Here is a 114,626-nt window from a genome sequence, read left to right on the forward strand (position 1 = left end):
CGCAGGCGGCGTGTTCATAGAGAGAGTCATGCAGTCCACGCTGCGAGGCCAAATCCGACACTCATGATAAGCAGGGCCAGCGCCACCAGACATCCAGTGGCAAGTCGTTTGGTCAAAGTGCTTGACTCTGGACCTAGATCAATGGTCTAGACTTGCACCCATGAACACTCTCCATACCAGCATGACTATCGGTGCCGTCGCCAAGCGCGTCGGCGTGGCGATCGACACGATTCGGTATTACGAGCGCGAAGGGCTGCTGCCCGAGCCGTTGCGGCGTGAGTCGGGCTATCGCAGCTACGACGAAGGCGCGGTGCGGCAGTTGCGCTTTATCCGGCGCGCGAAGGACCTCGGTTTTACGTTGGAAGAGATCCGCGACCTGCTGGCGCTCTCCGCCGATCGCCATCGCGGCGTGAAGGCGGTGAAGCAGCGTGCGCAGGATCGGTTGGCGGCGATCAACGAGCGTATCGCTGAGCTCACCCGCGTGCGCGATGGACTGGAGCAACTGATTGATGCGTGTCCGGGGCACGGCGCGCCGGACGAGTGCCCGATTCTGCGTGCGCTGGCAGACCAGGAAGGTGAGGTATGAGCATGGAAAAGCACGATTGCTGCAGCAAGGAAGCGCAGACTGAGCCGATGACCAAGTCCTGTTGCGGTGGCCACGAGCCGGTCGCCGCGGTGGCTCACGCGCACCACCATCATGACGGGCATCACCACCACGATCATCAGGGTCACGGCGCACTTTCCATCGAGGAGGCTGCGGAACCCGTCGCCGAGTCCTGCTGTAGCGGTCACGCGTCAACTGCCGCGGAGACCCACGCCCACCATCACGACCAGCATCATCACCACGATGGGCACCACCATGGTCATCATCATCACGACCATGGCGCAGCGTCCACCAAGGATCCCGTCTGCGGCATGACCGTGGACCCCTCGACCGCCGCTCATCAAGCGGAGCACGACGGGCACACGTATTACTTCTGTGCTGCGCGCTGCAAAGAGAAATTCCTTGCCGATCCCGCGCGCTACCTGCAAGCGGATGCACCACCGGCACCAGTCATCCCCGGTGCCATCTATACCTGTCCCATGCACCCGGAAGTGCAGCAGGTCGGTCCCGGTGATTGCCCCAAGTGCGGCATGGCGCTGGAACCGATGATGCCGAGCCTGGACGAGGACGATGGCCATGAGTTGCGCGCCATGGCGCGCCGCTTCTGGTCACTGACGGCGGCGACGCTGCCGGTGTTTCTGCTGGCGATGGGGCCGCATCTGTTTGGCTGGCATCTGCCGATGCCGTGGGATGGTGTGGCGGCGTGGTCCGAGGCGCTGTTGGCCACCGCGGTGGTGCTGTGGGGTGGCGCGCCGTTCTTTGCACGTGGCTGGCGGTCGCTCAAGCCGTGGTCGCCCAATATGTACACGCTGATCGCCTTGGGGACGGGCGTGGCCTGGGTCTACAGCGCCATCGCTTTCCTCGCGCCCTCGCTGTTCCCGGAAGGTTTTCGCGATATGCACGGCCGCGTCGGGGTGTATTTCGAGTCGGCGGCGGTGATTGTCACCCTGGTAACGCTTGGCGATTTTCTTGAACTGCGTGCGCGTCGTCGTACCAGTGCAGCCTTGAAGGGTTTGCTCGGTCTTGCGCCGAAAACGGCGCGGCGTGTCGATGCTGATGGCCGCGAACACGATGTATCGCTGGATGCGGTACACGCAGGTGACACGCTGCGCGTGCGTCCCGGTGAGAAGGTGCCGGTGGATGGTGTGGTGATCGATGGCGAGAGCCACGTGGACGAATCTATGCTCACGGGCGAGCCGTTGCCGGCAAGCAAAACCAAGGGCGAGCGCGTGACGGGCGGCACCGTCAATCAGGACGGCGCATTGTTGATGCGTGCGGAGAAGGTCGGCGCCGAAACCATGCTGTCGCAGATCGTGACGCTGGTGGCGCAGGCCCAGCGCAGCAAGGCGCCGTTGCAGCGTGTGGCTGATCGCGTGGCGGCATGGTTCGTGCCGGTGGTGGTGGGCGTGGCGGTGCTGGCGTTTGGCCTGTGGGCATGGCTGGGGCCGGATCCCCGGCTGACCTATGCGCTGATCGCTGCGGTGTCGGTGTTGATCATTGCGTGTCCTTGTGCGCTTGGTCTGGCCACGCCTATTTCCATCATGGTTGCCAGCGGTCGCGCTGCGCAGAACGGTGTGCTGTTCCGCGATGCGGCGGCTATCGAGTCGCTGCGCAGCATCGATACGCTGGTGGTGGACAAGACCGGCACGCTCACCGAGGGCAAGCCCACTTTGAAGGATGTGGTAAGCCTTGGCGCATTGCCGTTCGATCAGCTGCTTGGCATGGCCGCCGCACTGGAGAAGCCCAGCGAGCATCCGTTGGGTCGTGCCATCGTGCAGGGTGCCGAGGCACGCGGCATCCGTGTACCGGCGGTGGAAGATTTCCGCAGCACCACCGGTGCCGGTGTGGAAGGTTCGGTGCTGGGCCACGCCGTGGCATTGGGTAACCCGCGCATGCTGTCCCATACGGGCATCCACCTTGCGGAGAGCGTCCAGCTGCGTGCAGATGCGTTGCGTGCCGAAGGCGCTACGGTGATGTATCTGGCGGTGGATGGTGCATTGGCCGGCCTGATTGCGGTGGCCGATCGCGTCAAGGCGACGACGCCGCAAGCCATTCGCGATCTGCATGCCGCTGGCTTGCGCATCGTGATGCTGACCGGCGACAACGCCACCACGGCCAAGGCCGTTGCCGATTCGCTGGGCATCGATGAGATGCATGCCGATGTGTCGCCGGCCGATAAGGCAGCGCTGATCCAGTCGTTGCGCTCGCAAGGTCATCGTGTCGCCATGGCGGGCGATGGCATCAACGATGCTCCCGCATTGGCGGTTGCGGACGTCGGTATCGCCATGGGTACGGGCACCGATATTGCGATGGAAAGCGCGCAGGTGACGCTGGTGAAGGGCGAACTCACCGCCATCGTTCGTGCGCGTGCACTGTCGCAGGCGACGGTAAGCAATATCCGCCAGAACCTGTTCTTTGCATTCGTCTACAACGCGGTCGGTGTGCCGCTGGCTGCTGGTCTGCTGTATCCGCTGATCGGTGTGATGCTGTCGCCGATGGTGGCGGCGCTGGCCATGAGCCTTTCCTCGGTATCGGTGGTGGGTAACGCGTTGCGTCTGCGCCGCGCTCCCTTGTGATAGTTGTCACTCACGATGATTGACGGACCGCCCTGCCTGCCAGCACAGGCAGGGCGGATCATTTCTCCCGCACCGATGGGGTGCGGGAGGGCATCACATGACCATCATCAACGACACGCGCAGCACGCTGGATAAAACCATGCCGCTGCTGTTGGGCCTGCTGGTGGCATTGCTTGCTGGACGCGCCCTGAAGAAAATGCTTTGGACCGTATTTGGCATGTACTGGTCGCTCAGGGTGAGCGGCATTCATTGGTAAGGCGGATCAATGTTGCATGGCCTTGGCGTGCTCTTCGAGCCAGGGCGTCAGCGATACCTGCCAGATGTTGTATTTGCCGTTATCCCAGTCGGCCCGAGTAGCACTGGCAGGTGCATCGGTAAGCCGGTCGCTGGCGAAGTAAAGCGTGTGGTGGTCGGGACCCAGACGCGACTCGGCGTCGGAACCCGCGCTGTTGACGACGTTGCCAAGATGGATTGGTGTACCCCAGCGCCCGTTGTCGCGAAACGCAATGAACAGATCGATCTGGCGTGCCGGCGCGCGGCCGGAACTGAACACCACAAAAGATTCATCGGGAGCCACTGCCGGGTCGACGTCGGTGACGGTGCCATCGCTGAAGGGCAAGGGCTGCGGCTCCTGATAGGCGCCGTTGACGTAAGCAGCGCGGAACAGCTGGAAGTGTTTTGGGTCGTTGCCTGGGTGCATGAAATACAGCGTTCCGTCAGCGGTAACGCTGGGAGCGAAGGTGGAGTCGCTGTGGTTGACAGACTCCGGCAGCCGCACCGGCGCAGTCCATGCGTTGCCTTCGCGGCGCACGATCCATAGGTTGCCGCCGGCTTCAGGGAAGCTTCGACCATTGAAGAAGCCATCCAGTGGCCTGCCGCCTGCGGTTTTGGGTCGGTTGGAAATAAACACCATGAAGCGACCGTCGGGCGACATGCTCGGTTCCATGTCATTCCATTGGCCCGAGAACGCCGCAGTGACCGGTGATGACCAATGATCGCCGTCGAGGTGACTGACCAGGATGGTGGAATGCTTGCCGTCGCCGGTGCGCGAGAAGAACACCGTATGTCCATCCGGTGTGAAGGCCGGTGCGCTGTCATGTGCTGGTCCGGAGATCACCCCTGGCGCAAATACCGTTGGCGCGGCTTCGGCGGCGTAGAGGTGGGCGGAGGCCAAAGCGAGCATGCAGATGCATACGTGACGAATCATGAGGCTTCTCTTTTCCTGAGTGGCTCGACGTTTCGCGGGTGATGCCTGGCGGTGCGTGCCAGGCGACTGTGGCACGTCGGTGCGCGGTCGCACGAGGGACATTCGTCATGGCTGGTACCGACGGTGATACTTCATCAGTGTTGCCTTAAGCTGTGCATCCAAGTTCTTGCAGGAAGCCCCGATGTCCTCCAGCCGTGCCCTGATCGAGCGTTACTACGAGGCATTCAATCGTGGCGACTGGGAGGCCATGCTGGATTGCCTTGCCGACGACGTGGCCCACGACATCAACGAGGGTCATCGCGAAACCGGGCGTGACACGTTCCGGCGTTTTCTGGAGCGCATGAATCGCAGCTACCGCGAGCAGTTGCGTGACATCGTAGTGATGACCAGCGAAGACGGTACCCGCGCCGCTACCGAGTACGTGGTGCACGGCGAGTATCTCGCCGACGACGAAGGGCTGCCGCCAGCACGCGGTCAGCCCTATGTATTGCCGGGCGGGGCATTCTTCGATATCCGTGACGGTCGCATTGCGCGGGTCAGCAACTACTACAACCTGCAGGACTGGATCGCGCAGGTCACCGGGAGCTAAACCGTGAACGTGCGCATCGTCACCAGCGTTGGTCATGCCGTGCGGCCCCATCTGGAGGCACTGGCGAAGCTGCGTGCCCAAGTGTTCCGCGACTACCCCTATCTTTATGAAGGGGACATGGCGTACGAGCATCGTTACCTTGACCGCTATGCGCAGTCCAAGCGCAGCGTGTTCGTGCTGGCGTGGGATGGCGACGAAGTCGTGGGTTGTTCCACCGGCATGCCGCTGGGCGATGAGATTCCAGCCATCCAGCTGCCATTCGCCGAGCGCGGCATGCTGCTGAGTGACGTGTTCTATTTCGGCGAATCGGTGCTGCTGCCAGCTTATCGGGGGCAGGGCATCGGCCATCGTTTCTTTGATTTGCGCGAAGCGCACGCTCGTGGCCTTCAGGGCTACCACTGGACGGCGTTCTGCGCAGTGGAACGCGCACCGAATGATCCTCGTCGTCCAGCGGACTATCGGCCGCATGACGCGTTCTGGCAGCAGCGCGGCTACCAGCGGCAGGAGAACATGTTCTGCACGCTTGACTGGACCGAGGTCGACGCCCTGACGCCGACCGATCATCGCCTGCGTTTCTGGCTGCGCCCCATCGACACCTGACTTTTGGCGAATACCCTCCGCATGACTCGTAATCTCGACGAATGGCTGTCCTACCAGGAGCGCGTGAATGTGCGCAGCATCGAGCTGGGGCTCGATCGCGTGCGTGCCGTGTGGCAACGCATGGGCGTGCCTGCAACGGCGCGGCGCGTGATCACCGTGGGCGGCACCAATGGCAAAGGCTCCACGGTGGCGATGCTGGAAGCCATGCTCACGGCGGCAGGACAGCGTACGGGCTGTTACACGTCGCCGCATTTGCTGCGTTACAACGAGCGCATCCGCATCGAAGGTGTGGAAGCGACGGACGAGGCGCTGATCGCCAGCTTCGAGCGCATCGAGGTGGCGCGCGGCGAGATACCGCTCACCTATTTCGAATTCGGCACGCTGGCGGCGCTGGATCTGTTCGCCCGCGCCGACCTCGATGTCGCGGTGCTGGAAGTCGGGCTGGGTGGCCGGCTGGACGCGGTCAACATCATCGACGCTGATGTGGCTGTCGTTACGACCGTCGATCTCGATCATATGGACTGGCTCGGCCCTGATCGCGACAGCATCGGCGCAGAAAAAGCCGGCATTGCGCGCACTGGGCGTGCAACGGTGGTGGGTGAGCTCGATCCGCCGAGAGGGCTGCTCGATGCCTTGCGTCGCATCGGTGCACGCGTGGAACGTGCCGGCGTGGACTTCATGGTCGATCGTCTGGCCGGTGGCGGATGGCAGTGGCGTCACCGCGACGGCACCGCGCTGACCTTGCCCGACCCCGTGCTTGCCGCGCCGGTGCAGTACGCCAATGCAGCAGCATCCATCGCGGCCTTGCATGCGTTACAACTGACGGACAGTGCGCTGGCAAACAGCGATCTCGCTGGCGCCGCGGTTAAGGGTTTGCGTGCAGCTCATGTGGCGGCGCGTCTGCAATCGCTCGGCGGCGACCCGGCGTTGGTGGTGGATGTCGGTCATAACCCCCAGGCCGCCAGGGCGTTGGCCGAATGGCTCGACGCGAACCCGGGTGGTCGGGTGCACGCCGTCTATGGCGCGCTGGCCGACAAAGATGTGGGGGGCGTGATCCGCGCCCTGGGTGCGCGCATCGACCACTGGCATCTGGCAGGGCTGGAGCACGACACCCCACGTGGCTTGCCGGCTGCGGTGCTGGCAGAGCAGGTGACCCTCGCATTCCCGCAAGCACGCTACGACTCGCATCCCAGTGTCGCCAAGGCGCTGGCGGCCGCGCGGGCGAGTGCGCAACCCGGCGAACGCGTGCTTGCCTTTGGCTCGTTTTTCGTCGCCGCGGCGGTGCTGGCTGAATCGCGTGGCACCAATTCGGCCTGAGCGGCGACCGGGACAGGTATAATCGCGCCCGTCCTCGCACCCCTGTCGTTTGGAGCCCGTCTTGAAAACACGTCTGCTGGGAGCTGCTGTACTCATCGCGCTGGCTGTGCTGATCGTGCCGATGTTTTTCTCCAGCAATCCTCCGGCTAAGGGTGGTGATGACTCGGTAAGCCTGGCCATTCCGCCAGCGCCCGATCGCGACCTGCAGACCAAGACCATGAGCCTGACGCCGGGTGCGGCGTCGGCCTCTACCGCGGCACCGGCACCCAAGCCGGCCGCGGCCGTACCGACACCTGCTGCCAACGCCACGCCGGTGGGTTCCACCGATCAGCTGGCCACGGTGAATATCGGTTCCAATCGCCCGCGCGATGTGGAGACCGATCCGCTGGCCGGCCAGAAGCCCGAGCCGACCACGGTCACCAAGCCGGGTTCCAGCGCGGCCCAGCCGGTCATCCCGGCTCAGACCAAAGGGGCCGCCGCCGCAGCCGTTGCCACGGCCGCCGCCAGCGCCGCGACCAAGCAGGCGAACTCCATCAGCACCCCGGCCCTTCCTGCGCAGACGCAACCCGCAACGTCGCCGGCCACGGCGGCGCATGGCCAGTACTCCGTCAATCTCAGCGCGTATGCGTCGAGCGCCAGCGCGCAGAATCTGATCCAGCGCGTGCGCGGGCTGGGTTATCCGGCATCGGGGCGCACCATCACCCAGGCTGGCAAGCAGCTGACCATGGTGACGGCGGGTCCGTTCGAGTCGCGTGCCGCTGCTGAAGCGGCGCGCCTGAAGATCACCCAGACCATCCCGGGGGCCCCGGCCCGCCTGGAAGGCAGTGCCAGCACGCCGACCCAGGACGATGCGCCTGCCGCCAGCAGCGCCACCGCTCCGGCACGTGCCGGTGGCTGGGCGGTGCAGGTGGCCGCCATGGGCACCCAGGCCGACGCCAATGCGCTGCGCGACAAGCTGCGCGCCAGTGGCTTTGACGGCTATGTGGATACGGTGAATGCCAACGGCAAACAGTTGTGGCGTGTTCGTGCGGGTCCGCAAACCCAGCGCGCCGATGCCGTGCGCATTCGCGACCAGATCAAAACCAAGCTCGGTGTGGACGGCAACGTCGTCACCGCACCCTGAACGGTGACCCGGTGAATTGGGCCGACTACATCATCGTTGCCGTATTGGGCGTCTCGGTCTTGATCGGGCTGTGGCGTGGCCTCATTTCAGAGGTGTTGGCGCTGGCGGTCTGGGCTGCCGCGTTCTGGGTGGCATGGACGTTCGGTCCGAGCGTGGCAGAGTACTTTGAACACAGCATCCAGCTGCCTTCGGCGCGGATTCTGGTGGGTTACGGCATTTGCTTCCTTGCCGTGCTGATTGCGGGTGCGCTGTTGCGCTTCCTGGTCAGCAAACTGGTGGAGGGCACCGGGTTGTCCGGTACCGACCGCTTGTTGGGCATGGTGTTTGGTTTTGTGCGCGGCGTGCTGCTGGTGACGCTTGCGGTGTTTCTGCTCGGGTTTACCGCGTTCTCGCGCGACCCATGGTGGCATGAATCGGTGTTATTGCCGCAGTTCAAGGGAATGGCTGCGTGGCTGGGCGAGCGGGTGCCGGACAGTGTCCGTCATTACCTGAATCCCCCGGCCGTACTGGACCATTTGCCCGCCTTGCCGGCGGGCTTGCCGGGCGCTTTACCAGCGACCGGGCACGACATCCATCCCGCAGCCGCAACCACGGCTGCACCGGCAACGACTTACTAATTACGGGCTTTCAACCATGTGCGGAATCATCGGCATCGTCGGCACCAGTGAGGTCGCCGCGTCCCTCTACGACGGTTTGACCGTGTTGCAGCACCGCGGCCAGGACGCTGCCGGCATCGCCACGGTGGACGGCGCGCGCCTTCGCCTGCACAAGGGCGCCGGCCTGGTGCGTGACGTGTTCAACCAGACCGCGATGAGCGGGCTGCACGGCCGCATCGGCATCGGCCACTGCCGTTACCCCACGGCCGGTTCCGACGGTTCGTCCGAGGCGCAGCCGTTCTACGTGAATTCGCCCTACGGTATCGCCTTCGCACACAACGGCAACCTGGTGAACACCGAGTCCCTGCGTCGCGAAATGTTCGAAGACGATCGCCGTCACATCAACACCGATTCGGATTCCGAAGTGCTGCTCAACGTGCTCGCGCACGAGCTGCAGATCCAGGACCGCATGGCGCTGACCCCGGACCATATCTTCAAGGCGGTGGCTGGCGTGCATCAGCGCGCTCGCGGCGGTTACGCCTGCCTGGCGCTGGTGCTGGGCTACGGCCTGCTGGCTTTCCGCGATCCCAATGGCATCCGTCCGCTGGTGCTGGGCGAGCGTGTGACGGCGGAAGGCCGTGAATACGCTGTGGCCTCCGAGTCGGTCGCGCTCGACATCCTCGGCTTCAAGCGTCTGCGCGACGTTGAGCCGGGCGAGGCGGTGTTCATCACCAACGACGGCCAGCTGTTTGCGCGTCACTGTGCCGACGGTGCGGTACATGCGCCGTGCATTTTCGAGTACGTGTACCTCGCGCGCCCGGACTCGATGATCGAGAACGTGTCGGTGTACAAGGCGCGACTGCGCATGGGCCAGAAGCTGGCGGAGAAGATCCTGCGCGAGCGTCCGGACCATGGCATCGAGGCGGTGATTCCCATCCCCGATACCGCGCGTACGGCAGCTTCCGCACTGGCCGAAGCGCTGGGCGTGCCGTTCCGCGAGGGCTTCGTCAAAAACCGCTACATCGGCCGCACCTTCATCATGCCGGGGCAGGGCGAGCGCGTGAAATCCGTGCGCCGCAAGCTCAACCCGGTGGAGCTGGAGTTCCGCAAGAAGAACGTGCTGCTGGTGGATGATTCCATCGTGCGTGGCACCACTTCGCGCCAGATCATCCAGATGGCACGCGATGCTGGCGCTCGCAACGTGTTCTTCGCCTCTGCCGCACCGCCGGTGCGCTACCCGAACGTGTACGGCATCGACATGCCGGCCGCGTCCGAGCTGGTGGCCGCTGGCCACACTGAAAAAGAAGTCCAGCAGATGCTCGGCGCTGACTGGCTGATCTACCAGGATCTGCCGGATCTGGTGTGGGCGGTGCAGGACGGCAACGAATCGCTGAAGCAGTTCGACACGTCGTGCTTCTCCGGTGAGTACGTCACCGGTCTGGATCAGCACTACCTGCAGCAGATCGAAATGCTGCGCTCCGACGACGCCAAGGCCGCCCGCCGCAGCGCGTAAGCTATGGCGTTTCCCTGTAGGAGCGCACTTGTGCGCGACCGCGACATAGCAGAACCCTCGCTCCGCCGGGTTGTCGCGCACAAGTGCGCTCCTACAGTTCGTTTTTTCTTCGCGATCATCGCTTATGACCGCTGACCTTCACGCCGCCGCCAAACGCTGTCTCAACGCTTCCGATTCCGCGGAGAAGCTGCGGCTGACGCACGAGACGTGGGCTGCGTTCCTTGCGGGCGAGTTGCGCCCCGATCACGCATCACCGGCACCCGAGCCCATCGGTGCCCCCGGTCGCCCGCAAAAACCGCAGCTGGTGCCGCAGCGGCAGGTGCCACACCGTGGCTTGGGCACACCCGAAGGTCGCGCCGCGCTGGTGCACGCCGTAGCGCATATTGAGTTCAACGCAATCAACCTTGCATGGGATGCGGTGTACCGCTATCGCGGCATGCCTCTCGATTACTACCGTGACTGGGCCAGCTGCGCGAATGACGAAGCGCGCCATTTCGCCATGCTGTCCGAGCGTCTCGCCGAGCTCGGTCACGTCTACGGTGACTTCGACGCGCACAACGGCCTGTGGGACATGGCGGAGAAGACCGCGCATCACGACACGGTGCGCATGGCGCTGGTGCCGCGCGTGCTCGAAGCGCGCGGGCTCGATGTCACGCCCGGCATGATCGAGCGCCTGCTTGGTGTCGGCGATGCGCAAACCGTCGCCGTACTCGAAGTCATCCTGCGCGAAGAAGTGGCGCATGTGGCCGCAGGCACGCGCTGGTTCCGTTATTGCTGCTCGCGTGACGGTATCGATCCGCGCGAAACCTTCCTTGATCTGCTGCGGGACTACATGGGCCGCAACCTGCGCGGCCCGTTCAACCGGCCGGCGCGTCTGGAAGCCGGTTTCGACAACGAAGAGCTGGACCAGCTGACCGCACTGGCGCTCGAAATCTGAAGCGGCCCTAGAAAGGGGCGAAAGCTGCTTTTGCTCGTCATCCCTGCGAAAGCAGGGATGACGGCATTGGCGTGTCTTGCGCCCTGAAGTTGGATTTGGCACTTGACTGTCGATTAACCAAGTGGTTAAGTGACGACATGTCCACCGTCCCCGACACCCTCTCGGCCACCTTCGCCGCACTCGCCGATCCCACGCGTCGCGCCATCCTTGAGCGTCTCGCCGCAGGGGAGGCCACCGTCAGCGAACTGGCCAGCCCGTTCGACATCTCGGCACCCGCCATCTCGCGACATCTACGCGTCCTGGCCGATGCTGGCCTGATCGAACGCGAAATCGATGCGCGCTGGCGCATCTGCCATCTGCGCGCCGAAGCCTTGCGGGGCGCACATGGCTGGCTCGAAACCTATCGCCGTCACTGGGAAGACAACCTCGATCGCCTGGTCGAATTTGTCGAGCGCACACATGCCGCCGACACCGCTCACATCAAGCGCACTGCCGGTGCGCGGAGGAAAAAGCCATGACCGTAGTTGCAGAGCGAACCAAAGCGGAAGCTGCCAGCTTCGAGCTGGAAATGACGCGCTTCATCCGGGCACCGCGCGAAAAGGTGTTCGATGCCTTCGTGCAGCGGGATGCACTGGCGGCCTGGCACTGCCCCCGCGGCATGCATGTCACTGATGCCAGCGCTGACGGGCACATCGGCGGTCGCTTCCGCATCGCCATGACAGCGCGTGATGGCTCAAGCTACGCGGCAGGTGGCGAATACCAGGTGCTGGATCGCGCCGATTTCCTCGCTTACACCTGGTCGTGGGAACAGGGCCCGATGACGGGCCGCGTCACGCTGATTGAAGTCACACTGACGGCGCGCGACGGCGGCACCGCCATGCACATGCGACATACCGGCTTCCCGGACGCCATGATGCGCGACGGCCACATGTCCGGCTGGCATTCGGTGTTCAATCACCTGGTGGATTACCTCGACCCCGCAGGCAGTGCGGCGACGGTCACCGTGATCGGCGACCCGCGCAGCACCTATTGCCGTACCGTGCGCATGGCGCTGGCGGAGAAGGGTGTGGCCTATACGCTGCAACCGGCCGCTCCCAACGCGCCAGAAGTCACCGAGATCAATCCGTTTGCACGCATTCCGGTGTTTCGCGATGGTCCGATCGAGTTCTACGAAACGCGCGCCATCCTCGGCTATATCGACGAAGGCTTCGACGGCCCAAGCTTGCTGCCCGCCAACGGCCTGACCGCGCGGATGCGCAACGAGCAATGGATCAGCGTCATCAATTGCTACTTCTACGACGCCGTGGTGCGCCGTTACGTGGTGCAGTATCTGTTCCCCAAAGGTGCCAATGGTGAACCCGATCGTGCAGCGATCGATGCCGCGCTGCCTGAGATCGATCGTCAACTCGCCGTATTCGAGCAAGCCTATGGCGGGCACGACTATCTGACGGGATCCTCCATCTCCATGTGCGACTACTTGCTGGCGCCCATCCTCTGCTACCTGGAGCAATACCCGGAGGGAGCCGCCTTGATGGGCAAGTATCCGAATATCCGCCGTGCCCAGGCCCTTATACGTGCTCGTGAAAGCTATATCGCCACCGAGGCAACCTTCACCGCGGCATAGCCATCCCCCGCCGATCTGCGGTGATCGCGCCGCAGATCGGCGCCTGTCGTTTGCAAGACTGAAGCGAAGAGGCTACCCCCATGAAAACAGAGGCTGGAAAACTCGTCTGGGTTGAGCACGCCAGTACTGACCCAGTGAAGGCGCGTACGTTCTATGCCGGTTTATTCGGTTGGGAAGATTCGCCGATGGATGTGTCGGGCGCGCCATACCACGTCATCATGAATGCCGGCGAAGGGATTGGTGGCTTTCGATCCGCGCAGGAAGGCGAGCCCACCAATTGGGGCATCTACCTGAGCGTGGCAGACGTGGATGCGGCCCACAAAAAGGCCACCAGCGAGGGCGCCAAGACCTGCATGCCGCCTACTGACTTCCCGCCGGTAGGGCGCGGTGCCACCATGATCGACCCGGTCGGCGCCATGTTCTCCATCTGGCGCGGCACCATGGATGACAAGCCAGATGCTGATGTGCCGCCCGGACACTGGTGCTGGCACGAACTGCATGCGAATGACGCGCAGAAGGCGCTGTCCTTCTATGAAGGCCTGTTCGGCCTGAAGCACGATGCCATGCCCTCATCAGGTGGCACCTACTACGTACTGAAGAAGGGCGAGACTGATCGCCGTGGCGGGCTGATGGCATCGCACGACAACGGCTCATCGTCCATGTGGTTGCCGTACGTCCACGTCACCGACGTCGACGCCACTGCTGCCAAGGCAAAGAAGCTGGGTGCCGAAGTGTGCGTGCCACCGACCGACATTCCCAACATCGGCCGCTTTGCGGTGCTGAGCGACCCGCAGGGTGCATCGTTCGCGGTGTTTCTGCCGCTGCGCCAGTAATGCAGGTCGTTGTGAGCCCAATAAAAAAGCCGGCACTAGGCCGGCTTTTTTATTGAATCTTGGTCGGGGTGACATGATTCGAACATGCGACTTCTACGTCCCGAACGTAGCGCTCTACCAGGCTGAGCTACACCCCGTGGGAGCCGCGTATGTTAACGACCCCCCGGGGGCTTGGCAACAGTTTGTGAAAAAAATTCTTCACGAACCTCTGTGGCGGTGTCGCAGCGAAGCCTGAGGAGGGGTCCGGAGGCGGCCTTCTGCTAACCTATACGGCTCTGTCTGGCGGTGCGCCGTCGGACGTGATTTGACGTGCTCCCCCAACGTTTTAGCAGAGGATTTCATGGCGCTTACCCCGGCCCGCACCATGCCCGGCGTGCTCGAGCTGTTGCCGCTCGACCAGATCGCGTTCCAGCGCATGCTCGACGTGATCCGCCGCAACTATGAGCGCTTTGGCTTCCTGCCGGTGGAGACGCCGGTGATCGAATTTTCCGACGTGCTGCTGACCAAGACCGGCGGTGAGACGGAGCGCCAGGTTTATTTCGTGCAGTCCACGGGCTCGCTGGAGCAGGGCGAGAAGCCGGATCTGGCTCTGCGCTTTGATCTCACGGTGCCGCTGGCTCGTTATGTGGCCGAGCACGAGCATGACCTGTCGTTCCCGTTCCGCCGTTACCAGATGCAGCGCGTGTACCGCGGTGAGCGTGCGCAGCGCGGTCGTTTCCGCGAGTTCTACCAATGCGACATTGACGTGATCGGCAAGGACAGCCTGTCGGTGCGTTATGACGCCGAGTTGCCGGCCGTTATCTATAGCGTGTTCCGCGAGCTCAACATCGGTCCGTTCACCATCCAGCTGAACAATCGCAATCTGATTCGCGGTTTTTACGAAACCCTGGGCATCGTGGATGCCGAGCAACAGATGCTGGTGCTCCGCGAGGTGGACAAGCTCGATAAGCGCGGCGCCGACTATCTGCGCGAAACGCTGACGGGCGAACAGTTTGGCCTCAGTGCGGAGACGGCGCAGAAGATCCTCGATTTCTCGCAGGTGCGTTCCACCTCGCTGCAGGATGCCTTCGACAAGCTCGATGCGCTGGGCCATGGCTCCGATGCCCTGGAGCAGGGTCGCGCCGAGCTCAAGGAAGTGCTGGGCCTGATCCATGATTTCGGTGTGCCCGAAACGCATTACGTGCTGAACTTTTCGATTGCGCGTGGCCTGGACTACTACACCGGCACCGTTTACGAAACCACGCTTAATGATCATCCGCAGATCGGCTCGATCTGCTCGGGTGGTCGTTACGAAAACCTCGCCAGCCAGTACACCAAGTCGAAGTTGCCCGGCGTGGGCATTTCCATTGGCCTCACGCGTCTTTACTGGCAGTTGCGCGACGCGGGCTTGATCGCCACCGGCCAGAGCACAGTCGATGTGCTGGTGACGCAGATGGACGAAGCCCAGATGCCAGCCTACCTAGCGCTGGCCAGCGAGCTGCGCGGTGCCGGCATCGCCACCGAGGTGGTGCTGGAAGGCGGCAAGCTCGGCAAGCAGTTCAAGTATGCCGACCGATCCGGCATTCGCTTCGTCATCGTGCTTGGCGAAAACGAGATCGCCAAGGGCGTGGTGACGGTGAAGGATCTACGCCGCGAGGATCAGTTCGAAGTTTCCCGCGCCGAACTCATCAAGACGTTGCGTGTCGAACTGGCACAGGCCGAAATCAGTCGCTGAGCGCACGCACGTGGATGGTCGCTACGCCGTCATGGCGTGGCGACTGCGACTTACCAACTCAATCACAGCCCGTCCGGGCTCGGAGCAAGCATGACGGCAAAGACGATACTCCTGGACGGCAATAGCCTGACCCGTGATCAGCTGGTGGCCGTGGCGCGCCAGGGGCTGCGCGTGGAGCTGGACGAAACGCAGCTTCAGCGCGTGCAGCATGCTGCCGATTTCCTGGCCGACAAGGTGAGTTGTGGTGAGCCGACCTATGGCGTGACCACGGGCTTCGGCAGCAACGCGGACAAGCTGCTTGGCGCGCATCGCATGCGTGACGAGCTGCCGGGCGGCAACCCGGATAAGCCCGAAGGCACGCTGCTGGAAGAGCTGCAGCACAACCTCATCACGACGCATGCGGTGTGTGTCGGCAAGCCGTTCGCACCTGATGTGGTGCGCGCAATGCTGGTGATCCGCATCAACACGCTGATGCGCGGCCACTCTGGCATTCGCGTAGAAACCTTGAAAGCACTCACGGCGATGCTCAATGCTGGTGTGGTGCCGGTGGTGCCAGAAAAGGGTTCGGTGGGCGCCAGTGGTGACCTTGCGCCGTTGTCGCATCTGGCGATCGTGCTGCTGGGCGGTGGCGAGGCGTTCTATCAGGGCGAACGTCTGAGTGGCGCCGAGGCGCTCAAGCGCGCCGGGCTCAGCCCCATCCGCTTGTCGTTCAAAGAGGGCCTCGCGCTCAACAACGGCACAGCGCAGATGCTGGCGACCGCGACGCTGGCGCTGGATGAACTGGAGCACCTGCTCGATCTCGCCGATCTGGCGGCTGCGATGACGCTCGACGCCTTCGCTGGTCGCAGCGGAGCGCTGCGCCCCGAGGTGCACGCGCTGCGTCCGCATCCGGGCCAGGTGGAGACCGCGGCTCATGTGCGCGAACTGCTGGAAGGTAGCTCGCTGGTCGACATTCCGTATCACCTGGTGCCGCGCTTCAAGCAGTGGACGGCTGAAGCCTGGGCCGATCCTGCTGATCAGGCGCTTACGTTCGATATTGGTTGGGATTGGGTGCCGGCCAATCAGCGCCACGGTCGTGAGGCGTTCTATTCGCGCTTCCTGCCGTTCAAGGGCGGCAAAAAGCACCAGCCGCAGGATGCCTATTGTCTGCGCTGCATGCCGCAGGTGCATGGCGCGGTGCGTGATGCCTGGGCGCAGGCCTGCCGTGTGATCGACATCGAGCTCAACTCGGTGACCGACAACCCGCTGATCTTCCCGGATGCCGAGGACGCGCAGTTCATCGAGGAGCAGGTGATTTCGGCGGGCCACTTCCATGGCATGCCGTTGGCGCTGGCGATGAGCTACGTGAAAGCGGCCATTCCTGTGCTCGCGTCGATCTCCGAGCGTCGTCTCAACAAGCTGGTGGATCCGGCCACCAATGACGGCTTGCCGGCCTTCCTCACCGGCAATGAAGACGGCACGGACTCTGGCTTCATGATCGTGCAATACACCGCCGCAGCCTTGGTGAATGACCTGGCTACGCGCGCGCATCCGGCCAGCGTGTACTCGGTGCCGACCAGCGCCAATGCGGAAGATCATGTCTCGATGGGCGCCAATGAAGCGCGTCATGTGCTGGAGATGATGGAAGACCTTGGCTACGTGATCGCGATGGAGCTCTACACCGCGGCACAGGCGCTGGATATCCGTCAGTCCATGCTCAATGCGGCCTGCCGCCTTGCTTCGCGGGGTGATTGGCAGGCGTTGGCGGGCAAGGTGTCCAATGCGCCGCGCGAAGGGCATGCCCACTACGCGCAGTTCGCAACTGAAGTGCAGCAGCTGACGGCGGCGCTGGCCAATGTGGGTGACTTCCACTCCGGTGTCGCCGTGCGCAAGGCGCACGAGGCATTGCGCAAGCACATTGGTTTCATGTCGCGTGACCGCGCGATGGATGGGGATGTGCGGACCATTTGCGAGCTGGTGCGGCAGCGGGCGTTTGCTCAGTAAATGGATGGAGAGAGGGGCGCTTCGGCGCTCCTTTCTTTTTGGTGGCGTGAGGTGGAGCGGGTCGCGCACAAGTGCGCTCCTACAGTGTGTTCCGCGCCCCATGTAGGAGCGCGCTTGCGCGCGACTCAATCCCGCGACCAGCCCGCTCGTCGTCATGGTCGTGCGGCCCATCCCAGCCAAAGCAAAGTCAAAGCGATCAATACGTTTAGCAGCAGGCGGGATGGCGGGCTCTACCACCATGCCAGCCACGCAAGCGTCACGCCCAGATAACTCATTGGGCGCTTGCGTGCATCACGCCGCCCGCGTGGGTGGGCGAATGGCGCCTGCTTAAAGGCCGTGCCAGTGGAGCAGGGGGTCGCGCTGGAGGTCGTCCGGATTGCCGGAGAGCATGGTGGTTGCCGCATCCAGCAGCTGGTGATCCACATCGTGGAAGCGGTAGGACTTGGCCGTTCTCGCAATGTCATCGAGAAGCAAGCCGAGTCCGAGCATATAGGCGCCGCACAGTGTCTCGTCGCGTCGTATGGCTGCCCGGTGGATGGCTGATGCCAGAGCGATGGCTGCGACCGAGGTCTTGTGGGGTTTGGGGCCGATCCTTCCTTCGAAGATGCCGGGTTTCCTGCCCCACACCTGGGTGACCAGCTGGTCTGCGAGCGTTCCAGGGGCGCCATCCAGAAAGCCTTGCTCGGCCAGTCGGCTGAGTACCCGGGTGACGGTCAGGGTGGCCTGCAGCTGGCCCGCATTGCCCCATGGTGCTTCGAAAGGACTCATCAGCAGCTCCTCCATGGCTGGGATCTTGCGACGAAGTCCTGCGGATGCTCGCAAGAAGTTGCTTGACTTGCGATATCCCAAAGGGTGGGTGGGCTGGTCGTTCATTAGTCCGGAAGGCTTAACCGAAGGCGCCGGCCCCCTTGCCGGCTGGCTTGCTGCGCTGCGGAACGTCGCGTATGATGCGCTCCATCGTATTAACGCATTAGTACATTATGAAGCGCCGATCGCTCGATCCCGAGACCCCTGCTGAGTCCGCTGAACTCAGTCTCTGCGAGGCTCTGCTGTCGCTGAAGAATGCCGAAGAGATGTCGGCTTTTCTGCACGACCTGTGTACGCCCGCGGAGCTGGAGGTGCTGGTGGACCGCTGGCGCGTGGTGCCTTATCTGCTGGACGAGGTGTCCTATCGCGAGATTCACGAGCGGACCGCGGTGAGCATCACCACCATCGGTCGCGTCGCGCGTTTTCTCAATCAGGGCAGCGGTGGGTATCTCGCTGCTGCCGCTCGAGCTGCCCGTCGCAAGGCGACCAGCAAGAAGGCAAAAGCATGAAGCCGCGCGACCGTCTACGCATCGCGATGCAAAAGTCCGGCCGGCTCACCGAGCCGGCGCTTGAGCTGCTCAACCGCTGCGGCCTTACTTTCCGGCAGAGCCGCGACAAGCTCTTCTGCTTTGGCGAGGGTGAGCCCGTTGACCTGCTGCTCGTGCGTGATGACGACATCCCGGGGCTGATTGCACAAGGTGTATGCGACCTGGGCATCGTGGGTCGAAATGTACTCAGTGAGTTCCAGTTCACGGCCGGCCGTGAAGGGCCTGAGCTGGCGGAGTGGCGACCGCTGGGTTTCGGGCGCTGCCGCCTCTCCATCGCCGTGCCCCAGGAGATGGATTACCGCGAGCCCGGACAACTGCATGGCCAGCGCATCGCCACGTCTTACCCCGGCTTGCTGGGTGAGTGGCTGCGTGAGCGTGGCGTGGAAGCCGGTGTGGTCACCTTGGCGGGCTCGGTGGAGATTGCCCCCAAGCTGGGTACGGCCGATGCAATCTGCGACCTCGTACAGAGTGGCGGTACGTTGGTGGCGAATCAGCTGCGTGAAGTTGAAGTGCTGCTGGAGAGTGAGGCGGTACTCGCCGGCCCGCAGGCGCTGCCGACCGACGAACGCGGCGACATGATCGACCTGCTGCTGAAGCGACTCGACGGCGTCATCCAGGTGCGCGAGTCGCGCCTGTTGCTGCTGCAAACCTCGCGTCACGCACTGGATGCGGTCATCCGCCTGTTGCCGGGCGGCCCGCAGCCGACCTTGCTGCCGGTGGCTGGGCAGCCCGACCAGCTCATGCTGCAGGCGCTGTGCGCTGGCGAGGTGAGCTGGCGTCAGCTAGAAGAGATCAAGAAGGCCGGTGCACGCGAAATGTTCGTGCTGCCGGTGGAAAAGATGCTTGCGTAATGCAGGCGACCGAAGGGTAGCGTGGCATGAACCGCCTAGACTGGAATGCATTGGATGGCGCTGGACAGCGTGCGGCGCTTGAGCGCCCCGCGCAGTCGCGTGCCGAGAATCTGCGCAACGGCGTCGAGCAGATCATTGCTCGCGTGCGCGCCGATGGCGACACGGCGCTACGTGAGCTGAGTGCGCGTTTCGACCGTTGCGTGCTCGATGTCATCGAGGTGACCGAGCAGGAGTTTCACGCGGCAGAGGCGCGCCTGGCGCCTGCGCTCAAGGCGGCCATCGAGGAGGCCGCTTCCCGAATCGAAGCCTTCCACCGCGTAGCGGCACCGAGCCCGGTGGCGCTCAACACAGCGCAAGGTGTGGTGGTCGAACGCGTGCTGCGCCCCATCCGTCGTGTTGGTCTCTATGTGCCAGCGGGTAGCGCGCCGTTGCCATCGACCGCGTTGATGCTTGGCGTGCCAGCACGCATCGCGGGGTGCACTGAAGTGGTGTTGTGCTCCCCGGCGCGAGCCGACGGCCGTTGCGATGACGCCGTGCTTTACGCCGCGCGCCTCACGGGTGTGCACCGGGTATTCAAGCTTGGCGGCGCGCAGGCCATTGCAGCCATGGCCTACGGCACCGAATCGGTACCCAAATGCGACAAGCTGTTTGGGCCGGGCAACTCATGGGTCACCGAGGCCAAGCTGCAGGTGTCCGGTGACCCGGATGGCGCTGCTATCGACATGCCGGCAGGTCCCTCCGAAGTGCTGGTCATTGCGGATGACGAGGCCAATCCAGTTTTTGTGGCGGCGGATCTGCTGTCGCAAGCGGAGCATGGTCCGGATTCCCAGGTGATCCTGCTCAGCCCGTCGGCAAGGTTGCTTGACGCGGTGGAGACTGAAGTGGCGCGGCAGTGCGCGTCCTTGCCGCGAGCGGAGATTGCAGAAATGGCCTTATCTCAAAGCCGCCTCATCGCCGTTTCGACTCTGACCCAGGCTATCGAGGTGAGCAACAGCTACGCTCCAGAACACCTGATTCTTCAGGTGGCCCAGCCACGTGACTTGCTGCCCGGCATCGAAAGCGCCGGTTCGGTATTTCTCGGTGCGTGGACGCCCGAATCGGTGGGTGACTACTGCAGCGGCAGCAATCACGTGTTGCCCACCTATGGTTATGCGCGCAGCTACAGCGGCGTATCGGTGGCCAGCTTCCAGAAACAGATCACGGTGCAGGAGCTTTCTCCGGAAGGCTTGCGCGCCATCGGTCCGTGCACGGCGACGCTTGCCGCTGCCGAGCAGTTGGAGGCGCACCGTCGCGCGGTCACCTTGCGTCTGGCCGCGCTGGAGAATGTGGCATGAGCGTGCTCGACCTCGCGCGCCCCGACCTTCGCGCCATGCAGCCGTATTCCTCCGCACGCATGGAGGCGAGCGGCGGCAAAGTCATGCTCAATGCTAACGAATCGGCCTGGGCACCGCCGGGCGATCACGGATTGGGTTGCAACCGATACCCTGATCCCCAGCCACGTGAGCTGACCGAAGCACTGGCGTCTCTCTATGGTGTGCGGCCGGAGCAGGTGCTGGTGGGGCGTGGCAGCGACGAGGCCATCGACCTGCTGGTGCGCGCCTTCTGTCGCGCCGGCCAGGATGCCATCGCCATCCAGCCACCCACATTCGGCATGTATGCCGTCTGCGCCCGCGTACAGAACGCTGGGGTGGTGGAGATTCCGTTGGCCAGCGATTTCTCGCTCGACGCGGATGCGCTGCTGGCGGCGATGACGCCAGCAGTGAAGTTGGTGTTCGTGTGCACACCCAACAACCCGACCGGACAGTTGGTGCCTACCGGCACGATCGAGCGACTGGCAACTGCGCTCGCCGGGCGTGCCATGTTGGTGGTGGACGAGGCTTACATCGAGTTTGCCGATGCATCGAGCGTGGCAGGTTTGATCAGCCGTTATGAAAACCTCGCGGTGTTACGCACCTTGTCGAAAGCCTGGGCGCTCGCCGGTGTACGCATCGGCAGCCTGCTCGCCAACGAGGAGGTCATTACCTTGCTACGCCGCATTATGGCGCCGTACCCGCTGCCGCGCCCCTGCATTTCGTTGGCGATGGAGGCGTTGTCCCGGAAAGGAAAGACGGAAGTTCAAGCCCATCTCGCCATCGTGCGCGAACAACGCGACCGCATGGGCAAAGCGTTGACCGAGCTTCCGGGCGTGCGTGAAGTGTTGCCGTCGCAGGCTAATTTTCTTGCTGTGCGTTTTGATGATGCGGGCGCGGTTTACCAGCGTCTGCTCGATGCCGGCATTGTGGTGCGCGATGTGCGTCGCTATCCCGGCCTTGGCGATGCATTGCGCATCACTATCGGCAGTGCGGAAGAAAACGACCGCGTGCTTGGTGCATTGAAGAGTCCGGCCATCGACGGCCGGGTGTTTGCCGACGGATCGGCATCAGGTAAATCATGAGCCGCAAGATTCTTTTCATCGACCGGGACGGCTGCCTGATCGAGGAGCCGGAAGATTTCCAGATCGACAGCTACGAAAAGTTCGCGCTGTTGCCCGGCGTGATTGCCGCCCTTCAGCGTTTCGTGGCTTCGGGCTACGAGCTGGTGATGGTCACCAACCAGGATGGCCTCGGGACGTCGAGCTTTCCTGAGGCGGATTTCACGGGGCCGCACGAGCTGCTGATGCGGATTCTGACTTCGCAGGGCATTCGCCTGCGCGAGGTGCTGATCGATCGCAGCTTCCTGCATGAGCGGAAGGACACGCGCAAGCCGGGTGTAGGCATGCTGCGCCACTACCTGGCCGATGACGGCTGGAGCCGCACCGCATCCGCCATGATCGGCGATCGCGACACCGACTTGCAGTTCGCCGCGAACATGGGCGTGCGTGGTCTTCGCGTGGGTCCGCAAGGCTTGAGCTGGGACGAGGTCGCGCACCAGCTGCTCGATGCTCCGCGTATGGCTACCGTGGATCGCAACACGCGCGAAACGCAGATCACCGTCAGCGTGAATCTGGACAAGGCTGCAGAACCGCAGATCCACACGGGGCTGGGCTTCTTCGATCACATGCTCGAGCAGATCGGCAAGCACGGCGGCTTTGCGCTGGCGCTGCGTTGCGATGGCGATACGCACATCGATGAGCACCACACCATCGAAGACTGCGCGCTAGCCCTGGGGCAGGCGCTGCGTCAGGCGTTGGGCGACAAGCGCGGTATTGCGCGCTACGGCTTCACCTTGCCGATGGACGAGTCGCAGGCGAGTGCGGCGCTCGATCTTTCCGGGCGCCCGTATTTCGTGTTCGAGGGGCAGTTCCCCCGTGAGCGCGTGGGGGATGTGCCAACCGAATTGGTGCCGCACTTCTTCCGCTCCTTGTGCGAAACGCTGGGCGCGAACCTGCACCTGAGTGTGAAGGGCGACAACGCCCATCACATGGTCGAGGCGTGCTTCAAAGTGGTGGCGCGTACTTTGCGCCAGGCCATCCGCCGCGAAGGCAGCGAACTGCCCAGCACCAAGGGAGCACTGTGATGAGCGTGGTGCTGGTGGATGCCGGCGGCACCAATATTGGTTCGGTGCGCTATGCCTTGCAGCGATTGGGTGTGGATGCGGCGCTGACGTCGGACGCTTCCGCCATCCGTGAAGCCGACAAGGTGATCCTGCCCGGTGTCGGTGCAGCAGGGCCGGGCATGGCCCGTCTGCGTGCGCTTGGCCTGGTGGATCTCATGCGCTCGCTTACCCAGCCGGTGCTTGGGGTGTGCCTCGGCATGCAGCTGTTGTGCGCGCATTCGGAGGAGGGTGACACGCCCTGTCTCGGCGTCGTGCCCGCCACCGTGCGCCGCTTCGAGGAGCAACCCGGGCTACGTGTTCCGCATATGGGCTGGAACCAGCTTCGGCCGACTCGTGGGCATCCGTTACTCGCGGGTTTGGACGAGGGAGACTGGGCCTATTTCGTGCACAGCTACGCCGTACCCACCGGCGACTATGCGCTGGCCACGACCGACTACGGCGGTGAGTTCGCCTGCGTGATCCAGCGCGGCAACTTCCACGGCATGCAATTTCACCCGGAACGCTCGGCTGAGGTCGGCGCCCGTCTGCTGAAGAACTTCCTAGAGCTATGAGCTTCACAGTCATTCCAGCGATCGACCTTCGCGACGGACGCGTGGTGCGCCTCAAGCAAGGTGACTACGCGCAACAAACCACCTACGCCGCCGTACCGCGCGAGCTTGCCCGCGATTATGCAAGTGCGGGGGCCGCATGGTTGCATCTGGTGGATCTGGATGGTGCGCGCGGCGGCAGTCTGGACAACCTGACTGTGATCGAGCAGATAGCCAGTGATGGCATGCACATTCAGGCGGGCGGGGGCGTGCGTTCCGAAGCCGACGTGCAGCGATTGTTCAACGCGGGTGTATCGCGTGTGGTGCTTGGCAGCCTGGCCATTCGCGAACCGGAACAGGTGGCCGGCTGGCTGGCGACCTATGGCGCTGATCGCTTCACCCTTGCCCTCGACACACTGCAGAAGCATGGCGCTTGGACTCTGCCGAGCGCGGGTTGGACCGAATCCGAGTCACAGACGCTTGATGATCTTGCCCCGTGGTATGCCGCGCGAGGTGCCAGGCATTTGTTGTGTACGGACATCCACCGCGACGGCATGCTGGCGGGCTTCAATCTCGATCTTTACCGCTATCTCGCCACCGCCGTGCCCACGCTTGCCGTGCAGGCATCTGGCGGCGTGCGTTCGCTCGATGACATCCGTGCGGCGCGCGAGGCAGGCGCGCAGGGCGTGATTCTTGGCCGAGCGTTGTTGGAAGGGCGTTTCACTGTGGAGGATGCACTCGCATGCTGAGTCGACGCATCATTCCCTGTCTGGACGTGCGTGACGGCAAAGTCGTGAAGGGCGTGCGCTTTCGCGACCACCTCGTGGTAGGTGAAATTGTCGATCTCGCCCTGCGCTATCGCGATGAAGGCGCCGATGAGCTGGTGTTCTACGACATCACCGCCAGCCCGGAAGGACGCAGCGTCGATCGCAGCTGGGTTGAGCGGGTGGCACGAGTCATCGATATTCCGTTCTGTGTGGCGGGCGGTATTCGTAGTGTCGACGAAGCGCGAGCCGTGCTGCATGCGGGTGCCGATAAAATCTCGGTAAATTCCCCCGCGCTGGAACGACCGGCATTGATCGGTGAACTGGCTGGCGCATTCGGCGTGCAATGCGTGGTGGTGGGTGTCGACAGCCTGCTCGACAGCGATGGCGAATGGCGCGTGCGCCAGTACACCGGCGACCCCTCGCGCACGCAGGCGTTGCCGCGCCGCACGCTGGATTGGGTGGTGGAGGCGCAGGAGCGCGGTGCCGGGGAAATCGTGCTCAACTGCATGGGCAGCGATGGTGTGCGTCAGGGCTATGACCTGGACCAGCTCGCCGTGGTTCGCGCCGTTTGCCAGGTGCCATTGATCGCATCCGGTGGTGCGGGCGCTTCGGAGCATTTCCGCGATGCCTTTACCGAGGCCGACGTCGATGGCGCGCTGGCGGCCAGCGTGTTTCATTCAGGTGCCATCGCTATTCCGGATCTGAAGCAGTCGCTGGCGGGCTGGGGTGTGATGGTACGGCTTTAGGAATTTGTGGAAGTTGTCTCAAATACGACGCACCTTATTTATAGGCCGTCATTCCCGCGAAAGCGGGAATCCAGTGTCGTGGTTCTTGCAAGCGCTCAAAGGCACTGGATTCCCGCTTCCGCGGGAATGACGTTTCGATACTTTTGGCTGCCTTCTAATGTGAGATAGGTTCTGGTGAGAGATGTGGAGTGAGGGACAAGGCCTGCTCTGATCAATCGCGCCACTTCACTTGTTGCTCGCATGAGGTTTCATGATGACTCCGACTTCCCTCGACAACTCTCAACTCGACTGGGCCAAGGGCGACGGGCTGCTTCCCGTCATCGTGCAGCACTGGCTCACTGGCGAAGTGTTGATGCTTGGCTACATGAATGCAGAGGCGCTCGCGCAGACGCAAGCCACCGGAAAAGTCACCTTTTTCAGCCGCAGCAAGCAGCGACTGTGGACCAAGGGTGAAACCTCTGGCCACGTGTTGACGCTTAAATCGTTGCGCAAGGATTGCGACGCGGACACGTTGCTAGTCCAGGCGGAGCCGCATGGTCCGACCTGCCACAAGGGCACCAGCAGTTGTTTTGGCGACGACGTGCAGCCTACGCTGGGTTTCCTCGCTGAGCTGGATACCTTGGTGGCGCAGCGATACGCCGAGCGCCCACCGGGCAGCTACACCACCCAATTGTTCGAAGGCGGCATTCGCCGCATGGCGCAGAAGGTGGGCGAGGAGGGTGTGGAAACCGCACTCGCTGCCGTGGTCCAGGATGATGAAGCTTTGCTGGGTGAGGCCGCTGATCTGATCTATCACTTGACGGTGGTCTTGCGCGCACGTGGGCTGGGGTTGGCCGAGGTATCGGCGGTATTGGCACAACGGCATTCAGTGCGTGGGGCGCACGGAACTGTATAGCCCTGCAATACCTTGCGACCCGGGCGTCATAACCTTCCGGGAATAAGCACCGGCGCAAGTCGACAGATGGCTAGCGTCGCCTTAACGGGCACTATGATTGATTCTGTACCGGGCACGCAGACATGCCGGGGACAGCACTATGCCAATCGCCACCAGGCGCTTCATGCGGATGGGCAACACGGGTTCACGCGCGCGGAGTCGCGCACTTTGATGTGCTGATGCTGCGGTCGCGCCTTCGAATGTGAAGGTCGCTTTCACCTGGGTTTTCAAGCAATGGGATGCAAACGGGGTGACCTGCCGCCGGCAGATCGCACGGGTTTGTGCCCTCAGTCCGAGGAACAGTGCATGGCTGATATCGCAGTAATCGGTGGTGGTGCTGCCGGGGCGGCCGCATTCGGGGAGCTGCTCGCCCGCTTCGATGCGGGCACGATCCATTGGATCGTTGGCCAGCATGAGCCAGGGCGTGGCGTGGCTTACGCCACACGCGATGACCGGCACCTGCTCAATGTGCGGGCGTCGAGCATGGGCGTGTTTCAGGAGCACGGTGACGATTTCATCCAGCATGCCGCCCGTCAGCTCGGACAGGTGAAGGGCACGGATTTCCTGCCGCGCCGAGTGTTCGGCGATTTCATCCAGGCACAAGTCGGCGCGCGCATCGATGCGGCGCGTCGTGCGGGGCGTAGTTTCCGTATTCATCCGGAGAGCGCGCGGGAGATCGTCCCGCGTGGCGAGAACGGTTATGGCGTGCGCGTTGGGCCTGACCGATGGCTTGATGTCTCTCATGTGGTTCTCGCGGTAGGCGCGTTGGCGCAGCGCCCCTTGCGCACGGTATCGAGCACAGCCCTGGCCAGTGGTGCGTACGAGCTGGACCCGTGGCGGCTGGACCGGCATGTCAAAGCACCGCGCCGCGTGCTGGTGATCGGCACGGGGCTGACCGCGGTCGATACGCTGCTGTCGGCGGCGGTGCGTTGGCCCCATGCCGAGCTGGTGGCAGTGTCCCGGCATGGGCTGTGGCCGTTTACGCATTCGGCCTTGCCGCTCGGTGCGTATCCCGCGCAGGCTGAACTCAACCAGGCGCTCCTCGATTGCGACGGCGTGGCGCCCATGCTGCGCGCAGTCCGTCGCGCCATCGAGCGTGCGCCGGAAACAGATTGGCGCAGCGTCATCGATGGCATGCGACCGATCAATGCGCTGCTGTGGCAGCGACTCAGTCATGACCAACGCCGGCAGTTCCTGCGCCACGTGCGCTGGATCTGGGAGGCGTCACGGCACCGCATGGCACCTGCATCTGGCGAGGCGATCTATCAATTGCAGGAAGAGGGCCGCCTGCAGGTGTTGGCTGCGCGCGTGCTCGATGTCGATGGCACGGCGCCATTGCAGGTGATATTGCGCGAACGTGCGACCCAGTTGGTAAGCGTGCTGGAGACTGATCTTGTAATCCAGGCTACCGGGCTGGATACGGCTGTGGCTTATGGCGCGCATGAACTGCTGTCCCAGCTCTTGAGTGACGGCCTCGCCGTGGCAGATGCGTTGCAGCTGGGCATCCTCGCGCAGCCTGATGGCCAATGGCTTGGCCCGGCGGGTGAACCGCGCCAGGGTTTGTATGCCATCGGTTCGCTGCTGCGTGGCAACTTGTGGGAGTGTACGGCCATGCCCGAGATTCGCGCGGCGGCGCATCGACTGGCGACGCAGCTGGCTCAAGCAGTTGCGGGCGATGCATGTGGCAGCTTTGGGGAGCGACCGTGAAGCTGATTCATGCCAGGGGTGCGCTGATTTTGCGCAATGCGCCGACATGTCGTTATGACATATTGCGATTTCGTCTGGCTGCGTATCCCCGATAGTCTGACCTTTCATCGTTCCGCAGGAGACATCATGAAGAAGTTCATCCTTGTCTTGCTCACCACCGTCGGCGTGTTGTTGGCCGCAGCGGCGGCGGCCAAGGACGTTACCTTGCTCAATGTCTCCTATGACCCGACACGCGAGCTATATCGGCAGATCAACAGCGCTTTCGTGGCGCAGTGGAAGGCGCAGCATGGCGATGGTGTCACCATCCAGATGTCGCACGGTGGCTCGGGCAAACAGGCGCGTTCCGTGGTGGATGGCCTGCCGGCGGACGTGGTGACGCTGGCACTCGCCTACGACATCGACGCCATTGCCGATCGTGGTCTGGTGGCCAAGGACTGGCAGAAGCGGCTGCCGCATAACGCATCGCCCTACACCTCGACCATCGTGTTCCTGGTGCGCAAAGGTAATCCCAAGGGCATTAAGGATTGGGCGGACCTGGTGCGTCCCGGTGTACAGGTGGTGACGCCGAATCCGAAGTCGTCCGGTGGCGCACGCTGGAATTTCCTCGCCGCCTGGGGTTATGCGTTGAAACAGCCGGGCGGCAGCGATGTGACGGCCAAGGCCTATGTGACAGAGCTTTACAAGCATGTGCCCGTTCTCGATACCGGCGCACGCGGCGCTACCAACACCTTCGTCCAGCGTGGAATCGGCGACGTGCTGATTGCGTGGGAGAACGAAGCGCTGCTCGCACAGCGACAACTTGGCCAGAACGCATTTGAGATCGTTGTGCCGTCCGTCACCATCGTGGCCGAGCCGCCGGTGGCGGTCGTGGATGCCAATGTGGACAAGCGCGGCACTCGCGCCGTAGCGCAGGCGTACGTGGAGTTTCTCTACTCGCCACAGGGGCAGGAAATCGGCGCGAAGAATTATTACCGCCCGTACTCATCGGATGTGGCTGCACGTTTCGCCAGTCAGTTTCCGGCGACCCATACCTTCACCATCAGCGAGGTGTTTGGCGATTGGCGGCAGGCACAGGCCAAGTTCTTCAAGGACGGTGCCATCTTCGATCAGATAGGCGCGGGGCGCTGAGCGAATGCGGCGACGAGTGCTCCCAGGTTTCGGCATCAGCCTGGGCTATGCGCTGGCCTACCTGGGGTTGATCGTGTTGCTGCCGTTGGCCGCGCTTGCCTGGAAAGCATCAGGCATAGGGTTCCATGAGTTGATACGCCTGCTCTCTGCACCAAGGACGCTCGCTGCGCTGCGGCTGAGCCTGGGTGGTGCGTTGTTGGCGGCGCTGATCAATGCCGTGATTGGCCTGCTGGTGGGGTGGGTGCTGGTGCGCTACCGCTTCCCAGGAAGGCGCCTGTTCGACGCATTGGTGGATTTGCCGTTTGCGTTGCCGACGGCGGTGGCCGGTATTGCGCTGACTAACCTCTATGCACCCAACGGTTGGCTGGGTGCCTGGCTTGAAAAACTGGGCATCAAGGTCGCCTATACGCCGTTGGGCGTATTCGTGGCGATGGTTTTTGTGGGTTTTCCCTTCGTGGTGCGTACGCTGCAGCCCGTACTGAGTGCACTTGAGCGCGATGTGGAAGAGGCCGCGGAAAGCCTTGGCGCACAACGTTGGCAAACCTTTTTCCGGGTGATCCTGCCGATGCTGACGCCCACGCTGCTGACCGGTTTTGCTCTCGCGCTGGCCCGTGCCGTCGGTGAGTACGGCTCGGTCATCTTCATTGCGGGCAATATTCCGATGCATTCGGAAATTGCGCCGCTGCTGATCGTGCAGAAGCTGGAGCAGTTCGACTATGCCGGTGCGGCTGCGCTTGGCGCTGCGATGTTGCTGCTTTCCTTCGTATTGCTTGTACTGGTTGCCTTGTTGCAACGGTGGAGCAATCGCTGGGCGGAGCACGCGTCATGAGCGCACGCATGGCTTCGCGCCGCATCGGTTGGCCCCGTCGCGTGGTGCACGTCGGGTTGATCGCGGTTGCCCTGGTGTTTCTGGTGCTGTTCTTGCTGCTGCCGTTGGCGACGGTATTTGTGGAAGCTTTTCGGCAGGGTGTCGTGCCTTATTTCGAAGCCATCCGACAACCGGAGGCGATGGCCGCCATTCGACTCACGCTGATCGTCGCGGTCATTGCCGTTCCGCTCAACGTCGTGTTCGGCATCGCAGCAGCCTGGGCGATGACTCGCTTTGAGTTTCCCGGCAAGTCATTACTCGGCGCGCTGATCGACTTGCCATTCTCCGTGTCACCGGTGATTTCCGGCCTGGTCTACGTGCTGTTGTTCGGCGCCCAGGGTTGGTTTGGGCCCTGGCTGGATGCGCACGACATCAAGATCATCTTCGCGGTGCCTGGGCTGGTGCTGGCAACCATCTTCATCACGCTGCCTTTCGTAGCGCGTGAACTGATACCGCTGATGCAATCGCAGGGCAGTGAGGAGGAAGAGGCGGCGCGCGTGCTGGGCGCGAGTGGCTGGCAGATGTTTTTCCGCGTGACGCTGCCCAATATCCGCTGGGCACTGCTCTATGGCGTGTTGTTGTGCAATGCGCGCGCCATGGGCGAGTTCGGCGCAGTTTCCGTGGTGTCCGGGCATATCCGGGGCCTTACCACCACCATTCCGCTGGAAGTGGAGATGCTTTACAACGAGTACGACTACGTGGGTGCGTTTGCCGTGGCCTCGCTGCTGGCCTTGCTGGCGCTGGTGACGCTAGCAGTGAAAACCTTGCTGGAATGGCGCTACAGCGACGAAATAGCCGCGCATGCGCCGGGCGGGCACTGACATGGCGTTGGAACTGTCACATCTCAATCGCCGCTTTACCGGGTTCGCCGCGCTGAACGATGTCAGCCTGACCATTGCACCCGGTGAATTCCTCGCCTTGCTCGGTCCGTCCGGCTCGGGCAAGACAACCCTGCTACGCATCCTGGCGGGCCTGGATTATCCCGATAGCGGCAGCGTGGTAAAGGACGGTGAGGATTTCCTGGCGACGCCTGCACGCGAGCGCCGCATCGGCATGGTGTTCCAGCACTATGCGTTGTTCCGGCACCTTACGGTGATCGAGAACATTGCCTTTGGTTTGCGTGTGCGTCCGTGGCGATCGCGTCCCTCTCGCCGCGACATTCGCGAGCGCGTTGATCGCCTGTTGCGACGAGTACAACTCGACGGTTTGGGCGGCCGTTTTCCCACCCAGCTGTCAGGCGGCCAACGGCAGCGTGTGGCGCTGGCGCGTGCGCTTGCGGTGGAACCGGACATGCTGCTGCTTGACGAGCCGTTCGGCGCGCTCGATGCACAAGTGCGTGTTTCGCTGCGTCGCTGGCTACGCGAGCTGCACGAGGAGCTGGGGCTCACCACGGTCTTCGTGACCCACGATCAGGAAGAAGCGCTGGAGCTGGCGGATCGCGTGATCGTCATGAACAACGGTCGCATCGAGCAGGTTGGTCCGCCGGAAGAGATCTATCAGCAGCCGGCCACACCTTTCGTTTGCGAGTTCATCGGCAAGGTCAATCGCCTCACGGTGCGCCGCCAAGGGGCCGGATTTGCCGCTGGGGACTGGCTGCTGGAGGACGACCCCTGGCGAGGGCCATATCCCGAGGCCGTGGCCTACGTAAGGCCCGAGCAATTGCGTGTGGCGGCATCTTCATCGCAGTCCGGCTGGGAGGCTCGCCTGCGCCACATCTACCTGGCGGGTAGCGTGGCGCATCTCGACCTGTACGTGCCTTCGCTCGACCAGGCGCTTGAAGCGGATGTCGCCAGTGAGGATCTGTCACGCCTGGGCATACAGGCTGGGATGGATTTGCGCGTAGCGCCGCGCAGTGCGGTGCTGTTTCCGAAGGACGGCGGCCGCGCACTCAGCGAGGAGCGTTGGATCTGGCATGCGCGGAGCCCGGTGCCCGCCTGATCGCTCTCCGGGGATCAGCGATTGCTTGAGTGACGCAGAAGGATCGCTGGCGCGGCCGGTTTGAACGCCACCGTCGGCCCCGTCACGACGTGACGACGCCAAAGCGCGAGCTGATCGGCGATGCCGGCGCCGACATTCATCTGGGGCTCGGATGGCGTGAGTTTGTCCTTTGCTTCCCACTGCGCGATTTCACCCGATGCCTGGCGGAAGGCCTCCATGAAATCCGGCGTGCGATTGAGTCCATCGACCAGCCAGGCGCGGCCGAAATAAGTGATGTCCGAATCCGAGCCGCAGCCGAAAGAGCTGCGGTCCGTCCGCGCAGCGGTGATCACCAGCGTGCCGCTGCCTTGCAGGGCAGGGACGAAACCGCCCGAGTAACACGCGTTCACCACCACCACTTTCCATTTGAACGGGCGCTTGCCGAGGATGTCGGCCAGGTCGGCGGCGCCGATCTGGTCCAGTGGCAGCGGATCCATGTCGACGAGCAGGTTGTGGTCCTCGTCGCCGTGCGTGGTCATGTAGAGCAGCAGGATGTCTTCATCCGGCTTCATCACATCCGCCAGACCGTCCAGCGACTCCTCCAGATTGCTCCAGGTGGCCAGCGGGCGTTGTTCGAGCGCTGCGGGGTTGTTCTCCAGCACCATCACATGGGTGCCGGCGCCAAAACGTTCCGGGAACAGTTTGGCGGCGTATTCGGCCTCGTTGCGGAAGACGTCTTCGCCGCCATCCCCACCGAAGGCGAGCACATAGAGATTGGGCCGGCCCGCGATGCGAGGGCTGAGCTGTGCCAGCGCCTTGTGCACCATGCTGTGCTGCGCATACATCACCTGCTCGGGTGAGAGCGCCTGCTGCGGCCAGTTGTCGGCGCCGGCGGTGCCTTCCTCTTCGCTGGAGGTGCTCTCGGCAGGTGCCGGCGCCGCGATGGTCTGCGCGGCGTGGTGGTTGCCGGTATCGGGCGCTGCAGTCGGTGGCGCGTGGTGAGACAGGCCCACCATGAGCAACACACCGGCCGCGAAGGCGAGCAGGGCAGTCAGTGCAGTGCGCATGATGAGGGCTCGCTGGCGAGTCAGAGAACGATATCGTCGAAATGGCGGTAAGCAGGGTGCCGCGGAGCTTCCGGCATGTCGAGCGGCGCGCGCAGCAGCCAGCCGGTGTGGAAACCGGCTGCCTTGGCGGCATCCAGTTCTTCCACGATATCGGAGAGGAACAGGATGTGCCCCGGCTGCTCATCGATGGCCGCAGCGATTTTCTCGTAGGAGGTGCGTTCGCGCTTGGGCCCGGTTTCGGTATCGAAATAGCCGGAGAACATCGGCGTCAGGTCGCCCGCCTCGCTGAAGCGGAAGAACAGCTTCTGCGCCGGCACCGAACCCGAGGAATACACGTAGAGATGCAGCCCATCGCCACGCCACGCGTGCAGCCGGGCGGACACCTCCGGGTAGACATGGGCCTGGAAATCGCCGTTCTCGTAGCCTTCCTTCCAGATCATGCCCTGCAGTGCCTTGAGAGCCGTGGACTTGCGGTCCTCGTCGATCCAGCGCAGCAGCATCTCGATCACTTCCTGCCGCGGCGCCTCGATGATGCCGGCTTCCTTGGCGGCCTCGTGCAGCCAGTGCTGCACCTCGGGCGTGTCGCCATGGGTCTCGACAAAGGCTGGCAGGCGCTTGCGTGCATAGGGAAACAGCACGTCCTTGACGAAGCTGATCGAGCTGGTGGTGCCCTCGATATCGGTGACGATGGCGCGAATGACAGTCATGCGGGGAAGCTTGGAATGCAGGGACGACAAGCTTACCCGGCCCCGGGCGTCAGGGGCGAGTAGCCGTAGCCTGAGGCATGATGTGGTCGATACCTGACCGGGCGCCGCCCCTAGGGGGCACACCCCGGCCGCAGCCGGGGTGACGGAATCGTCAGGCTGCCGCCGTGGCGTGCGGGATCATGCGGGGAAAGCGCTGGGCAATGTCCTCGCCGGTGAACTGGGCCACCCAGCCATCCTTGTTGGTGAACAGGCGAATGGCGACAAAGTACGGCGATTCACTCATGTCGAACCAGTGGCGGGTGTTGTCCGGCACGCCGATCAGGTCGCCCTGTTCGCAAAGCACGTCATAAACCTTGTCGCCCAGGTGCAGGGTGAACTGGCCGGCTCCCGCGACGAAGAAGCGCACCTCGTCCTCGCTGTGCGTGTGTTCGCTGAGAAACTTCTGGCGCAGCGTGGCGCGATCCGGGTGATCGGGCTTGAGGCTGATCACGTCGACGGCTTGATAGCCTTCTTCCGCCATCAGGCGATCGATATCGCTGCGGTACGCGGCAATGACCTCTTCCTGGCTGGCGCCCGGCGCGATCGGCTGACTGGCCTCCCAGCGTTCGAAGCGAACACCCATCTTCGCCAGCTCACGCACGATGTCGGCGTGGTCGGTATGCACCGATAGAGGCGTTTGGGGTTGGGTATCGCTGAAAATGCGCAGACGACTCATGCCGACAACCTCCGCAGATCAAGTTCGCAGGCGAGCAAAAATTCCAGCGCCTCAAGATGGCGCCGCGTTTCGGCCATGTCACGACCCCAGGTATAGATGCCGTGGCCGTTGATCAGGTACGCGTGCAGGGGGCGTCCGCTATCCAGCCACGCATCGACCTGCGCTACCAGTTCGGGCATGTGCTGCGTATTGGGAAACACCGGAATGGCCAGTTCGGCGTCGTGGGTGGTCTGCCCGGAAATGGCCTTCTGTAGTTCCCAGCCTTCCAGTTTCACCACGCCTTCCGCTGCAAATAGTCGCGAAGCAACGCTCTGTGTACGTGAGTGCGTGTGCAGCACCACCTGGATCTCGGGAAAGCGTCGATAGATCTGCGTGTGCAGGTCGGTTTCCGCACTGGGGCGCGCAGCCGTGCCCACCGCCTGGCCGTGCATGTCGATCACCATGATGTCGTCGCGACCGAGCTTGCCCTTGTCGCGGCCGGAGATGGTGATGGCCGCGTGATCGCCATCCAGACGCATGGAAAAATTGCTGCTGGTAGCCGGTGTCCAGCCCGCAGCGGCCAGCTCGCGCGCAGCATCGGCAATGGCGTCGGCGCGCTGCGCAAACAGCTCGGGTGAAATGGTGGCGGGGAGAACCTGGCTCATGATGTATGGACGTCCAAATGAGTGGGCACTATATCACGGCCGTTCTGCGCCAAAGGCCGAAAATGCGATCCATTCTCACAGCCTATTTCTCAGGCGAGTAGCATTCGGGGAAGTTCGGCCACGGGCGTGGCGGACGAGCACACTTTAGGGACGGAGATTGAATCCATGTCGCACGAGAAAGATATTGAATCGCGTCGTCGTTTTCTCAAGGCTGCCGCCGGGACTGCCGCAGCTGCCGTGGTGATGGGTGGCGTGCCGCGTTTCGCCCGCGCCACGGATCTGCCGCACCTGGCCGAGTCTGACGCGACCGCAAAGGCACTGGGTTACGTCGAAGACGCCAGCAAGACCACCGATGCAAAGCGCAAGGCCGGCGACACGTGCGCCAATTGCCAGTTCTACACCGGCGGCCCGTCGGGCTTTGGTCCGTGCCAGCTGTTCCCCGGCAAGGCTGTCAGCGCGAAGGGTTGGTGCGTGTCGCACGCTCCCAAGAAAGCCTGATCAGTTTCTGTCGCTGCACCATGCAAGGCCGGCCCTGGTGCCGGCCTTTGCTTTTCTTAAGCGCGGCTAACAAAACCTCTGCATAACCCTAAGGTGCGCGCTCACTTCGATTCGTTGGCGATGGTGTCGACGTGATCATCACGTGCATGCGCATGCACAACGCGTGAGCGAATGCGCTCATTGTTGTTTGCATGAAAGACAAAACTCGAACCGAAGAACTCGGTGAGTAGAAGATGCTGCCCAGACGCGTCAGGCCGAGGAGCTGACCCGCCTGACGCGCCGGGCGGCAATCCGGGGCCCACTGCCAAGTGATCAACCCACGGAGCACAGATGATACTCCTGGTGGGGCAGTTTGGGGCCCGCAAACGCCAAATTTTTCTCGAAAAACTCTCGTTAAAACGAGTAAAAACAATCACTTGAAACTCAATTGCAGACTGGGCCTCACGAATGATCGCCAACCGGCGACCATTCGTTCCTCAGGGCTTGGCTGGGTGAATTCCGCCATTTCGGCGAAATTCGGCCTTATTCGCCGACGATGCCCGGTTCCTGCCCGCTGGCGGGGGTATGGAGGCGGCTGTGGCGGATGCCATAGCCAAAATAAATGACCAGGCCGACCACGGTCCAGATGATCATCAGCAGCCAGTTGAACCAGGACATGGCCCCCAGCAGGGCCAGGCAGCTGAGCACGCCTGCCGGACAAATGAACCAGGCCCACGGCACGCGGAAACCGCGGTGCAAGTGCGGTGCTGTGTAGCGCAGGATCAGCACGCCCGCACAGACCGCCACAAAGGCGATGAGTGTGCCCATTGAGGTGAGGTCGGCAAGCAGATCCAGCGGGAACACGGCGGCAAGGATGGCGATGCCGATGCCGGTGATCACCGTGTTGATGTGCGGTGTGCGGTGCTTTGGATGAATGCGGTTGAACACCGGCGGCAGCAGACCGTCACGCGCCATGATCATGAAGATGCGCGGCTGGGCGATGATCATCACCAGGATCACCGACGACAGGCCGATCAGCGCACCGATTTCCACAATGAGGCGCAGCCAGCCGAGCTCAGGATGGTTCTTGACGGCGGTGACCACCGGCTCGCTGGTTCCCAGTTCGGTGTAGGAAATAAGCCCGGTGAGCACGGCGGCCATTGCCAGGTACAGAACAGTGCAGATCACCAGCGACACCAGCGTGCCGAACGGCAGATCGCGCTGCGGATTCTTGCATTCCTGCGCCGCAGTAGATGTCGCCTCGAAGCCGATATAGGCAAAGAACACCATGGCCGCGCCGCGCATGATGCCGGACCAACCGTACTTGCCTGGTCCCTCATTCGGCGGAATGAACGGGTGCCAGTTGGCCGGGTCGATATAGCGGTAGCCTGCGACCACGACGATGATGATCAGCCCGACCTTGAGCGCCACCATCAGCACGTTGAGGCCAGCCGATTCACGAATGCCGACGTAGCAAAGCCAGGTGAGCGCCAACACGATGGCCACGGCCGGCAGATTCATCAGATGCCCGGTGGTCACCAGATGCCCGTCGGTGAATGCGAGCGGTGCTTCGGTGAGCGCTTTCGGCAGATGAATGCCCATGTGATCGAGCAAGCTGGTGAAGTAGCCGGTCCAGCTGGCTGCCACCGCCGAAGCGGAGATGCCGTATTCCAGCACCATGTTCCAGCCGATAAACCAGGCCACTAGTTCACCCAGCGTTGCGTACGCGTAGGAGTAGGAGCTGCCCGAGATCGGGATCAGCGTGGCGAACTCGGCGTAGCACAGAGCGGTGAAGCCGCTGCAAATGGCCGCCAGGATGAACGAGATCAGCACTGCTGGGCCGGCGTGTTCCGCGGCGGCTTGGCCGGTGACCACGAAAATACCCGTGCCGATCACGGCACCAATGCCAAGCGCCGTGATACCCCAGGGGCCCAGCGTGCGGCGCAGTGTGGGGCCGTGGCATGGGGCGTCGGCATCGGAAAAATCAGTTTTGCGAGCGAGTAGCTGTTTGAGCATGCGTCGGTCTGGTGAAGCGAAAGGTGCTGGATGCACCCTCGATAGAAACGACAGGGCCGGCGACGTCGCCGGCCCTGGAACTCGGATCAGGCATTCTGCTTGCGCAGTTTGCTATGAGCGTAGCCGTAGAAGAAGTAGATCAGCATACCGACGGTGGTCCAGCCAAGCATCAGGGGCCAGTTGGCGCGGAACGACTGCCAGAACAGGTACAGGCAGATCACCGAACCGAAGATGCTCACGAACCACACACCCGGCACTCCACCAGGCACGCGGAACGAGCGCTCCAGTTCCGGGCGGGTGTAGCGCAGGATCAGCACGCCGATGCACACCGTGGTGAAGGCCAGCAGGGTGCCCATGGACACCAGCTCACCGAGGATGCTCACGGGGAACAGGCCCGCCAGGACGGCGGCGGCCACGCCAGCAATGATGGTGGCCACGTGCGGGGTGCGATGCGATGCGTGGACGCGCGACATCCGCGACGGCAGCAGACCGTCCTTCGCCATGCTGAAGAAAATGCGCGACGTGCCCAGCAACATCACCAGGATCACCGACGAAAGGCCAGCCAGTGCGCCGAACGAGACGATGGCCTTCAGCCAAAGCAACTGCGGATAGAGGCTCAGTGCGGTCGCCACCGGCTCCGGCGTGCCCAGCATGTGGTACGGCGCGATGCCGGTGAGCGTCAGCGCCATCGCGATATACAGCAAGGTGCAGATGAACAGCGAGCCGAGAATGCCGATGGGCATATCGCGCTGAGGGTTCTTGGCTTCGCCGGCGGCCGTGGAGACGGCGTCGAAGCCCACGTAGGCGAAGAACACCAGCACGGCAGCGCGGAAGATGCCGCTGTAACCGAAACGGCCCGGGCCTTCCTGCGGCGGAATGAACGGATGCCAGTTTTCCGGATTGATGTAACGGAACGCGAAGATCAGGAACAGCGCAATCACCACCACCTTGATCGTCACAATCACAGAATTGACGAAAGTGGACTGGGTGATCCCGCGGTAGCAGAGCAGGGTGAGCGCCGAGACGATGATCACAGCAGGCAGGTTGATCAGCGCGCCGGTCTGCACGATGCGGTGAGTTTCGGTGAAGCGGAGCGGCGCGCTGGAAAGATAGTCCGGCAGCGTCATCGATATGCCGGTCCAGTGACCCACAATGGAAAGGCACTCGTTGAAATAACCTGACCAGCTGGCGGCGACAGTTGCCACCGCGAACAGGTACTCAAGAACGAGGTTCCAGCCGATGAACCAGGCAACGATTTCACCCAGCGTGGCGTACGAATAAGCGTAAGCACTGCCGGAAACCGGGATCATCGCGGCGAATTCCGCGTAGCACAGGCCTGCGAAGGCGCAGGCGATGCCCGCGACGATGAAGCTGATGACCAGGGCAGGGCCGGCATGCTCGGCGGCGGCCTGGCCGGTGATCACGAAGATGCCCGCGCCGATGACGGCGCCGATGCCCAACGTGATCAGGTGGCGAGCGGTAAGCACTCGCTTGAGGCTGGCTTCGCCTTGCAGGCTGTCGTGGGGCAGTTCGCCCGCGTCGACGTGTGGCGACGCCTGAATCGGGTGCGTCGCGAACAGGTTTTTCAGCATGTCTCTCCCCTACCGCCTGTCGTGGTTCTTTCGTTTTTAAAAGCGTGAAACCGTGACTTTCGCCACAGTGGGTGCGTCGCTATCCCAACGACGACAGGCCACCATAGCCCAGCCGGGCGCGCAGGCACAAGTTGCACTGCGGCTGGGCTGGCGGCCTGTCTTTTTCGCAAATTCGTTACCGGGATGGTGCACGGCCTCACCGGTCAGAACACCATATTGAGGGCAGCCTGAGGCGCCCAGTAAGCGGCGCTGTTATGTCCTGCAAAGCTGATCTGTGCGCCGACGATCAGGCCGACCGAGGCATTGAAGTTGTACTCCACGGCGGGAGCGACGCTGTAGGTCCAATGCGGAGGATTGCGCTGAACCACGTCGCCGCAAGCGCCCGTGGGCAGGCATTGCTGGCTGTTGATACGGGTTCCCTTCTGATGATCCCAGGTCACGTCAGCAGCCAACACCCAGTGACGGTCAAGCCCATACTCGAGCGACGCGGAAGCACCAAAGGAGGCGCCAAGCTTGGCCGTGCCGCGGAACCCGGCAGGGGTTCCGTGCGTGCTTGTGCCCTCAATGCGCACTTGCGATGGCGAAGGCCCCCAGGCGAGCAAAGCACGGAGACGCAATGGATGGTCGTTAGGAAGCCAGTACAGCTGTTGAGCGAACACCGAAAGCCGATTAGTCGATGAACCCGTGCCCGTGCCATTGAGCGGGTTGTCGCCGAGATGGTCGTATGTGCCTGTAGGGAAGGTATGGGTGTAACTCGCCGAGACGGCGGGTCCGGTGCCATCTGCGTTTGGCGCAACGAACATGTATTGCAGCATCACCGTTGTATCGGTGATGCGCGCGCCATCGCTGTGGTCTTTACCTGAAACGTTGTAAGCGCTTCCGGTAACCAGCTGAGCATTCAACCTGTTGGTGATGCCGACGGTGACGGGCGCCAGCAGTAGCCACTGGTGCGATCCAGGATGAACCGAACGGCGCTTGCCCTCGGTGTCGTAAAGCGCGTGAGATTCGGTGTAAACGAGATAGGGCTCAATGACCACCGTGCCGGCAGGCAACGCCGAGGCGTTCGGTGTCACAAGTGGGCCAGTGAAATTGGCCTTGCGCGTTTCGGCGGTGGCTGCCGTCACTACGCAAAATGTGAACAGGGCGGTGGCGACCTTACGCATGGGCGGGCCCGTCTTGGTGGAAGCGATGCGATGAGTAGTCCGAGTATTTCTTCGCGGACTGCCATCGATGCTAGAGAGCACGCCGGCTGCGCTTCTATCAGGCGAATCTGAAATAATGCGTGGGTGGAGGGTGCGATCGACGCCCCGATCATTCCTATCAAAGAAGTCACGCATGACCCCACTTCTTCATCAGTTTTACGACTATGCGCAGCAATGGCCGGACGAAACGGATATGCAGCACTTTGTTGATCTTCTCGCCGTCGGCGAGCACGGTTTTGTGCGCGAAAACCGAGAGGGTCATTTCACCGGTTCGGCCTGGCTGGTCAGCGCCGATGGCGAGCGTGTGCTGCTGACCCATCACCGCAAACTGGGCCGTTGGTTGCAGCTGGGTGGGCACGCGGATGGCGACACCGACCTTGCCCAGGTCGCTTTACGCGAGGCCGAAGAAGAGTCGGGGCTGGACAGGCTGAGCGTGGAATCGGCGCCGTTCGATCTGGATCGTCATCGCATTCCGGCGCGTGGTGCTGAGCCGGAACACTGGCACTACGACGTGCGTTACGTCGTCAGGGCGAGTTCCAATGAGGCGTACATCGTCAGCGGAGAATCGATCGCCCTGGCGTGGCGCTCCATCCGCGAGATTGCTGCGGACCCAACCAGTGACAAATCGCTGCGTCGCATGGCCGGCAAGTGGCTGCAACGAAATCTGTAGGAGCGCACCTTGTGCGCGACCGATGATGCCGCGAAGTTGGATCTTGCAGGTTACTTCAGCAGAGTACGTGGCTGGGGATGAGTTGGCCGCGTCGCGACAGCCAGCCCGATGTCGCGCACAGGGTGCGCTCCCACCACAGCGAGCCGGTCAACGCCTCAGGCGTATTTCGCCGGCGCGGGATTCAGATGGCCGCATTCCACGCAGGTGCGCGCGTCGATGGAGCGATAGAAGCGCTCGAACACCGGCGGAAAATCGTGCTCGATGCTGTCGAGGGTGAAGTATTCCTCGTACAGCTTGTGGTTGCAGCGTTCGCAATACCACATGAGGCCGTCTTTTTCGCCGGCGAGCCGGCGGCGTTCGATCACCAGGCCGATGGAGTCGGGCATGCGCTGCGGTGAGTGCGGCACGCAGGGCGGCAGGTAGAACATCTCTCCGGCACGGATGGGCAGGTCACGCGCCACGCCATCGTCCTGCACCTTGAGTACCATCTCGCCTTCAAGTTGATAGAAAAACTCGGGGCCTTCGTCGTAGTGATAGTCGGTGCGTGCGTTGGGGCCGCCAACGATCATCACGATGAAATCCCCATCGACGATGCACTTGTTGCCCACGGGTGGTTTGAGCAGGTGCCGGTGCTCGTCAATCCAGCGCTTCATGTCGATGGGAGGCATCAAAGCCATGGTGCGTTCCGTGAGAGAGGATGCCGACTACGGCGACAAGGCCAGAGTGTAAGCAGGGCGGTCTAGTCTATCCAGCGTCCCTCGTTGATCACCGCGTTCAGTCGTGCGAGCTCGCCTGAGAGGTCCAGGTTTTCCCCGGCAATCCACGCTTCGTCGTAATAGGTGCCGCTGTAGCGGTCCCCTCCGTCGCAGATCAGGGTGACCACCGGGCCGCGCTCCCCGCTGGCATTGAGCTCGGCCATCAGTTGCAGCGCGCCCACCAGGTTGGTGCCGGTGGAGCCGCCGCAGCGGCGCCCCAGCAGGGTTTCGAGCAGGCGCAGGGCAGCAATGGATGCCGCATCTGGAACGCGCATCATGCGGTCGATCACGCCGGGCATGAAGGAGGGTTCCACGCGGGGCCGGCCAATGCCTTCGATGCGAGAGCCGCGCGAGAGCTGCAGGCTTGCATCCCGGTTGCGGTAATAGTCGTAGAACACCGAGTGCTCGGGATCGACCACCGCCAGCCTGACCAGGCCGTGCTCGCCGCAGCGATAGCGAAGGTAGCGCCCGATGGTGGCCGAGGTGCCGCCGGTGCCCGCAGGCACCACGATCCAACGCGGGATGGGGTCGGGCTCGCGCTGCATCTGGCGGAAGATCGATTCGGCGATGTTGTTGTTGCCACGCCAATCGGTTGCCCGTTCTGCGTAGGTGAACTGGTCCATGTAGTGGCCGTTGAGTTCACTCGCCAATCGCTGCGCCGCGCCGTACACATCCGTATCGTCGATGAAGTGGCTGTGCCCACCGAAGAATTCGATCTGGGTCACCTTGTCGCGCGATGTGCTGCGAGGCATCACGGCGAAAAAGGGCAGGCCGAGCAAGCGTGCGAAATACGCTTCCGAGATCGCGGTGCTGCCGCTGGAGGCTTCCACCACTGGCCGGCCTTCTTCCAGCCAGCCGTTGCAGATGGCGTACAGGAACAGCGAGCGCGCCAAACGATGCTTGAGGCTGCCGGTGGGATGGACGGATTCGTCCTTGAGGTAAAGCGGAATGCCGGGGAAGGCGGGGAGATCCAGGCGGATCAAGTGCGTGTCGGCCGAGCGGTGGGCTTCGGCTTCCAGTATTTGGACGGCGCGGCGGGTCCAGGCGGCATGCATTTTTGCAGTCTAACGCCTGCATGTGAGTGCGACGTTGACATCGATCAGTGCAGAGCTGAACTCCCTCCCCTGGAGGGGAGAGGGAGTAAAAGGGGCTCAGACCTCCAGCGTTGCGAGGTCACCCTTTTCTTCCAGCCATGCTTTGCGGTCGCTCGCGCGCTTCTTGGCCAGCAGCATATCCATCAGCTTGGTGGTGCCGTCGTCGGTGTCGACGGTGAGCTGCACCAGGCGGCGAGTGTCCGGGTGGATGGTCGATTCGCGCAGCTGCCCCGGGTTCATTTCGCCCAGGCCCTTGAAGCGCGTAGTGCTGACCTGGCCCTTCATCTTTTCGCGCTGCACGCGCTCGAGCATGGCGTTCTTTTCGTTTTCGTCCAGGCAGTAGAACACCTGCTTGCCCACGTCCACGCGGAACAGCGGTGGCATCGCCACGAAGACGTGGCCTTCGCGCACCAGCGCGGGGAAATGCCTGAGGAACAGGGCGCTCAACAGCGTGGCGATGTGCAGGCCGTCGGAGTCAGCGTCGGCGAGGATGACCACCTTGCCGTAACGCAGGCCGGAAAGATCGTCCTTGCCCGGATCGCAGCCGATGGCCACGGCGAGGTTGTGCACTTCTTCCGAAGCGAGCACAGAGCCCGATTCCACTTCCCACGTATTGAGGATCTTGCCGCGCAGCGGCAGGATCGCCTGGAATTCTTTGTCACGCGCCTGCTTGGCGCTGCCGCCCGCCGAATCACCTTCCACCAGGAACAGCTCGGTGCGGGAGAGGTCGGTGGCGGTGCAGTCGGCGAGTTTGCCGGGCAGGGCGGGGCCCTGGGTGATCTTCTTGCGCACCACCTGCTTGGCGGCCTTGAGGCGTGCGCTGGCGCGTTCGATGGCGAGCTGCGCGATGCGCTCGCCAAGATCGACGTGCTGGTTGAGCCACAGGCTGAAGGCGTCGTGGATGACACCTTCCACCATGCCGGCGGCATTGCGCGACGACAGGCGCTCCTTGGTCTGGCCCGCGAACTGCGGATCCTGCAGCTTGGCCGACAGCACGAAAGCCAGGCGCTCCCACACGTCTTCCGGCGCCAGCTTCACGCCACGCGGCAGCAGGTTGCGGATATCGCAGAACTCGCGGATGGCATTGGTGAGGCCCGAGCGCAGGCCGTTCACATGCGTGCCGCCCTGTGCGGTGGGAATCAAGTTGACGTAGCTCTCCTGCACCAGCTCACCTTCCGGCAGCCAGGCGAGGGCGACATCGAGGCCGTCGGCCTCGCGCTGCACGTGGTGCACGAACAACTCGGCGGGAATCGCCTCGGCGTTGGACAGCTCATCGCGCAGGTAATCGCGCAGGCCATCTTCGTAGTACCACTCGTTGACGTCGCCGGTGGCCTCGTCGGTCAGCTTCACGTTGAGGCCGGCACACAGCACGGCCTTGGCGCGCAGCAGGTGGCGCAGCTTGCCCAGCGAGATCTTGGGGGAGTCGAAATACTTCGGGTCGGCCCAGAAGCGCACGGTGGTGCCGGTCTTCTTCTTGGGAACGGTGCCGATCACTTCGAGCTCGCTGGCGCGATCGCCGTTCTCGAAGGCCATGCGGTATTCGTTGCCGTCGCGGCGGATGGTGACTTCCACGCGGTTGGACAGCGCGTTCACCACCGACACGCCCACGCCGTGCAGACCGCCAGAGAAGTTGTAGTTCTTGCCGGAGAACTTGCCGCCCGCATGCAGGCGCGTAAGGATCAGTTCAACGCCAGGCACACCTTCTTCCGGGTGGATATCCACCGGCATGCCGCGGCCGTCGTCGGACACTTCGACCGAGCCGTCGGTATGCACGATCACCTCGATCGACTTGGCGTGGCCGGCGAGGGCTTCGTCCACCGAGTTGTCGATGACTTCCTGCGCCAGATGGTTCGGGCGGGAGGTGTCCGTATACATGCCGGGGCGGCGCTTGACCGGGTCAAGGCCAGAGAGGACTTCAATGTCGGCGGCGTTGTAGCGACTGCTCATGGGAGGGCGTTCAGCGTGATTAGGCCGGGGAGGATGGGGTGCCCGGGCGGGGCGGTCAAGCGTTTCAAGAAGCCAATGTAGGAGCGCACTTGCGCGCGACCAGCGTTGCGGCAGGGCGGTCGCGCACAAGTGCGCCCCTACATAGAGGGGCTAGGCCAGCGGTGCACAGTGGCGCTCCAGCCACATCAAATCCGCATCCTCCAGCAAGGGAGCCAGGGCGGCGCGTACGGTGGCGTGGTAGTCGTCCAGCCAGGCGCGCTCCTCCGGGTTCAGCAGGCCCGGCTCTAGCGCGCGCCGGTCGAACGGGCACAGGGTCAGCGTTTCGAAAGCGTAGAACTCGCCAAACTCCGTCTTGTCCGCTTCGACCACCACCGCGAGGTTCTCGTGACGGATGCCATGGCGGCCAGGCTTGTAGAGGCCGGGTTCGATCGAGGTGATCATGCCCGGCTCCAGCGACACCAGCGTGGCGCCGGAAGATGGCGGACGAATGCCGTGCGGGCCTTCGTGCACATTAAGGAAGTAGCCGACGCCGTGGCCGGTGCCGTGGCCGTAGTCCATGCCGCTGGCCCAGAGTGGGGCGCGGGCGAGGGCGTCAAGCTGTGGGCCGCTGGCGCCCTTGGGGAAGCGCGCGCGGCTGAGCGAGATCATGCCCTTCATCACCAAGGTGGCGTCGCGCCGTTGTTCGATGGTGGTTTCACCCAGGGCGAGCACGCGCGTGATGTCGGTGGTGCCGCCAAGGTACTGCCCACCCGAGTCGATCAGCAGCAGGCCCTGCGGTTTCAGCGCGCTGTGCGCTTCCGGCGTGGCGCGATAGTGAGGCAATGCGCCATTGGCCTGATAGCCGGCAATGGTGGAGAAGCTCTCGCCGACGAAGTTGGGCTGGGCCGAGCGCTCCTCGAGCAGCAGCGCGTCCACATCCATTTCGCTCTGGGCCATGCCCGCGGTGACGCGTTCTTCCAGTCGTCGGAAGGCGCGTGCCAATGCCGCACCGTCGCGGCGCATCACGTCGCGGATATGGTCCAGCTCGGCTTCGGTTTTGCGCGCCTTGAACAGCGTGGAGGGGTTGGCGGCCTCAACGATCTGCGCCGAGGAGGGAATGGACGAAGCGACAGCCACCACGACGCGGCTGCTATCGAGCAGCAGGCGATCCTGCGCACCAAGTTCGGAGAGCGCATCGGTGACCGTTGCATAGTCGGCAATGCGCACCTGGTCCGCGCTGAGCGCGCTCACCAAGGCATCAGTGAGCTTGCCTCGACCGACGAACAGCGTGGCGTGGCCTTCAGCCCTCACTAATAGATGGGCAAGAAAGACCGGGTTGCACTCCACATCGCTGCCACGCAGGTTGGTCAGCCATGCGATGTCGTCCAGGCTCGAAACCAGATGATGCGTGGCACCGAGCTTGCGCATGGCGGTACGCAGCCGGCCCAGCTTCTCGCTGCGCGGCTGGGTGGCGTAGCGCTGCGGGTGCTCCACCACGGGGGCGTTGGGCAGGGGCGGGCGATCCGGCCAGATCTGGGCGGGAAGGTCGAGGTCGGTACGCAGGCGGGCGCCTGCGCTTTCGAGTCGGCGCTCGAGCTGGCGTGCCGTCGTTACTGAAAGGCTGTCACCCGCCACCGCAAGCGTCTGACCCGGCTGGAGATGTTGCTGCAGCCATTCAACATGCTCCGGCGCGTGTGCTATCCGCTGTTTCATCAGCTCGATGCCGCTACCGGCCAATTCCGCAACGGCCTGGGCGAAATAGCGACCATCGGTCCACAAGCCGGCGTGGTCCTGCGTCACCACCAGCGTGCCCGCCGAGCCGGTGAAGCCGGACAGCCAGACCCGAGCCTGCCAGTGCCCGGGCAGGTACTCGGAAAGGTGCGGGTCGGCCGTCGGAACAAGGCAGGCAGCGACGCCCTGTTGCTTCATGGCGTGCCGCAGGGCGGTCAGTTTTGCGGGCGAAGTCGGATCCATTGGCGCATGGTAGCAGGGCTGTCGCACCGTCGATTTCGCGGTTTTTCTACCAAAGTCGACGGTTGAATGCGGGTGCGCGCACTTGCATTTTTTAGTCAAGTCGCCGCAGTCGCCTGCGCAAAAATTTGCCCCTGCGGCATTGTGTCCCAAAGGCGTTCAAACACGAACCTAACATGGCTACCATGCCGCGTCCCCACGCTGCACCCCAGGTAGTCAGTGAATATGCATGCCCTTTTTTCGCGCTTGCGCTACGCAGGCGTAGGCGCCGCTGTGTTCCTCAGCGGTTGCAATCTGGAAGTTCTCACGCCTAAGGGCGATATCGGCGCCCAGGAAAAGTCGCTCATTCTGATTGCGCTGGGCTTGATGGCCATCGTGGCGATCCCCGTTATCGCGATGACGTTGTGGTTCCCCTGGCGTTACCGCTCCGGCAACAAGAAGGCCACCTACGCGCCGACCTGGTCGCACTCGACCAAGATCGAAGTGGTGGTGTGGACCATCCCGGCCATCATCGTCGCCATTCTCGCGACCATCACCTGGACCAGCTCGCATGCGCTGGATCCGTACAAGCCGCTGGAGTCCGAAGCCAAGCCGGTGACGGTGCAGGTGGTGTCGATGGATTGGAAGTGGCTGTTCGTCTACCCGGAATACGGCGTGGCCTCGGTCAACGAGCTGGCTTTCCCGACCGACCGCCCGGTGAATTTCCAGATCACCTCCGATTCGGTGATGAACGCCTTCTTCATTCCGCAGCTGGGCAGCCAGATCTACGCGATGGCCGGCATGGAAACCAAGCTGCACCTGATCGCACGCGAGCCGGGCACCTATGAAGGTCTCTCGTCCAACTTCAGTGGCGAAGGTTTTTCGGACATGCATTTCCAGGCCATCGCCACTACGGAAGATGGCTTCAAGGACTGGATCGCCAAGGCCAAGGCTGCACCGCTCGTGCTTGACGTCGACAGCTACAAGTCGCTGGCGAAGCCGAGCGAGAAAGCACCGGTGGCCTACTACGGCACCGTGACGCCGGGCCTGTTCGCCAGCGTCATCAACAAGCATATGGGCGACATGTCCCACGACGCTGCCACGCACGGCGAGATGCCGATGCAGATGCAGCACGACATGTCGCAGGAAAGCATGCAGATGGACATGCAGCACCACGAGGACGGGGAAGCTGTTTCCTCGAACATCACCCCGGCCAAGGCAGAGAAGTAAGCCATGTTTGGAAAGCTCACCCTTGAGGCGATTCCGTATCACGAGCCCATCGTGATGATCACGCTGGCTGCCGTTGTCCTTGGCGGCCTGGCGACGCTCGCCGCTCTTACCAAGTTCCGTCTGTGGGGCTACCTGTGGACCGAGTGGTTCACCTCGGTGGACCACAAGAAGATCGGCATCATGTACGTCATCGTGGCGCTGGTCATGCTGATGCGCGGCTTTGCCGACGCCGTGATGATGCGTCTGCAGCAGGCCATGGCCGCTTCCGATGCGGCCGGCTATCTGCCGCCACACCACTTCGATCAGGTGTTCACCGCGCACGGCGTCATCATGATCTTCTTCGTGGCGATGCCGCTCATCACCGGTCTCATGAACCTGGTGGTGCCGCTGCAGATCGGCGCGCGCGACGTGGCCTATCCGTTCCTGAACTCGCTCAGCTTCTGGCTGTTCTTGTCGGGCGTGGTGCTGGTGATGATGTCGCTGTTCGTCGGCGACTTCGCTGCGACCGGCTGGCTGGCGTATCCGCCGCTGTCGGGCCTGCAATACAGCCCAACGGTCGGCGTGGATTACTACATCTGGGCACTGCAGCTATCCGGTCTGGGTACCACGCTGAGCGGCATCAACTTCATCGTGACCATCATGAAGATGCGCACGCCCGGCATGACGCTGATGAAGATGCCGGTGTTCACCTGGACCGCGCTGGTCACCAACATTCTGATCGTGGCCGCGTTCCCGATCCTCACGGTGACGCTGGCGCTGCTCACGGCTGACCGTTACCTCGACATGCACTTCTTCACGAACGAGCTTGGCGGCAACGCCATGATGTACGTGAACCTGATCTGGATCTGGGGCCACCCTGAGGTCTACATCCTGGTGCTGCCGTGCTTCGGCGCGTTCTCGGAAATCGTTGCCACGTTCTCCAAGAAGCCGCTGTTCGGCTACAAGTCGATGGTGTACGCCACCTCGGCTATCGGCGTGCTGTCGTTCCTGGTGTGGCTGCACCACTTCTTCACCATGGGTTCGGGCGCCAACGTCAATGCCTTCTTCGGCATCATGACGATGATCATCTCTGTGCCCACCGGTGCGAAGCTGTTCAACTGGCTGTTCACCATGTACCGCGGTCGCGTGCAGTTCACCGTGCCGATGCTGTGGACGGTGGGCTTCATGGTCACCTTCGTGATCGGCGGCGTCACCGGCGTGCTGCTGGCGGTGCCGGGTGCGGACTTCGTGCTGCACAACAGCGTGTTCCTGATCGCGCACTTCCACAACGTGATCATCGGCGGCGTGGTGTTCGGCTGTCTTGCCGCGATCAACTACTGGTTCCCGAAGGCATTCGGCTTCCGCCTCAACGAGCGCTGGGGCAAGTGGTCGTTCTGGTGCTGGCTGGTTGGCTTCTACCTCGCCTTCATGCCGCTGTACATCTTGGGTCTGAAGGGCATGACCCGCCGCATGAACCACTACGCCAACCCGGAGTGGCAGCCGTACCTGGTCGTCGCCGCCATCGGTGCGGCAGTGATCGCGGCCGGCATCTTCTTCACCGTGCTGCAGTTCTACGTCAGCGTGCGTGACCGCAAGAAGCTCACCGATCCCAGCGGCGACCCGTGGGGTGGCCGCACCCTGGAATGGTCCATCAGCTCGCCGGCACCGTTCTACAACTTCGCAACGCTTCCCCAGGTCCGCGATCTGGACCAGTTCTGGGAAGACAAACAAAACGGAGTCGCTTACGTGCAACCTGCCAAGTACGAAGACATTCACATGCCCCGCAACACCGGCGTCGGTGTGGTCATGGGTGCGTTCGGTACGGTCCTGGGCTTTGCGCTCGTGTGGCACATCTGGTGGCTGGCGGCCGTGGGCCTGCTGGGCATGATCGGTGCGTTCATCGTCCGCGCTTACGACCGTGACGTGGATTACTGGGTGCCGGCGGCCGAGGTCGAGAAGATCGAGCGTTCGCGTCACGCCCAGCTCAAGCAGTTCCAGACCACGCAGGTGGCTCCGGTGGCTGCGCCCTCGCGTCAGAAGGTGGCGTAATCCATGAGCAGTGCAGCAGTTAGCGTCACTCATGGCGCAGTGGACGGCGTCGGCCACGGCGGCGGCGTCGATCACCACCATCACGACGACGGATCCAAGACCCTGCTGGGTTTCTGGATCTACCTGATGAGCGACTGCCTGATCTTTTCAGGCTTGTTCGCTACGTTTGCCGTGCTGGCCAACAGCACGGCGGGCGGTCCGACCGGCAAAGAGCTGTTCGATCTGAAGTACGTGCTCGGCGAGACCATGCTGCTGCTGATCTCGTCGGTCACCTTCGGCATGGCCATGCTCAACATGCATGCCGGTCGCAAGGGCAAGGTGCTGGCGTGGCTGGCGGTGACCTTCGTGTTCGGTGCCGGCTTTATCGGCATGGAAGTCTACGAATTCGCCAACCTCATCCATGAGGGTGCGGGCCCGAGCCGCAGCGCGTTCCTGTCGAGCTATTTCACCCTGGTGGGCACGCATGGTCTGCACGTGACCTGCGGCCTGATCTGGCTGGCGGTGATGATGCACATGATCAGCCGCTTCGGTCTCAACGACATGACCCGTCGTCGCCTGTCGTGCCTGAGCCTGTTCTGGCACTTCCTCGACATCGTCTGGATCTGCGTCTTTACCTTTGTCTACCTGCGGGGGGCCATCTGATGTCCGGCAACCACCATTCCCACGATGCGGCCCATCACGGCGCCGAGCATGCCGACCACGGCAGCACTAAGTCCTACCTGATTGGCTTCGCGCTGTCGGTGGTGCTGACCCTGGCCTCGTTCGGCGTGGTCATGAGCGGCATGGTGCCGCACAACCTGATGATGCCCGGCATCATCGTGTTCGGTGTGGCCCAGCTGGTTGTGCAGCTGGTGTTCTTCCTGCACATGGGTACGTCGCCGTCGCAGCGCGGCAACCTCGCCATCATGCTGTTCACCATCCTGATCCTGGCCATCGTGGTGGTCGGTTCGCTGTGGGTGCTGCACAACATGAACGTGAACATGATGCACCCGACGTCGCAGATGATGCCGGTCGAGTAAGGCCGTCATTGCGGAAGTTCGGAACAAAGGCGCCTTTGGGCGCCTTTGTTTTTCTGCGCAGCCTTGGCGTCATGGTGCGGTCGACGCCTCAGCACCCACGCTCGTCATTCCGGCGCAGGCCGGGATCTAGTGGCGACTGCAGTCGGTTGTCGCGGCAGCGCTCAACGCAATCCGGCGAAAACCGTCGCGCACGGTTACTGGATTCCGGCCTGCGCCGGAATGACGGTGAGGGGCAGGAAGGGGTGGGCGGCGGGAGGATGGTGACCCCCAACTTGAACAACCCAGTCATCTAGGCCGCTGTAAACCCTCGCAGCCAGACCGTTCTTCCTCTAAAATGCCGATTTCCAGCACGGCTGCATCCCATGACCCCCCTGATTTTCGTCACCGGCGGTGTGGTGTCCTCTCTTGGCAAGGGCATCGCCGCGGCGTCGCTGGCTTCCATTCTGGAAGCGCGTGGCCTCTCGGTCACCATGATGAAGCTGGATCCCTACATCAACGTGGATCCCGGCACCATGAGTCCCTTCCAGCACGGCGAGGTCTATGTGACCGACGACGGCGCGGAGACCGACCTGGACCTGGGCCACTACGAGCGCTTCGTCAACACCCGTCTCACGGGCAAGAATTCCATCACGACCGGCAAGATCTACGAATCGGTGATCCGCAAGGAGCGCCGCGGCGACTATCTGGGCGCCACCGTGCAGGTCATCCCGCACATCACCGACGAGATCAAGCACTGCATCCACGAGGCCACGCGCGGCTTCGACGTGGCGATGGTGGAGATCGGCGGCACGGTGGGTGACATCGAGTCGCTGCCCTTCCTGGAGGCCATCCGCCAGCTGCGCATCGAACATGGCCCGGAGAAGGTGATGTTCATGCACCTGACCCTGGTGCCGTACATCAAGGCCGCCGGCGAGATCAAAACCAAGCCCACCCAGCACTCCGTGAAGGAGTTGCGCTCCATCGGTATCCAGCCGGACGTGCTGCTGTGCCGCTGCGAGCAGCCGCTGCCGGACGGCGAGCGCCGCAAGATCGCCCTGTTCACCAACGTTCCCGAGAACGCGGTGATCAGCGCGGCGGACGTGGACATCATCTACAAGCAGCCCTTGTGGCTGCACAAGCAGGGCCTCGACGAGATCGTGGTCAAGCGTCTGGGCCTGCAGGCCGGTCCGGCCGACCTGTCCTCGTGGCAGCGCACGGTCGACGCCGTGGAGCACCCGAAGGATGAGGTCAACGTCGCTATCGTCGGCAAGTACGTCGAGCACAAGGACGCCTACAAGTCCCTGGGCGAAGCGTTGCGCCACGGCGGCATCAAACAGCTCACCCGCGTCAATCTCAACTGGGTTGATTCGGAGCAGGTCGAGGCCGAAGGCGCCGCCAAGGTGCTCGGCAATGCCGACGCCATCCTGGTGCCGGGCGGCTTCGGCAAGCGCGGCTTTGAAGGCAAGGTGCTGGCCGCCAAGTACGCCCGCGAAAAGGGCGTGCCGTATTTCGGCATCTGCTACGGCATGCATGCCGCCGTGGTGGATTTTGCCCGTAACGTGGCCGGCCTCAGCGCCGCCGATTCCAGCGAAAACGACCGCAACACGCCGGACCCGGTGATCGCGCTGATCACCGAGTGGACCACCGCCACCGGCGAAGTCGAGCAGCGCAACGAGCGCTCCGACCTCGGCGGCACCATGCGCCTGGGTGCGCAGGAATGCCGCCTCAAGGCCGGCACGCTGGCACGCCAGCTGTACGGCCAGGACGTGGTGCGCGAACGTCATCGTCACCGTTACGAGTTCAACAACCGCTACCGTCAGCCGTTCGAAGACCTGGGTCTGGTGATTTCGGGCAAGTCGATGGACGACCTGCTGGTGGAGATCGTCGAGCTGCCGCAGCAGAAGCACCCGTGGTTCCTCGGCTGCCAGGCGCACCCGGAATTCACCTCCACCCCACGCGATGGCCACCCGTTGTTCATCGGTTTCGTGCAGGCCGCCCGCGAGTTCAAGGCGGTGCGCGAGGGTGAGCGTCTGGCCAAGGAGTCTGTCGCATGAAGTTGTGTGGATTCGACGTCGGCCTGGACAAGCCGCTGTTCCTGATTGCCGGTCCCTGCGTGGTCGAATCCGAACAGCTGCAGATGGACACCGCCGGCAAGCTCAAGGAAATCACCGGCAAGCTCGGCATCAACTTCATCTTCAAGTCCAGCTTCGACAAGGCCAACCGTTCGTCGGGCACCAGCTTCCGTGGCCCCGGCCTGGAAGCGGGCCTGAAGATTCTGGGCGAAGTGAAGCGCCAGCTCGGCGTGCCCGTGCTCACCGACGTGCACGAATACACGCCGATGAACGAAGTGGCCTCGGTGGTCGACGTGCTGCAGACGCCGGCCTTCCTGTGTCGCCAGACCGACTTCATCCAGAACGTGGCGCGCGCCGGCAAGCCGGTGAACATCAAGAAGGGCCAGTTCCTTTCGCCGTGGGACATGAAGAACGTCGTCGACAAGGCCAAGGCCGTCGGCAACGACGACATCATGGTCTGCGAGCGCGGCGCCAGCTTCGGCTACAACAATCTCGTCTCGGACATGCGTTCGCTGAGCGTCATGCGCGACACCGGTTGCCCGGTGGTATTCGACGCCACGCATTCGGTGCAGCTGCCGGGCGGGCAGGGCACCAGCTCGGGTGGTCAGCGTGAATTCGTACCGGTGCTGGCGCGTGCGGCAGTGGCCGTGGGCGTCGCCGGCCTGTTCGCCGAAACGCACCCGAACCCGAAAAAAGCACTCAGCGACGGCCCCAACGCCTGGCCGCTGGGCAAGATGGAAGCGCTGCTGGAAACCCTGCTCGAGCTCGACCAGGTCACCAAGCGCCACACGTTACTGGAACACACGCTCTGATTCGTCGCGGGGAAGCGAATGAAGCGAAATCCCCGCGCATCAGGCAGGATGTTCTCAACCGCTTCAGTCACTTCATCAACGCTACGGACACCATGAGCACCGAAATCACCCGCATCCACGCCCGTGAAATCCTCGATTCCCGCGGTAACCCCACGCTTGAAGCCGAAGTGACCCTGGCCGGCGGCGGCTTCGGTCGCGCGGCCGTGCCGAGCGGCGCCTCCACCGGCTCGCGTGAAGCCGTTGAGCTGCGCGACGGCGACAAGTCGCGTTACCTGGGCAAGGGCGTGAAGAGCGCGGTGCTCAACGTCAACAACTCCATCGCCAGCGAGCTGAAGGGCTTCGACGCCGCCAATCAGGGTGGCCTGGACGCCAAGCTGATCAACCTCGACGGCACGCCGAACAAGGGCAAGCTGGGCGCCAATGCCATCCTCGGCGTCTCCATGGCCGCCGCTCACGCCGTTGCTGCGCAGAACCGCCAGCCGCTGTGGCAGTACCTCGCCACCATCAACGGCACCACCGGCAAGCCGGGTGCGCTGCCGGTGCCGATGATGAACATCATCAACGGCGGTGCGCATGCCGACAACAACGTCGACGTGCAGGAATTCATGATCCTTCCCGTGGGCGCTTCCAGCTTCTCCGAAGCACTGCGCGCCGGTACCGAAGTGTTCCACGCGTTGAAGAGCGTGTTGAAGGGCAAGGGCCTCAACACCGCAGTGGGCGACGAAGGCGGCTTCGCGCCCAACCTGCGTTCCAACATCGAAGCGCTGGACACCATCCTCGAAGCCATCATCAAGGCTGGCTACAAGGTCGGCAGCGACATCCTGCTTGGTCTCGACGTCGCCAGCTCCGAGTTCTTCAAGGACGGCAAGTACGACCTCGAAGGTGAGGGCAAGGTCTACACCCCGGAACAGTGGGTTGACGTGCTGGCCAGCTGGGCCAAGCAGTACCCCATCGTCACCATCGAAGACGGCATGGCCGAAGGCGATTGGGCCGGCTGGAAGCACCTCACCGACGCCATCGGCAAGAACGTGCAGCTGGTGGGCGACGATCTGTTCGTCACCAACCCGACCATCTTCAAGGAAGGCATCGACAAGCAGATTGCCAATGCCATCCTGATTAAGGTGAACCAGGTCGGCACGCTGTCCGAGACGCTCGAAGCCATCGCCATGGCCGACGCTGCCAAGTACGCCGCGATCGTGTCGCATCGCTCGGGCGAGACGGAAGACACCACCATCGCCGACATCGCCGTGGCGACCACGGCAACCCAGATCAAGACCGGTTCGCTGTGCCGCACCGACCGCGTGGCCAAGTACAACCAGCTGCTGCGCATCGAGGAAGCATTGGGTTCGGCCGCCAAGTACGCCGGTCGCAACGCATTCCCCAACCTGACCAGCCTGCCGGGCTGATAGGGAGCGCGAACCGCCCATGCTGCGTTGGGTTGCCCTGATCCTGATCCTGGTGTTGATCGCTCTGCAGATGAAACTGTGGAACGGCAACGGTGGCGTGCATGAGGTGGAAACCCTGCGCGCCGCTGTCACCAGGCAGGGCGAAGACAACGACAAGCTGCAGGCGCGCAATCAGGCGCTGGGTGCTGACGTGGACGACCTGAAGCATGGCAATCAGGCCGTCGAAGCGCGCGCGCGCGCCGAGCTTGGCCTGATCAAGCCGGGCGAGACGTTCTATCAGGTGGTCGAAAAGCCGGGCGCCAACCAGGCGCCCGCGCCGTCCACTTCCACTGGTGGCCGTTGAACATGGCGTCCTTGTGGTGTGTGGTGCCGGCAGCAGGGCGCGGTACGCGCGTCGGCGGTGACATTCCCAAGCAGTACCTGCCACTGGCAGGCAAGCCGCTGATCCTGCACACGCTGGAGCATTTGGCGGCACATCCTCAGATTGCCGGTTTGATGGTCGTGCTCGGCAGTAAGGACGAGTATTGGCCCGGTGTCGCCGAGCTTGGTGGCAAGCCGGTGCTCACTACTCTCGGTGGCGCCGAGCGTTGCGATTCCGTGCTTGCTGGTTTGCGCGCGCTTCCCGCCGATGTGGCGGATAGCGACTTTGTGCTGGTGCATGACGCGGCGCGCCCCTGCGTGCGCGAAGCGGACATCCGCCGACTGATTGAACTAGGTGTGCCTGCAGGCGGTGGCTTGCTGGGGGCGCCGTTGCGCGACACGCTCAAGCGTGCAGGCAGTGACGGGCGCAGCCAGGAAACCGAACCACGCGACCATCGCTGGCGTGCCTTCACGCCGCAGATGTTTCGTCGTGGTGAACTGTCGGCCGCCTTGCTTGCCGCGTCGGTAGCCGGCGTCACGGTGAGCGACGAGGCAATGGCGATGGAACGAGCGGGTTTTGCACCATTGTTGGTCGAAGGCGCCGAAGACAATATCAAGGTAACCACGGCGACGGATTTTGCGTTGGCCGAGTTCCTGTTGCCGCGAACCAGGTAAGGAGACATCCCATGATGCGTATCGGCCAGGGCTTTGATGTCCACATTTTTGGCGAAGGCGACCATGTGATGCTCGGCGGCGTCCGCGTGCCGCACAACCGCGGTCTGGTGGCACATTCCGATGGCGACGTGGTGATTCACGCTTTGTGCGATGCCATCTTTGGTGCGCTGGCGCTAGGCGACATCGGCCGGCACTTTCCGCCGAGCCAGGAGCAGTGGCGCAACGCAAACAGTCGCATCTTTCTGCAGCACGCTGCGAAGTTGATGCGCGAGCAGGGCTATGCCATAGGCAATGCCGACGTCACCGTGATCTGCGAAGCACCCAAGGTTGGCCCGCATTCCCTCGCCATGCGCGAAGCGGTGGCCGAAGAGCTTGGCTGCGACATCGACCGTATCAGCATCAAAGCCACCACCACCGAGAAGCTGGGTTTTACCGGGCGTGGCGAAGGTATTGCGGCGCAGGCTTGCGTGCTGCTGGTCATGGCCTAAGGCCGGCCATCGCTTTCTCAAGCTCGCCACGTTCGAGCTGATCTAATGGGCGAAAGCCCGCGTATCGAATTTCTTTGACCGGTTTTGCCGGTGGAGTCCCATGTCCGATCTTGAACTGCCTTATGCCTACGGCAACCCGCCGCTGACCGCTGTGTTGCGCAGCAGCCCTGAAGACTTCCAGGTGGAGGAAATTCTCGGTTACGACGCTGACGGTGAGGGTGACCACGCCTTGCTTTGGGTGGAAAAGCGCGGTGCCAATACGGACTGGGTGGCACGCGAGCTCGCGAAGTTTGCTGGTATCAAACCACTGGATGTCGGCTATGCCGGACTCAAGGACCGCCACGCCGTAACGCGGCAGACCTTCTCCGTGCAGCTCGCCGGCAAGCCAGAACCGGACTGGCAGGCGTTTGTGCACGACGAAGTGAAGGTGCTGGCCGTTACACGCCACAAACGAAAGCTCAAGCGTGGAGCACTGCGCGGCAATCGCTTTGTGCTGGTATTGCGTGACGTCACCGGTGATCGGGCGGTGGCCGAGCAAGTACTGCAGCAGATCGCACAGCGCGGTGTGCCCAACTACTTTGGCGAGCAGCGCTTCGGTCGCGAAGGCGGCAACGTGGCGCAGGCGAGGGCAATGTTTGCGGGTCGTCGTGTTGATCGCGACAAGCGTCACTTCCTGTTGTCCGCTGCGCGCTCGCATATCTTCAACGCCGTGCTGGCAGCGCGTGTCGAGCAGGGTGCGTGGGATTCACCGATGGAAGGTGAAATCTGGGCGCTGGCGGGTTCGCGTTCGTGGTTTGGTCCGGAGCCGTTCGATGCGGTGTTGTCTGAGCGTTTGGCGCGTGGCGACATTCATCCGTCCGGGCCGCTATGGGGGCGTGGCGAGACGCCTGCGAAGGCGGATGTTGCTGCGCTGGAGAACGCGATGGCTGCGGCTAATGCCGACCTGGCGGATGGGTTGGTGGCGGCCAAGATGGACCAGGAGCGGCGCGCGTTGCGGATGATTCCGCAGAAGCTTGCATGGCGGTGGCTGGAGGGGGATGCGTTGGAGTTGAGTTTTGAGTTGGCGGCGGGGGCGTATGCCACGACGGTGGTGCGCGAGTTGGCGCGCACTAGCTAGCGCTGCATTCTGCTCCCTCTCCCCTCCGGGGAGAGGGTTGGGGTGAGGGGTGGGTGCTCGCGAGAACGCGTGTTCCCCTCACCGTCACCCCGGCGAAGGCCGGGGTCCAGTGATTTTTCGCTCGGTTGTCGCGCTCCCGTCAGGGTGCCGCCTACGACGCAAAGCTAGTCCCCGTGGGACGCTCGAGTCACTTTTCTTTTGCTGGCCCAAAAGTCCCACGGGGATTAGCTTCGCGTCAAAAGTAACCCAAAGAAAACGGCCTCCAGAGCGAGGTATTCGTAGCGTCGTGATTAATACGAGCCATGGCGTCCGCGAGGGCCCGATCGTCACGATCGTCCGACACGCGGTACGGCTACACCGCAACGCGCCATTACGAAGAGGGCTTAAGGCGTGTGCGACGCCAAGGCGGAAGCGCCTGGTTCCTTTCGAAGTGACGGAAGAATGGCCTCACCCCTTCAGCAACACCACCACCGCCCCAGTTCCACCCTGCATCGGCCTCGCCGACGCAAACGCCACCACATCATCGCGCCGCCGCAGCAGTCGATCGGTGAGCACCTTCAGCACCGGCCCGGCAGCCTTCGAGCGCAATCCCTTCCCGTGCACGATGCGCACGCAGCGAAACCCGCGCGCCTTGGCCTCCGCCAGGAAATCCGCAATCGTCGCTTGTGCTGCCGCGGCATTCATCTGATGCAGGTCGATATCGTCCTGGATGCTGAACTGTCCGCGCTTTAGTTGCTTCAGCAACTTGGGTGGATAGCCGTCGCGCAGATAGCTCAGTTCCTCACCCACTTCCATCAGGCCCGGGTCGAACGCCATATCCAGCAGCTCGCCGGGTACGGCGGCTTCGTCGGCTTCGAACATGTGGGCTTGCGGTTCGGGCTTCGGTGCCGCGGGCGCTGGCGCAACCGGATCCAGTTGGCGTACTTCACCAATCGCGTCGCGGAACAGGCGCGCGTCGTCATCGGTGATCTGGGCAGGAGGGCGATGTTTCATAAGGGCATCCTACCCAACATCCATAACGTGGGTCTCATGCGCTTTGTGTGACGGCGATGACTGCCTGTGCACTCGTCCGGGTGCACGCTGTCCGTTTCCACAAGGCATAGGGCGAAGACCATGAAGGTAGGCATCATTGGCTCGGGCGTCGTGGCGGAAACGCTGGCCAGCGGGTTTCTCAAGCACGGGCATCAGGTACTGCTGGGCACACGGTCAGTGGACAAGCTGGCTGACTGGGCGGTTGCCCATCCAGCGGGCAGGGTCGGCAGCGTGGCGGAGGCGGCCGCCTTTGGTGAGATAGCGGTGCTCGCAGTGAAGGGCGGCGCGGCGCTGGATGCGTTGAGACTGGCTGGTGAGTCGAATCTGGCCGGCAAGGTGGTGATCGACGCCACCAATCCGATTGATGATCAGCCGCCACAGAACGGCGTCCTGCGTTTCTTCACCTCCTTGGACGAGTCGCTGATGGAGCGGCTCCAGCAGGCGTTCCCCAGTGTGCGTCTGGTGAAGGCGTTCAATTCCGTGGGTAACAACCTGATGGTGAATCCCGAGCTGCCCGGCGGACGCCCCAGCATGTTCGTCTGCGGCAATGACGAGGCGGCCAAGCAACAGGTACGTAACATTCTCGATGAGTTCGGCTGGGACACCGAGGACATGGGCGGCGTCGAGTCAGCCAGGGCCATTGAGCCGCTGTGCATCCTCTGGTGTATCCCTGGACTCCTGCGGAACGATTGGACGCACGCCTTCAAGATGCTTCGTGCCGGCCCCGCGCCCGTGTGAAACCATGGGCCCGCTCGGTTAGACTTCGGTATCTATGGGGCGCGCCAGGAGTTGGCAGGGACGGTGCGCCAGACCCCCAGCTTTGTACGGATCATCATGCGAGTTCTGGTAAGCAACGACGATGGCGTGGATGCACCGGGCATCCGCGTACTTGCCGAACGCCTGGGGGCGGTCGGCCAGGTCACGGTGGTAGCACCGGACCGCGATCGCTCGGGCGCCAGCAATTCTTTGACCCTTGACGGGCCCATCCGCGCGCTGCGCATGGACAACGGCCATTTCCGCGTGGCGGGCACACCCACGGACTGCGTGCATCTGGCGCTGGCCGGCATGCTGGACCATGAGCCCGACATCGTCGTTTCCGGTATCAACAATTCGGCCAACCTTGGCGATGACGTGATTTATTCCGGCACCGTTTCAGCCGCGATGGAGGGGCGCTTTCTCGGGTTGCCTGCCATCGCCGTCTCGCTGGTCAGCAAGGATCACAAGGGCGTGCACTACGACTCCGCCGCCAATGCGGTGCTGTTGTTGATGCGACACCTGCTGGTGGATCCGCTGCCGGCCGACACCATCCTCAATGTCAACGTGCCCGACCTGCCGTGGGACGACATTCGCGGCTTTGAGGTCACCCGGCTGGGCAAGCGTCATCGCTCGTCGCCGGCCATCAAGCAGACCGACCCGCGCGGCAAGGAAATCTGGTGGATCGGCCCAGCCGGTGATGTGGACGATGCGGGCCCTGGCACCGACTTCAACGCCGTGCGCCGTGGCTATGTGTCGGTCACACCGATCCACACGGATCTGACGCGGTTCCAGGCTTTGGAAAAAGTCAGCAGCTGGGTGGGTGGCATGAACGAGGGCGCGGGCAAGAAGCCGGCGGGCGAGGCTGCCTGAGGTGATGAACGTGCATCCGTTGCCACCATCTGCACTGAAAGGCGAGGGCATGACCTCGCAGCGCGCTCGCGACCGCCTGGCTACCAAGCTCAAGGAAGAGGGTATTCGCGATCAGCGGGTGATCGACATCATTCGCAATACGCCACGCCACCATTTCATTGACCAGGCGCTGCATTCGCGCGCTTACGAAAACACCGCTTTGCCGATCGGCCACGGTCAGACCATCTCCCAACCGTGGGTGGTGGCACGCATGACCGAGGCCTTGCTGGAATTCGGCGTGCCGCAGAAGGTGCTGGAGATCGGCACCGGTTCGGGTTACCAGGCGGTGGTGCTGGCGCAACTCGTGCCGCAGATCTACACCGTCGAGCGCATCGAAGAGCTGCTGCGCCAGGCGCGCCGTCGCTTCCGTCAGTTGGGGCTGACCAACATCCGTTCGCGCCACGACGATGGCAAGCTTGGCTGGGCCGACGAAGCGCCGTTCGACGCCATCATTCTTACCGCCGCCGGTGACGCAATTCCGCACGCTGTCCTCGATCAGCTGAGCCCCACGGGCGTGCTGGTGGCGCCGGTGGGCTCGCCGAGCAACCAGATGCTGATTCGCATGCGCGGTGACGGGCAGGGCGATTTTATCCAGGAGGAACTGGCCGCCGTCAGTTTCGTGCCACTACTTGGCGGCATCGGCTGATGCGCCCCAGCTCACAAGGAATTCGCTAAGCATGCGTCTGTTTGGAACGCTCTATGCGCGCGCACTGACGTGGGCGCGCAACCCCAAGGCTGTGTATTACCTCTGCGGTCTCAGCTTCATCGAGGCCTTCATTTTCCCGATCATGCCGGAAGTGATGCTGGCGCCGATGATGCTCGGCAAGCGTCACAAGGCGTTTTTCTACGCCAACCTAAGTCTGGCGTTCTCGCTGCTGGGCTCGCTGGTGGGCTATGCGCTGGGGCACTGGGCGTTCCACGCGCTGTCGCCCTTGCTCAGCAGCATGCATCTGCTCGCGCCGATCGAAACGGGCGTGGAAAACCTCCGCATGCAGATGAACCAGCATTGGCTGGGTCTGATGGTGGTGCTCGCGCTGGCGGCGCTGCAGCCGGTGGTGCCGATGAAGTTCGTGACCTGGGCGGCGGGCATCGTGGGTGTGCCGATCATTCCGTTCCTGGTGTGCATTGCCGTGGGGCGCGGCAAGCGCGTGTGGTTGCTGGCGTTGTTCATCCGCCTGTTCGGTGAGCGCGCAGAGCAGCTGCTGCACAAGCACATCGAGCGCATCGGCTGGGCGGCGCTGATCATTCTGGCGGCGCTGGCCGTGTGGTGGTTCCTGTCGCACTGAACGCTGACCGGTGGGCTGACAGGCCCATCGGTGCGGTACGCATGAAAATCCTGCTGCGCCTCGTTATGCTGACCCCATGAATGGATATCTCCGGTCACTGATCCTGACCCCCGCCATCCTGCTGGCTGCCTGTGGCACTCAGCGATCCGTTGTTGTCGAACCTGCGGCCAACAGCTCGTCGCGCGTTGTTGCGCCCGCATCGCGGGCCGCACCGGGCGGCACCTATAAGGTGGTGAAGGGCGACACGATGTATTCGATTGCGTTCCGCAACGGCGTGGACTTCCGCGACCTGGCGAGCTGGAACCATATCGATTCGCCGTACACCATCTGGCCGGGACAGGAACTCAAGCTGGGCCCTGCCAACGGCAAGCCGCCCGCATCAGCGGCAACGCATACCGCACCGGTAGTAGCGACGGTAGCCAAGCCTTCGGCCCCCGCCCATGTCGGGGCCGCTGCGTCGGATACTCAGTCGGGCGTCCAGCCGGCGGCTGGATCGACGGTAGCAGCAACGGCAGCCAGCACGGCGCCTGCAACGGCACATTCGGTCGCGCCAGCCCCTGCGGCAAGTACAACGTCGGTCGTTCCCGTGGCCGGTGCTGCAGCCGCAACGGCCAGCAATACCCCGCCACCGGCGCCCGCCACCCCGGCAGCACCGGGGACCACCCGTAGCAACGGCGGTGTGAACTGGCGTTGGCCGGCCGACGGTTCGCTGATCAAGCGCTTCCAGTCCGGCGATGCCATTCCCGGTATCGAGATTGCCGGGAAGACCGGTGACCCGGTGCGCGCCGCGGCCGACGGCGTGGTGGTGTACAGCGGCAATGGCCTGGTGGGCTACGGTGAGCTGGTCATCGTCAAACACAACGACAGCTATCTGTCGGCCTATGGCCACAACAGCAAGCGTTTGGTGAAAGAAGGTCAGCGAGTCACCGCCGGCCAGCAGATTGCCGAAATGGGCTCCACCGGTGCATCGCGCGACGAGTTGCAGTTCCAGATTCGCAAAGACGGCAATCCGGTCGACCCGATGGGTTACCTACCTTCCCGTTAATGCGGTCTTGTAGGAGCGCACTTGTGCGCGACCGCAGCGAGTCAATTTTCCGCTCCGCAGGTTTGTCGCGCACAAGTGCGCTCCTACAGAAAAAGCTGACGGTTATTCGGCCGGCAGGATAAAGGCAGCTACTACGCGACGGTTCTCGCCAGCGAGCAAATCGTACGTACGAGCCGCCGCCGCGTTATCCATCACTTCCACACCGACGCCCTTGCGCAGCAGGCCCGCCATAAAGGCGGCAGCGGGGAACACCTGCCGCTCACCCGTACCCAGCAGAACCACTTCGGGCTTCAGTTCGAGAATCGCATCCACATGACTCGCGTCCAGCTCGCCAGACGCCGTCACAGGCCAATTCTCAACAGCGCGCTCCGGCGAAAGCAGAAAGCTCGCCGTGAGCTCGCGATCCACAACAAGGATCGAGCGCGCGCCCACGCGGCGCACAAACAGGTAGCTGCCGGGATGGTCGAGCGACAGATCCATGCAATGAAGCCTTAGCGGGGCAGGGCGAGCTTCGGCTCGTCTTCGTTGCGGCGGAACAGGACCACGATGTGGCCGATCTGCTGCACGTTCTCCGACCTGGTGCCCTCGGTGAGGAAGTCGATCTGCTGCTGGCGCTCATCCTTGTCGCCGCCGGAGAGCTTCACTTTCACCAGTTCATGGTGAGACAGGGCAAGGTCCAGCTCCTTCACCACGGCTTCGGTCGCGCCCTTGGCGCCGAGCAGGATGACGGGGTGGAGATCATGGGCGAGGCTGCGCAGATAACGGCGCTGGGAAGGGGAAAGTGCCATGCGTTCAGTCTCGGATTCGCTGCGATGGGACCGCTAAGGGTATCATGCGCGCTACTTCCCCCGTATTTGTGGCCGTTGCTGATTATGTCTCGCAGCAAAAGCAGTTCCCGCTGGCTGCGGGAGCACTTCGATGATGTTTATGTGAAGAAGGCCCAGGCTGAGGGCCTGCGCTCCCGTGCCGTCTTCAAATTGGAGGAGCTGATCGACAAGGATCGGCTGCTCAAGCCCGGTATGCGGGTTGTGGACCTGGGCGCCGCCCCGGGCGGATGGTCGCAGCTGGTGCGCCAGCGTCTGGGCGACACCGGCACCGTGGTGGCCATGGACATCCTGCCCATGCAGGGCATTGGCGGGGTGGACTTCCTGCAGGGCGATTTCCGTGAGGAGTCGGTGCTGCGAGAGCTGGAAAGCCGCCTGCAGGGTCAGCAAGTCGATCTTGTGCTCTCTGATATGGCCCCCAATATGAGTGGCGTGGCCCTGGCCGATCAGATCCGGGCTATGGATCTGGCCGAGCTGGCGCTGGACTTCAGCCGCCAATGGCTTAAACCGGGCGGGTCTTTCCTGATCAAATTGTTCCAGGGAACCGGCTTTGACGACTACATACGCAGCTTGCGCGCGGACTTCACCCGCGTGACCATGCGTAAACCAAAGGCTTCCCGCGCACGTTCGCGGGAGGTGTACGCATTGGCCGTGGGGCGGAAGATCCACGGTGGGCAATCGGGCGAGAACCGTGCATGAATGAAATGGCGAAAAACTTGCTGCTCTGGCTGATCATCGCAGTCGTACTGCTGACGGTGTTTCAGAGCTTCAATCCGCGTGGCGCGTCCGCCTCGGATCTGCCTTACAGCAGCTTCGTGCAGAGCGTGGACAACGGCAATGTGGCCACGGCCACCATCAGTGCCGACCAGCCCGCCACCATCAGCGGCAAGCTGAAGGACGGCAATGCGTTCCGCACCGTTGCGCCGGTACTCGGCTGGTCCACCAACTCGGTGGTCAAGCAGATGCAGGACAAGGGCGTGGAAGTGCGACAGGAGCCGTCCAACAACGGTTTCTCGCTGCTCGGTCTGCTGCTCAACTGGCTGCCCATCATCCTCATCGTCGGCGTGTTCATCTGGTTCATGCGCCAGATGCAGGCCGGTGCGGGTGGTCGTGGCGCCATGAGTTTCGGTCGCTCGCGCGCCAAGCTGCAGGGCGAAGACCAGATCAAGGTCAACTTCAGCGACGTCGCCGGTTGCGACGAAGCCAAGGAAGAAGTGGGCGAGCTGGTGGAATTCCTGCGCGACCCCGGCAAGTTCCAGAAGCTGGGCGGCAAGATCCCCCGCGGCGTGCTGATGGTAGGCCCGCCGGGTACCGGTAAGACCCTGCTGGCCAAGGCCATTGCCGGCGAAGCCAAGGTGCCGTTCTTCTCGATCTCCGGCTCCGACTTCGTCGAGATGTTCGTGGGCGTCGGCGCCAGCCGCGTGCGCGACATGTTCGAGCAGGCCAAGAAGCACGCGCCGTGCATCATCTTCATTGACGAAATCGACGCCGTGGGCCGCCATCGTGGCGCTGGTCTGGGCGGCGGTCACGACGAGCGCGAGCAGACGCTCAATCAGCTGCTGGTGGAAATGGATGGTTTCGAAGGCACCGAAGGTGTCATCGTCATCGCCGCCACCAACCGTCCGGACGTGCTTGATCCCGCGCTGCTGCGTCCGGGCCGTTTCGACCGCCAAGTGGTGGTGGGCCTGCCGGACGTGAAGGGCCGTGAGCAGATCCTCAAGGTGCATATGCGCCGCGTGCCGACCGCACCGGATGTTGACCCGATGACCATTGCGCGCGGCACGCCGGGTTTCTCCGGTGCCGATCTCGCCAATCTGGTCAACGAGGCGGCGCTGTTCGCCGCGCGCGAAAACGCCCGCGATGTGCGCATGAGCCACCTCGACAAGGCGCGCGATAAGATCCTGATGGGCACCGAGCGTCGCTCGCTGGCCATGAGCGAAGACGAGAAGAAGCTCACCGCGTACCACGAAGCCGGCCACGCCATTGTGGGTCGTCTCGTGCCGGAGCATGACCCCGTCTATAAGGTCACCATCATCCCGCGTGGTCGTGCACTGGGCGTGACCATGTATCTGCCGGAAGGCGACAAGTACAGCATAAACCGCGTGGCCATCGAGTCGCAGCTGTGCTCGCTGTACGGCGGTCGCGTGGCTGAAGCGCTGATCTTCGGTGAAGACAAAGTCACCACCGGTGCTTCGAACGACATCGAGCGCGCCACCAAGATGGCTCGCAACATGGCCACCAAGTGGGGCCTGTCCGACAAGCTCGGCCCGATGACGTACGGCGAGGAAGAGGACGAGGTGTTCCTGGGCCGCGCCGTGACGCAGCACAAGAACGTCTCCAACGAAACCGCGCGCAAGATCGACGAAGAAGTGCGTGACATCCTGGATCGCGCTTACGCGCGCACCAAGCAGCTGCTGACTGACAACATCGACAAGCTGCACGTCATGTCCGATGCGCTGCTGCAGTACGAAACTATCGACGCGCACCAGATCGACGACATCATGGCTGGCCGCATTCCGGGTCCGCCGGCGGATTGGTCGAAGAACTCCAGCACGGGTTCTACACCGCCGCCTCCGCCGCCGCGTGGCGATGCGGGTGCGAAGGTGGGCGATCCGGCAACGCAGAGTCGCATCGCCGATCGTTGATCGACGCAAATGCACGAGAGAAGGGCGGCCCAGTGCCGCCCTTTTTTTGTTGTAGGAGCGCACTTGTGCGCGACCGCAGCGCAATGCCACTGCCCCAGTGTTTGTTCGTCGAACGCATTTCACTGAGGCCAGAACCCAGCGCTGCGTTCGCGCACAAGGTGCGCTCCTACAGTGGAGTCAGACAAACCGAAAATTTTTTACGAAAAGGTATAGCCGAACGCGAGACGCCCGGCTAAAATGTGCAGCTCGAGTGAAGGCGTCTCATCGCAAACGTGAAGTTTCTTCAACGGCGATGAAAAAAAACTGAAAAAAAGTGTTGACGCACCGCCCTCGAATCTGAATAATTCCGCTTCTGGCTTCGGCGCTTTCCACCAAAATGGTTAAGCGACAAGCAAAAGTTAAAAACGCGCCCGTAGCTCAGTTGGATAGAGTACCAGGCTACGAACTTGGTGGTCGGGAGTTCGAATCTCTCCGGGCGCGCCATTTAAAGCAAGGTGTGATGTTTACATCACGGTTTGCACCGCAAGGCAGTGAATCGCCAATCGGACCGAGCATAGGGTTTTACGTTCGGTGTGCTTTGATACGGATTGACTGGGCTAGGCGTCACCCGTAGCATTTCAAAGCTTCAGCCCGTGAAGGTTGAGGGTTTCGAAATCGGGGTATAGCTCAGCCTGGTAGAGCGCCAGCTTTGGGAGCTGGATGTCGGGGGTTCGAATCCCTCTGCCCCGACCATGCAGATGCTATGCACAATGTGCACAAGCGCCTGTAGCTCAACCGGATAGAGCATCGGCCTTCTAAGCCGACGGTTGCAGGTTCGATTCCTGTCGGGCGCGCCAACTCAAGTTTTGCGGTGGATGTAGCTCAGCTGGTTAGAGCATCGGATTGTGATTCCGAGGGTCGTGGGTTCGAGTCCCATCTTCCACCCCAGTTGAGGCGGCAAGCACAATTTAGTTTTATGGGCCGTTAGCTCAGCTGGTAGAGCAGTTGACTCTTAATCAATTGGTCGTAGGTTCAAATCCTACACGGCCCACCAATTGAATCAGGCGCTTAGCGTAAGCTAAGCGCCTTTTTCTTTGCCTGGACTTTGCAGCCGCCTGACGTGCCTGGTGACTCTCCGATGCTTCCTGCGCTTGGTTTGCTGACACAGTGCGCAAGGCTGGAAACGAGCCCCCGCGGTGCAAGTATCCGATGACCCACCGCCGTGCCATGGTGGGTATCTCTGCACCCCGTGCCGTGGCACAAAGGTCGCGCCAGGTGGTGCTCCGAGCCCCGCACAATTCACGCATGCTGCGTGTACTCGCGCCGACTTTTACCGGCGCGCCATCGACGCCGCGACATGGCGGCGCTTCCATTCGCTATGGGGCATTAGGCCTTGGTGTCAGCCGGCAACTGTCTCGAATCTTGCGAGAGGGGCCTAAGTGCCGCCGATGATGGCGTCGGCGCTCCGCAGTAACGCTAATTCTTGCGGCAAAATATTGCGATTCAAAACCCCGTATGAGATGGTTTCCATGAACTCGGGGGAGGGATCCATGCTATTTCAATTACTGGCAAACGGCGCAGCCGTCGCTGCGGTACTCATGATGGCGCACCGGTCGGCAGCCAGCCACAGCCACGGCAATTCAGGCCCGTCGAAGCGGGGCTAACCCTGGCTTGGCTATGGATCCGATGCCTTTGCTCGCATCGAGGCATGGAGTGGAATGCGACGGTTCCCATCATCGCGCCACCCATCAGCGGCAGGCCGCGAATATAGGCTAATGGCCATAGTGCCTTCGAGAATTTGCGCGCCCCATGGGACAGGGCGATAGTGCGTGATAGCCCGCTGCGATCCGTTCGCGGCACCGTTTTCATGGCTGATCAACGCACTCGCTCGGGGGAGCCCTGTTGCATGGATATGCCTCGCACCATTCAAGCTCTTGCTTTGCTGACATCGAGTTGGCCGGGCATTCGTGGCGTATTGCGTGCTAATTACGAGCGGCGCTTTCTGGCGCATGACTCGACGATGGAGAACCTGTATCGCGGCGTGTACGGCAGTTTCGCCGAGGCAAAGGCAAGCATTCCGTCGACGCGCGTGCAGGGTTACGACAATGCGGCATCGGCGGCGTTCTACCGCGAGCGCACGCGCCGTGTGTTTCTCAATGACTATCCGATGATGTGGTGGCTGTCGCGCATGTTTGAAGCGGGAAGCGCCTCCGTATTTGATTTGGGCGGTCATATCGGCATCGCTTACTACGCGTATCAGCGATATTTCCGCTATCCGGATCGCATCCGCTGGCAGGTGCTGGACGTACCTGCGGTGATGGAGGCCGGCGCAGAGTGGGCGCAGAAGAACGACAGTCTGCGACGTCTCAGTTTTACTCCACGAAGCGAAGACGCCAGCGGCACTGACATTCTTTTTGCTGCAGGTTCCCTGCAATACCTGGATTACACCCTGGCGGACATGCTGCGCAGCCTGGAACGTTTGCCGGCGCACCTGCTGTTGAACTCCGTGCCCATCCACATGAGCACGTCCTATTTCACGGTGCAGAACACGGGTGCATCGTGTTGTCCGTATCGCGTCACGGCCGAACGTGAGTTTCTAGATAGCCTGAAGGCACTGGGTTACGTCATGCGAGATCGCTGGGAAAACACCGATCGCCAGTGCGACATCCCGTTCTATCCCTCGCACTCGCTCGATCGCTACTTCGGTTTTTACTTCAGTCGAGAGGCGTGACGCCGCTCAGTAGGAACCCGGCGGTGCCTTGTCGCCCAGTGGGTCATTGCCGGGTCGTGTACCCGTTGTCACGGCGCGCGCCACTCTCGCACTGTTGATCAGCAAGTGCCGCATCGGGCCCATCAGGTGACCCAGCGGCGCCTTGATCGCATCGGCGAGAGGCGATGTTCCCGGATAGCTCGGCTGCATGCGTAGTTTGTGGCGAAGGATGCGGTTCACCTGATGGATACGCGCCGCGCGCCGCGTTTCATGGGTAAAGAAAGTGATGCCGATGGAGGCGGTGATGCCGTTGCCCGGCTTCACCCAGTCGTGGCCGACATGGGCCATATGCGGCGATGTGCTGGGAAAATACACGCCATCCCCGGGGCCGCTGTCAAAATCGTGCTTGCGCGACCGATGCTCTTCCTTCAGGCGAACCTTTCGCAGTGAGCGGTCCACGATGAAGTCTTCCACGGCATCCGCTGTCACCGTGTCGCGATCCGTCGGGTCCCATACGCTCAAGGTCTTGCGTCCGTGCAGCTGCAGCCAGAAGTTGTTTTCGCGATCGATGTGGAACGGCGTCACCGACGGCGGGGCCGAGATGAAAATGAAGCCCATGACGTCCTGAATACCCGACTGCTCACGCTCGATCAGCGGCCGCACGGTTTCCAGAATGTCGTTGAGCAAAGCGCGATATCGCGCAACGTGCTCCACGTGATACAGCGCTACCCACGAACCCGGTTCCTCCATCCGTCGAAAGCACTCCCTGATGTTTCTGCCATCGGGGTGCTCGCCCTCATGGGCGAACGGCGAGTGTTGTTCGAGACCGGGCTGCACGAAGCGGCATTGGCCCAGCGGCATTAACTCCTCAGCCAGATCCGCAAGCGCGGGTAGCTGGAGCAGGGGATGCGCATGAAAGGTGTGGCGAAGTTTGCTGACTTTATGCGTGGAGAAATCGGCCGCATCCACCGGCGCAACATGGTACGGGGCCTCGCCCGGCGCGGGCGTGGCGTGTGGGTTATCGCTCATGTTGTTTGCCCCTCCGCCAGGCGCGGTTTCGTGCGATTCGATCGTCGATGACCCACCAAAGCCTCGCCATCGGCCAAACGGTCTAACCCGGCATGCGTCGTTGCTGGCGCGCTGCTACTTCGCAGTGCTTCACACGCACTTCTGCGGCATGGCTTGCCGCTTCGGCTAGGCCTTCTGGTGACAAGTCACGGCAAAGCCAAGAGCGAAGCTCATCGGTGCGCCCGGCATGACGCTTATGGCGCGAGTCCATGTGCGGCAAGTCATACGTCTTATGGTTTTGTCAAGTTTGTTTTTGCCGTGGATATACTCGGTCGTGACGTACATCACACTTTTTTCAGGGGGCGGTCATGAAGAGTCTTCAGCAGCTTCTCGTACTGTGCGTGGTGCTGCTGCTTTCGGCATGCGCCTCCAACAGCGGTTTGAAGGAGGCGCCCAAGGTCGACCCTGCTGCCCAGGCGGTTTCCACCTATCGCATCGGTGTGGATGACCAGTTGCAGATCACCGTTTGGCACAACCCCGACCTGAGCGTAAGCGTGCCCGTGCGACCGGACGGCAAGATCACTGTGCCGCTGATTGGCGACGTGATGGCGGGTGGCAAGACACCCGAAGAAGTGGCAGGGGAAATCAAGGACAAGCTGCAGGCCTATGTGCGTGACCCGCAGGTGGCGGTGATTCTCACCGAGCTGCGCAGCCACGAGTACTTGTCGCGTGTGCGTGTCACCGGTGCCGTGCGTTCGCCGGTATCCATTCCGTATCGCCAGGGCATGACAGTGCTTGATGCCGTGCTCGCGGCAGGGGGCACTACGGAATTCGCCGCACCCGACCGCACGGAGCTTTACCGCAAATCGGGTGATGGCGTCACCACGCCGTATGCGGTGCGTCTGGACAAGGTGCTGCAGCAAGGGGATCTGGCGACCAACTATCCGGTGCAGCCAGGCGATGTAGTGACGGTGCCTTTGCGCGCGTTCTGACGATTCGAATGGTCCGGGGAAAGCGGACAAGGGGGAGGTAATGAGTGGGGAACTCACACCTTTTGCCAGCATGGTGCCAGCACTGCTGAGCGAAGGACGCCGGCGTCGCCTGACCATGGGCGTGCTGTTTGCCATCATCGCGCTGGCCGCGCTGATCACCGGCATGTTGTGGCCGAAGAAGTACGAGGCCACCACCACCATCCTTGCGCAGGAAAGCAGCATCATTTCGCCGCTGATGGAGGGCGCCGCGCAGGCCACGGCCAACAAGAATCGCGCCAGCATCGCGCGCGATGTCATTTTCAGCCGCAAGGTGATGAGCGAGATCCTTGAGGCGGGCGGCTGGATGGCCACGCATCCCAGCGCCCTTGAGCAGGACCGCATCGTCGAGGGCATCAAATCGCGCACCAAGGTGCAGATGGAGCGCGATAACCTCATCACCATCAGTTATTCCGACTCCAATGCGCGGCGCACTTACATCGTCACGCGCCAGTTCGCGCAGCTGTTTATCAGTGAAAGCCTGGCCTCCAAGCAGCGCGAGAGTCGCGACGCCTACGAGTTCATCAATAGCCAGGTCGAGGCTTACCGCAAAAAGCTCACCGACGCGGAAGACAAGCTCAAGGCCTACCGCGACGCCAACGATGACGCGCGGCCCGGCAGCGAAACCGACACCAATGCGCGTATCAGCCAGTTGCGCAGTCAGATCGAGACCGCGCGCATGGACCTGATGGAGCGACGCTCGCAAGAGGGCTCGCTGTCATCGCAACTTTCCGGCGAATCGGAAGTGAGCACGGTGCAGACGGTCAACGGCATATATCAGACGCAGATGGCCGACCTGCAGGGGCAGCTCGACAAGCTGCTGCTCACCTACACCGAGGAATACCCGGACGTCATTCGCATACGTCACCAGATGCAGGATCTGCGTCAGCAGATGGCCCAGGAAGATCAGCGCAAGGAGGCCGCGCAGCTGTCTGGCACGCCCACTACGCTGGACAGCCACGTGCAGTTCAACCCGGCGTATCAGCAGATCCGAACCCAGCTGGCCAATACACGCGCGTCCACCGCTGCCGCCTCGGCGCGGTTGTCCGCCAGTGAATCCATGTTGCAGACGGAATTGCAGCGCAGCGCACGCATCGCCAACTCGGAGAACGTGGTCGCCGAGTTGACGCGCGACTACAACGTCAATCGCGACGTCTACCAGGATCTGCTGAAGCGCCGCGAGAACGCGCGAGTGTCCATGAACCTTGACGCAGAGCAGCGCGGGCTCACCTTCCTGATCCAGAACCCTGCCGTGCTGCCCCTGATGCCTTCGGGCCTGCGCTTCATGCATTTCAGCCTGGCCGGTATCGCGCTCGCGCTGGCCGTGCCGGTCGGGTTGCTGTTCGGTCTGGTGCGGCTCGACCCGCGCGTGCGTTCGGTGGAGCGCCTTGAACAGACCACGGGCCTCGCCGTGCTTGCCTCCATTCCCTTCTATCCCACACCGGAAGATCGCCACCGCGATCGCATGCACAACCTGGTTCTGCTGGTTCTTCTGGCAGGGATTGCCGCGGTCTACCTAGCCATGTTCTGGCTGAGGTTGAAGCAATGAACATGAAAGACGACAACGACCAGAACGTCTCCGACGGCTTCGAGAGCGTGCTGGAAGAGGCCGCTCGAAACCTGCAGCGGCACGGCGCGCCGGGGCATTCCATTGCCCGCATGCTGGAGCCGGGGCGCGAACTCGCGCCACTGCAGCTGGAAGAACGCCGCCTGATCCATCGCGAAGATTCCGTGCGGCGACAATCGGACGCGTTCCGCGAAATTCGCACCCGTCTGCTCAGTATTGCCGGCCATCAGAACTTCGTCACGTTGGTCGTATCGGTGAGCCCACGATCGGGCGGCAGCTTCGTCTCGCGCAATCTTGCTACGGCCTTCGCCTTCGATGAGGCCAAGACCAGCCTGCTGATCGACTGCAACATGCGCTACCCCAGCCAGCACAAGGCGCTGGGTGTGGAACCGATCTCCGGCGGCCTCATCGATTTCCTTGAACAACCGTCGCTGGGCATCGAGCCGGTGCTTTATCACACCGGCATCCCACGCTTGCGACTGATTCCAGCGGGCAGGGCACGCGAGAACAGCGGCGAGTATTTCTCCTCGTTCCGCATGAGCACCATGCTCGACTCGCTGCGTTGCCGTTACCCCGACCGTTACCTGTTCCTCGATGGCCCCGCGATCAAGGGCTCGCCGGACGCACGCATCCTTTCCGACCTCGCCGATTTTGTGGTGGTGGTGGCCGGCTATGGGCGCGACACGCCGGCGGCAATCAGCCAGGCCGTTACCAATTTTGACCCGGAGAAGATGGCCGGGGTGGTGTTCAACCATGTGCCCTGATGGGCCGCAATCCATGTGACTGGAGCGATTCCTGCTGCGCTACTCCCTAAGGAGAAGGAATATGGCAGTACGCAAAACACTCGCTCGCTCCGTTGCAGTGGCACTCGCGGCCTGCTCGGGCAGTGCATGGGCGGGTCAATTCAACTGGTCGCTCTACCTCACCGGCGAGCACAGTGACAACGCGGCGCTGACCACCAGCAACCCGATCAGCACCAATGTCATCGTGCCTGGCGCCACCTTCAGTTATCTGGAGCAGGGCTCCACGTTCCAGGCGGATGTGGCGGGCAACGTGGAGTATCGCAATTACTCCAGCAGCGCATTCGGCGACCAGACGTTGGCGCAGGTCAATGGTACGGCCAACTGGTCGGCGATCCCGCAGCGGCTGGACGTGAGCGTACAGGACTCGGCCGGCGTGCAGCCGGTGAACTCGCTGGCCTCGAACGCGCCAGGCAACCAGCAGCAGACCAACGTGCTGGCCATAGGTCCTACGTTGCGCTTTCGCGTCGGTGAGGGCATGACCGGTGATGCGGAGCTGAAATACATCAATAGCTACGCGTCACGCGTCGACCAGTTCAACTCCTCGCGTGGCGCGGGTGCGCTGCGCCTGTATCGCGACGTCAGTCCCACCGACCAGATATCCGGCAACCTGGAGGCCGAACACGTCGATTTCAGCAGCACCACGGCGGGTTCCAATTACACCAGCTACGCGGCGTACGCGCGTTACACCAGTCGCCTCAAGACGGTAGATATCGACGCCTCACTCGGCTGGACCAACATCGACTTCACAACGGGTCCGTCACAGAACGGGCCGCTTGCACGCATCACGCTGGGCTGGCGCATATCGCCGCACAACACCCTGACCGTCAATGGCGCCTATCAGTACTCCGACGCGGCGCAAGACATGTTGCAGCCAACCAATATCACCATCGGTGGCGAACTGGTGCCGCTCGAGCCGGTAACCGATGCCATGGACGCGGCGCGTGGCGGCATCGGCGTGGGCAACGTGGTCATCAATTCCGACATCTTCAAGGAAAGGCAGCTTGCTGCCACGTATACCTACCGCGACGAACGGTTCACCGTGTCGCTGACGCCTTCCTACAGCAAGCTCAACTACATCAACACCACCACGTTCGACCAGGTGAGCAAGGGTTTCGGCTTCACCACCGACTACAGGTTGACGCAGAACATGTCGGTATCGGCCTTTGGCACCGCGGGCCGTACCAACTATCAGAACATTGACCGTCGCGACAAAACCTATCGCTATGGCGCGGCCTTCAGCCACAAGTTCGCCCCACACTGGAGCTGGAGCGCCACGTACGCACGCCAGATCCAGAGCAGCACCACGGTGGGGCAGTCCTATCACGAGAACGAGTACTTCGTGACACTGGTGTATACGCGATGACGCGCATCGACAGCGAACTGCCGTTCTACTTCGGTCACGATCACGAACTGTTCGGCATCTACCACGCAGCGCCCAGCACGGGTGGCAGGGCGGTGCTGTTGTGCTCGCCGCTGGGGCAAGACCACATCCGCAGTCATCGCCTCTATCGGCAACTGGCCGGTGCGCTGGCAGCGCAAGGGCTCGCCACGCTGCGGTTCGACTATTACGGCTGCGGCGACTCGGCAGGCGACAGCGACGAAGTGGACTGGTATCGCTGCCTTGCCGATATCGTGGTCGCCGCCAATGAACTTCGTGCACGCAGCGGCGCGGAGCAGGTGCTTGCCTTCGGCGCGCGGCTGGGTGGCAGCATGGCATTGGCAGCGGCCTCTGCGGCGCATCTGGATGACGTCGTGGTGTGGGACCCAGTCATCGACGGTCAAGCGCATGTCGCGACGCTCGACGCGCTGCAAGACGCCATGCGTCAGGACACCAAGCGCTTCGTACGCCCGCGCGCATCGAGCGAGGCCGCCGGGCAGTGGTTGGGTTTCACGGTGAATCCATTGCTTCGGCAACAAATCAACGGACTGCATGCGGAATGGCCCGCGATGCCTTCGCTGTTGCTGGATTCGTTGGCACCCACGCATAGCCATGACTGGCGTGGCCTTGCCGTGCGCGACGCACGCGTCGTACCGCTGGAGCCCGTCACGCCGTGGGATGAACTAACCCATCTGGAAACAGCGATTCTCTGCCACCCACTGGTGCTGGCCGTGACCCAACACTGGCGGGAGCACGCCTATGCGTGAGGCAGCCTTCCGCTTTGGGCGCGCCCGCCACCTCGTCGGCATAGCCGGCGTGCCGGCGTCGGTGAACGACGCCGTGGGCGTGATCTTGTTGAACGCGGGCCTGGTGCATCGGATCGGCCCCTTCCGCATGCATGTGGAGCTAACCCGGCGGCTCAATGCACTCGGCTATCCCACGCTTCGCATGGATCTCTCCACCATCGGCGACAGCGCCGCCACGGGCGAGTCGCAAACCCGCAACCAGCAGATCTGCGCCGATGTGGAAGATGCCATGGCGCTGTTGCATCAGCAGGCCGGCTGCAATCGATTCGTGCTGGTGGGCTTGTGTGCCGGGGCAGACAAGGCCCACACCGTGGCGCGCGCCCCGCACAGCCACGAGAAGGTAGGTGGCGCGATCTTTCTGGATGGCTTCGCCTACCGCACGCTCGGCTTCAAGCTGCGCCATTACTTGCCGCGTGTACTTGACCCGCGACGCTGGTGGCGGCGACTGGTGCGCAAGTTGAATGCCGGCGTGCAGGAGAACCCCGCATTCGCCGTGGCGCCGCTTCCCCGCGATGTCGTTAGCGCCGACCTTAAAGGCATGGTCGAGCGTGGATTGAAGCTGTGCTTCGTCTACACCGGCGGCATCAACATGTACTTCAACCACCAGCGGCAGTTCCGCGAGTGCTTTGGCCCCGTGATGGCCAGCCCGGCGGTTTCTGCCAGCTATCTCGAAGAAATCGACCACACCTATTCGCTTACGGGCGACCGGCAGCGCCTGGTCGACCACATTGACGGGTGGCTCCGCCACAACTTCCCCATTGTTCAAGCAGGTACGTCGTCATGAATGGAGTGCTTGTCACCGGCGGAGCCGGATACATTGGTAGTCATGTCGTGCAGCAACTGGTGGAACGCGGCGAGCGTGTCGTGGTTATCGACAACCTCTCGTCGGGTTTCCAGGAAGCGGTGCACGACGCCGAGCTGGTGGTCGGCAATGTGGGCGACCGTGCGTTGGTATCGCGGGTGCTCGCCCAGCACAAAGTGGATTCGGTGCTGCACTTCGCCGCCCATACGGTAGTACCGGAATCGGTCACCGATCCGGTGAAGTACTACGGCAACAACACCTGCAACACCTGCAACCTGCTGGCAAGCTGCACGGAAGCAGGGGTCAAGCACTTCATCTTCTCTTCCACCGCCGCCGTGTATGGCCTGACCGAAGCTGGCGTCGCCGATGAAGACACGCCCACCTGTCCGGTCAACCCGTACGGCAAATCCAAACTGATGTCCGAGAACATGCTGCGCGACGTGAGCGCGGCCAGTGATCTGCGGCACGTCATCCTGCGCTACTTCAACGTGGCGGGTTGCGACCCCACCGGGCGCATCGGCCACTCGGCACCGCATGCCACGCTGCTGATCAAGGCAGCCTGCGAGCACGCCGTGGGCAAGTGCGACAGCCTCTGCATCTATGGCACCGACTACAACACGCCCGATGGCACCGGTATCCGCGATTACATCCACGTGGAAGATCTGGCGAACGCGCATCTGCGCGCACTCGATCACCTTCGCCATGGCGGCAGTTCGCTCACCCTCAATTGCGGTTACGGGCACGGCTACAGCGTGCGTGAGGTGATCGACGCGGTCACGCGCGTGAGCGGTCGTCACCTCAACATCATTGAACGGCCGCGCCGCGTGGGCGATCTTGCCATGCTGATCGCGCGCAGCGAACGCCTGCAGGACACGCTCGACTGGCATCCTCGTTATGACGATCTCGATTTCATCGTACGCACCGCATTCCTGTGGGAGCAGAAGCTGGTGCAGCGCGCTGCCCATGTTGCCCAGGTCGCTTGAAATGGCCCGACGCAGTTGGCTGGCTGTCGTGGCGCTGTGCCTGCTTGCCATGGCGGGTGCCGGGGTAGCGGCTCCGCACAAGTCAACGCAAGGCGCCGCCAGCAACGGCAGGCAAACTGCGGAGCCCAGCGCAGCGACGCCGGATCTGCTGCCGGATCAACGCATCGTGCTGCACCGGAACGCCGGCGGCAAAGCACCGGCGCTGGCCTCGGTCGGCATCCCATTTCCACCCGGCGTACTGACCGATCCACAGCAGCTGCGCATACTCGATGCCAAGGGCAACGAAGTGGGCGCTGCTGTGCAGGTGATGCTGCGCTGGCATTTCAAAGACAACAGCATCCGTGCCGTGAGAGCGCAGTTCCACGCGCCACTCAGCAGTGATGAGGAAACCTACTACTTCGCGCTCGGCAAGCCACGCAAAGAGGAGATTGCCGGCTGGCCGTACGACGCAGGCCTGGTGGATGGCCCAGAAGGGCTTCATGTGCCGGCCGTGCTGGGCACGCTGACGCCGGCATGGCTCACCGCATCGCTGATCGCCGGTCCACAGCAGCCTGCAGCAGCCGACGAGCCCTACGCGAAATACGTATCGCGCCAGTTCGAGTGGGCACGCAAACTGCCGGTGGATGATTTCTCCGCCTGGCTGTTCGATCGCCCTTCGACACTCTACAAAGCGTATATCCGCACCGGACGCTTCGACTATCTGCAGGCGGCTGACCTCAGCTATCGCTTCTACATGAAGTACATCAAGCGTGACGGCATACCGGAAAGCCCCAGTTGTGCCGGCGGCTGGACCTTCAATGACAAGGTGTGCGACGTCAAATACGTCTACATCGAGCCCATCCTGCTTTCCGTCGCACTCACCGGCAACGATGGCGAGCACGACGCTGCCACCGTCAACAAGATGGCCACGCTATGGGCGACCGGCGGCTGGAACAACAAGCCCGGCCCGTACATTCGGCCGCAGGAATACTTCACCGAACGCCTCGCGGGCCTTGGCCTTATCGAAACCGTGGCCGCCTACGAGCTGACCGGCAACAAGCACTACCTCGCCATGGTCAACGATCGCATCGGCTGGCTCTACGAGCACCAGCACAACAATCCCGACAAGCTGGGCGACGACGGCTCCTGGCGCAATAGCTGGAATATCCACGAAGGCGATGACTGGAAACCCGAGACCGACGTGCGCGGCGCGTCACCGTGGATGAGCGAAAACATCATCGATGGTCTCTGGCACGCCTGGCTGGTTACCGGCGACAAACGCATTCCCGAGATGATCACCGGGTTCGGCCGCTACCTGGAAAAATACGGCTGGATCAGCCCCGATCTGCTCGTGCGCCCGCACGACTGGCGTAACGGTTGCTCCGGCGGCGACGGACAGATCGCCTGGTACTGGTCCTCATCCCATGCACCGGTAGCAGCCATCGAAACCATCCAGAACTCTGAAGGGTGGTACAGCGACGGACACAACGTGGAGCTGGCACTGCCGGTGGCCGCTGCCTATTACTTTGAAACCGATCCCACCCAAAGCGCCGCGCTCAAGCATCGGCTCGACAAGCTGGCCGCGTCGTACAGCACGTCGTGTGCCGCCATCGACGATACCAAGCGTCGCTTCAACTGGAATAATCGCGGCAGCGGCGTCGTGCAATGGTTGATTCGCCAGCCACCCGGCAGCGGCGCCGCGCCTGTCGCGCAGCGAGGGGCTCCATGACCACGGCGCGCCCCGCCAATCGTCGCCTGGATGTACTGCGCAGCATCACCATTGTGTCGGTCTCCAGCTATATCGAGTTCGCGCTGGGTCTGTTCGTCAGTGTGTGGATTGCACGAGCACTAGGGCCGGCTGACTTTGGCCGCTACGCCTTTACCGTATGGCTGTGCGGCTGGCTTATCGTTTGCAGCAATCACGCGCTCACCACCTCATCCACGAAGTTCATTGCCGAGGCCGATGGGGCAGGGTTGCCGGATGCCGCCTCGCATATCGCCTATCGTCTGAATCGCGTGCAGCACATCAGCACGGCCATCGTGATGCTGCTGTTTATGCTTGTGCTGCTGGTGATACGCCCCACCGAGTGGCACGACGCACTGTTGCCCGCAGCGGCGCTGGTGGTCGTCGCCACGGTGAGCAAAGCCAACTACGCCATGTGGGTCGCCATTGCCAAAGGGCAGGAGCGCTTCGAAACCGAAGCCATCGCCACGGTGCTGGCCGGCATCATCGGCGTCGGGCTGGTGATCTCTGCCACGCTGGCCAGGGCCGATCTGCTCGCATTCGTCGGCATCTTCACCATCTCATGCCTGCTGCTCAACCTCATCAACCGCATCGCGTACAGGCACTATGGCCAACCCATCGCCGATGGCCCCGTGCCGGCGGAAATGCAGCAGCGCCTGAACCGCCACCTGAAGCTGACGGCCACGCTGATTCTCATCATGTCGTGCAAGGCGGGCACCATCGAGGTGTTTCTGCTCAACACCTTTGCGACATCGACCGCGGTGGGCTTCTTCGCCATTGCCGGCACGCTGACCAAGGGTGCCGTGCAGCTTTTCTCGGTGGGGCTCACCACCACCTTGCTGCCCTACATGGCCAAATCGTTTGGCGAGCGCGGCCACTCGCACACCGTGCACTTTCTCAGCGAGGCCACGCGGTTCTATTGGGCCGTGGGATTGGTGATCGCAGGGCTCGGCCTGGTCACCACTCCTGACATCGTCACGCTGATGTATGGGCATCGCTATGCCGATGCCATTCCCGCCATCGAAGCCATGCTGGTGCTGGCCGGCTTGTTGCTGATCGGCAATGGCATCGCCGCGTATCAGACCGTGGTGGATCGCCAGGACGACCGCATCCGCATCGCCGTCATCTCGCTTTGCGTCAACGCCGTACTCGGCATCCTGCTGATACCGACATGGGGGCTGCTTGGCGCCGTATTGAGTTACGCCGCCACACGCATGTCCGAGCTCGTACTCGCGGTGTTCTACCTGCGCAAAGCCACCACCGGCGCCTTGCCCGTGGCAGCGATGGCGCGGCTGTTTGGCGTGGGCATCGTCGCAACCGCCGTAGCGTTGGCCGTGACAGTGTCCATCCCCAGTCTGTGGGGCTTCTTGCTGGGCGGGGCGATATTTGTGGGTATCTTCGTGCCCGCGAGCGTGCTCGTGCGCTACTGGGGTGACGACGATTTCCGACTGCTGGCGTCCATTGCCAAGCGTTTTGGTGCGCCTGGGCGCATCGTCATGCGCGGGCTCAACAGTCTGCACGGGCAGGGGGCCAACAGCTGACCATGATGCCGCCCGTCACCGATCGCATCACCTGCAACACCATCCAGAGCGAAGCCGCACTTCGCGAACTGCGTGACGAACTCGCGGCCGTTGCCGATCACCCCGGCGCCGCATCGGGCATCGCGCAACACCCCGATTGGCTGCTCTACGAACTGGAATGGCGCGGCGACATCATGTCCCCGTACCTCATCGTGGTGCGCGATGGACGAGGGCAGGCCATCGGCTACGCGCCCATGCTCTCCTACGTGCACCACGTCCGGATCCCATTGGGCAACCACTACCTGCAGGTCTACCGCGGCCACACTTTGCGCCTGCTCGGCTCCGGCGTCGTCGCCACCGACGCGCATCGCGGAGTCGTTGAAAAGCACGTGGCCAACGCATTGCTGCACGACCGCCGCGCCCGCGTTATACGCATACAAGAAACCAGCCTTCCCAATCCGCTGGCGTCTGCGATGTCGATGGGCGCACACCGTTTCTCCCTCGTGCAGTCCAACATGCTCGACCAGCTGAACTGGAGCATCGACTCCCAGCCCTCGCTCGCCGACTACCTCGCCACCCTGGGCTCCAAGAAACGCAACGACCTTTCGCGCCGTCTGCGCAACGTCTACAAAAAGCTGGGCGACCAGGCACAACTGCGCCTGTTCGACACGCCAGAAAGCGTCGACGATTACGGCGCACTAATGAACCAGATCTACGCTCGCAGCTGGCACGCCGATGACATGCCCATCGACTGGCAGTCACCCGCGCGGCTGACCTTGTTTCGCAAGCTGGCGGAAGGTGGCCGTTTGATCGGCCACATGCTCATGCTCGGCGAGCGGCCCATCGCCTACGTTCACGGCTATCGTCTTGCTGGCCGTTATTTGCTTGATGACACCGGCTATGACGAGGAATTCAGCTCGCTGGGCGTCGGCTCGTCGCTCATCTTTCAGGCCGTGCAGGACGTGCTGGAACGCTTTCCCGGCGAAACCATCGACTTTGGTTACGGCGACAATCAGTACAAGCGTGTGTTGGCTAATCGGCAGACGCCGTGTGGGTCGTTGTATCTGGTGCGAGGGAGCGTGCCGCGCGCGCGGTTTGGGGTTATTGCGCCGCTGCGGAGTATCTATCGTGGGTTGCATGGGATGCGGCGGCGGGAGAGCGCGGCGGCGAGCATAAGTGCCGCGAACACCTCTTCGTGACCTTTTAGGCTCGTCATCCCGTTGAAGGCAGGAGTCGCGTTACGACAGCCAAATGGCTGGTCATCCAACACCTTAAGGCTCGTGCCAGGATGCACTGGAGTGAAGGCGCTTTCGATCTTCTAACGTAGCTCGGCTCACCCGTCGTGCCGGACTGGCCGAAAGAGGGCTGCCGCGCAAAGCATCCACGGCGTTTGAAGGTGCACGATGACCTTCGTTGAGTAGCCCGTTCCGCGTATGTGTCCGAAGGTGCGCCACTTCGCGTTTCTGGGGCGTCTTCGGTGGCTTCTCCACCGTGATTCGTGCAGAGTGCGATTCAGGGAGACTTGTTGCTTAGGGAGAAGAGCATGAGAACAGGGGGCGCGCTAGTCGCGGGTCTTTCCAAAGACGCCGTCAATGGCTGGTCGCAGCACGGATTTCCGGTGCTGCTCAGGCGACTCGTAATATTGGTATGCCTTTTCCTGAGCATGCTGTGCAGCCTGGGGGCCCGCGCGTCCACCTGCCCAGACTTTGACAGGCAGCAAGCCCAGTGTCAGACCTATATCGCGGGGCAAAACAACAAATACGTGGCCGCATGGAAATGCGTGCTTGAGCCGCAGTGGCACTGGTTCACCGTCCAATACCAAGGCCTAGGAAATCCCACCTGGGTGGATGGCACCGGCCATTTCATTTACACCTGTCCCGCTGGATTCAAAGCGCCAGTGGCGGAAAAAAACCTGGGCAGCGGGGCAACGTGTGCAGGCGGTCTGGGTCACAGTGGTGGCAACGCCGTGACCAACGGCAGCGCCGATGGTCGGCCTAGGTCGGAAGGATGTGCGGCCCATTTGGTAGGGGATCCTATCAATGCGGCCACAGGAAACAGTTACCTTCAAGAAACGGATTTCGATGGGCTTAATTGGCTCAAATTCAGACGTTTCTACAACAGTTCAACTGGGCCGTATGTGACGGCCAGAGTGAATGTCGTCGGGTCCCATTGGCGTCACAGTTTTGACCGTTGGTTGCGCCGGGATACGACTAACTCATTGCCTGACACCGTCACCCTGACGCGCCCCGACGGTCTGGCGGAGACCTTTACGCTGGTTAACGGTCAGTGGCAAAGCGATCCTGACGTCACGGACACGCTGGTTGAAATTGATAACGCCCAGGGCGCGCCAGTCAGTTATGTTGCATCGATTGCCGCCACTCAGCAAACGGAAACCTACACGGCAGACGGTTTTTTACAGACCATTGCCGACAAGGCTGGGAATGTCGTCCAGCTTACCTATAGCAACGCAAGTACCAGTCCCTCGATTGCACCCGTTCCAGGGCTCATTCTGGCCGTCACGGATCCGCAAGGCCGCTCGCTGCGATTTACCTACTACAGCAATATTCGCCTTCGTCAGATGACGACACCGGATGGCGGCGTTTACACGTATTCCTACGACGCGAACTACAACCTTGTCGCCGTGCAGTATCCCGACGGAAAGTTGAGGCAATACGTTTACAACGAGTCGTCACTCAATGGTGGCACCAGCCAGATCAATGCACTCACGGGCATCATCGATGAGACTGGCGTGCGTTACGGCGACACCGCCTACGACAGCATCGGGCGAGCCACGCTGACCCAGGTCAGTGGAGGCATCGGCGCGACCAGCGTGGCATACAACAGTGACGGCTCCGCCACCGTCACCTATCCGCTGGGGTTCGCCAGCCGCATGAGTTTCACCACCCCGAATGGTGCCCTCAAGCTGGCCGCGTTGGATCAACCCTGCGGGCTTCAATGTGACCAGCCATGGCAGTCGCGTAACTATGATGCCAATGGCAATCCGTCGTCATATACGGACTTCAATGGTGTCCAGACCACGACCACGTATGACGGGTCGGGCGAGCTGACCCAGAGGGTGGAGGCAGTAGGTACGCCCACCCAGCGAACGGCCAACTTCACCTGGAACGCCTCGCTACGTGTGCCGCTGACCCGCACGGTACAGGACAACACCGGCAGTCTCGTGGCGGCTTCGTCCTGGGCGTACAACAACGCCGGTCGGACCACCGCGCGTTGCGAAGCCGACCCCTCCGTCTCGGGCGCGACGAGCTATAACTGCGGCAGCGCCAGCACGGCGCCTTCGGGCGTACGGCAGTGGACCTATACGTACTGCACTGCGGTGGATACCACGCAGTGCCCGGTAGCGGGGCTGCTGCTTTCTGCGACCGGCCCGCGCACGAAACTTGCCCAAACCACCACCTACAGCTACTACCTGAGCAGCAGCGCTGCCAACTGCGGCACGCCGGGCGCGGCCTGCCATCAGACGGGTGATCTGTATCAGGTGACGGATGCCCTCGGTCACGTCACCACCATGACGTCCTACGACGCCAACGGCCGTGTCACGCGCATCACCGACGCCAACGGCGTCAACACCGACATGACCTACACGCCGCGCGGCTGGCTGGCCACGCGCGCGGTGGGCAGTGCCACGACATCCATCACCTATACCCCCTATGGTGCCGTCGCCTCCATCACCGATCCCGATGGCGTGGTGGTCAACTACAGCTACGACGCGGCCCATCGCCTGACCAAGATCACCGATGCGCTGGGCAACTACGTGCAGTACACGCTCGATGCGGCCGGCAACAAAACCGCCGAGCAGGTCTACGACAGCAGTGGCACGTTACGTCGCAGCCTGTCGCGCACCTACAACACGCTGGGCCAGCTCACCAAGGTCACCGATGGCCTGAGCAACGCCGTGTTCAATGCTGCCTACAGCGACAGCTACGACGCCAACGGCAACCTGGTGCACACCGCCGATGCACTGGGTGTGCAGCGCAAGCAGGGCTATGACGGGCTCAACCGTCTGGTCAGCACCATCGACAACTACAACGGCACCGACACCGCCACCCAAAACACGCAGAGCGTGTTCGCCTACGACGCCAACGACCGGCTGCAGGGTGTGGGTGATCCGGATGGGCTCAACACCGTCTATGGCTACGACGGTCTGGGCAATGCCACCTCAGTGCAAAGCCCCGATACCGGCACCACCGGGTACGTGTACGACGCCGCCGGCAACGTCACCCGGCGTACCGACGCACGCGGTGTGGTGAGCACCAGCACCTATGACGCCTTGAACCGCCGTACCTCCACCAGCTACAGCAGCGACGGCACGCTGGGCGTCAGCTACACCTACGACGAGCCCAACAGCACCACCGGCTGCACCAGCTCCTACCCGGTGGGGCGCCTTACGCGCATCGTGGAAACCAACGTCACCACCGTGTACTGCTACGACGCACGGGGCAACGTCACCCAGAAGAGCCAGGTGCAGGGCACCGCGAACGACGTCACGTCGTACAGCTACACCCTGGCCAATCGTCTGGCCAGCACGCTGACCGCTGCAGGCACCTCCATCCAGTACAGCCGTGACGCGGCCGGCCGCATCAGCTCCGTCACCGTGCTGCCGCCCGGCACCACCGGGGCAGGGGCGGGCAACGTGGTCACTGCCATCAGCTACCTGCCGTTTGGTCCCATCGCCAGCTACACCCTGGGCAATGGCCAAACCATCACGCGCAGCTACGACGCCAACTACGCGTTGACGGACGTGGTAAGCCCGGCACTCAACCTGCATTTCGCGCGGGATGCAATGGGCAACATCACTGCGCTGGGCAACGCGGTGGGGGCCAATCCGGCGACGGAAAGCTACAGCTACGACCCGCTGTATCGACTCACGGGCTTGAAGGACGCCAACGGCAATCCGGAGGAGGCGTACACGTACAGCAAGACCGGTGATCGGTTGAGCAAAACCGCAAGCGGCCTCGCCACCGGTACCTACACCTATCAGACCGGCACACATCACCTCACCGGCATCGGCAACACCACGCGCACCTTTGACGCCAATGGCAACACGACCAGCAGCTCAGTGGCCGGGAATGTCTACGGCTTCGGCTACAACGGCCGGAACCGCATGACGGTGGTGCAGAGCAATGGCGGTACGGTGGGGACGTATACGTACAACGCGCTGGGGCAGCGTACGGCGAAGGTGGTGACGTTCCCGGTGGCGGCGAGCAAGCGGTTTGCCTACGACGAGGCGAGTCAGCTGATCGGGGAGTACGGAAGCAGCTCACGTGAATACATCTGGTTGGATGATCTGCCGGTGGCCGTGGTGGACACGGCGGGCACGACCAGTACGGTTAGCTACGTGACGGCCGATGGTCTGAATACGCCGCGTGCGGTCACCAATAGCAGTGGCAGCACGATCTGGCAGCTGCCTTACCAAGGGAATCCGTTTGGGGAGCAGCAGCCGACCTCAGCGAATGGGTACATCTTCAATCCGCGCTTCATGGGTCAGTACTACGACGCCGAGAGTGGCCTGAGTGACAACGGTGCTCGACCCTTCGAGCCTGCGACTGGCCGTTTCTCGCAACCTGATCCATCAGGTGTTAGCGGCGGAGTTGGCCTCTACGTCTACGGTTTGAACAACCCGTTGCTCTACTTCGATCCGGATGGTCTGCAGGCGACAACTGGGCAGCAGGGTGCAATTGCGATCCCTGGCGCGGCGCCCGTTGGGCCGATGAATCCTGGAGTACGCCCAATACCCCTTGAGCCTATTGATGTGCCGAGCCCTACTCGCGTCATTGGTCGAGCTGTTACGGCATGTGCTGCTCAGCCTGAGCTATGCGTGCTCGCGCTCTGCATGTATTCACCTCAGGCCGGGAGTTGCGCAGATGAGTACCACGGCGATGGCGAGAACCCCAATGAGTGCAGTTCTGGTAAGGCGGATAGGTGTTACAAGCAATATGAAGAGGAAACCCAGGTCTGCAACGCGATAACCCGTCGACGTGGCTCGATCAAGGGAGAGGCTTGCCACGCGTCGGCCACACAGCGACTCGCTGCCTGCCTTCGTGGTCAACCGCTTCCACCACTGAACACTTGGAACAATTAACGATGGAAAAAGCTCACGATCATTTAGTGACGATAGACCAGGACAAAGGTTGTATTCGCGTCTTCCGAATTATGCCGGATGGTGAGCGTGTGCTCTTTACGGAATACCCGCTCCCGGATGCCCATGGCCAGGGATGGACGGATAAAGTGACCGAGTTAGCCCACGTGCTCGGGGAGGATCTGTTTATGGACTCACCGATAACGCGAAAGAGATTTTCCCTCTAGCAATCAGGCTACGGGAACGGAAACAAAGGGGTCAGAACCCTTTAGGAGGGCGGCCTTGAGGCCGCATTTGCGACCCGTCCCAGTTCGGCTATCGACGATAGCCTGGAATCGACCGGTTCCGAGTACTCGTTGTTGTTGAAGATGGGTACGTATTTCGCAGAGCCGGTCGTCGCTGAGAGCCTGCTTGAAGAGGTCGCGATAAGCGGCTTGTCGTAGATGGGCCTCGGAGCCAAGGGTGAGGTATTCCGGGTGTGGATGTACGAGTGGATAGCTCCTACCCAGAGCGTTGGCGTGAAGGGAAAAGGGTTCTGACCCCTTTGTTCCCTGCGCGGAGCACCAAGCGTCAACTTTTCGAACCTAATCTCCCTGGTTTTGCCAGGAAGCGGCCGGGCGATTGAGCTCTCTGATGAGGGCGGCGGGAAGGTCACCTTCACACTTGGCGATTGCCAAGTAGCCGGAGTGCGCGCTATCGGTGACCTTCATGACACATGGTCAGGCTTTGTTGGCCGGCCGCTGGAAGATCTGAAATCGAACCTAAAATATGCTTTGCAGAATGATCATGCGCTTTCCGTCCGTGAAGTAATAAGTAGCGAGAACCAGGCCTGGTTCTCGCTGGATCAACCTCAGCTCAGAGGTCCCGCGTCGATCAATGCTTACGATGTTTGGTCGTTTGAAGTTGGCACGACCAAACCGGCAGGTTCTGAATTCGTCATCTACTTCTCGGAAGGATCAGTGGTCCGAATCGCGTATAAGCGGCCGAGAATTCGCTTGGACTAATGGACGCGTAAAGTCTATGCCTATGTGGGCGGAAATCTGGACTACCCCCGATTCCGCGGACGATTTAATAAGGCACCAGAGCCATTCTCTCGAACTGGACCACTCCTGATTTCACGGACAGATTCATTGAGACAACGAACGCCAATCATCGTCGTCGTGGAAGATTTCGACAGGAAGGGTCGTGTTGCGCGCCTCTTCCACGATCATCTGCGATACCTCGTCACTCCCAAACGCGAGCACGCGATCTGCCGGGAGCAGGGCGAGCAGCAACCCGCGCCAACGCTCGGGGCCATCACCAAACTCCGGCAGGGCGGGCACGATCTGGTAGTTCGTGCCGGTTCGCTTGGCCCAGCGTTTTGCGAGGCGGTCGGCGCCTGAGCGGTTGCCGATGATCAGCAGGGCGATGTCGTGGGTGTCGAGCACGTGCTCCATCACGAGGGCGTTGTGGTAGTCGCTCGCGCCACAGACGAACACGATCGGATAGGTCTTGGACACGGCTGATTTTCCTGTCAGGCACGGTGAAGCGACGACTCGGCGCGGTCGCTGAATCGTGTAGGCGAATGCCCTGTTCAAAGGTCAATAAACGCCGAAGGATGGCGCACCGAACCTAGCTTCGATGCGCCACGGGGCGATCATCGAACGCGGTCAGCTGGTGACGGTGCGTTGGTGTTGCGACCCATCGGCCGTGTGTTCAAGACAGCAACGTGCTGCCTCAAAGCCGGCCTTCATGTCACCGGAAGCCCGGTGCGCCGCCGGCTGAGCCCACCGTACCCGCGCGGTGGCCCGACGCTGGCGCCAGCGGTCACGGTGCGTTGGCAACGTGGTTGCTACCGCAGACGCCAGCAGTATCGGGTGACGCATGGGAGGGTGGACGGGGGCCTGGCCGTGGGCTGGCGAGCCGCCGGTGAGCGCCGTAGCACCTCTGCCATCGGCAGGTGGCAGGCGGACGCGTGTCGTATGATCGTGAGCAGCCATCATCAACTCTCGATAAGTTGGTTTTGGTTAGCGGGTCGGGAGTGCTGATGACACTCTCGGCCCGCGCCTCATGACACGAGGGTCATGGCCACTCGCCCAAGCACAACCTCTGCCCCCGCGAGTGACAACGCGACGTTAGCAAAACAGCGGCGATATCGCCTGTCAGTGATGGCCGATACGTTGTGCACGCCATGCGGACGGTGTGGCTGTCAGTGGAGTCGCAGTGCCACGTCACGCCGCGATGTGGCGAATCGCGTGGGCAACGTCTTGATATCCCGTCTTCGGTCGCATTCGACGGCACGCGGTCCCGTGTCGAGAGTGGCGTAGTGCGCTTGGTCAGGCCTCACCCAACCAATGTCGCCGCACCAGGTGATACACCGGCCGCGCGCAGCGCTTCACCGGCTTCTTGAGATTCCACGCAAGCCACTGTCGTTGACGCAACGACCCTGTGCCCAACGCAAGCGCCAACGTGGTGTCGGGCTCCATGCCACGCCACAGCGTGTAGCGGCCAAGAATCAGGCAGCCATCCACGATGTGTTCGCGCACGGTGGGTTCGGAGGTGAACAGGAAACAGATGCCGGCAGCGGCAGCGGCTTGCGCCACCGCGCGGGAGTAGAAGCCACCGGGTACGGAGGCGACGCTGACGGGGCGGCCGAGTATCTGCTGCAAGCGTTCCACGCTGACGCGCCATTCGGCATCGAGCATCGCGGCGGGCATGCGCGATATTTCCGCCGGGTGCGTGTGCGAATGACTGCCGACGATATGGCCGCTGGCGTCGAGGTCGCGGACAGCATCTGCACTGAGGAAGCCGGAGGTGCCGATGCGGCTGGTGGTGATCATGAAGTGGCCCACCATGCGGCGCTCGCTCAGCAAGTGGGCGATATGCGCGGCGCTGGCGCCGCCATCGTCGAAGGTGAGCAGGCAGGTGGTGTCGGTGGGGAGTGGCGATGTGGTGACGGCTGGAAAGCGCAAGCCGCTGCCAGCGAGTGCGCTGAGCTGTCGATCGAAAGCTTCGCCGTCGAGTTTGTAATGCGCTGCGGCGGGGCCGGGGAAGCCGCTGGCGTCTTCGTGCCCGAGTGCCACCACGTCGTGATACATCAGGGAGGGCGGGTTCATGCTGCGCTCGCTTTGGCGACGGCGCGTCGCCAGCTGATATAGCGCGTGAACCACGGTTGGCCCCAACTGGCGCTGGCGTGGCCGCGCGTATCCAGTGGTTGCGCCAGACCGTGCGCGATATCGGTCAGCCGGGCTTCGAGTGCGTTGAGGTTTTCGAGCACGACGCGGTATTGAATGACTACGTGCGATTCGTGGCGCTCGTCGAAGGGGTAGCTGTAGTAGCCGTAGACGGGGCCGGTATCCACGCCGGCGTCGATGGCCAGCAGGGTCATGCCGACGCGTTGCAGGTCGCGTCGCGTCAGCGCCCAGAAGCAGCCGTGGGCGTTGCGGTATTCCGGGCAGATGCCGGGGTGGAATACGAAGGTGCCGATGCGTGGGATGGCGATGAGTTTTTTCTTGAGCAGTTGTTTGCAGCGGGCGATGACGAGATCGGGTTTCGCTTCGCGCAGGAAGTTCACCACGGCTTCGTCGTTGACGTTGGAGGCGATGATGTGCGGCACGGTGGGTGGTGGGCCGTAGCGGTCGCGCAGGGTGGTGAGGGCGTTGTCCATCCATGCGCGGTCGTTGGAGGCGAGTGCCAGGCGTTGGTAGAAGCGCATGGCGACCACGTCGAGAAAGCGCAGCCAGCCGACGCGCTTGATTTCGCGGCGGACGCGGGCGCGCTTCTGCGGGCCGGTTTCATCGAGGATGACGATGCCGGCGAGTTGCGAGAACGAGGCGAGCCAGGCCGCTAACCCTTCGCGGTCGAAGGTGTCGTTGGCGTGGCAGATGAGGATGGTGCGCATGGGGGGCTAAGGGTGATGTTATAGATGCGTCATCCCTGCGAAAGCAGGGATCCAGTGTCTTTCGCTTCGATGCACGGAAGGCACTGGATTCCTGCTTTCGCAGGAATGACGGTGAGGGGGATGTGCCGTTGATGGTGCATGTAGGGGCTTCTCACGGATGGTTTGAACCTCCATATGCCGGCGGTGGGAATTCATAGTCCCGCCACTGATTCGGATTACCGTCCTTGCCGGCTTCGGCGGCCTTGATGATGTTGCGCATCCCGCGCGCGGTGACGTAGTGCAGTACTTGGCGGTTGAAGGTGTCATTGGCGTGGGAGATGAGGATGGTGCGCATGGGTGGTTAGGACGGGCGACGTTGAATGTGCGTCATCCCTGCGAAGGCAGGGATCCAGTGTCTTTCGCTTCGATGTGCGAAAGGCGCTGGATCCCCGCTTTCGCGGGGATGACGGTGAGGGGGCATGGGAGGCTTAGTGGGGTCGCGGGGTGCTTTCACGGTTGGTGTGTTCCTCCCTGAGACGGTGGCAATTCATGGTCCCGCCACTGATTCGGGTCGCTATCCTTTCCGGCTTCAGCAGCTTTGATGATGTTGCACATCTCGCGCGCGGTGACGTAGTGCAGTACGTGGCCGTCGAAGGTGTCATTGGCGTGGCAGATGAGGATGGTGCGCATGTTATGGGCCCAGTCCAATGTTCTTTATGTTCCCTCTCCCCTCTGGGGAGAGGGTTAGGGTGAGGGGCCAATCTTGCGATGTCGATTCATCAAGCGTGGCCTTGTTGTAGGTTTCCGCGAGCACCCGCCCCTCACCCCAGCCCTCTCCCCGGAGGGGAGAGGGAGTCAAGAGGAAAGCGTTCCCCCATACGCCGGCGGCGGCAATTCATAGTCCCGCCACTGATTCGGGTCACCATCCTTGCCGGCTTCAGCAGCCTTGATGATGTTGTACAGCTCGCGCGCGGTGACGTAATGCAGCACGTGGCGGTTGCCGTCGTTGTAGGTATTTTCGAGGTGTTCGAACATGGCGTGGGTGGGTTCGCCGAGCAGGGTGTCCATGTCGCGTTCTTGTGTGCCGTGGGTGTGCACCTTGATGAAGATCCACTCGGGGCGGCCTTCGACGTGGATGCCGGTGCGTACCCAGTGGTCGACGCGTGCCGGTGTGGGTGGGCAGGCGCGGCGTACGTCGGCGTTCTCGATGCGCGGGATGATGCCGTAGCGGCGGTCGTGCCAATTCAGGCCGAGTGGGCCTTGCACAATCATCAGGTCGCCGCAGGCTTTTCCGCCCACACGCACGGGCACGCCGGTGTCGTGGGACTTGGGGCGCGTGGGGTCGTCGGTGGCGTAGTAGATGGCGTTGACGGTGCGCGTTTGGGTGTCGCTGGGCGCGGAGGGCAGGGTGAAGTCGGCGTAGCAGCCCAGCTCGCGCAGCAGTACCAATTCGTTGTTGATGCCGCACCAACGGCCATCGGCGCGCGAGTTGTCCAGGCACCAGTTGCCGTGGATGAAGCCGAAGCGCAGGCGGCCGCTTTGCGGGTCGCGCGGCAGGGCGCCGTGCCGCGCGTGCAGGATGTCGTTGAAGCGGCTGATGGTGGCGCGAAAGTTGGCTTCGGTGTCGTTGTCGTGGTGCAGGTGTACTTCGATTTCGCCGTAGCCTTCAGCGCAGAGCGAGGCGATTTTTTCCAGGTGTTCTTCGAGGTATTCCTCTTCGGGGTAGAAGAAGGTGTGTTGCGGTGGGCGTCCGTCGGCGTCGCGGTGGGCGGAAGCCAGCGTGCGGTAGTCCAGGCACCAGCGGTCGACGCGTTGGCGTTGGGTGGCGAGGTCGGCCTTGTTCCAGGCGGGCTCGAAGTGGTCGACGAAGCAGAACATCACATGCACCTTGCCCTGCGGCGTCGGGCGACGCCGACGCAGGTAGCTGCCGAGCCAGATCTGCATGTTGCGGGCACGCACGGCGGCGGTCAGCGCGACCAAGGCGCAGGCGACCAGCAGCACGGCGATGACGGTGAGCGCACCGGGCATCATGCGTTGGCTCCCGTTGGCACCAGCGTCAGCAGTTGCTCGGCGTTGTTGCGCCACTGACGTTCGCGCACCACGTAGTCGCGGGCGGCGGTGCCGATGCGCTCGCGTTCGTCGTTCTGCAGGGTGAGGTCGAGCACGCGTTGTACGCACAGGGCCGTATCGCCGCGCGGGAACAGCCAGCCGGTGTGGCCATCGCGAATCACTTCGGCCACAGGCGCATAGTCGGGCGCCACTACTGCCACGCCCATCGCCATCAGCTCGAACAGTTTCATCGGCGAGCCGTAGAGGTTGGAGTCGGGCAGCACGGCGTAATCCATGCAGGCGATCCACGCGGGAATGTCGTCGTGTGGCACGCGGCCGGGCAGCAGTACGCGGTCGCTGAGGCCGCGTTCTTCTACCAGGGCGCGCACGGCGGGCAGGGTGCGCCCGTCGCCTACCAGCACCAAGGCGAGTTGCGGCTGCTCGCGCAGGCGCGCGGCGATGGCTTCGACAAAGCCATCCACGCCGTGCCAGTGGGCGAACACGCCGATATGGCCGCACACCACGCGCCCAGTCAGACCATGTTGGCGGCGCAGTTGATCGCGGTCGAAGCGTGTGGGGTTGAAGCGGGTGAGGTCGGCGGCGTTAGGCGAGATGACCGAGGGGGCGATAGCGCCATAGGCGGCTTCGGCTTCCGCGCGGAAGTAGTTGGAAATAAACACCAGCCCGGTGCTGTGGCGCAGGCACCAGCTTTCGACGCGGCGGGCGAGATGCGTCAGGTGCAGTGGGCGCACGCGACGCACGAGGGCGGAGTCGTTGATCTCCAGCACCAGCGGAATGCCGTGACGGCGCGCCAACCACACGGTGGCGAACAGGAACAGCGAGTAGCGCTCGTAGATCAGCTGCGGGCGCTGCTTGCGGATGGCCGCGCCCATGCGCACCAAGGTGACGAGGTTGTAGGCGAGTTCCATGCACTCGAACACAACGCCGGGTAGACGCGCGATCAGGCCGTGCAGGCGGCCGCGCCCGGCGGTGGCCTGGCTGGGCGGCTCATGTTCCGGGTCGGCGCCGGGAAAGGAGATGACGGTGACGTCGTGCCCGAGGTCGCGCAAGGCATGCACGATGCCGCGGATATGCACGCCTTCCACGTGTCGGCCTTGCGTGCGGTGGTGGTAGATGATCTTCATGCGCCATCCGCTGGCAGTGGCTGGAAGGTGTGTCCCCTGGCCAGCCATTCGGGCAACAGCTGGCTGAGCGCTTCGGTGGCTTTGTCGCTGTCGTCGTGCATCAACAGGATGTCGCCGGCACGTGGCGGCTGCGCGCGCAGGCGGGCCACCAGTGCGTCGCTGGTGCCTTGCTGGTAGTCGAGGCTGTCGTAGGACCAGTAGACGATGCTGCGCCGATGGCGCGCGCAGTACAGCAGCAAGGAGGGCGCCATATGGCCTTGCGGCGGGCGCACGCGATGGTGGCGGCGCTGGTCGAAGACTTGCAGCACGTCGTCGGTGCGCTGGAATTCGTCCAGTTTCTGCTGCAGCGACATCGGGCGGAACGACCAGTGGCTGTAAGAGTGGTTACCGATCATGTGGCCGTCGGCCACGATGCGCTCGACCAGTTGCGGGTGCTTTTCCGCACGATGGCCGACCAGAAAGAAACTGGCGCGGATGCCATGCCTGGCGAGCAGATCGAGCAGACGCGGCGTGCACGATGGGTGCGGGCCGTCGTCGAAGGTGAGATAGAGCGCGTTGCCTGTCGCCGGGCCGCGCGTCTGCACTAGCCCGGCAGGCAGCAGGTTGAGCAGTTGCTGCTTCCTGGGCCGGAGCATCATGCGATGGCCCCCACGGATGACGGCGTGCCTTCGGCAACGCCGCGCATGATGGCGTCGAGACGGTCGACGTTGTCTTCCCAGCGAAATCCGGCGGCGTGTGCAGCGATGCGCTCGTCGTCCCAGTCACGCTGGCTGGCTTCGACCAGTGCGCTGGCAAGCGCGGGGATATCGTGGGGTGGCACCAGCAAGCCTGCCCATTCGGGTACGACTTCCGGTATGCCGCCCACACGGGTGGCGACCACGGGCGTGCCGCAGGCCATGGCTTCCAGCACCACGTTGGGCACGCCTTCGTTGTGGCTGGGGAGGCACAGCAGATCCGCGGCGCGGAACCAGTCGCCAAGTTTGTCGTGCGATACCGGCCCTACCCAGGTGACGCGCTTGATGCAGTTCAGTGCGGCGGCGCGTTCGCGCAAGGCCATGCCGTAGGTGCCGTCACCCACGTAGACCAGCCGCGCGTGCGGATGGGCGGCCATCAGCGCCGGAAACGCTTCCAGCAGGTCGCCGCATCCCTTGCTCTCCTTGAGGTTGCCCACGTAGAGAATCAGCGGAGCCTCAGACGACAGGCCGAGTGTCTCGCGCGCCAATTCCCGCGAGCCAGGTGCGAACAGGTCCTGATCGACGCCGTTGTAGAGCACGTGGACCTGGGAGAGCTTCGCGCCCAGTGTCACTGCCTTCTCCGCAAGCGCACGGCTTACCGCCACCACGGCACTGGCGCCGCGCAAGGCGGAGCGGATCTGTATGCGATGCAGCACATGTTCGGCCTGCACGTTGAGATCACTGCCATGCACTTTCACCACGTAAGGAATGTGCAGGCGGCGTGCCAGCCAGCCGGCTGCGGCGGCATCGGGGTAGGCCCAGCTCGCCAGGATGCAGTCGTAATGCGCGGCGCGTATTTGCCGGCCGCGTTGCCACAGCAGTGAAAGCAGCCAGCACAGGGCGTGCAATGGCCTGCCGATGCGCGGCAGGTAATAGAACACGAAGTGGTCGCTGCGAATGTTCTTGACGATCACCTGGCGCCGCGTGGCGTTGTTGCGCTCGGTGAAGCTGACCGACGTCAGCACATCCACATCATGGTGTTGCGCCAGCCGCTCGAACTGCTGGCGATTAAAGGCGCCGCGCAGTGGATCCCACGGCGTGGGAAACAGGTTGGTAAGGATCAGTATGCGTAGTCGCATGGTGCTCGATCCGTCACGCCGTGGTAGAGCAGGGCATAGCGCCCGGCCATGGTTTCCAGTGTGCCGTTTTCTTCCACCCATGCGCGGGCGGCACGGCCGCAGGCGGTGGCGCGCTGGGGTTCGCGCAGCAGGGACAGAATGGCGTCCGCCAGTGCGGTGGGATCACCGGGTGGCACCAGTCGACCGGTTTGGCCTTCGTGCACGATTTCCGCGTTGCCGCCGACGTCGGTGGCAACGATGGGCAAGGCCACCGCGCAGGCTTCCAGCAGGGCAATGGAGTAGCCCTCGCTGAGCGAGGAAAGCACAAACAGGTCCAGCCCTTGCAGCAGCTCGTGCACATCGGTGCGGTCGCCGAGAAAGTGCACGCTGTCGCCCACGCCTTCTTCGGCGGCTTCGCGCTGCAGTTCGGTGCGGAGTTCACCGTCGCCGATCAGCACCAGTGCGGTGTCCGGGCGTTGTGAGTGCAGACGGCCAAACGCGCGAATCAGCCCGACCTGGTCCTTGGCCCAGTTGAGCCGGCCCACGTTGCCGAGCAAGGTGTGCTCATCCGGCAGGTTGAGCAGGCGATGCAGCTTGCCGCGCATGCTGGCAGAGGCTGGCGCAAAGCCATCCAGCGCGATGCCATTGGGCACTACGTGGGTTTTGGGCCAAGGCAGGATGCCCAGCGTAATGGCATCGCGCCGCGCCGCTTCGCACACGGTGACCACGGTGTCGGTGCGCGTGAGTGCGCGGCGGTAGAGCCATTCGCGCCGCGCCGTGTGCTGGTTGATGCCCATGCCGTGGCGTGTGTTGATGACCCGGTCCACGCCGAGCCCCAGGCTGGCCAGCACGCCGAGGTAGTGCGCCACGGCGTTGTGGGTGTGGAGCACTTCGGTGTCGTGCCGGCGAATCAGGTCGCGTGCCCGCGCCAGTGCACGCAAGTCCAGACCACGTCGTTTATGACAGCCGTTGACAGGTATGCCCATTGCGTCGAGTTCATGCGCTTGCGAGCCGGGCTCGAACAGGCACACCACCTGGCAGCGATGGCCTTGCCGGTGCTGCAGCTTCACCAGCTCCAGCACCATGCGCTCCAGTCCACCACGGTTGAGGTTCTCGACGACGTGGGTGATGTTCAATCGGAAAGCTCCGAAACGGTGAGCCGCGTCTTGCCGCTCTTGGTGAGTGGGATGCTGTCGACGAAGTGGCAGTCCACCGTCACGCTGTCGCCGAGCACCTTGAAGATCTCGTGACGGATGAAGGCCAGCGAATCGTCATCGAAGGCGGGGCCGCGCACGATCGACAGATCCAGCCGGTCGAGCTGCCGTTGCACCAGCTGGTATTGGCTGACGCCTTTGGTTTCCTTGAACAGGAACGGGAAAAACATGCCGGGCAGGATGCGGCCGTCCGGTGTGCGGATGGCATCGAGCACGCGGCCATCCACGCGGCTGATCAGCGGCAGGCCGCGCCCGCAGCTGCAGGTATGGTGGGCCGGCGTCGCAAGGTCGGTCGTGGCATAGCGGATGAACGGCATGCCATGGTTGGAGAGATCTGTAACGATCACTTCACCGGTGTCGCCTTCAGCGGGCGCGTCAGGGGTTTTCAGCAGTTCCACCACGAGATGGTCGCTGCTGAGGTGCATGCCTTCGTGGCGATCGCATTCGGCGGCCACCATCATGAATTCGCGGCAGCCGTAGGTATTGAACGCGGGGCAGCCGAAGGCTTCTTCGATAATGGCGCGCTGGAAGTCGTGCACGGCTTCGCCACAGGCAATGAAGGCGCGTGGCCGGTGGACGCGGCGGCCGGTGGCCAGCATCCATTCCGCAAGACGCACCAGCGGGCCCATATAGCCAAGCAGCACCTGCGGCTTGAACGCATCGATGGCGTCGGCGTACTCCGCCATGTTGAATTCGGTCATGTGGAAGCTGTTGACGATGCGGCGCGAGAAGGCAGCGTGGTAGAGCCGGTCCTTCATCTTTTGCTTCCACGGCAGCGTGCCGACGCCGGCGCCCCACAGCATCAGGCTGCGACTGCCCAGTGGCGCGCCCGCCCAGTTGTAGCCACGCCACATCACCGCATGTCGGCGGCTGTTGCTTTCGCGCGTGTAGCCGAAGCGCATGGGCTCGCCGGTGGAGCCACCGGTGGCTTTGTACAGCAGTTTGTCGCGCAGCGAGGTGGCCTTGAGATCCTCGAAATTGGCGCGGATGTCGGCCTTGGTGAGCAGCGGCAGCCGGGCGTAGTCGTCCATGTTGCGGATGTCGTCCGGCGTCACGCCCAGCTCGCGCCATTGCTTCTGGTAGTAGGGCACCTCGCGATAGCAGTGCTCCAGCAGCTGCTTGAGACGCGCCCACTGCAGCTGTGCCATCTGCGCGGGCGACAGCCATTGGTCGCGCTCGTAGCGGTCCAGCCACGATAAGGTGTCGCGCCTTCTCAGCCCTGTTTCGTAGGCGGGGAAAAGTACCCGCCGGAATGCTGTTTCGTAGAACGTACCCATGTGGGGTCCCTCCTGAAACGTCGTGTTACCCCGCCGTTTGCAACAACACGGCCACCAATACATAGAGACCGACAATGCTGCCCATGGCCGCAGGCACCCATCGCCAACCACCGTCGTGCAAGGTGAACAAACGCAAGCCGGGAAGCCGCTGTCGCGCGCCGATGTAGTAGCCGGTGACCACGGCCAGAATCAGGTAGAGCACGATCATGTAGCTTCGGCTGAGGAAGAACGCCGTAGTGAACATGCCGCACAGCGAAAGCAGCAGGGTCAGTGCCAGAGGGCGTTCCTTCTGCCATGCGTCGTTCTGATCAGCGTCACCGGATGTTGGCTTGTAGCGCAGCACGACCGCCATCATCCAGAAGCTGTAGCCAACAAAGGCAAGCCACAACACATAGCCGACAAAGCCTGCTTCGGCCAATACCAGCACGAAGGAGTTGTGTGCGGTCAGTTCGTTGTATTCGGTGAAGTTGCCGGCGCCTACGCCAAACAGCGGATGCGACATGAACATGTGCAGGCCGGAGTACCAGGCATCCACGCGCCCGTTGGCCGATTCCTCACCTGCATCGAGCTCCTGCATGCGTGACGACAGCAGCTTGAGGCAGGCCAGGCCCACCACACCAAGCACACTGGCGGTGAACAGGCCGCGCCGGTACCAGACATAAGCGCCGGCCACTACCAGCACCGCCAGCAAGGCGCCGCGGGAGTTCGTGAGGCGAATGCCATAGAGCAGCAGCGCCGCACCCGCGAGCCAGCCATAGCGTGCGACGAACCCGGCGCGACGACTGAGATAGACAGTCATCGGCAGGGCGGCGACGAACAGCAGGCCGAGATCGTTGGGGTCGTTGAAGATGCCTACGTATTGGACGCGACCGTCTTCGCCCACCGGGATGCCGGTCCAGCCCATGCCGGTCTGTGCTTGTCCCACACTGTGCAATGCCAGTACGAACGAACACAGCACGATCACCTTCATGGTGGTGATGACGTGCTCGCGCGTGGTGCAAGCCGCTGAGAGGATGAAAAAAGCGATCACCGCAGGGCCAAATTTGCCGAGCTGATCCGCCATGCCGCCAACCCAGCCATTGGTGGCCTGCGAAATCATCAGCACCAGCAGAAACGCCGGCAAGACCGCGAATTGCGGCGCGGCGAATGTGCGCGCGCGGGAACCCATCCAGGCCAGGAACGCCAGAATCAGCACCACCGGCAGTACCGGCACGCCCACCAGTGCGGTCACGTAATCCTGCGGACGCACAATGGTGAGTACGAGATAGAGCAGGATCAGTGGGAACATGCTGGCGTCGCCCCGTGAACAGTGGGCCGGCCGGATGGCGGATAGCTCATCAGCCTGGGCAGGGTCAGCATGGCGGCGAACCATCCCGTGCCCATGTTGCGTTCCACCGCAAGGCGGTAGAGCGCGTAGCGGTTCGAGGCGGGTTGCGGGTTGGTGCCGGGGATGTAGCAACAGGCCAGTTCGTAGCCGGCGTCGCGCGTCATATCCATCACGCGCTCGTCATAGGCACGCTCGCCGCCCACCGGATAGGACATGTGCAAGGGCATGTCGCCCAGTTCGCGCAGCAGGGTGTCGCGCGACTCGCAGATTTCAAAAGCCAGTTCGGCCGGCGGCAGCTTGGAGAGCATGCGGTGATGTACGCCATGCGAGCCGAACTCGAAGCCATCCGCGTGCATTTCGCGAATCTGGTTCCAGGTCATGGGCTGGCATTCGGGCGGCGCCACTTCACCAGGCATGCGCCATTCCGTGGCCAGTCGGCGGGTCATGGCGGTTTGGATGAGCGCGTCGAGCTCCTTCATATGGTCAAGCACCATCGCAGCGAGCTGGCGGCGCGCCTGGCGCTCCACGGGCATCGGCATGCTGATGCCCAGCTCAGGCAGTTCGAGTCGCTCGGCGGGGCTGAGCAACATCAGGTGTACCAGCCAGTCGTAGGCATAGGGCCGGCCCGTGTCGATATGGCCGGTGGAAACAAAGAACGTGGCCGGCACGCCTAGCTCGCGCAGAATCGGATAAGCCACGTGGTAGTTGTCGTCGTAGCCGTCGTCAAACGTCACCACCACGGCGTCGACGGGAAGCTCCTTGCCGGCGTTGAGCGTGGCGGCGACGTCGCTGAGGCGCATCGGGTGGTAGTGCGCCTTGATGTGCTGCATCTGCTCACGGAAACCTTCCGGCGTGGCGCTGATCAGTTCCAGATCAAAATCGTAGGTGGCCGGATCGGGCAGCGGCATCACGCGGTGGTAGGCGAGCACGCGCAGATCCTTGCGCCACCACGAGCGCATCCGTTGCAACGAGTGCAGCAGGCCGCTGCTGTAGCACAGCTCGCCAAGCTGTCCTCGCAGGCCAACCTTGGTGCCACTGTCTTCCAATGACGTCACCATAAATTCAGTCCACGATTGCGGGCGAAGGTGACCAGAGCCTGGGCCGCAAACAGATTGAGGTAGAAAAACGCGACCGCCAGCTTCACCGGAAGCCAGTGCGCGAACACTGGCAACAGGCGACCCGCAAGCACCAGTACGCCGCCGAGCAGCAACAGCACGAAAGTGGCGGTGCAGGCGAGGTGATAGGTGGTGAGGTAGGTGGATGTCATGGCCAGCAGCAACAGCAGCCACGGCGCGACGAGACGTAGCAATTTGTGGCTGACGAAGCGGAACCACGCCGGGTTGCGCCACGGTGTCAGCAGCCACGGTGCGAGCTGTACCAGCTGGCAGTTGCCGGCGAGTGTGCGGATCTTGCGCACGCGTTCTTCGGCCGGCACCTGGGTCACGCGATCCCATGCGAGCGCGCGCGGTTCGAAGATCACGCGCTTGCCGGCGGCGATGACGCGCATGGGCACCAGCACATCGTCGAGCACCGTACCTTCGGGCAACGGCTTGTACAGCTCGCGGCGCATGGCATAGATGGCGCCGCTGACGCCGATGGTGGAGCCTGATTGGCTTTCGGCGTAGCGGATCATTTTCTCGTAGCGCCAGTAGGCATCCACGCTGTGGGCAAAGCCGGTTTCGGCATCTGCAAGCAGCAGTTCGCCGCCGGCCGCGCCGACGGTGGGGTCGGCCAGGTTGGCGACCAGTTCGCGTAGGGCCACCGGCGCCAGCTTTTGGCGCACGTCGGTGAGCATCAGTACCTCACCCTTGGCGACGGCGATGGCGTCATTGAGGCAGGCGGCCTTGCCGCGACGATCCTTGAAGTCCAGTACACGCACGCGTGGATCGCCGAAGTGACGCGCGAGACTGGCGGTGGCATCGCTGCAGCCGTCGCAGACGATGATGATTTCGATCTGGTCGCGCGGGTAATTGAGCGTGCCCAGGTTGGACAGCTTGGTCTGGATGAAGCGCGCGCCATCGCGCACGGCGATGACCACCGACACCGTGGGCGTGATGGTCTGCTTGTTTATTGGTTTCGGCGCAAAGCGTGCCTGCAGCCAGATCCACGCGGGATAGCCCGCGAAGACATAGACCAGCAGCAGCCAGCAGGCGATGAACACGGCGTAGGCCAATCCGATCATCTCCATTCCCCCTGTGAACCCGTACACAATTAACGCATCGCTTCCCTGCGTCCTCACCGTCATCCCCGCGAAGGCGGGGATCCAGTGTCTTCAGGCGCTACCGGAAGGCTAAAGTCGCTGGATCCCCGCCTTCGCGGGGATGACGTTCTACTTGATGTTTCCAATGTCCCTTCACGATTGCGGCCCTGTTTTGAGCATGAACAACGCTAGATGCTGATCAGCGTTTCCCGAATAGCTTTCGTAACCTCTGTCCCAACGGCGCCGCTTTCTCCTCGGGCGCCGGCGGTGTTTCCGGCAGCTCCGCTGCCAATGTGCCCAGCGTGCCGTTGGCAATGTCGAGCAAGTTCAGCCGCACGCCGGTGTCACGTTGCACCCGCGCCGCCATCTCCACGGCGAGCAAAGAGTGGCCGCCGATATCGAAGAAGTTGTCGCTGGTGCGCACCTGCGTGATGTGCAACAGATCGCGCCAGATGTCGGCAAGCAGCTGTTCGCCGCGCGTCTTCGGTTGCACGGCGAGCTCCGACAGGTCGTCGGTGTGGGCGCCGGGCAAGGGCAAAGCAGCTGTGTCCACACTGCCATCGGGTAGCAGCGGCAGCTGGTCGAGCAGCACCAGATGCCTCGGTACCTCGTTGGCGGAGAGCGCGTTGCCAAGCACGGTGCGGAGTTGTTCGCGATCCAGCGCATGACCGGGCGCAGCGACGGCGTAGGCATCGACCTGGGTTTCGCCGTCGGCGTTGGTGCGCGCCACGGCGATGGCCTGGGCGACACCGGCTTGTGTGCACAGCAGCGTTTCCGCAGCGGTGGGATCGACGTCATGGCCAAGTACGCGCAGGCGACGATCGTAACGACCGAGTGGCTGCAATTGGCCGTCCGCGAGGCGGCGAGCGCGAATGCGGGTGGAGACAAGCCTTGGCGTGTTGGGCAGGTCGACCGCTCGCAACGACGTTGCGCGCTTGCCGAACGGCGCGCTGAGCGTCTCACCACTCAAGTGCAATTCGCCAATGGCGCCGACGGGGCTGGGGCGCTGCTGTGCGTCCAGAATCCAGGCGTGGGTGCCGGGCAGCGCATGCCCGCTGTGTACGCCATCGTCCGGGCGCTCGATCTGACCGATAGTGGCAATGATGGCGCTGTCGTCGGCGCCGTGCAGGCTCCACACGCCGGCGCTGCGCTTGGCGAGTTCGGTTGCCAGCGTCGGCGGCGGTGCGCTGACGGTGCATACGGCCTTGAGCTGCGGTTGACCTTCCCATCCGGTGGCGAGCAGTGATTGCCATTGCGCAGGCGGTGCAAACACCACGTTGGCGTCGCTGGCCTGTATCAGCCCGGCGAGGGCTTCGCCGTCGGCCTGGTGGTTGCCGAGCACGAACTTCGCACCGCTGCACAAGGGCAGCAGGCGCTCGATCACGGACAGGCCGGTGGTGGTCGGGGCCGTGCCGAGTACGCGGTCGGTTTCCGCGATGGCCAGCGCGTCGCGCGTGCCCTGCAGCAGCTGGGCGAGCGCGCGATGGGTTACGGCAGCGCCGCGCGATTGTCCACGTTCGCCCGGTACATACATTGCAAAAGCAACATCGTCGGGTGAGGGATGTTGATCGCGTGCGCGCTCAGCGGAGGCCGCGATGATTTCGCTGGTATCCGTATCCAGCCACAGGGCTTTGCCGTTGGGCCAGCTCAGCGCGGCGTCCAGCTCCGAATTGCCCACCAGAACCGATACGCCGGCGTCGTCGATGATGTCGCGTAGCCGAGCAGGCGGATCCTCGGGGTCGAGCAGCACCAGCGTGCCACCCGTCTTCAGCGTGCCGAGCAGGGCGGCGAGCCGGCCAACGCCAGCAGCGGCGCAAAGCCCGACGGCGGTACCGGTGCCCACGCCACGCGCACGCAGGCAGGCAGCGATGCGATTGCTGCGTGCTTCCAGCTCCGCGTAGGGGGTATTCCAGTTGCCCACCGCCAGGGCGGGCCGTTGGGGATAACGATCGGCCTGTGTTTCGAACTGCGTGATGACGTCGGTAATCGCCGCGTCGGCGACGTCGTTCGATGTATTCCATTGCCTCAGCTGGGCCAGCTCATCGTCGTTGGCGGCGATCAGTGCGTCGATGGTCTGCTGCGGATCGGCACTGACCCGCGCCATCAGCGTGAGGTAACGATCGCGCTGCAGCCTTGCCGTAGCCGCCTGCAGGATGTCCGCGTTGTAGGTGACGCCGCCAAGCAGCCCCTTGGTGTTCTCCAGGAACCACAGGCCCAGGTCTTCGGTGGCGCCACTCTGGAACAACAGGATCTGCTCGTGGTGCAGTCCACCCCAGTCGACGATGCGCTGGCGTGCGTCCTGGAACGAGAACAGCGCCTGGTACAGCACGGCGCCATTGCCATGCCCGCTGCGCAGCTCGCGTTGCAGGTATTCCAGCGGCACATCCGGGTGGCCGAAGCTTTCGATGGCGGCGTCCTTCACCTGCCGCACGAAGTCGATGAAGCGTTGTGACGGATCGACACTGATATGCAGCGGCAGCAGGTTGTTGAAGTAGCCCATCACCGCTTCGACTTCGGTCTGGTTGCGCGCACGCACGGGCGTACCGACCACCAGGTGGCGTTCGCCGGTCATGCCGCTCAGCAGCACGTAGTACAGCGCCAGCAGGGCCATGTTGAGCGTGGCGTCCGCCTGGCGCGCCACGTTGTGCATGGCGTCGGTGGCGTCCTTGGGCACGCGAATCCATTCGGTGCGGCCGACGCCCGACATGCCCGGGCGGCGCGGATGGTCGGTGGGCAGCGCACGGGTTTCCTGCGCTTTGGCCAGGCGGTTCTGCCAGTAGCCCAGTTGTGCCTTGAAGGGTTCGCTCTCCAGCCAGGTGGCGTGCCACGCGGCGAAGTCGCCGTAGCTGACGGGCAATTCGGGCAGCGGCGAAGCGCGACCTTCGGCAAAGGCTTTGTAGAGCTGTGAGAGTTCGGCATACAGGATGTCGAACGACCAGCCGTCCCATATGATGTGGTGCGGCATGAAGAAGAACACATGCTCGTCGTGTGCCAGCTTGAACATGTGAGCGCTGAACAGCGGGGCGCGCGTGAGGTCAAACGGCGTGTCGGTGAGCTGTTGCAGGCGCTGCATCAGCACGGTCTCGCGCTCGCTCTCCGGCAGTGAGGAAAGGTCCTCCGCCGGGAACAGCGTCAGTGCGATGTCCTGCACCACTTGTTCCACATCGTCGCCGCTGCGCTGGAACGCGGTGCGCAGGATGGGCTGGCGACGCATCATTTCCTGCAGGGCCTGATCAAACGCCGCTTCGTGGAGCGCGCCGCTCAGGCGATGGGCCGAGGGTGCGTTGTAGGTGACGCGGCCGGGCTGCAGTTCTTCCAGTGCCCACAGGCGGCGTTGCATCAGCGACAGCGGAGCGCGCTGCTGATCGCCGCGACGACGGATGGCCGGCGCCGCGACAGCCGTGCCACTGGCCTTGAGCTGGTCGATGGTGGCAGCGAGGCTGGCGATGGTGGGCGCGTCGAACAGGGTGCGGAACGACAGGGTGATTTCGAACTCGCGGTTGAGGCGTGCGGTGAGTTGCGCCGCCAGCAGCGAGTGACCACCAAGGGCGAAGAAGTTGTCGCGCACGTCGAGGCCAGGCAGGGCGAGCACGGCTTCCATGGCGGCGGCGACGCGCTGCTCGGTATCGGTTTGCGGTGCCTGGCGTTCGCGGCTGGCCGCTACCGTCTGCACCGGTGGCGCGGGCAGCGATTTGCGGTCGATCTTGCCGTTGGGCAGCAGCGGAATGGCGGGCAAGGCCATCATGTGCTGCGGCACCATGTAGTCGGGCAGGCGCTGACGCAGCCGCGGACACAGGTCGGTTTCCTCGATGGCGGCGCCTTCGGTGGGTACTACATAGGCGACGAGCCGCACGTCGCCGGGGCGGTCTTCGCGGGCCACCACGACGGCACGTGCCACCTCAGGCAGGTCAGCAAGCGCGGTTTCGATTTCGCCGAGTTCAATGCGGTAGCCGCGAATCTTCACCTGGAAATCCAGACGCCCGCGATGTTCGAGCTGGCCGTTGGCTAGCCAGCGGCCACGGTCGCCGGTGCGGTACATGCGCGCGCCGGCCGTACTGACGAACGGATCGGGAAGAAATCGTTCGGCGTTGAGTTCGGGGCGATTGAGATAGCCCAGAGTGACGCCATCGCCGCCGATAAACATCTCACCCGGCATGCCTAGCGGGCAGGGCGCGGCGTGTTCATCAAGGATGTAGACCGTGGTATTGGCGATCGGCTGGCCGATGAAGATGCCGGCGCGCGGTGCATGCACACGCCACAGCGTGGACCACACGGTGGTCTCGGTGGGGCCGTAGACATTCCACAGCTCGGCGCAGCGTTCCAGCAGCAGCTCGGCGAGATCCAATGGCAACGGTTCGCCACCGGCGAGCGCTTTGAATCCGGCGCGACCCGGCCAGCCCGATTCAAGCAGGATGCGCCAACCGGCGGGCGTCGCCTGCATGAAGGTAGCGCCGCTTTCCTCCACCAGTTTGCGCAAGGCCGCGCCGTCGCGCACGTCGTCATAGCTGGCCAGCACGATGGCGGCGCCCACGCTGAGCGGCAGCATCAGCTCCAGGAAGGCGATATCGAACGACAGCGTGGTGACGGCGACCAGGCGGTCGTCTTCGCCGATGCCCGGCGCCTGCTGCATGCTGCTGATGAAATTGGACGTGGCGCGATGCGGGACGCGCACGCCTTTCGGTTTGCCGGTAGAGCCGGAGGTGTAGATGAGATAGGCCACCGACTCTGGCGTGGCGGCTTGGTCATCGCGCGGCAAGCGTTCCGGGCTGGCTGCGTCGATGGCAGCGGCATCGCGCGTGAGCGATAACACTTGTGATTCGGGAAACGCGAAGGCGGCTGAGGCGGTGTCGTCGACGATCAGTGCAGCGAGAGCGGCATCTTCCGCCATGAACGACAGTCGCTCCGCCGGAAAACTCGGGTCGAGCGGCACGTAGCCGGCGCCCGACTTCAGGACGGCGAGCAACGCGGCGACCATGTCTGCGTTGCGTGACAACGAAAGGCCTACCAGGCTGCCGTGACCAATGCCGCGTGCACGCAGCACATGGGCCATACGATTGGCACGCGCTTCGAGCTGCGCGTAGGTCTGTGGATGGTTGCCGGTGGCGATGGCGATACGCGACGGTGCGCGGTCCGCTTGTATTTCGAAATACTCGTGGGCCAGTCGCTGCGAAGGATACGGCGAGCGCTCGGGCTGCAGGGCTTGCAAGGCTACGCGCGCGGCATCGGATACCAGTGGCAGCGCCGCACCGGCGGTTTCCGGTGCGGTCGCAGCATGACGCAGCAAGGTGGCATAAGCATCCAGCCAGGCACGGATGGTGGCGGCATCGAACAGATCGGTGTTGTACTGGCATTCCAGACGCACGCCGCCGTTGACCTGGACGGCGTTGACGAACAGCTCAAAGTTCTCGAAGGCGCGCGGGTTCCCAGCGAATTCGAACGAGAGCCCCGGGAAGCTCACCGTGCGCTCGTCCAGCGCCTGATCCAGATTGAACAGCACGCTGACCAGCGGCAGCCGGCCCGGGTCGCGCGGCAGCGCCAGACGTGCCAGCAGGCTGCCCAGCGTGTATTGCTGGTGGTCGAAGGCGTCGAGCAGATCACCGCGCACCTGCACCAGGCTGTCGGCAAACGGCGCGGCGGGATCGATGGCGACGCGCAGCGGCAGTACGTTGACGCAATGGCCCACCAGCGCATCGTGACCGCCCGCGGCCTGACCGGCGGAAGGGATGCCGATCACCACGTCATCCTGGCCACTCAGGCGCTGCAACAGCAGGCCGAATGCGCTCAGCAGCGTGGCATACAGGCTGGCGCCACGTTGCGCGCCCATGCGCTTGATGTCGGTGATCAGTGCGGCATCGAGTGTCAGGTCCTCGCGGCGCGAGGCGAAGCTGCGATGGCGCGGGCGCGGATGATCGGTGGGAAGGTCGAGCGAGGGCGTGGCATCAGCGAAGCGCTTGAGCCAGTACGCTTCGGCGGCCCGACCGTCCTCGCTTTGCGCGTGCGACGTTTCGGCCAGTGCGTAGTCGGCGAAAGCGTGCGCCGCTTCAGGCCCAGGGCTCGCGCCCAGTTGCTGCGCATACAGCGTCGCCAAGTCGTGAACGATCACGCCGAACGACCAGCCGTCGCACACGATGTGATGTGCCGTGAACACCAGCAGGTGATCCTGGGGGTCCAGTTGCAACAGCTCGGCGCGGACCAGCGGCCCTTTCTCCAGATCGAAGGGTGTGGTCACGGCGTGCTGAAGGGTCAGCTCGATATCGGCGTCGCGCTCGTCCGCGCCCAGCCAGGATAGGTCGCGCACAGGGCAGGGAAGATCCTGCTGCGCGGCGATATACAGCTCATCACCATCGTTACTGAAGGTGGCGCGCAGGGCTTCGTGGCGATCCATCAGCTGCTGCAATGCAGCCTGCAACGCCGAGACGTTCAATTCGCCATGCAGACGCAGCGAGATCGATTCGTTATAGGCCAGCGACGCTGCCGGCTCGAGCGTCGAGGCCAGCCACACTTCGCGCTGCGGTGCTGTGGGTGGCACCACGCGCGAAAGCGCAGAGCCCGCAAACGGATCGTAGTCCACGGCCACTGATGCGGCGGACAGCGGCAAGTCGTTCGGGCTCATGCGTTGACCCTCATGTATTTGCCGGGCACGTCCGGGTTCGGAACGAACCAGGCGGGGCTGCCGTCCTGATCCTTGCCGAGCCGCGCACCGATCACCGGTGGGCGGTTTGCGTCGAACGCGAGCGTTTCCACATTCTTGTTACGCGGCAGAAATTCGGCTTCTTGCATCTCCAGCACCGATTCCTTGAAGGCCTTGGCGATGGCGACGAAGTCCTGCTCGCTGTGCGAAGTGGTGAAGAAGCAGGGGAAGTTGTCCAGCACGTGGATGCCGCGGCTGCGCATCATGGCGAACAGCAGATCCTGCAGCGGGTGGTCTTCGGTAAAGCTGGTCTTCCACACCGACGAGAAATGCACTAGCTGGATCGGTGCGCCCACGCTGGCGCAGAACGCATTGAGTTCGTCCATCAGCAACGCGGTGCGCGCGTTGAGGCGCTCCTGCAGGGCGGCACCGTTGGTCTTGAGGTGATCGAGCACGGCGTGCGCGGCGGCCAGGGCCAGCGGGTGGCGTACGAAGGTGCCGGCAAAGTAAGTGACGCCGACGGTGGGGATCGATGCGTCGCCGTACTGCCAGCTGCCGCCATCCAGTGCATCCATATAGCGACGCTTGCCGGCGATGACGCCGATCGGGAAACCGCCACCGACCACCTTGCCGTAGGAGGCGAGGTCCGCGTCGATGCCGAGCACCGCTTGTGCACCGCGTGGATGCGAACGGAAGCCGGTGACGACTTCGTCGAAGATCAGCAGTGCGCCGGCATCTGCCGTGATGGCGCGCAGTTCCTTGAGGAAGTCGCGCGGCTGGAAGTCCGGGCGACGGCTTTGCACCGGTTCCACCAGTACGGCGGCGATGCTGGAGGCGCGCTCTCGGATGATCTGCAACGACTCGGGCGTGCCGTAGTCGAGCACCAGCACGTTCTCGGAGGTGTTGCGCAGAATGCCCGGTGCCGCCGGCACGGAGCGCAGCTTCTTGGTGCCGCGCACGATTACTTCGTCGAAGATGCCGTGGTACGAACCGGTGAAGATCACTAAGGTGTCGCGACCGGTAACGGTGCGTGCAATGCGGATGGTGCCCATCACGGCTTCGGAACCGGTGTTGCACAGCGCGGCACGATCGAAACCAGTGAGCTCGCACACCTGCTCGGCCACTTCGCCCGCGAGTGGATGCTGCGGGCCGATCTCGTAGCCGGCGTCGAGCTGGCGGCGTACGGCGTCGAGCACGAAATCCGGCTGCCAGCCGAACAGGTTCATGCCAAAGCCATTGAGCGCATCGACATACTCGTTGCCGTCCAGGTCCCACACCTTGGAGCCCTTGGAGCGGTTGATCACGATCTGGTAGATCATTTCCTTCAGCAGCGGACGGAAGCCGTTGACCACACGCGGATCAGCGAGATGGTCGCGGTGGCGCTGCGTGTATTCCTTGGAGGCGCGGGTGCGGTCGATATAGCGACGCATGAAGGCGTCGAGCCGGGCGCGCTGGCGTTCGGTGAGTTCCGTCTGCGTGGAATGGATGCGTGCGATGGCGCCGAAGGCTTTCTTGACGTCGTAGGTGGTGTGGGCGAGTGAGGCTTCCTCGTCCTGTGAAGCCGCTGGCTTGTTGGTCGGACTGGCGGCGGCCACGACCGGCGCTGCTACGGGTGCGACCGCAGGCGCGACGGCGGGTGCGGCGGCAAGAGACGCGCCGGCCAGCAAGGCCAATTGTTGCTGCATGATCAGCATCTGCTGCTGGATCACGTCCTGCATCACGTTGCCGGTGGCGGAAGGTTGAGCAATGGGCGTGGTCATGGCGGCGACCGTCGGTGTGGGAGCAGCACTGGCAGCGGCCGGTGCAGCGGTATCGGGTGGCAGCAATTGATCGATGTGCGTGGCGAGACGCTCGAACGTGGAGAACGACTCCATCAGCTCGCGGAAGGTGATCTTGAGCGCGAAGGTCTTCTGCAACTGCAGGGCAACCTGGGTCAAAGCCAGCGAGTCCAGGCCGAGTTCGACAAAACCGGCGGTGGGATCGACGCCTTGCAGCTCGGTGCCGGCCACATCTTCGAATAGCTCGGTGAGCTGGGTCATCAGGCGGCTGACACGCGCAGAACCAGTCTTCGCGTCGGGGAGAACGGCATCCATGGGACTCTCCGCAAGAGGTGCAGATGGTGGGTTGAACAGAGGAATGATTTGAGCGGAAGGCGCGAGCGCTGGTGTCGCTGCCGGCGCAGTGGCGGTGCTCTGCGGCGCGGCATCGATCCAGTGGCGCTTGCGCTCGAACGGATAGGTAGGCAGCCGCACGCGGTGACGGTGCTGGCGGCGATCAAGCACGCACAGGCCAAGCGATGCACCGGCGCACCACAAACTGCCCACGGCGCCCAACCAGGTGGCATGCTCGCTATCGGGCGCGTCGGCGAGTGACGGCACGATGGTGCGCCCGCGACTCTGCGCATGCTGCCGTGCCAGTGTGGTGAGCGCCGTGCGCGGCCCGAGTTCCACGAACACGGCCTGGGTTTGCTCCAGCTGGGTGGACAGTGCCGTGGAAAAACGCACGGTGCCGCGCAGGTGGCTGGTCCAGTAATCGATGGAGCACGCTTCCTGGTCACTCAGTGGCGCGCCCGTGAGCGTTGAAATGATGGGAATGGCCGGCGTGGATAACGCCACGCATTCCACTTCATGGCGGAACGGCTCAAGTGCCGGATCCATCATGGCGGAATGGAAGGCGTGCGAGGTCTGCAGCAGGCGGCAGGCGATGCCTTCGCTTTCCAGGGTGGCCTTGAAGGCTTCGATATCCGCCGTCGTGCCACTGGCAACGCTGGCCTGCGGCGAATTCTCGGCGGCAAGTTGCAGTGATGGCGGCAGGCGAGCGGCGAGCTGGGTCGCATCCATGCGCACCGACAACATGGAGCCTGCCGGCATGGCCTGCATCAGGCGCCCACGTCGCGCGACCAGTCGCGCACCATCGGCAAGGCTCATCACGCCAGCGAGCACGGCGGCGACGAACTCACCGACGCTGTGGCCAATCATGGCTGCCGGATGCACGCCAACCGAGATCCAGAGCTTCGCCAGCGCGTACTCGATGGCAAAGGTGGCGGGCTGGGTGAGCGACGTTTCACGCAACGCATTGGCGTCATCGGCAAACAGGCGCTCGCGCAGGTCGAAGCCAAGCTCGGTGGTCAGCAGTTGCGCGCACTCGTCGATGGCGGCGCGGAATACCGGTTCGGCGGCATACAACGCGCGCCCCATGCCGGCGTACTGGGAGCCCTGGCCGGGGAACAGAAACACCACGTCAGGTGCGGGGCTGGTAGTGGCGCGTGCATTCGATGCGCTCAGTTCGCGCAGGCGCGCCGCTGCCTCGTCAGCGCTGCTGGCGACCACGTGAAGCCGTTGGGTGAAGCCCTTGCGTCCCTGATAGAGGGTGTAGGCAACGTCGGCGAGGTTTTCGTCGGGATGGGCTGCGAGATGGCCGGCAAGCCGCACGGCGGCCTGATGGGCAGCCTCCGCCGAGCGCGCAGAAAGCAGCAGCAATTGCGCTCCCTGAGCGGGCTCGGAAGGTTCGCTGAGCGGCGGTTCTTGCAGAATCACATGGGCATTGGTGCCACCGACACCGAACGAGCTGACGCCCGCGAGTCGCGGACCGGCATCGGCAGGCCATTCTCGCAAGGTGTCGTTGACCACGAACGGCGAGTTGGCGAAATCAATCTTCGGATTGGTCGCGCTGAAATTGATGCTGGGTGGCAGCAGGCGCTCGCGCAGGGACAGCGCGGTCTTGATCACGCTGGTGGCGCCGGCCGCCATCACCAGATGGCCAACATTGCTCTTCACCGAGCCGATGGCGCAGAAGCCGCGCTCGTCGGTGTTCTCGCGGAAAGCGGTGGTGAGCCCTTCGATTTCGATGGGGTCGCCCAAGGGCGTGGCGGTGCCGTGCGCTTCGACATAGGAGATGGAGCGCGCGTCGACACCTGCATCGTCCAACGCCATGCGGATCACCGCGGCCTGACCTGCGCTGCTCGGCGCGGTGAAGCTGGCCTTGATGCCACCATCGTTGTTGACGGCGATGCCGCGCACGAGCGCGACGATGGCGTCCCCATCGCGCTGCGCATCCGAAAGCCGCTTCAGCAGCACAACGGCCGCACCATCGCTGAACACGGTGCCCTGGGCCTGCGCGTCGAACGTGCGCGTGTGCCCATCGGGCGAAAGCATGGAGCCTTCCTGCGAGAGATAACCGCTGCGTGGCGGGCAGGTGATGGACGAGCCGCCGGCCAGTGCCATGTCGCATTGCCCGTTGCGCAACGCGGCAACGGCCTGGCAGATGGCGACCAGCGAGGTCGAGCAGGCCGTGTTCATGCTGATGGCCGGCCCGGTGAGGTTGAGCTTGTGGGCGACGCGAGTGGCGAGATAGTCCTTCTCGTTGGCCAGCATCACCTGGAATGCGCCGAGCTTGTCGATCAAGTCGGGGCGGCTGCTCAACTGACGCTGGAAGTAGGTGGCGTTATGCATGCCGCCGAACACGCCCACGGGTGCCTTGTGTGCGTCGGGCTGGTAGCCGGCGCGCTCCAGGCACTCCCAGCAAAGCTCAAGGAATACGCGTTGCTGCGGATCGGTGAGCTCCGCCTCGCGCGGCGACATGCCGAAGAACGGCGCGTCGAAATCCTCGACGCCGTCGATCACGCCACGGGCCGCGACGTAGGCGGGGTCGTCGCGATCCGTGGCGGGTACCGCGGGGTCGAGTTCATGCGGTTGGAAGTAGCTGATCGATTCCCGGCCTTCGCACAGATGGCCCCAGAACGTTTCCACGTCGCTGGCGCCGGGGAAGCGGCCGGCCATGCCGATGATGGCGATGGCTTCACCGGGATCACCTTCGCGGCCGCGACCGATGCGCGAGGCGAGTGCAGAGCGAGTGTCGTGTCCCGCAATCAATGCGGCCAGAGCGGCAGGCGTCGGATGACCGAAGAACGCCGGAATGGTGGGTGTTGGCGAGAGCTCGGCGTGGATGCGCGCGAGCGTGCGCACGGCGAGCAGCGAGTGGCCGCCCAGCTCGAAGAAATTGTCGCAACGCCCCACCTGATCGAGGCCTAGCGCATCGGCGAACAGCGCACACAGCTTCTGTTCCACCGCACCGGCTGCGGGTACGTAAGGGTCGGCCAGTTCGGGACGGCGGCCATCCGGCGCGGGCAATGCGCGACGGTCCAGCTTGCCGTTGGCTGTGACGGGCAGGCTATCCAGACGCAGATAGATGGCCGGCACCATGAATTCCGGCAGGGCGTGCGCCAGATGTTCGCGCAGCTGACGTGCCGTGGTGTTGCCGTTTTCCGCAACGTAGTAAGCGACAAGGCGCTTCTGGCCGGGGTGATCCTCGCGTGCCAGCACGGCACCAGCGCGTACGCCGGGGATGCGTTGCAGCGCGGCTTCGATCTCGCCGAGTTCGATGCGGAAGCCGCGAATCTTCACCTGATGATCGGTACGGCCAATGAACTCCACCGCGCCATCGGGTAGCCAGCGCACCAGATCGCCAGTGCGATAGAGGCGCTCGCCGGGCGCGCTGAAGGGATCGGGTACAAAGCGTTCGGCGGTGAGCACCGGCTGTCCGAGGTAGCCGCGTGCGAGGCCAGCGCCACCGATATAGAGCTCGCCGGCGACACCTACCGGCACGTGTTCGCCCTGGGCGTTGAGCACGTGCAGGGTGGTGTTGGGAATGGGGTGCCCGATCGGTACGGAGTGTGCGTGCTCGTCCAGTGCGCGCGGAATCGCGTAGGTGGCCGAGAACGTGGTGCATTCCGTGGGGCCGTAGCCATTGATGATGGCGACGTCCGGCAAGGCGGCGTAGGCCTTGCGGACGTGTGCGACGGACAGTGCTTCGCCACCGATCAGCAGCTGGCGCAATCCTTCCAGGCGGCAGGCGTCGTCATCGACGATGGCGTTGAACAGTGCAGCGGTTAGCCAGGCAATGCGTGCGTCATGCCGCTGGATGGTGCGGGCGAGGCCGCAGCCGGTGGGGATACGTTCGCCGTGGATGATGCAGGTGCCACCATTGAGCAGCGCACCCCAGATCTCCAGGGTGGAAGCATCAAAGCCAAGCGGCGCCGCATGCAGCACGCGGGGCGCGTTGTTGAGCGTTACGTAGTCGACATCGCGCACCAACCGGATGATCGAGCGGTGCATGATCTGCGTGCCCTTGGGCGTGCCGGTCGAGCCGGACGTGTACATCACATAGGCGAGGGCATCGCCTTCCAGTGCTGGCAAGGATGCCTTCGGCACCGGCGCTTCCAGCTGATCGAGCGGCAGGAAGGCCATGCGGGTGCCCGCTGGCGGCGTGGTGCCGAACGGTGCGATGACCAACGCGGCCTGTGCGTCGTTCAGTGCAAAGGCCAGCCGTTCTTCGGGGTGGGCTGCATCGAGCGGAAGATAAGCCGCGCCGGCCTTGAGGATGCCGAGGATGGCAATGATGGCGTCCGCCGAACGTTCCAGCAGCAAGCCCACGACATCGCCCGGCTTGACGCCCGCGTTGGCGAGGCCCGTGGCGACGCGATCCGCGAGGTCATTGAGTTGGTCGTAGCGCAATGAAGTGTCGCCAGCGGCGACGGCGATGCGCTCGGGGTAACGGCGCGCCACGGTGGCGAATAATGCATGCACCGTATCGCCGACCTGGCGAGGCACGTTGGTGTCGTTCCAGGTGTGCAGCATCTGCTGGCGTTGCGCGGCGTCGACCAGGTCGATGTCCGCGAT

Annotated in this window: 95 protein-coding genes and 6 tRNA genes (2 of these 101 running past the window's edge); 66 read left to right on the forward strand and 35 right to left on the reverse strand. The window is 63.2% G+C overall.

Annotation, left to right across the window (positions count from 1 at the left end; genetic code table 11):
- Positions 1-18: the beginning of an MFS transporter gene (locus tag AC0GUR_RS04030; protein ID WP_472876181.1), read on the reverse strand. The gene continues 1,233 nt to the left of window position 1, outside the view; 18 of the gene's 1,251 nt are visible here — the first part of the coding sequence; it begins with the start codon at positions 16-18; its stop codon lies beyond the left edge, outside the window.
- Between the two features lie 142 nt (positions 19-160).
- On the opposite strand from AC0GUR_RS04030, the gene AC0GUR_RS04035 reads away from it, so the two are divergent.
- The 3 genes from AC0GUR_RS04035 to AC0GUR_RS04045 all read left to right on the forward strand — a co-directional run bounded on the left by AC0GUR_RS04035 (position 161) and on the right by AC0GUR_RS04045 (position 3,436).
- A complete protein-coding gene (locus AC0GUR_RS04035) occupies positions 161-586 on the forward strand; it encodes a MerR family transcriptional regulator (RefSeq protein ID WP_472876182.1) in 426 nt (141 codons plus the stop codon).
- Positions 587-588: 2 nt separating this feature from the next.
- The gene (locus AC0GUR_RS04040) at positions 589-3,180 is read left to right on the forward strand and encodes a heavy metal translocating P-type ATPase (protein ID WP_472876287.1); all 2,592 of its coding nucleotides are present in this window, start codon (positions 589-591) and stop codon (positions 3,178-3,180) included.
- 97 nt (positions 3,181-3,277) lie between these two features.
- A complete protein-coding gene (locus tag AC0GUR_RS04045) occupies positions 3,278-3,436 on the forward strand; it encodes a hypothetical protein (RefSeq protein WP_472876183.1) in 159 nt (52 codons plus the stop codon).
- Between the two features lie 6 nt (positions 3,437-3,442).
- On the opposite strand, the gene AC0GUR_RS04050 is transcribed toward AC0GUR_RS04045, so the two are convergent.
- Positions 3,443-4,387 carry a hypothetical protein gene (locus AC0GUR_RS04050; RefSeq protein WP_472876184.1) on the reverse strand — a complete coding sequence of 315 codons (945 nt, stop codon included), beginning with the start codon at positions 4,385-4,387 and terminating at the stop codon, positions 3,443-3,445.
- Positions 4,388-4,568: 181 nt separating this feature from the next.
- On the opposite strand from AC0GUR_RS04050, the gene AC0GUR_RS04055 reads away from it, so the two are divergent.
- From AC0GUR_RS04055 to AC0GUR_RS04100, 10 genes are all read left to right on the forward strand, one after another.
- Positions 4,569-4,976 carry a ketosteroid isomerase-related protein gene (locus tag AC0GUR_RS04055; protein WP_472876185.1) on the forward strand — a complete coding sequence of 136 codons (408 nt, stop codon included), beginning with the start codon at positions 4,569-4,571 and terminating at the stop codon, positions 4,974-4,976.
- A 3-nt stretch (positions 4,977-4,979) separates the two neighbouring features.
- Positions 4,980-5,576 carry a GNAT family N-acetyltransferase gene (locus AC0GUR_RS04060; RefSeq protein WP_472876186.1) on the forward strand — a complete coding sequence of 199 codons (597 nt, stop codon included), beginning with the start codon at positions 4,980-4,982 and terminating at the stop codon, positions 5,574-5,576.
- 21 nt (positions 5,577-5,597) lie between these two features.
- The gene (gene folC / locus AC0GUR_RS04065) at positions 5,598-6,893 is read left to right on the forward strand and encodes a bifunctional tetrahydrofolate synthase/dihydrofolate synthase (protein ID WP_472876187.1); all 1,296 of its coding nucleotides are present in this window, start codon (positions 5,598-5,600) and stop codon (positions 6,891-6,893) included.
- 61 nt (positions 6,894-6,954) lie between these two features.
- Entirely contained in the window at positions 6,955-8,016 is a 1,062-nt protein-coding gene (locus AC0GUR_RS04070) for an SPOR domain-containing protein (protein ID WP_472876188.1), read from the forward strand.
- 11 nt (positions 8,017-8,027) lie between these two features.
- Entirely contained in the window at positions 8,028-8,633 is a 606-nt protein-coding gene (locus AC0GUR_RS04075; protein WP_472876189.1) for a CvpA family protein, read from the forward strand.
- 16 nt (positions 8,634-8,649) lie between these two features.
- A complete protein-coding gene (gene purF, locus AC0GUR_RS04080; protein ID WP_472876190.1) occupies positions 8,650-10,125 on the forward strand; it encodes an amidophosphoribosyltransferase in 1,476 nt (491 codons plus the stop codon).
- A 124-nt stretch (positions 10,126-10,249) separates the two neighbouring features.
- Positions 10,250-11,062, forward strand: a complete 813-nt coding sequence (locus tag AC0GUR_RS04085) for a ferritin-like domain-containing protein (RefSeq protein WP_472876191.1) — start codon at positions 10,250-10,252, stop codon at positions 11,060-11,062.
- Between the two features lie 137 nt (positions 11,063-11,199).
- On the forward strand, positions 11,200-11,580 hold the full coding sequence (locus AC0GUR_RS04090; protein ID WP_472876192.1) for an ArsR/SmtB family transcription factor: 381 nt from the start codon (positions 11,200-11,202) through the stop codon (positions 11,578-11,580).
- The gene (locus AC0GUR_RS04095) at positions 11,577-12,686 is read left to right on the forward strand and encodes an SRPBCC domain-containing protein (RefSeq protein ID WP_472876193.1); all 1,110 of its coding nucleotides are present in this window, start codon (positions 11,577-11,579) and stop codon (positions 12,684-12,686) included. The genes AC0GUR_RS04090 and AC0GUR_RS04095 overlap by 4 nt, the downstream gene beginning before the upstream one ends.
- Before the next feature lie 80 nt (positions 12,687-12,766).
- A complete protein-coding gene (locus AC0GUR_RS04100) occupies positions 12,767-13,519 on the forward strand; it encodes a VOC family protein (RefSeq protein WP_472876194.1) in 753 nt (250 codons plus the stop codon).
- Positions 13,520-13,579: 60 nt separating this feature from the next.
- On the opposite strand, the gene AC0GUR_RS04105 is transcribed toward AC0GUR_RS04100, so the two are convergent.
- Positions 13,580-13,656: transfer RNA gene (locus AC0GUR_RS04105), tRNA-Pro, on the reverse strand.
- 203 nt (positions 13,657-13,859) lie between these two features.
- Here AC0GUR_RS04105 and hisS point away from each other — a divergent pair.
- On the forward strand, positions 13,860-15,233 hold the full coding sequence (gene hisS, locus AC0GUR_RS04110) for a histidine--tRNA ligase (protein ID WP_472876195.1): 1,374 nt from the start codon (positions 13,860-13,862) through the stop codon (positions 15,231-15,233).
- A 90-nt stretch (positions 15,234-15,323) separates the two neighbouring features.
- Positions 15,324-17,216, forward strand: coding sequence for an HAL/PAL/TAL family ammonia-lyase (locus tag AC0GUR_RS04115; protein ID WP_472876196.1), 1,893 nt, complete (start codon positions 15,324-15,326; stop codon positions 17,214-17,216).
- Positions 17,217-17,543: 327 nt separating this feature from the next.
- On the opposite strand, the gene AC0GUR_RS04120 is transcribed toward AC0GUR_RS04115, so the two are convergent.
- Positions 17,544-17,984 (reverse strand): hypothetical protein, encoded by a 441-nt coding sequence (locus AC0GUR_RS04120; protein ID WP_472876197.1) that lies wholly within the window; start codon positions 17,982-17,984, stop codon positions 17,544-17,546.
- Positions 17,985-18,196: 212 nt separating this feature from the next.
- Between AC0GUR_RS04120 and AC0GUR_RS04125 the strand changes: the two genes are divergently transcribed.
- From AC0GUR_RS04125 to AC0GUR_RS04190, 14 genes are all read left to right on the forward strand, one after another.
- Complete coding sequence (locus AC0GUR_RS04125) at positions 18,197-18,532, forward strand: YerC/YecD family TrpR-related protein (RefSeq protein ID WP_472876198.1); 336 nt, start codon at positions 18,197-18,199, stop codon at positions 18,530-18,532.
- Positions 18,529-19,422: an ATP phosphoribosyltransferase gene (gene hisG / locus AC0GUR_RS04130; protein ID WP_472876199.1), complete on the forward strand. Its 894-nt coding sequence runs from the start codon at positions 18,529-18,531 to the stop codon at positions 19,420-19,422. The genes AC0GUR_RS04125 and hisG overlap by 4 nt, the downstream gene beginning before the upstream one ends.
- A gap of 26 nt (positions 19,423-19,448) precedes the next feature.
- The gene (gene hisD, locus AC0GUR_RS04135; RefSeq protein ID WP_472876200.1) at positions 19,449-20,756 is read left to right on the forward strand and encodes a histidinol dehydrogenase; all 1,308 of its coding nucleotides are present in this window, start codon (positions 19,449-19,451) and stop codon (positions 20,754-20,756) included.
- Positions 20,753-21,856: a histidinol-phosphate transaminase gene (gene hisC / locus AC0GUR_RS04140; RefSeq protein ID WP_472876201.1), complete on the forward strand. Its 1,104-nt coding sequence runs from the start codon at positions 20,753-20,755 to the stop codon at positions 21,854-21,856. The genes hisD and hisC overlap by 4 nt, the downstream gene beginning before the upstream one ends.
- Positions 21,853-22,917 carry a bifunctional histidinol-phosphatase/imidazoleglycerol-phosphate dehydratase HisB gene (hisB, locus tag AC0GUR_RS04145; RefSeq protein WP_472876202.1) on the forward strand — a complete coding sequence of 355 codons (1,065 nt, stop codon included), beginning with the start codon at positions 21,853-21,855 and terminating at the stop codon, positions 22,915-22,917. The genes hisC and hisB overlap by 4 nt, the downstream gene beginning before the upstream one ends.
- Positions 22,917-23,507: an imidazole glycerol phosphate synthase subunit HisH gene (gene hisH / locus AC0GUR_RS04150; RefSeq protein ID WP_472876203.1), complete on the forward strand. Its 591-nt coding sequence runs from the start codon at positions 22,917-22,919 to the stop codon at positions 23,505-23,507. The genes hisB and hisH overlap by 1 nt, the downstream gene beginning before the upstream one ends.
- Positions 23,504-24,232, forward strand: coding sequence for a 1-(5-phosphoribosyl)-5-[(5-phosphoribosylamino)methylideneamino]imidazole-4-carboxamide isomerase (gene hisA, locus AC0GUR_RS04155; protein ID WP_472876204.1), 729 nt, complete (start codon positions 23,504-23,506; stop codon positions 24,230-24,232). The genes hisH and hisA overlap by 4 nt, the downstream gene beginning before the upstream one ends.
- On the forward strand, positions 24,226-24,996 hold the full coding sequence (gene hisF / locus AC0GUR_RS04160) for an imidazole glycerol phosphate synthase subunit HisF (RefSeq protein ID WP_472876205.1): 771 nt from the start codon (positions 24,226-24,228) through the stop codon (positions 24,994-24,996). Before hisA ends, hisF begins: the two co-directional genes overlap by 7 nt.
- 253 nt (positions 24,997-25,249) lie before the next feature.
- Positions 25,250-25,891 carry a bifunctional phosphoribosyl-AMP cyclohydrolase/phosphoribosyl-ATP diphosphatase HisIE gene (hisIE, locus tag AC0GUR_RS04165; RefSeq protein WP_472876206.1) on the forward strand — a complete coding sequence of 214 codons (642 nt, stop codon included), beginning with the start codon at positions 25,250-25,252 and terminating at the stop codon, positions 25,889-25,891.
- A 345-nt stretch (positions 25,892-26,236) separates the two neighbouring features.
- Positions 26,237-27,637, forward strand: a complete 1,401-nt coding sequence (locus tag AC0GUR_RS04170) for an FAD/NAD(P)-binding protein (RefSeq protein ID WP_472876207.1) — start codon at positions 26,237-26,239, stop codon at positions 27,635-27,637.
- A 126-nt stretch (positions 27,638-27,763) separates the two neighbouring features.
- Positions 27,764-28,765 carry a sulfate ABC transporter substrate-binding protein gene (locus AC0GUR_RS04175; RefSeq protein WP_472876208.1) on the forward strand — a complete coding sequence of 334 codons (1,002 nt, stop codon included), beginning with the start codon at positions 27,764-27,766 and terminating at the stop codon, positions 28,763-28,765.
- Positions 28,766-28,769: 4 nt separating this feature from the next.
- Positions 28,770-29,594, forward strand: coding sequence for a sulfate ABC transporter permease subunit CysT (cysT, locus tag AC0GUR_RS04180; protein ID WP_472876209.1), 825 nt, complete (start codon positions 28,770-28,772; stop codon positions 29,592-29,594).
- Positions 29,591-30,454 (forward strand): sulfate ABC transporter permease subunit CysW, encoded by an 864-nt coding sequence (cysW, locus tag AC0GUR_RS04185; RefSeq protein ID WP_472876210.1) that lies wholly within the window; start codon positions 29,591-29,593, stop codon positions 30,452-30,454. Before cysT ends, cysW begins: the two co-directional genes overlap by 4 nt.
- A gap of 1 nt (position 30,455) precedes the next feature.
- Positions 30,456-31,571: a sulfate/molybdate ABC transporter ATP-binding protein gene (locus AC0GUR_RS04190; RefSeq protein WP_472876211.1), complete on the forward strand. Its 1,116-nt coding sequence runs from the start codon at positions 30,456-30,458 to the stop codon at positions 31,569-31,571.
- A 14-nt stretch (positions 31,572-31,585) separates the two neighbouring features.
- On the opposite strand, the gene AC0GUR_RS04195 is transcribed toward AC0GUR_RS04190, so the two are convergent.
- The 4 genes from AC0GUR_RS04195 to AC0GUR_RS04210 all read right to left on the reverse strand — a co-directional run bounded on the left by AC0GUR_RS04195 (position 31,586) and on the right by AC0GUR_RS04210 (position 34,683).
- Complete coding sequence (locus tag AC0GUR_RS04195) at positions 31,586-32,617, reverse strand: C13 family peptidase (RefSeq protein ID WP_472876212.1); 1,032 nt, start codon at positions 32,615-32,617, stop codon at positions 31,586-31,588.
- Positions 32,618-32,637: 20 nt separating this feature from the next.
- Positions 32,638-33,324 carry an acireductone synthase gene (mtnC, locus tag AC0GUR_RS04200; RefSeq protein ID WP_472876213.1) on the reverse strand — a complete coding sequence of 229 codons (687 nt, stop codon included), beginning with the start codon at positions 33,322-33,324 and terminating at the stop codon, positions 32,638-32,640.
- A gap of 151 nt (positions 33,325-33,475) precedes the next feature.
- Positions 33,476-34,039, reverse strand: a complete 564-nt coding sequence (locus AC0GUR_RS04205; RefSeq protein WP_472876214.1) for a 1,2-dihydroxy-3-keto-5-methylthiopentene dioxygenase — start codon at positions 34,037-34,039, stop codon at positions 33,476-33,478.
- Positions 34,036-34,683: a methylthioribulose 1-phosphate dehydratase gene (locus AC0GUR_RS04210; RefSeq protein WP_472876215.1), complete on the reverse strand. Its 648-nt coding sequence runs from the start codon at positions 34,681-34,683 to the stop codon at positions 34,036-34,038. Before AC0GUR_RS04210 ends, AC0GUR_RS04205 begins: the two co-directional genes overlap by 4 nt.
- 165 nt (positions 34,684-34,848) lie before the next feature.
- Between AC0GUR_RS04210 and AC0GUR_RS04215 the strand changes: the two genes are divergently transcribed.
- The gene (locus AC0GUR_RS04215; RefSeq protein WP_472876216.1) at positions 34,849-35,181 is read left to right on the forward strand and encodes a high-potential iron-sulfur protein; all 333 of its coding nucleotides are present in this window, start codon (positions 34,849-34,851) and stop codon (positions 35,179-35,181) included.
- Positions 35,182-35,703: 522 nt separating this feature from the next.
- Here AC0GUR_RS04215 and AC0GUR_RS04220 read toward each other — a convergent pair.
- The 3 genes from AC0GUR_RS04220 to AC0GUR_RS04230 form a co-directional block, all read right to left on the reverse strand.
- On the reverse strand, positions 35,704-37,176 hold the full coding sequence (locus AC0GUR_RS04220) for an amino acid permease (protein ID WP_472876217.1): 1,473 nt from the start codon (positions 37,174-37,176) through the stop codon (positions 35,704-35,706).
- Between the two features lie 86 nt (positions 37,177-37,262).
- Complete coding sequence (locus AC0GUR_RS04225; RefSeq protein WP_472876218.1) at positions 37,263-38,768, reverse strand: APC family permease; 1,506 nt, start codon at positions 38,766-38,768, stop codon at positions 37,263-37,265.
- A gap of 203 nt (positions 38,769-38,971) precedes the next feature.
- Positions 38,972-39,931, reverse strand: a complete 960-nt coding sequence (locus AC0GUR_RS04230) for a hypothetical protein (protein WP_472876219.1) — start codon at positions 39,929-39,931, stop codon at positions 38,972-38,974.
- A gap of 172 nt (positions 39,932-40,103) precedes the next feature.
- Between AC0GUR_RS04230 and AC0GUR_RS04235 the strand changes: the two genes are divergently transcribed.
- Entirely contained in the window at positions 40,104-40,640 is a 537-nt protein-coding gene (locus AC0GUR_RS04235; protein WP_472876220.1) for an NUDIX hydrolase, read from the forward strand.
- Positions 40,641-40,795: 155 nt separating this feature from the next.
- Here AC0GUR_RS04235 and AC0GUR_RS04240 read toward each other — a convergent pair whose 3' ends face one another.
- From AC0GUR_RS04240 to AC0GUR_RS04255, 4 genes are all read right to left on the reverse strand, one after another.
- Positions 40,796-41,317 (reverse strand): 3-hydroxyanthranilate 3,4-dioxygenase, encoded by a 522-nt coding sequence (locus AC0GUR_RS04240; protein WP_472876221.1) that lies wholly within the window; start codon positions 41,315-41,317, stop codon positions 40,796-40,798.
- A gap of 62 nt (positions 41,318-41,379) precedes the next feature.
- Positions 41,380-42,450 (reverse strand): PLP-dependent cysteine synthase family protein, encoded by a 1,071-nt coding sequence (locus tag AC0GUR_RS04245; protein WP_472876222.1) that lies wholly within the window; start codon positions 42,448-42,450, stop codon positions 41,380-41,382.
- 96 nt (positions 42,451-42,546) lie between these two features.
- Positions 42,547-44,436, reverse strand: a complete 1,890-nt coding sequence (gene parE / locus AC0GUR_RS04250; RefSeq protein ID WP_472876223.1) for a DNA topoisomerase IV subunit B — start codon at positions 44,434-44,436, stop codon at positions 42,547-42,549.
- Between the two features lie 150 nt (positions 44,437-44,586).
- On the reverse strand, positions 44,587-46,389 hold the full coding sequence (locus AC0GUR_RS04255; RefSeq protein ID WP_472876224.1) for an aminopeptidase P family N-terminal domain-containing protein: 1,803 nt from the start codon (positions 46,387-46,389) through the stop codon (positions 44,587-44,589).
- A 222-nt stretch (positions 46,390-46,611) separates the two neighbouring features.
- Here AC0GUR_RS04255 and cyoA point away from each other — a divergent pair, with 222 nt between their 5' ends.
- The 11 genes from cyoA to truD all read left to right on the forward strand — a co-directional run bounded on the left by cyoA (position 46,612) and on the right by truD (position 57,551).
- The gene (cyoA, locus tag AC0GUR_RS04260) at positions 46,612-47,595 is read left to right on the forward strand and encodes a ubiquinol oxidase subunit II (protein ID WP_472876225.1); all 984 of its coding nucleotides are present in this window, start codon (positions 46,612-46,614) and stop codon (positions 47,593-47,595) included.
- Between the two features lie 3 nt (positions 47,596-47,598).
- On the forward strand, positions 47,599-49,623 hold the full coding sequence (cyoB, locus tag AC0GUR_RS04265) for a cytochrome o ubiquinol oxidase subunit I (RefSeq protein WP_472876226.1): 2,025 nt from the start codon (positions 47,599-47,601) through the stop codon (positions 49,621-49,623).
- Between the two features lie 3 nt (positions 49,624-49,626).
- Positions 49,627-50,265: a cytochrome o ubiquinol oxidase subunit III gene (gene cyoC / locus AC0GUR_RS04270; RefSeq protein ID WP_472876227.1), complete on the forward strand. Its 639-nt coding sequence runs from the start codon at positions 49,627-49,629 to the stop codon at positions 50,263-50,265.
- Positions 50,265-50,642: a cytochrome o ubiquinol oxidase subunit IV gene (gene cyoD, locus AC0GUR_RS04275; RefSeq protein WP_472876228.1), complete on the forward strand. Its 378-nt coding sequence runs from the start codon at positions 50,265-50,267 to the stop codon at positions 50,640-50,642. The genes cyoC and cyoD overlap by 1 nt, the downstream gene beginning before the upstream one ends.
- A gap of 362 nt (positions 50,643-51,004) precedes the next feature.
- The gene (locus tag AC0GUR_RS04280) at positions 51,005-52,675 is read left to right on the forward strand and encodes a CTP synthase (RefSeq protein ID WP_472876229.1); all 1,671 of its coding nucleotides are present in this window, start codon (positions 51,005-51,007) and stop codon (positions 52,673-52,675) included.
- Positions 52,672-53,505, forward strand: a complete 834-nt coding sequence (kdsA, locus tag AC0GUR_RS04285; protein WP_472876230.1) for a 3-deoxy-8-phosphooctulonate synthase — start codon at positions 52,672-52,674, stop codon at positions 53,503-53,505. Before AC0GUR_RS04280 ends, kdsA begins: the two co-directional genes overlap by 4 nt.
- A 92-nt stretch (positions 53,506-53,597) precedes the next feature.
- Complete coding sequence (eno, locus tag AC0GUR_RS04290) at positions 53,598-54,911, forward strand: phosphopyruvate hydratase (protein WP_472876231.1); 1,314 nt, start codon at positions 53,598-53,600, stop codon at positions 54,909-54,911.
- Positions 54,912-54,930: 19 nt separating this feature from the next.
- Positions 54,931-55,254 (forward strand): cell division protein FtsB, encoded by a 324-nt coding sequence (ftsB, locus tag AC0GUR_RS04295; RefSeq protein ID WP_472876232.1) that lies wholly within the window; start codon positions 54,931-54,933, stop codon positions 55,252-55,254.
- 2 nt (positions 55,255-55,256) lie between these two features.
- On the forward strand, positions 55,257-55,946 hold the full coding sequence (gene ispD, locus AC0GUR_RS04300; RefSeq protein WP_472876233.1) for a 2-C-methyl-D-erythritol 4-phosphate cytidylyltransferase: 690 nt from the start codon (positions 55,257-55,259) through the stop codon (positions 55,944-55,946).
- Between the two features lie 14 nt (positions 55,947-55,960).
- Entirely contained in the window at positions 55,961-56,434 is a 474-nt protein-coding gene (ispF, locus tag AC0GUR_RS04305; RefSeq protein ID WP_472876288.1) for a 2-C-methyl-D-erythritol 2,4-cyclodiphosphate synthase, read from the forward strand.
- A 100-nt stretch (positions 56,435-56,534) separates the two neighbouring features.
- Positions 56,535-57,551: a tRNA pseudouridine(13) synthase TruD gene (truD, locus tag AC0GUR_RS04310; RefSeq protein ID WP_472876234.1), complete on the forward strand. Its 1,017-nt coding sequence runs from the start codon at positions 56,535-56,537 to the stop codon at positions 57,549-57,551.
- 447 nt (positions 57,552-57,998) lie between these two features.
- On the opposite strand, the gene AC0GUR_RS04315 is transcribed toward truD, so the two are convergent.
- Positions 57,999-58,544 (reverse strand): Smr/MutS family protein, encoded by a 546-nt coding sequence (locus AC0GUR_RS04315; protein ID WP_472876235.1) that lies wholly within the window; start codon positions 58,542-58,544, stop codon positions 57,999-58,001.
- Between the two features lie 120 nt (positions 58,545-58,664).
- On the opposite strand from AC0GUR_RS04315, the gene AC0GUR_RS04320 reads away from it, so the two are divergent.
- The 5 genes from AC0GUR_RS04320 (at position 58,665) to AC0GUR_RS04340 (ending at position 62,579) form a co-directional block, all read left to right on the forward strand.
- A complete protein-coding gene (locus AC0GUR_RS04320) occupies positions 58,665-59,321 on the forward strand; it encodes an NADPH-dependent F420 reductase (protein ID WP_472876236.1) in 657 nt (218 codons plus the stop codon).
- A 96-nt stretch (positions 59,322-59,417) separates the two neighbouring features.
- On the forward strand, positions 59,418-60,209 hold the full coding sequence (gene surE, locus AC0GUR_RS04325; RefSeq protein WP_472876237.1) for a 5'/3'-nucleotidase SurE: 792 nt from the start codon (positions 59,418-59,420) through the stop codon (positions 60,207-60,209).
- 4 nt (positions 60,210-60,213) lie between these two features.
- Positions 60,214-60,894, forward strand: a complete 681-nt coding sequence (locus AC0GUR_RS04330) for a protein-L-isoaspartate(D-aspartate) O-methyltransferase (protein ID WP_472876238.1) — start codon at positions 60,214-60,216, stop codon at positions 60,892-60,894.
- A gap of 31 nt (positions 60,895-60,925) precedes the next feature.
- Entirely contained in the window at positions 60,926-61,534 is a 609-nt protein-coding gene (locus AC0GUR_RS04335; protein WP_472876239.1) for a YqaA family protein, read from the forward strand.
- Between the two features lie 76 nt (positions 61,535-61,610).
- Positions 61,611-62,579: a peptidoglycan DD-metalloendopeptidase family protein gene (locus tag AC0GUR_RS04340; RefSeq protein WP_472876240.1), complete on the forward strand. Its 969-nt coding sequence runs from the start codon at positions 61,611-61,613 to the stop codon at positions 62,577-62,579.
- 102 nt (positions 62,580-62,681) lie between these two features.
- On the opposite strand, the gene AC0GUR_RS04345 is transcribed toward AC0GUR_RS04340, so the two are convergent.
- Together AC0GUR_RS04345 and yhbY are read right to left on the reverse strand one after the other, a co-directional pair.
- Positions 62,682-63,059 (reverse strand): Mth938-like domain-containing protein, encoded by a 378-nt coding sequence (locus AC0GUR_RS04345; RefSeq protein ID WP_472876241.1) that lies wholly within the window; start codon positions 63,057-63,059, stop codon positions 62,682-62,684.
- A gap of 11 nt (positions 63,060-63,070) precedes the next feature.
- Positions 63,071-63,367, reverse strand: a complete 297-nt coding sequence (gene yhbY / locus AC0GUR_RS04350; protein WP_472876242.1) for a ribosome assembly RNA-binding protein YhbY — start codon at positions 63,365-63,367, stop codon at positions 63,071-63,073.
- Positions 63,368-63,451: 84 nt separating this feature from the next.
- Between yhbY and rlmE the strand changes: the two genes are divergently transcribed.
- The 8 genes from rlmE to AC0GUR_RS04390 all read left to right on the forward strand — a co-directional run bounded on the left by rlmE (position 63,452) and on the right by AC0GUR_RS04390 (position 68,758).
- The gene (rlmE, locus tag AC0GUR_RS04355; protein WP_472876243.1) at positions 63,452-64,102 is read left to right on the forward strand and encodes a 23S rRNA (uridine(2552)-2'-O)-methyltransferase RlmE; all 651 of its coding nucleotides are present in this window, start codon (positions 63,452-63,454) and stop codon (positions 64,100-64,102) included.
- The gene (ftsH, locus tag AC0GUR_RS04360; RefSeq protein ID WP_472876244.1) at positions 64,099-66,048 is read left to right on the forward strand and encodes an ATP-dependent zinc metalloprotease FtsH; all 1,950 of its coding nucleotides are present in this window, start codon (positions 64,099-64,101) and stop codon (positions 66,046-66,048) included. The genes rlmE and ftsH overlap by 4 nt, the downstream gene beginning before the upstream one ends.
- A 406-nt stretch (positions 66,049-66,454) precedes the next feature.
- A tRNA-Arg gene (locus AC0GUR_RS04365) sits at positions 66,455-66,531 on the forward strand.
- A 172-nt stretch (positions 66,532-66,703) separates the two neighbouring features.
- Positions 66,704-66,780 (forward strand) — tRNA-Pro (locus AC0GUR_RS04370).
- A 27-nt stretch (positions 66,781-66,807) separates the two neighbouring features.
- Positions 66,808-66,884: transfer RNA gene (locus AC0GUR_RS04375), tRNA-Arg, on the forward strand.
- A gap of 14 nt (positions 66,885-66,898) precedes the next feature.
- Positions 66,899-66,975: transfer RNA gene (locus AC0GUR_RS04380), tRNA-His, on the forward strand.
- A gap of 30 nt (positions 66,976-67,005) precedes the next feature.
- Positions 67,006-67,081: transfer RNA gene (locus tag AC0GUR_RS04385), tRNA-Lys, on the forward strand.
- An 852-nt stretch (positions 67,082-67,933) separates the two neighbouring features.
- A complete protein-coding gene (locus AC0GUR_RS04390; protein WP_472876245.1) occupies positions 67,934-68,758 on the forward strand; it encodes a methyltransferase, TIGR04325 family in 825 nt (274 codons plus the stop codon).
- A 6-nt stretch (positions 68,759-68,764) separates the two neighbouring features.
- Here the strand turns inward: AC0GUR_RS04390 and AC0GUR_RS04395 are convergent, their stop codons facing one another.
- Positions 68,765-69,766 carry a JmjC domain-containing protein gene (locus AC0GUR_RS04395; protein ID WP_472876246.1) on the reverse strand — a complete coding sequence of 334 codons (1,002 nt, stop codon included), beginning with the start codon at positions 69,764-69,766 and terminating at the stop codon, positions 68,765-68,767.
- 347 nt (positions 69,767-70,113) lie between these two features.
- Between AC0GUR_RS04395 and AC0GUR_RS04400 the strand changes: the two genes are divergently transcribed.
- The 11 genes from AC0GUR_RS04400 to AC0GUR_RS04450 all read left to right on the forward strand — a co-directional run bounded on the left by AC0GUR_RS04400 (position 70,114) and on the right by AC0GUR_RS04450 (position 86,458).
- Positions 70,114-70,737 (forward strand): XrtA/PEP-CTERM system exopolysaccharide export protein, encoded by a 624-nt coding sequence (locus tag AC0GUR_RS04400; RefSeq protein WP_472876247.1) that lies wholly within the window; start codon positions 70,114-70,116, stop codon positions 70,735-70,737.
- Positions 70,738-70,777: 40 nt separating this feature from the next.
- Entirely contained in the window at positions 70,778-72,322 is a 1,545-nt protein-coding gene (locus tag AC0GUR_RS04405; protein WP_472876248.1) for an XrtA system polysaccharide chain length determinant, read from the forward strand.
- Positions 72,319-73,104, forward strand: coding sequence for a P-loop NTPase family protein (locus tag AC0GUR_RS04410; RefSeq protein ID WP_472876249.1), 786 nt, complete (start codon positions 72,319-72,321; stop codon positions 73,102-73,104). The genes AC0GUR_RS04405 and AC0GUR_RS04410 overlap by 4 nt, the downstream gene beginning before the upstream one ends.
- Before the next feature lie 61 nt (positions 73,105-73,165).
- On the forward strand, positions 73,166-74,506 hold the full coding sequence (locus tag AC0GUR_RS04415; RefSeq protein WP_472876250.1) for an outer membrane beta-barrel protein: 1,341 nt from the start codon (positions 73,166-73,168) through the stop codon (positions 74,504-74,506).
- Positions 74,503-75,288 carry an alpha/beta fold hydrolase gene (locus AC0GUR_RS04420; RefSeq protein ID WP_472876251.1) on the forward strand — a complete coding sequence of 262 codons (786 nt, stop codon included), beginning with the start codon at positions 74,503-74,505 and terminating at the stop codon, positions 75,286-75,288. Before AC0GUR_RS04415 ends, AC0GUR_RS04420 begins: the two co-directional genes overlap by 4 nt.
- Positions 75,281-76,111, forward strand: a complete 831-nt coding sequence (locus AC0GUR_RS04425) for an alpha/beta hydrolase family protein (protein ID WP_472876252.1) — start codon at positions 75,281-75,283, stop codon at positions 76,109-76,111. Before AC0GUR_RS04420 ends, AC0GUR_RS04425 begins: the two co-directional genes overlap by 8 nt.
- The gene (gene galE, locus AC0GUR_RS04430) at positions 76,108-77,112 is read left to right on the forward strand and encodes a UDP-glucose 4-epimerase GalE (RefSeq protein ID WP_472876253.1); all 1,005 of its coding nucleotides are present in this window, start codon (positions 76,108-76,110) and stop codon (positions 77,110-77,112) included. The genes AC0GUR_RS04425 and galE overlap by 4 nt, the downstream gene beginning before the upstream one ends.
- 1 nt (position 77,113) lies before the next feature.
- On the forward strand, positions 77,114-78,820 hold the full coding sequence (locus tag AC0GUR_RS04435; protein ID WP_472876254.1) for a hypothetical protein: 1,707 nt from the start codon (positions 77,114-77,116) through the stop codon (positions 78,818-78,820).
- Positions 78,817-80,376 carry an oligosaccharide flippase family protein gene (locus AC0GUR_RS04440; protein ID WP_472876255.1) on the forward strand — a complete coding sequence of 520 codons (1,560 nt, stop codon included), beginning with the start codon at positions 78,817-78,819 and terminating at the stop codon, positions 80,374-80,376. Before AC0GUR_RS04435 ends, AC0GUR_RS04440 begins: the two co-directional genes overlap by 4 nt.
- A gap of 2 nt (positions 80,377-80,378) precedes the next feature.
- The gene (locus AC0GUR_RS04445; RefSeq protein WP_472876256.1) at positions 80,379-81,554 is read left to right on the forward strand and encodes a GNAT family N-acetyltransferase; all 1,176 of its coding nucleotides are present in this window, start codon (positions 80,379-80,381) and stop codon (positions 81,552-81,554) included.
- A gap of 464 nt (positions 81,555-82,018) precedes the next feature.
- Entirely contained in the window at positions 82,019-86,458 is a 4,440-nt protein-coding gene (locus AC0GUR_RS04450) for an RHS repeat-associated core domain-containing protein (RefSeq protein WP_472876289.1), read from the forward strand.
- Positions 86,459-87,582: 1,124 nt separating this feature from the next.
- On the opposite strand, the gene AC0GUR_RS04455 is transcribed toward AC0GUR_RS04450, so the two are convergent.
- From AC0GUR_RS04455 to AC0GUR_RS04530, 16 genes are all read right to left on the reverse strand, one after another.
- Entirely contained in the window at positions 87,583-87,954 is a 372-nt protein-coding gene (locus AC0GUR_RS04455; protein WP_472876257.1) for a hypothetical protein, read from the reverse strand.
- Positions 87,955-88,770: 816 nt separating this feature from the next.
- Positions 88,771-89,550, reverse strand: a complete 780-nt coding sequence (locus AC0GUR_RS04460; protein WP_472876258.1) for a polysaccharide deacetylase family protein — start codon at positions 89,548-89,550, stop codon at positions 88,771-88,773.
- Complete coding sequence (locus AC0GUR_RS04465; protein WP_472876259.1) at positions 89,547-90,335, reverse strand: formyltransferase family protein; 789 nt, start codon at positions 90,333-90,335, stop codon at positions 89,547-89,549. Before AC0GUR_RS04465 ends, AC0GUR_RS04460 begins: the two co-directional genes overlap by 4 nt.
- Before the next feature lie 151 nt (positions 90,336-90,486).
- Entirely contained in the window at positions 90,487-90,669 is a 183-nt protein-coding gene (locus tag AC0GUR_RS04470) for a hypothetical protein (protein ID WP_472876260.1), read from the reverse strand.
- 155 nt (positions 90,670-90,824) lie between these two features.
- On the reverse strand, positions 90,825-91,004 hold the full coding sequence (locus tag AC0GUR_RS04475) for a hypothetical protein (RefSeq protein WP_472876261.1): 180 nt from the start codon (positions 91,002-91,004) through the stop codon (positions 90,825-90,827).
- Positions 91,005-91,169: 165 nt separating this feature from the next.
- Complete coding sequence (locus tag AC0GUR_RS04480; protein ID WP_472876262.1) at positions 91,170-92,345, reverse strand: hypothetical protein; 1,176 nt, start codon at positions 92,343-92,345, stop codon at positions 91,170-91,172.
- Positions 92,342-93,508, reverse strand: a complete 1,167-nt coding sequence (locus tag AC0GUR_RS04485) for a glycosyltransferase family 4 protein (protein WP_472876263.1) — start codon at positions 93,506-93,508, stop codon at positions 92,342-92,344. The genes AC0GUR_RS04480 and AC0GUR_RS04485 overlap by 4 nt, the downstream gene beginning before the upstream one ends.
- Positions 93,505-94,146 (reverse strand): polysaccharide deacetylase family protein, encoded by a 642-nt coding sequence (locus AC0GUR_RS04490; protein ID WP_472876264.1) that lies wholly within the window; start codon positions 94,144-94,146, stop codon positions 93,505-93,507. Before AC0GUR_RS04490 ends, AC0GUR_RS04485 begins: the two co-directional genes overlap by 4 nt.
- Positions 94,143-95,321 (reverse strand): glycosyltransferase family 4 protein, encoded by a 1,179-nt coding sequence (locus tag AC0GUR_RS04495; protein WP_472876265.1) that lies wholly within the window; start codon positions 95,319-95,321, stop codon positions 94,143-94,145. The genes AC0GUR_RS04490 and AC0GUR_RS04495 overlap by 4 nt, the downstream gene beginning before the upstream one ends.
- Entirely contained in the window at positions 95,303-96,436 is a 1,134-nt protein-coding gene (locus tag AC0GUR_RS04500; RefSeq protein ID WP_472876266.1) for a glycosyltransferase, read from the reverse strand. The genes AC0GUR_RS04495 and AC0GUR_RS04500 overlap by 19 nt, the downstream gene beginning before the upstream one ends.
- Complete coding sequence (locus AC0GUR_RS04505; protein ID WP_472876267.1) at positions 96,433-97,791, reverse strand: phenylacetate--CoA ligase family protein; 1,359 nt, start codon at positions 97,789-97,791, stop codon at positions 96,433-96,435. Before AC0GUR_RS04505 ends, AC0GUR_RS04500 begins: the two co-directional genes overlap by 4 nt.
- 25 nt (positions 97,792-97,816) lie before the next feature.
- Entirely contained in the window at positions 97,817-99,079 is a 1,263-nt protein-coding gene (locus AC0GUR_RS04510; RefSeq protein ID WP_472876268.1) for an O-antigen ligase family protein, read from the reverse strand.
- On the reverse strand, positions 99,067-100,176 hold the full coding sequence (locus AC0GUR_RS04515) for a polysaccharide deacetylase family protein (protein WP_472876269.1): 1,110 nt from the start codon (positions 100,174-100,176) through the stop codon (positions 99,067-99,069). The genes AC0GUR_RS04510 and AC0GUR_RS04515 overlap by 13 nt, the downstream gene beginning before the upstream one ends.
- Entirely contained in the window at positions 100,170-101,300 is a 1,131-nt protein-coding gene (locus tag AC0GUR_RS04520; RefSeq protein WP_472876270.1) for a glycosyltransferase family 2 protein, read from the reverse strand. Before AC0GUR_RS04520 ends, AC0GUR_RS04515 begins: the two co-directional genes overlap by 7 nt.
- Before the next feature lie 217 nt (positions 101,301-101,517).
- Positions 101,518-107,931 (reverse strand): amino acid adenylation domain-containing protein, encoded by a 6,414-nt coding sequence (locus tag AC0GUR_RS04525; protein ID WP_472876271.1) that lies wholly within the window; start codon positions 107,929-107,931, stop codon positions 101,518-101,520.
- Positions 107,928-114,626, reverse strand: partial view of a hybrid non-ribosomal peptide synthetase/type I polyketide synthase gene (locus AC0GUR_RS04530; RefSeq protein ID WP_472876272.1) — the 3' portion only. 537 nt of this gene lie beyond the right edge of the window; only the last 6,699 of its 7,236 coding nucleotides appear in the window; its start codon lies beyond the right edge, outside the window; the stop codon is at positions 107,928-107,930. Before AC0GUR_RS04530 ends, AC0GUR_RS04525 begins: the two co-directional genes overlap by 4 nt.

The organism is Dyella sp. PARNA 12/25 (assembly GCF_055702865.1).

What these genes read in the sequence shown, in the direction of transcription:
- AC0GUR_RS04435 (WP_472876254.1), top strand. Translation starts at nt 77,114, where the DNA reads ATGGCCCGACGCAGTTGGCTGGCTGTCGTGGCGCTGTGCCTGCTTGCC.
- AC0GUR_RS04115 (WP_472876196.1), top strand. Translation starts at nt 15,324, where the DNA reads ATGACGGCAAAGACGATACTCCTGGACGGCAATAGCCTGACCCGTGAT.
- AC0GUR_RS04450 (WP_472876289.1), top strand. Translation starts at nt 82,019, where the DNA reads ATGCTGTGCAGCCTGGGGGCCCGCGCGTCCACCTGCCCAGACTTTGAC.
- AC0GUR_RS04035 (WP_472876182.1), top strand. Translation starts at nt 161, where the DNA reads ATGAACACTCTCCATACCAGCATGACTATCGGTGCCGTCGCCAAGCGC.
- truD (WP_472876234.1), top strand. Translation starts at nt 56,535, where the DNA reads ATGTCCGATCTTGAACTGCCTTATGCCTACGGCAACCCGCCGCTGACC.
- AC0GUR_RS04205 (WP_472876214.1), bottom strand. Translation starts at nt 34,039, where the DNA reads ATGAGTCGTCTGCGCATTTTCAGCGATACCCAACCCCAAACGCCTCTA.
- AC0GUR_RS04485 (WP_472876263.1), bottom strand. Translation starts at nt 93,508, where the DNA reads ATGAAGATCATCTACCACCACCGCACGCAAGGCCGACACGTGGAAGGC.
- AC0GUR_RS04195 (WP_472876212.1), bottom strand. Translation starts at nt 32,617, where the DNA reads ATGCGCACTGCACTGACTGCCCTGCTCGCCTTCGCGGCCGGTGTGTTG.
- cyoD (WP_472876228.1), top strand. Translation starts at nt 50,265, where the DNA reads ATGTCCGGCAACCACCATTCCCACGATGCGGCCCATCACGGCGCCGAG.
- AC0GUR_RS04465 (WP_472876259.1), bottom strand. Translation starts at nt 90,335, where the DNA reads ATGCGCACCATCCTCATCTGCCACGCCAACGACACCTTCGACCGCGAA.
- hisB (WP_472876202.1), top strand. Translation starts at nt 21,853, where the DNA reads ATGAGCCGCAAGATTCTTTTCATCGACCGGGACGGCTGCCTGATCGAG.
- AC0GUR_RS04315 (WP_472876235.1), bottom strand. Translation starts at nt 58,544, where the DNA reads ATGAAACATCGCCCTCCTGCCCAGATCACCGATGACGACGCGCGCCTG.
- AC0GUR_RS04510 (WP_472876268.1), bottom strand. Translation starts at nt 99,079, where the DNA reads ATGTTCCCACTGATCCTGCTCTATCTCGTACTCACCATTGTGCGTCCG.
- AC0GUR_RS04345 (WP_472876241.1), bottom strand. Translation starts at nt 63,059, where the DNA reads ATGGATCTGTCGCTCGACCATCCCGGCAGCTACCTGTTTGTGCGCCGC.
- AC0GUR_RS04480 (WP_472876262.1), bottom strand. Translation starts at nt 92,345, where the DNA reads ATGATGCCCGGTGCGCTCACCGTCATCGCCGTGCTGCTGGTCGCCTGC.
- AC0GUR_RS04460 (WP_472876258.1), bottom strand. Translation starts at nt 89,550, where the DNA reads ATGAACCCGCCCTCCCTGATGTATCACGACGTGGTGGCACTCGGGCAC.
- AC0GUR_RS04390 (WP_472876245.1), top strand. Translation starts at nt 67,934, where the DNA reads ATGGATATGCCTCGCACCATTCAAGCTCTTGCTTTGCTGACATCGAGT.
- AC0GUR_RS04170 (WP_472876207.1), top strand. Translation starts at nt 26,237, where the DNA reads ATGGCTGATATCGCAGTAATCGGTGGTGGTGCTGCCGGGGCGGCCGCA.
- AC0GUR_RS04410 (WP_472876249.1), top strand. Translation starts at nt 72,319, where the DNA reads ATGAACATGAAAGACGACAACGACCAGAACGTCTCCGACGGCTTCGAG.
- cyoB (WP_472876226.1), top strand. Translation starts at nt 47,599, where the DNA reads ATGTTTGGAAAGCTCACCCTTGAGGCGATTCCGTATCACGAGCCCATC.
- AC0GUR_RS04515 (WP_472876269.1), bottom strand. Translation starts at nt 100,176, where the DNA reads ATGGTGACGTCATTGGAAGACAGTGGCACCAAGGTTGGCCTGCGAGGA.
- AC0GUR_RS04125 (WP_472876198.1), top strand. Translation starts at nt 18,197, where the DNA reads ATGAAGCGCCGATCGCTCGATCCCGAGACCCCTGCTGAGTCCGCTGAA.
- hisG (WP_472876199.1), top strand. Translation starts at nt 18,529, where the DNA reads ATGAAGCCGCGCGACCGTCTACGCATCGCGATGCAAAAGTCCGGCCGG.
- AC0GUR_RS04040 (WP_472876287.1), top strand. Translation starts at nt 589, where the DNA reads ATGGAAAAGCACGATTGCTGCAGCAAGGAAGCGCAGACTGAGCCGATG.
- kdsA (WP_472876230.1), top strand. Translation starts at nt 52,672, where the DNA reads ATGAAGTTGTGTGGATTCGACGTCGGCCTGGACAAGCCGCTGTTCCTG.
- AC0GUR_RS04445 (WP_472876256.1), top strand. Translation starts at nt 80,379, where the DNA reads ATGATGCCGCCCGTCACCGATCGCATCACCTGCAACACCATCCAGAGC.
- hisC (WP_472876201.1), top strand. Translation starts at nt 20,753, where the DNA reads ATGAGCGTGCTCGACCTCGCGCGCCCCGACCTTCGCGCCATGCAGCCG.
- mtnC (WP_472876213.1), bottom strand. Translation starts at nt 33,324, where the DNA reads ATGACTGTCATTCGCGCCATCGTCACCGATATCGAGGGCACCACCAGC.
- ftsB (WP_472876232.1), top strand. Translation starts at nt 54,931, where the DNA reads ATGCTGCGTTGGGTTGCCCTGATCCTGATCCTGGTGTTGATCGCTCTG.
- AC0GUR_RS04320 (WP_472876236.1), top strand. Translation starts at nt 58,665, where the DNA reads ATGAAGGTAGGCATCATTGGCTCGGGCGTCGTGGCGGAAACGCTGGCC.
- AC0GUR_RS04425 (WP_472876252.1), top strand. Translation starts at nt 75,281, where the DNA reads ATGCGTGAGGCAGCCTTCCGCTTTGGGCGCGCCCGCCACCTCGTCGGC.
- AC0GUR_RS04090 (WP_472876192.1), top strand. Translation starts at nt 11,200, where the DNA reads ATGTCCACCGTCCCCGACACCCTCTCGGCCACCTTCGCCGCACTCGCC.
- cysW (WP_472876210.1), top strand. Translation starts at nt 29,591, where the DNA reads ATGAGCGCACGCATGGCTTCGCGCCGCATCGGTTGGCCCCGTCGCGTG.
- AC0GUR_RS04220 (WP_472876217.1), bottom strand. Translation starts at nt 37,176, where the DNA reads ATGCTCAAACAGCTACTCGCTCGCAAAACTGATTTTTCCGATGCCGAC.
- AC0GUR_RS04095 (WP_472876193.1), top strand. Translation starts at nt 11,577, where the DNA reads ATGACCGTAGTTGCAGAGCGAACCAAAGCGGAAGCTGCCAGCTTCGAG.
- AC0GUR_RS04395 (WP_472876246.1), bottom strand. Translation starts at nt 69,766, where the DNA reads ATGAGCGATAACCCACACGCCACGCCCGCGCCGGGCGAGGCCCCGTAC.
- galE (WP_472876253.1), top strand. Translation starts at nt 76,108, where the DNA reads ATGAATGGAGTGCTTGTCACCGGCGGAGCCGGATACATTGGTAGTCAT.
- eno (WP_472876231.1), top strand. Translation starts at nt 53,598, where the DNA reads ATGAGCACCGAAATCACCCGCATCCACGCCCGTGAAATCCTCGATTCC.
- AC0GUR_RS04525 (WP_472876271.1), bottom strand. Translation starts at nt 107,931, where the DNA reads ATGAGCCCGAACGACTTGCCGCTGTCCGCCGCATCAGTGGCCGTGGAC.
- hisA (WP_472876204.1), top strand. Translation starts at nt 23,504, where the DNA reads ATGAGCTTCACAGTCATTCCAGCGATCGACCTTCGCGACGGACGCGTG.
- AC0GUR_RS04405 (WP_472876248.1), top strand. Translation starts at nt 70,778, where the DNA reads ATGAGTGGGGAACTCACACCTTTTGCCAGCATGGTGCCAGCACTGCTG.
- ispD (WP_472876233.1), top strand. Translation starts at nt 55,257, where the DNA reads ATGGCGTCCTTGTGGTGTGTGGTGCCGGCAGCAGGGCGCGGTACGCGC.
- AC0GUR_RS04255 (WP_472876224.1), bottom strand. Translation starts at nt 46,389, where the DNA reads ATGGATCCGACTTCGCCCGCAAAACTGACCGCCCTGCGGCACGCCATG.
- surE (WP_472876237.1), top strand. Translation starts at nt 59,418, where the DNA reads ATGCGAGTTCTGGTAAGCAACGACGATGGCGTGGATGCACCGGGCATC.
- AC0GUR_RS04210 (WP_472876215.1), bottom strand. Translation starts at nt 34,683, where the DNA reads ATGAGCCAGGTTCTCCCCGCCACCATTTCACCCGAGCTGTTTGCGCAG.
- hisH (WP_472876203.1), top strand. Translation starts at nt 22,917, where the DNA reads ATGAGCGTGGTGCTGGTGGATGCCGGCGGCACCAATATTGGTTCGGTG.
- ftsH (WP_472876244.1), top strand. Translation starts at nt 64,099, where the DNA reads ATGAATGAAATGGCGAAAAACTTGCTGCTCTGGCTGATCATCGCAGTC.
- AC0GUR_RS04520 (WP_472876270.1), bottom strand. Translation starts at nt 101,300, where the DNA reads ATGATCGGATTGGCCTACGCCGTGTTCATCGCCTGCTGGCTGCTGCTG.
- AC0GUR_RS04335 (WP_472876239.1), top strand. Translation starts at nt 60,926, where the DNA reads ATGCGTCTGTTTGGAACGCTCTATGCGCGCGCACTGACGTGGGCGCGC.
- AC0GUR_RS04175 (WP_472876208.1), top strand. Translation starts at nt 27,764, where the DNA reads ATGAAGAAGTTCATCCTTGTCTTGCTCACCACCGTCGGCGTGTTGTTG.
- hisIE (WP_472876206.1), top strand. Translation starts at nt 25,250, where the DNA reads ATGACTCCGACTTCCCTCGACAACTCTCAACTCGACTGGGCCAAGGGC.
- AC0GUR_RS04085 (WP_472876191.1), top strand. Translation starts at nt 10,250, where the DNA reads ATGACCGCTGACCTTCACGCCGCCGCCAAACGCTGTCTCAACGCTTCC.
- AC0GUR_RS04230 (WP_472876219.1), bottom strand. Translation starts at nt 39,931, where the DNA reads ATGCGTAAGGTCGCCACCGCCCTGTTCACATTTTGCGTAGTGACGGCA.
- cyoC (WP_472876227.1), top strand. Translation starts at nt 49,627, where the DNA reads ATGAGCAGTGCAGCAGTTAGCGTCACTCATGGCGCAGTGGACGGCGTC.
- hisD (WP_472876200.1), top strand. Translation starts at nt 19,449, where the DNA reads ATGAACCGCCTAGACTGGAATGCATTGGATGGCGCTGGACAGCGTGCG.
- AC0GUR_RS04470 (WP_472876260.1), bottom strand. Translation starts at nt 90,669, where the DNA reads ATGCGCACCATCCTCATCTCCCACGCCAATGACACCTTCAACCGCCAA.
- AC0GUR_RS04490 (WP_472876264.1), bottom strand. Translation starts at nt 94,146, where the DNA reads ATGATGCTCCGGCCCAGGAAGCAGCAACTGCTCAACCTGCTGCCTGCC.
- AC0GUR_RS04240 (WP_472876221.1), bottom strand. Translation starts at nt 41,317, where the DNA reads ATGGCTTTGATGCCTCCCATCGACATGAAGCGCTGGATTGACGAGCAC.
- AC0GUR_RS04245 (WP_472876222.1), bottom strand. Translation starts at nt 42,450, where the DNA reads ATGCATGCCGCCTGGACCCGCCGCGCCGTCCAAATACTGGAAGCCGAA.
- AC0GUR_RS04440 (WP_472876255.1), top strand. Translation starts at nt 78,817, where the DNA reads ATGACCACGGCGCGCCCCGCCAATCGTCGCCTGGATGTACTGCGCAGC.
- AC0GUR_RS04415 (WP_472876250.1), top strand. Translation starts at nt 73,166, where the DNA reads ATGGCAGTACGCAAAACACTCGCTCGCTCCGTTGCAGTGGCACTCGCG.
- AC0GUR_RS04235 (WP_472876220.1), top strand. Translation starts at nt 40,104, where the DNA reads ATGACCCCACTTCTTCATCAGTTTTACGACTATGCGCAGCAATGGCCG.
- hisS (WP_472876195.1), top strand. Translation starts at nt 13,860, where the DNA reads ATGGCGCTTACCCCGGCCCGCACCATGCCCGGCGTGCTCGAGCTGTTG.
- purF (WP_472876190.1), top strand. Translation starts at nt 8,650, where the DNA reads ATGTGCGGAATCATCGGCATCGTCGGCACCAGTGAGGTCGCCGCGTCC.
- cyoA (WP_472876225.1), top strand. Translation starts at nt 46,612, where the DNA reads ATGCATGCCCTTTTTTCGCGCTTGCGCTACGCAGGCGTAGGCGCCGCT.
- AC0GUR_RS04190 (WP_472876211.1), top strand. Translation starts at nt 30,456, where the DNA reads ATGGCGTTGGAACTGTCACATCTCAATCGCCGCTTTACCGGGTTCGCC.
- AC0GUR_RS04420 (WP_472876251.1), top strand. Translation starts at nt 74,503, where the DNA reads ATGACGCGCATCGACAGCGAACTGCCGTTCTACTTCGGTCACGATCAC.
- AC0GUR_RS04215 (WP_472876216.1), top strand. Translation starts at nt 34,849, where the DNA reads ATGTCGCACGAGAAAGATATTGAATCGCGTCGTCGTTTTCTCAAGGCT.
- AC0GUR_RS04505 (WP_472876267.1), bottom strand. Translation starts at nt 97,791, where the DNA reads ATGGGTACGTTCTACGAAACAGCATTCCGGCGGGTACTTTTCCCCGCC.
- hisF (WP_472876205.1), top strand. Translation starts at nt 24,226, where the DNA reads ATGCTGAGTCGACGCATCATTCCCTGTCTGGACGTGCGTGACGGCAAA.
- AC0GUR_RS04225 (WP_472876218.1), bottom strand. Translation starts at nt 38,768, where the DNA reads ATGCTGAAAAACCTGTTCGCGACGCACCCGATTCAGGCGTCGCCACAC.
- AC0GUR_RS04050 (WP_472876184.1), bottom strand. Translation starts at nt 4,387, where the DNA reads ATGATTCGTCACGTATGCATCTGCATGCTCGCTTTGGCCTCCGCCCAC.
- parE (WP_472876223.1), bottom strand. Translation starts at nt 44,436, where the DNA reads ATGAGCAGTCGCTACAACGCCGCCGACATTGAAGTCCTCTCTGGCCTT.
- AC0GUR_RS04495 (WP_472876265.1), bottom strand. Translation starts at nt 95,321, where the DNA reads ATGCGACTACGCATACTGATCCTTACCAACCTGTTTCCCACGCCGTGG.
- rlmE (WP_472876243.1), top strand. Translation starts at nt 63,452, where the DNA reads ATGTCTCGCAGCAAAAGCAGTTCCCGCTGGCTGCGGGAGCACTTCGAT.
- yhbY (WP_472876242.1), bottom strand. Translation starts at nt 63,367, where the DNA reads ATGGCACTTTCCCCTTCCCAGCGCCGTTATCTGCGCAGCCTCGCCCAT.
- AC0GUR_RS04400 (WP_472876247.1), top strand. Translation starts at nt 70,114, where the DNA reads ATGAAGAGTCTTCAGCAGCTTCTCGTACTGTGCGTGGTGCTGCTGCTT.
- AC0GUR_RS04280 (WP_472876229.1), top strand. Translation starts at nt 51,005, where the DNA reads ATGACCCCCCTGATTTTCGTCACCGGCGGTGTGGTGTCCTCTCTTGGC.
- AC0GUR_RS04340 (WP_472876240.1), top strand. Translation starts at nt 61,611, where the DNA reads ATGAATGGATATCTCCGGTCACTGATCCTGACCCCCGCCATCCTGCTG.
- folC (WP_472876187.1), top strand. Translation starts at nt 5,598, where the DNA reads ATGACTCGTAATCTCGACGAATGGCTGTCCTACCAGGAGCGCGTGAAT.
- AC0GUR_RS04100 (WP_472876194.1), top strand. Translation starts at nt 12,767, where the DNA reads ATGAAAACAGAGGCTGGAAAACTCGTCTGGGTTGAGCACGCCAGTACT.
- cysT (WP_472876209.1), top strand. Translation starts at nt 28,770, where the DNA reads ATGCGGCGACGAGTGCTCCCAGGTTTCGGCATCAGCCTGGGCTATGCG.
- AC0GUR_RS04330 (WP_472876238.1), top strand. Translation starts at nt 60,214, where the DNA reads ATGAACGTGCATCCGTTGCCACCATCTGCACTGAAAGGCGAGGGCATG.
- ispF (WP_472876288.1), top strand. Translation starts at nt 55,961, where the DNA reads ATGCGTATCGGCCAGGGCTTTGATGTCCACATTTTTGGCGAAGGCGAC.
- AC0GUR_RS04055 (WP_472876185.1), top strand. Translation starts at nt 4,569, where the DNA reads ATGTCCTCCAGCCGTGCCCTGATCGAGCGTTACTACGAGGCATTCAAT.
- AC0GUR_RS04045 (WP_472876183.1), top strand. Translation starts at nt 3,278, where the DNA reads ATGACCATCATCAACGACACGCGCAGCACGCTGGATAAAACCATGCCG.
- AC0GUR_RS04475 (WP_472876261.1), bottom strand. Translation starts at nt 91,004, where the DNA reads ATGCGCACCATCCTCATCTGCCACGCCAATGACACCTTCGACGGCCAC.
- AC0GUR_RS04120 (WP_472876197.1), bottom strand. Translation starts at nt 17,984, where the DNA reads ATGAGTCCTTTCGAAGCACCATGGGGCAATGCGGGCCAGCTGCAGGCC.